The 114,291-nt window shown below is 38.0% G+C and carries 131 protein-coding genes, 1 tRNA gene, 1 other RNA gene, 2 pseudogenes, 1 riboswitch and 2 other annotated features (1 of these 138 only partly in view); of the genes and pseudogenes, 96 read left to right on the forward strand and 39 right to left on the reverse strand.

Translation table 11 applies throughout. The features are described from left to right. Positions 1-280 precede the first annotated feature (280 nt). The 10 genes from clpP to LRP84_RS07900 form a co-directional block, all read right to left on the reverse strand. Positions 281-862, reverse strand: coding sequence for an ATP-dependent Clp endopeptidase proteolytic subunit ClpP (clpP, locus tag LRP84_RS07855; protein WP_230574580.1), 582 nt, complete (start codon positions 860-862; stop codon positions 281-283). Between the two features lie 248 nt (positions 863-1,110). Then, positions 1,111-1,986 (reverse strand): DUF421 domain-containing protein, encoded by an 876-nt coding sequence (locus LRP84_RS07860; protein WP_230574581.1) that lies wholly within the window; start codon positions 1,984-1,986, stop codon positions 1,111-1,113. 20 nt (positions 1,987-2,006) lie between these two features. Next, entirely contained in the window at positions 2,007-2,213 is a 207-nt protein-coding gene (locus LRP84_RS07865) for a DUF1657 domain-containing protein (RefSeq protein WP_230574582.1), read from the reverse strand. Positions 2,214-2,224: 11 nt separating this feature from the next. Beyond that, a complete protein-coding gene (gene spoVAE / locus LRP84_RS07870; RefSeq protein ID WP_230574583.1) occupies positions 2,225-2,575 on the reverse strand; it encodes a stage V sporulation protein AE in 351 nt (116 codons plus the stop codon). Continuing rightward, positions 2,576-3,589, reverse strand: coding sequence for a stage V sporulation protein AD (gene spoVAD, locus LRP84_RS07875; protein WP_098308434.1), 1,014 nt, complete (start codon positions 3,587-3,589; stop codon positions 2,576-2,578). After that, complete coding sequence (spoVAC, locus tag LRP84_RS07880; RefSeq protein WP_230574584.1) at positions 3,590-4,066, reverse strand: stage V sporulation protein AC; 477 nt, start codon at positions 4,064-4,066, stop codon at positions 3,590-3,592. It abuts the gene before it with no gap. A gap of 34 nt (positions 4,067-4,100) precedes the next feature. After that, positions 4,101-4,583, reverse strand: a complete 483-nt coding sequence (locus LRP84_RS07885; RefSeq protein ID WP_230574585.1) for a YhcN/YlaJ family sporulation lipoprotein — start codon at positions 4,581-4,583, stop codon at positions 4,101-4,103. A 164-nt stretch (positions 4,584-4,747) separates the two neighbouring features. After that, positions 4,748-4,954, reverse strand: coding sequence for a DUF1657 domain-containing protein (locus LRP84_RS07890; protein WP_098308440.1), 207 nt, complete (start codon positions 4,952-4,954; stop codon positions 4,748-4,750). 384 nt (positions 4,955-5,338) lie between these two features. Then, a complete protein-coding gene (locus tag LRP84_RS07895; RefSeq protein ID WP_230574586.1) occupies positions 5,339-5,665 on the reverse strand; it encodes an ArsR/SmtB family transcription factor in 327 nt (108 codons plus the stop codon). Position 5,666: 1 nt separating this feature from the next. After that, positions 5,667-6,092 (reverse strand): SRPBCC family protein, encoded by a 426-nt coding sequence (locus tag LRP84_RS07900; protein WP_230574587.1) that lies wholly within the window; start codon positions 6,090-6,092, stop codon positions 5,667-5,669. 491 nt (positions 6,093-6,583) lie between these two features. On the opposite strand from LRP84_RS07900, the gene LRP84_RS07905 reads away from it, so the two are divergent. From LRP84_RS07905 to LRP84_RS07920, 4 genes are all read left to right on the forward strand, one after another. Next, a complete protein-coding gene (locus LRP84_RS07905) occupies positions 6,584-8,497 on the forward strand; it encodes an APC family permease (RefSeq protein WP_230574588.1) in 1,914 nt (637 codons plus the stop codon). Between the two features lie 325 nt (positions 8,498-8,822). Then, positions 8,823-8,898 (forward strand) — tRNA-Arg (locus tag LRP84_RS07910). A 211-nt stretch (positions 8,899-9,109) separates the two neighbouring features. Next, on the forward strand, positions 9,110-10,078 hold the full coding sequence (locus LRP84_RS07915; protein ID WP_230574589.1) for a tyrosine-type recombinase/integrase: 969 nt from the start codon (positions 9,110-9,112) through the stop codon (positions 10,076-10,078). Between the two features lie 146 nt (positions 10,079-10,224). Further along, a complete protein-coding gene (locus LRP84_RS07920; RefSeq protein WP_230574590.1) occupies positions 10,225-11,001 on the forward strand; it encodes a helix-turn-helix domain-containing protein in 777 nt (258 codons plus the stop codon). A gap of 25 nt (positions 11,002-11,026) precedes the next feature. Here LRP84_RS07920 and LRP84_RS07925 read toward each other — a convergent pair whose 3' ends face one another. The 3 genes from LRP84_RS07925 to LRP84_RS07935 form a co-directional block, all read right to left on the reverse strand. Further along, complete coding sequence (locus LRP84_RS07925) at positions 11,027-11,458, reverse strand: hypothetical protein (RefSeq protein ID WP_230574591.1); 432 nt, start codon at positions 11,456-11,458, stop codon at positions 11,027-11,029. 104 nt (positions 11,459-11,562) lie between these two features. Further along, positions 11,563-11,769: a hypothetical protein gene (locus LRP84_RS07930; protein ID WP_230574592.1), complete on the reverse strand. Its 207-nt coding sequence runs from the start codon at positions 11,767-11,769 to the stop codon at positions 11,563-11,565. A gap of 492 nt (positions 11,770-12,261) precedes the next feature. Beyond that, the gene (locus LRP84_RS07935; protein ID WP_230574593.1) at positions 12,262-12,840 is read right to left on the reverse strand and encodes a recombinase family protein; all 579 of its coding nucleotides are present in this window, start codon (positions 12,838-12,840) and stop codon (positions 12,262-12,264) included. A 583-nt stretch (positions 12,841-13,423) separates the two neighbouring features. On the opposite strand from LRP84_RS07935, the gene LRP84_RS07940 reads away from it, so the two are divergent. The 14 genes from LRP84_RS07940 (at position 13,424) to LRP84_RS08005 (ending at position 20,991) form a co-directional block, all read left to right on the forward strand. After that, complete coding sequence (locus LRP84_RS07940) at positions 13,424-13,648, forward strand: helix-turn-helix domain-containing protein (RefSeq protein WP_230574594.1); 225 nt, start codon at positions 13,424-13,426, stop codon at positions 13,646-13,648. Positions 13,649-13,962: 314 nt separating this feature from the next. Then, positions 13,963-14,202, forward strand: coding sequence for a helix-turn-helix transcriptional regulator (locus LRP84_RS07945; protein WP_230574595.1), 240 nt, complete (start codon positions 13,963-13,965; stop codon positions 14,200-14,202). Between the two features lie 291 nt (positions 14,203-14,493). Continuing rightward, positions 14,494-15,693: a YonV family putative phage-derived protein gene (locus tag LRP84_RS07950; protein ID WP_230574596.1), complete on the forward strand. Its 1,200-nt coding sequence runs from the start codon at positions 14,494-14,496 to the stop codon at positions 15,691-15,693. Between the two features lie 52 nt (positions 15,694-15,745). Then, positions 15,746-16,486 carry a helix-turn-helix domain-containing protein gene (locus LRP84_RS07955; RefSeq protein WP_230574597.1) on the forward strand — a complete coding sequence of 247 codons (741 nt, stop codon included), beginning with the start codon at positions 15,746-15,748 and terminating at the stop codon, positions 16,484-16,486. Positions 16,487-16,639: 153 nt separating this feature from the next. After that, complete coding sequence (locus LRP84_RS07960; RefSeq protein WP_230574598.1) at positions 16,640-16,891, forward strand: helix-turn-helix domain-containing protein; 252 nt, start codon at positions 16,640-16,642, stop codon at positions 16,889-16,891. Between the two features lie 65 nt (positions 16,892-16,956). Continuing rightward, complete coding sequence (locus tag LRP84_RS07965) at positions 16,957-17,175, forward strand: hypothetical protein (RefSeq protein WP_230574599.1); 219 nt, start codon at positions 16,957-16,959, stop codon at positions 17,173-17,175. After that, on the forward strand, positions 17,175-17,411 hold the full coding sequence (locus tag LRP84_RS07970; RefSeq protein WP_230574600.1) for a hypothetical protein: 237 nt from the start codon (positions 17,175-17,177) through the stop codon (positions 17,409-17,411). The genes LRP84_RS07965 and LRP84_RS07970 overlap by 1 nt, the downstream gene beginning before the upstream one ends. Continuing rightward, complete coding sequence (locus LRP84_RS07975) at positions 17,362-17,793, forward strand: hypothetical protein (protein ID WP_230574601.1); 432 nt, start codon at positions 17,362-17,364, stop codon at positions 17,791-17,793. Before LRP84_RS07970 ends, LRP84_RS07975 begins: the two co-directional genes overlap by 50 nt. Next, entirely contained in the window at positions 17,771-18,361 is a 591-nt protein-coding gene (locus LRP84_RS07980) for a hypothetical protein (protein ID WP_230574602.1), read from the forward strand. The genes LRP84_RS07975 and LRP84_RS07980 overlap by 23 nt, the downstream gene beginning before the upstream one ends. 1 nt (position 18,362) lies before the next feature. Further along, positions 18,363-18,566, forward strand: a complete 204-nt coding sequence (locus LRP84_RS07985) for a hypothetical protein (RefSeq protein WP_230574603.1) — start codon at positions 18,363-18,365, stop codon at positions 18,564-18,566. A 150-nt stretch (positions 18,567-18,716) separates the two neighbouring features. Continuing rightward, positions 18,717-19,751, forward strand: a complete 1,035-nt coding sequence (locus LRP84_RS07990; protein ID WP_230574604.1) for a hypothetical protein — start codon at positions 18,717-18,719, stop codon at positions 19,749-19,751. A 30-nt stretch (positions 19,752-19,781) separates the two neighbouring features. Continuing rightward, a complete protein-coding gene (locus LRP84_RS07995; protein WP_230574605.1) occupies positions 19,782-19,955 on the forward strand; it encodes a hypothetical protein in 174 nt (57 codons plus the stop codon). A gap of 72 nt (positions 19,956-20,027) precedes the next feature. Further along, positions 20,028-20,546, forward strand: coding sequence for a hypothetical protein (locus LRP84_RS08000; protein WP_230574606.1), 519 nt, complete (start codon positions 20,028-20,030; stop codon positions 20,544-20,546). Beyond that, complete coding sequence (locus LRP84_RS08005; protein WP_230574607.1) at positions 20,533-20,991, forward strand: phBC6A51 family helix-turn-helix protein; 459 nt, start codon at positions 20,533-20,535, stop codon at positions 20,989-20,991. Before LRP84_RS08000 ends, LRP84_RS08005 begins: the two co-directional genes overlap by 14 nt. Before the next feature lie 32 nt (positions 20,992-21,023). Here the strand turns inward: LRP84_RS08005 and LRP84_RS08010 are convergent, their stop codons facing one another. Genes LRP84_RS08010 through LRP84_RS08020 form a run of 3 tightly spaced genes read right to left on the reverse strand, consistent with a single transcriptional unit; the run spans position 21,024 to position 23,329 of the window. Continuing rightward, positions 21,024-21,497: a hypothetical protein gene (locus LRP84_RS08010; RefSeq protein WP_230574608.1), complete on the reverse strand. Its 474-nt coding sequence runs from the start codon at positions 21,495-21,497 to the stop codon at positions 21,024-21,026. A 19-nt stretch (positions 21,498-21,516) separates the two neighbouring features. Beyond that, positions 21,517-22,017: a replication-relaxation family protein gene (locus tag LRP84_RS08015; RefSeq protein WP_230574609.1), complete on the reverse strand. Its 501-nt coding sequence runs from the start codon at positions 22,015-22,017 to the stop codon at positions 21,517-21,519. Between the two features lie 13 nt (positions 22,018-22,030). Then, positions 22,031-23,329 (reverse strand): FtsK/SpoIIIE domain-containing protein, encoded by a 1,299-nt coding sequence (locus LRP84_RS08020; protein ID WP_230574610.1) that lies wholly within the window; start codon positions 23,327-23,329, stop codon positions 22,031-22,033. 295 nt (positions 23,330-23,624) lie between these two features. Here LRP84_RS08020 and LRP84_RS08025 point away from each other — a divergent pair, with 295 nt between their 5' ends. The 23 genes from LRP84_RS08025 (at position 23,625) to LRP84_RS08135 (ending at position 44,901) form a co-directional block, all read left to right on the forward strand. Next, positions 23,625-23,858, forward strand: coding sequence for a helix-turn-helix domain-containing protein (locus LRP84_RS08025; protein WP_230574774.1), 234 nt, complete (start codon positions 23,625-23,627; stop codon positions 23,856-23,858). A gap of 563 nt (positions 23,859-24,421) precedes the next feature. Further along, positions 24,422-25,717 carry an RNA polymerase factor sigma-54 gene (rpoN, locus tag LRP84_RS08030; protein WP_230574611.1) on the forward strand — a complete coding sequence of 432 codons (1,296 nt, stop codon included), beginning with the start codon at positions 24,422-24,424 and terminating at the stop codon, positions 25,715-25,717. 9 nt (positions 25,718-25,726) lie between these two features. Continuing rightward, positions 25,727-25,975, forward strand: coding sequence for a glutaredoxin family protein (locus LRP84_RS08035; RefSeq protein WP_230574612.1), 249 nt, complete (start codon positions 25,727-25,729; stop codon positions 25,973-25,975). Between the two features lie 133 nt (positions 25,976-26,108). Further along, a complete protein-coding gene (locus LRP84_RS08040; protein WP_230574775.1) occupies positions 26,109-27,131 on the forward strand; it encodes a sugar-binding transcriptional regulator in 1,023 nt (340 codons plus the stop codon). Between the two features lie 34 nt (positions 27,132-27,165). Further along, entirely contained in the window at positions 27,166-28,170 is a 1,005-nt protein-coding gene (gene gap / locus LRP84_RS08045) for a type I glyceraldehyde-3-phosphate dehydrogenase (protein ID WP_230574613.1), read from the forward strand. Positions 28,171-28,304: 134 nt separating this feature from the next. Further along, entirely contained in the window at positions 28,305-29,489 is a 1,185-nt protein-coding gene (locus tag LRP84_RS08050) for a phosphoglycerate kinase (protein WP_230574614.1), read from the forward strand. 31 nt (positions 29,490-29,520) lie between these two features. Beyond that, entirely contained in the window at positions 29,521-30,276 is a 756-nt protein-coding gene (gene tpiA, locus LRP84_RS08055) for a triose-phosphate isomerase (RefSeq protein WP_230574615.1), read from the forward strand. After that, positions 30,273-31,802: a 2,3-bisphosphoglycerate-independent phosphoglycerate mutase gene (gpmI, locus tag LRP84_RS08060; protein ID WP_230574616.1), complete on the forward strand. Its 1,530-nt coding sequence runs from the start codon at positions 30,273-30,275 to the stop codon at positions 31,800-31,802. The genes tpiA and gpmI overlap by 4 nt, the downstream gene beginning before the upstream one ends. Before the next feature lie 27 nt (positions 31,803-31,829). Next, on the forward strand, positions 31,830-33,122 hold the full coding sequence (gene eno / locus LRP84_RS08065) for a phosphopyruvate hydratase (RefSeq protein WP_098308458.1): 1,293 nt from the start codon (positions 31,830-31,832) through the stop codon (positions 33,120-33,122). 374 nt (positions 33,123-33,496) lie between these two features. Further along, complete coding sequence (locus tag LRP84_RS08070; RefSeq protein WP_230574617.1) at positions 33,497-33,865, forward strand: CidA/LrgA family holin-like protein; 369 nt, start codon at positions 33,497-33,499, stop codon at positions 33,863-33,865. Further along, a complete protein-coding gene (locus LRP84_RS08075) occupies positions 33,862-34,551 on the forward strand; it encodes an LrgB family protein (protein WP_230574618.1) in 690 nt (229 codons plus the stop codon). Before LRP84_RS08070 ends, LRP84_RS08075 begins: the two co-directional genes overlap by 4 nt. 102 nt (positions 34,552-34,653) lie before the next feature. Further along, the gene (gene secG / locus LRP84_RS08080; protein ID WP_230574619.1) at positions 34,654-34,887 is read left to right on the forward strand and encodes a preprotein translocase subunit SecG; all 234 of its coding nucleotides are present in this window, start codon (positions 34,654-34,656) and stop codon (positions 34,885-34,887) included. A 145-nt stretch (positions 34,888-35,032) separates the two neighbouring features. Further along, on the forward strand, positions 35,033-35,773 hold the full coding sequence (locus LRP84_RS08085; RefSeq protein WP_230574620.1) for an alpha/beta hydrolase: 741 nt from the start codon (positions 35,033-35,035) through the stop codon (positions 35,771-35,773). A 146-nt stretch (positions 35,774-35,919) separates the two neighbouring features. Next, a complete protein-coding gene (gene rnr / locus LRP84_RS08090; protein WP_437438770.1) occupies positions 35,920-38,343 on the forward strand; it encodes a ribonuclease R in 2,424 nt (807 codons plus the stop codon). Between the two features lie 73 nt (positions 38,344-38,416). Then, positions 38,417-38,884, forward strand: a complete 468-nt coding sequence (gene smpB, locus LRP84_RS08095; RefSeq protein ID WP_230574622.1) for an SsrA-binding protein SmpB — start codon at positions 38,417-38,419, stop codon at positions 38,882-38,884. Positions 38,885-39,011: 127 nt separating this feature from the next. Continuing rightward, positions 39,012-39,370, forward strand: a transfer-messenger RNA (tmRNA) gene (gene ssrA / locus LRP84_RS08100). 847 nt (positions 39,371-40,217) lie between these two features. Next, positions 40,218-40,538, forward strand: a complete 321-nt coding sequence (locus LRP84_RS08105; RefSeq protein ID WP_017151750.1) for a PadR family transcriptional regulator — start codon at positions 40,218-40,220, stop codon at positions 40,536-40,538. Positions 40,539-40,609: 71 nt separating this feature from the next. Further along, the gene (locus tag LRP84_RS08110; protein ID WP_026592407.1) at positions 40,610-40,951 is read left to right on the forward strand and encodes a DUF1048 domain-containing protein; all 342 of its coding nucleotides are present in this window, start codon (positions 40,610-40,612) and stop codon (positions 40,949-40,951) included. A gap of 171 nt (positions 40,952-41,122) precedes the next feature. Continuing rightward, on the forward strand, positions 41,123-41,884 hold the full coding sequence (locus tag LRP84_RS08115; RefSeq protein WP_230574623.1) for an ABC transporter ATP-binding protein: 762 nt from the start codon (positions 41,123-41,125) through the stop codon (positions 41,882-41,884). Then, on the forward strand, positions 41,885-42,634 hold the full coding sequence (locus tag LRP84_RS08120) for an ABC transporter permease (RefSeq protein ID WP_230574624.1): 750 nt from the start codon (positions 41,885-41,887) through the stop codon (positions 42,632-42,634). Between the two features lie 318 nt (positions 42,635-42,952). After that, entirely contained in the window at positions 42,953-43,357 is a 405-nt protein-coding gene (gene psiE, locus LRP84_RS08125; protein ID WP_230574625.1) for a phosphate-starvation-inducible protein PsiE, read from the forward strand. Between the two features lie 165 nt (positions 43,358-43,522). Further along, positions 43,523-44,494, forward strand: coding sequence for a nuclease-related domain-containing protein (locus LRP84_RS08130; protein ID WP_230574626.1), 972 nt, complete (start codon positions 43,523-43,525; stop codon positions 44,492-44,494). A 248-nt stretch (positions 44,495-44,742) separates the two neighbouring features. Next, a complete protein-coding gene (locus tag LRP84_RS08135; protein ID WP_230574627.1) occupies positions 44,743-44,901 on the forward strand; it encodes a XapX domain-containing protein in 159 nt (52 codons plus the stop codon). A gap of 328 nt (positions 44,902-45,229) precedes the next feature. Here the strand turns inward: LRP84_RS08135 and LRP84_RS08140 are convergent, their stop codons facing one another. Further along, on the reverse strand, positions 45,230-45,661 hold the full coding sequence (locus tag LRP84_RS08140) for a hypothetical protein (protein WP_230574628.1): 432 nt from the start codon (positions 45,659-45,661) through the stop codon (positions 45,230-45,232). Between the two features lie 197 nt (positions 45,662-45,858). Continuing rightward, a complete protein-coding gene (locus LRP84_RS08145; protein WP_230574629.1) occupies positions 45,859-46,509 on the reverse strand; it encodes a hypothetical protein in 651 nt (216 codons plus the stop codon). 297 nt (positions 46,510-46,806) lie between these two features. Between LRP84_RS08145 and LRP84_RS08150 the strand changes: the two genes are divergently transcribed. Then, a complete protein-coding gene (locus tag LRP84_RS08150; RefSeq protein WP_230574630.1) occupies positions 46,807-47,142 on the forward strand; it encodes a zinc ribbon domain-containing protein YjdM in 336 nt (111 codons plus the stop codon). Positions 47,143-47,533: 391 nt separating this feature from the next. Here LRP84_RS08150 and LRP84_RS08155 read toward each other — a convergent pair whose 3' ends face one another. Next, on the reverse strand, positions 47,534-48,364 hold the full coding sequence (locus LRP84_RS08155; protein WP_230574631.1) for a LysR family transcriptional regulator: 831 nt from the start codon (positions 48,362-48,364) through the stop codon (positions 47,534-47,536). Between the two features lie 123 nt (positions 48,365-48,487). On the opposite strand from LRP84_RS08155, the gene LRP84_RS08160 reads away from it, so the two are divergent. After that, on the forward strand, positions 48,488-49,228 hold the full coding sequence (locus tag LRP84_RS08160; RefSeq protein ID WP_230574632.1) for an SDR family NAD(P)-dependent oxidoreductase: 741 nt from the start codon (positions 48,488-48,490) through the stop codon (positions 49,226-49,228). Between the two features lie 281 nt (positions 49,229-49,509). On the opposite strand, the gene LRP84_RS08165 is transcribed toward LRP84_RS08160, so the two are convergent. Next, entirely contained in the window at positions 49,510-49,890 is a 381-nt protein-coding gene (locus LRP84_RS08165) for a winged helix-turn-helix transcriptional regulator (RefSeq protein ID WP_230574633.1), read from the reverse strand. A 199-nt stretch (positions 49,891-50,089) separates the two neighbouring features. Between LRP84_RS08165 and LRP84_RS08170 the strand changes: the two genes are divergently transcribed. From LRP84_RS08170 to LRP84_RS08205, 8 genes are all read left to right on the forward strand, one after another. Further along, complete coding sequence (locus LRP84_RS08170; RefSeq protein ID WP_230574634.1) at positions 50,090-51,283, forward strand: MFS transporter; 1,194 nt, start codon at positions 50,090-50,092, stop codon at positions 51,281-51,283. Positions 51,284-51,315: 32 nt separating this feature from the next. Further along, positions 51,316-52,158 carry an aldo/keto reductase gene (locus LRP84_RS08175; protein ID WP_230574776.1) on the forward strand — a complete coding sequence of 281 codons (843 nt, stop codon included), beginning with the start codon at positions 51,316-51,318 and terminating at the stop codon, positions 52,156-52,158. 370 nt (positions 52,159-52,528) lie between these two features. Further along, the gene (locus LRP84_RS08180; RefSeq protein ID WP_230574635.1) at positions 52,529-53,044 is read left to right on the forward strand and encodes a PadR family transcriptional regulator; all 516 of its coding nucleotides are present in this window, start codon (positions 52,529-52,531) and stop codon (positions 53,042-53,044) included. 564 nt (positions 53,045-53,608) lie between these two features. Beyond that, positions 53,609-53,947 (forward strand): heme oxygenase, encoded by a 339-nt coding sequence (locus tag LRP84_RS08185; protein WP_230574636.1) that lies wholly within the window; start codon positions 53,609-53,611, stop codon positions 53,945-53,947. Between the two features lie 235 nt (positions 53,948-54,182). Next, entirely contained in the window at positions 54,183-54,743 is a 561-nt protein-coding gene (locus LRP84_RS08190; RefSeq protein WP_230574637.1) for a class I SAM-dependent methyltransferase, read from the forward strand. A 16-nt stretch (positions 54,744-54,759) separates the two neighbouring features. Continuing rightward, positions 54,760-55,398, forward strand: coding sequence for a DedA family protein (locus LRP84_RS08195; protein WP_230574638.1), 639 nt, complete (start codon positions 54,760-54,762; stop codon positions 55,396-55,398). A gap of 19 nt (positions 55,399-55,417) precedes the next feature. Next, positions 55,418-56,119, forward strand: a complete 702-nt coding sequence (locus LRP84_RS08200) for a response regulator transcription factor (protein WP_230574639.1) — start codon at positions 55,418-55,420, stop codon at positions 56,117-56,119. Next, entirely contained in the window at positions 56,103-57,620 is a 1,518-nt protein-coding gene (locus LRP84_RS08205) for a HAMP domain-containing sensor histidine kinase (RefSeq protein WP_230574640.1), read from the forward strand. The genes LRP84_RS08200 and LRP84_RS08205 overlap by 17 nt, the downstream gene beginning before the upstream one ends. Before the next feature lie 210 nt (positions 57,621-57,830). Here the strand turns inward: LRP84_RS08205 and LRP84_RS08210 are convergent, their stop codons facing one another. Then, positions 57,831-58,043: a hypothetical protein gene (locus LRP84_RS08210; protein ID WP_230574641.1), complete on the reverse strand. Its 213-nt coding sequence runs from the start codon at positions 58,041-58,043 to the stop codon at positions 57,831-57,833. A 223-nt stretch (positions 58,044-58,266) separates the two neighbouring features. Further along, entirely contained in the window at positions 58,267-58,578 is a 312-nt protein-coding gene (locus LRP84_RS08215) for a heavy metal-binding domain-containing protein (protein ID WP_230574642.1), read from the reverse strand. A gap of 298 nt (positions 58,579-58,876) precedes the next feature. Between LRP84_RS08215 and LRP84_RS08220 the strand changes: the two genes are divergently transcribed. From LRP84_RS08220 to LRP84_RS08255, 8 genes are all read left to right on the forward strand, one after another. After that, the gene (locus LRP84_RS08220) at positions 58,877-59,602 is read left to right on the forward strand and encodes a YwaF family protein (RefSeq protein WP_230574643.1); all 726 of its coding nucleotides are present in this window, start codon (positions 58,877-58,879) and stop codon (positions 59,600-59,602) included. A gap of 157 nt (positions 59,603-59,759) precedes the next feature. Beyond that, the gene (locus LRP84_RS08225; protein WP_230574644.1) at positions 59,760-60,197 is read left to right on the forward strand and encodes an Rrf2 family transcriptional regulator; all 438 of its coding nucleotides are present in this window, start codon (positions 59,760-59,762) and stop codon (positions 60,195-60,197) included. Between the two features lie 98 nt (positions 60,198-60,295). Continuing rightward, positions 60,296-60,946, forward strand: coding sequence for a DsbA family oxidoreductase (locus LRP84_RS08230; protein WP_230574645.1), 651 nt, complete (start codon positions 60,296-60,298; stop codon positions 60,944-60,946). Positions 60,947-61,026: 80 nt separating this feature from the next. Then, positions 61,027-61,629, forward strand: coding sequence for a nitroreductase family protein (locus tag LRP84_RS08235; protein WP_230574646.1), 603 nt, complete (start codon positions 61,027-61,029; stop codon positions 61,627-61,629). 24 nt (positions 61,630-61,653) lie between these two features. Next, positions 61,654-62,058: a nuclear transport factor 2 family protein gene (locus LRP84_RS08240; protein WP_230574647.1), complete on the forward strand. Its 405-nt coding sequence runs from the start codon at positions 61,654-61,656 to the stop codon at positions 62,056-62,058. A gap of 155 nt (positions 62,059-62,213) precedes the next feature. Next, entirely contained in the window at positions 62,214-62,774 is a 561-nt protein-coding gene (locus LRP84_RS08245; protein ID WP_230574648.1) for a sigma-70 family RNA polymerase sigma factor, read from the forward strand. After that, the gene (locus tag LRP84_RS08250; protein WP_230574649.1) at positions 62,744-64,135 is read left to right on the forward strand and encodes a DUF4179 domain-containing protein; all 1,392 of its coding nucleotides are present in this window, start codon (positions 62,744-62,746) and stop codon (positions 64,133-64,135) included. Before LRP84_RS08245 ends, LRP84_RS08250 begins: the two co-directional genes overlap by 31 nt. A gap of 71 nt (positions 64,136-64,206) precedes the next feature. Beyond that, positions 64,207-64,329: a DUF4023 domain-containing protein gene (locus tag LRP84_RS08255; protein WP_230574650.1), complete on the forward strand. Its 123-nt coding sequence runs from the start codon at positions 64,207-64,209 to the stop codon at positions 64,327-64,329. Between the two features lie 90 nt (positions 64,330-64,419). Here LRP84_RS08255 and LRP84_RS08260 read toward each other — a convergent pair whose 3' ends face one another. Then, the gene (locus LRP84_RS08260; RefSeq protein WP_230574777.1) at positions 64,420-65,028 is read right to left on the reverse strand and encodes a DedA family protein; all 609 of its coding nucleotides are present in this window, start codon (positions 65,026-65,028) and stop codon (positions 64,420-64,422) included. Positions 65,029-65,224: 196 nt separating this feature from the next. Here LRP84_RS08260 and LRP84_RS08265 point away from each other — a divergent pair, with 196 nt between their 5' ends. The 5 genes from LRP84_RS08265 (at position 65,225) to LRP84_RS08285 (ending at position 70,615) form a co-directional block, all read left to right on the forward strand. Then, the gene (locus LRP84_RS08265; protein WP_230574651.1) at positions 65,225-66,112 is read left to right on the forward strand and encodes a thioester domain-containing protein; all 888 of its coding nucleotides are present in this window, start codon (positions 65,225-65,227) and stop codon (positions 66,110-66,112) included. Positions 66,113-66,275: 163 nt separating this feature from the next. Next, positions 66,276-66,542 (forward strand): ArsR/SmtB family transcription factor, encoded by a 267-nt coding sequence (locus LRP84_RS08270; RefSeq protein ID WP_230574652.1) that lies wholly within the window; start codon positions 66,276-66,278, stop codon positions 66,540-66,542. A gap of 476 nt (positions 66,543-67,018) precedes the next feature. Beyond that, positions 67,019-68,449, forward strand: a complete 1,431-nt coding sequence (locus tag LRP84_RS08275; RefSeq protein WP_230574778.1) for an alanine/glycine:cation symporter family protein — start codon at positions 67,019-67,021, stop codon at positions 68,447-68,449. Positions 68,450-68,757: 308 nt separating this feature from the next. Next, entirely contained in the window at positions 68,758-69,939 is a 1,182-nt protein-coding gene (locus LRP84_RS08280; RefSeq protein ID WP_230574653.1) for a NupC/NupG family nucleoside CNT transporter, read from the forward strand. A 268-nt stretch (positions 69,940-70,207) separates the two neighbouring features. Then, the gene (locus LRP84_RS08285; RefSeq protein ID WP_230574654.1) at positions 70,208-70,615 is read left to right on the forward strand and encodes a group II intron maturase-specific domain-containing protein; all 408 of its coding nucleotides are present in this window, start codon (positions 70,208-70,210) and stop codon (positions 70,613-70,615) included. A 365-nt stretch (positions 70,616-70,980) separates the two neighbouring features. Here LRP84_RS08285 and LRP84_RS08290 read toward each other — a convergent pair whose 3' ends face one another. The 4 genes from LRP84_RS08290 to LRP84_RS08305 all read right to left on the reverse strand — a co-directional run bounded on the left by LRP84_RS08290 (position 70,981) and on the right by LRP84_RS08305 (position 74,741). After that, complete coding sequence (locus LRP84_RS08290) at positions 70,981-72,159, reverse strand: NAD(P)/FAD-dependent oxidoreductase (protein WP_230574655.1); 1,179 nt, start codon at positions 72,157-72,159, stop codon at positions 70,981-70,983. Positions 72,160-72,203: 44 nt separating this feature from the next. After that, a complete protein-coding gene (locus tag LRP84_RS08295; RefSeq protein ID WP_230574656.1) occupies positions 72,204-72,644 on the reverse strand; it encodes a DUF1641 domain-containing protein in 441 nt (146 codons plus the stop codon). Between the two features lie 1,212 nt (positions 72,645-73,856). Then, on the reverse strand, positions 73,857-74,363 hold the full coding sequence (locus LRP84_RS08300; RefSeq protein ID WP_230574657.1) for a ferritin: 507 nt from the start codon (positions 74,361-74,363) through the stop codon (positions 73,857-73,859). Positions 74,364-74,426: 63 nt separating this feature from the next. Further along, positions 74,427-74,741, reverse strand: a complete 315-nt coding sequence (locus LRP84_RS08305) for a MazG nucleotide pyrophosphohydrolase domain-containing protein (protein ID WP_230574658.1) — start codon at positions 74,739-74,741, stop codon at positions 74,427-74,429. Positions 74,742-74,813: 72 nt separating this feature from the next. On the opposite strand from LRP84_RS08305, the gene LRP84_RS08310 reads away from it, so the two are divergent. Next, complete coding sequence (locus tag LRP84_RS08310; protein ID WP_230574659.1) at positions 74,814-75,392, forward strand: LOG family protein; 579 nt, start codon at positions 74,814-74,816, stop codon at positions 75,390-75,392. A 181-nt stretch (positions 75,393-75,573) separates the two neighbouring features. Here LRP84_RS08310 and LRP84_RS08315 read toward each other — a convergent pair whose 3' ends face one another. Then, on the reverse strand, positions 75,574-76,014 hold the full coding sequence (locus LRP84_RS08315; protein ID WP_230574660.1) for a Dps family protein: 441 nt from the start codon (positions 76,012-76,014) through the stop codon (positions 75,574-75,576). Between the two features lie 192 nt (positions 76,015-76,206). Here LRP84_RS08315 and LRP84_RS08320 point away from each other — a divergent pair, with 192 nt between their 5' ends. The 4 genes from LRP84_RS08320 to LRP84_RS08335 all read left to right on the forward strand — a co-directional run bounded on the left by LRP84_RS08320 (position 76,207) and on the right by LRP84_RS08335 (position 79,762). Next, the gene (locus tag LRP84_RS08320; protein WP_230574661.1) at positions 76,207-76,641 is read left to right on the forward strand and encodes a DUF3920 family protein; all 435 of its coding nucleotides are present in this window, start codon (positions 76,207-76,209) and stop codon (positions 76,639-76,641) included. 110 nt (positions 76,642-76,751) lie between these two features. After that, positions 76,752-77,165, forward strand: coding sequence for a MarR family winged helix-turn-helix transcriptional regulator (locus LRP84_RS08325; RefSeq protein WP_230574662.1), 414 nt, complete (start codon positions 76,752-76,754; stop codon positions 77,163-77,165). A 48-nt stretch (positions 77,166-77,213) separates the two neighbouring features. After that, positions 77,214-77,912, forward strand: coding sequence for a pirin family protein (locus tag LRP84_RS08330; RefSeq protein ID WP_230574663.1), 699 nt, complete (start codon positions 77,214-77,216; stop codon positions 77,910-77,912). Positions 77,913-78,112: 200 nt separating this feature from the next. Next, the gene (locus LRP84_RS08335; protein WP_230574664.1) at positions 78,113-79,762 is read left to right on the forward strand and encodes a M4 family metallopeptidase; all 1,650 of its coding nucleotides are present in this window, start codon (positions 78,113-78,115) and stop codon (positions 79,760-79,762) included. 45 nt (positions 79,763-79,807) lie between these two features. On the opposite strand, the gene LRP84_RS08340 is transcribed toward LRP84_RS08335, so the two are convergent. Both LRP84_RS08340 and LRP84_RS08345 read right to left on the reverse strand, forming a co-directional pair. Then, positions 79,808-80,122, reverse strand: coding sequence for a metal-sulfur cluster assembly factor (locus tag LRP84_RS08340; protein WP_098308904.1), 315 nt, complete (start codon positions 80,120-80,122; stop codon positions 79,808-79,810). A 217-nt stretch (positions 80,123-80,339) separates the two neighbouring features. Continuing rightward, positions 80,340-81,140 carry a class I SAM-dependent methyltransferase gene (locus LRP84_RS08345; RefSeq protein ID WP_230574665.1) on the reverse strand — a complete coding sequence of 267 codons (801 nt, stop codon included), beginning with the start codon at positions 81,138-81,140 and terminating at the stop codon, positions 80,340-80,342. 142 nt (positions 81,141-81,282) lie between these two features. Then, positions 81,283-81,555: a binding site (T-box leader), on the forward strand. Between the two features lie 51 nt (positions 81,556-81,606). Here LRP84_RS08345 and metG point away from each other — a divergent pair. Continuing rightward, positions 81,607-83,241: pseudogene (metG, locus tag LRP84_RS08350) on the forward strand (methionine--tRNA ligase). Positions 83,242-83,461: 220 nt separating this feature from the next. Further along, complete coding sequence (locus tag LRP84_RS08355) at positions 83,462-83,992, forward strand: hypothetical protein (protein WP_230574779.1); 531 nt, start codon at positions 83,462-83,464, stop codon at positions 83,990-83,992. 645 nt (positions 83,993-84,637) lie between these two features. Here the strand turns inward: LRP84_RS08355 and LRP84_RS08360 are convergent. Beyond that, entirely contained in the window at positions 84,638-85,297 is a 660-nt protein-coding gene (locus tag LRP84_RS08360) for a DUF1801 domain-containing protein (protein ID WP_230574666.1), read from the reverse strand. A gap of 194 nt (positions 85,298-85,491) precedes the next feature. Between LRP84_RS08360 and LRP84_RS08365 the strand changes: the two genes are divergently transcribed. Then, positions 85,492-85,662 (forward strand): GNAT family N-acetyltransferase, encoded by a 171-nt coding sequence (locus LRP84_RS08365; protein WP_230574667.1) that lies wholly within the window; start codon positions 85,492-85,494, stop codon positions 85,660-85,662. Between the two features lie 147 nt (positions 85,663-85,809). Beyond that, the gene (locus LRP84_RS08370; protein WP_230574668.1) at positions 85,810-86,424 is read left to right on the forward strand and encodes a DedA family protein; all 615 of its coding nucleotides are present in this window, start codon (positions 85,810-85,812) and stop codon (positions 86,422-86,424) included. Between the two features lie 84 nt (positions 86,425-86,508). Here LRP84_RS08370 and LRP84_RS08375 read toward each other — a convergent pair whose 3' ends face one another. Continuing rightward, positions 86,509-86,886, reverse strand: coding sequence for a DUF3938 domain-containing protein (locus LRP84_RS08375; RefSeq protein ID WP_230574669.1), 378 nt, complete (start codon positions 86,884-86,886; stop codon positions 86,509-86,511). A 444-nt stretch (positions 86,887-87,330) separates the two neighbouring features. Next, on the reverse strand, positions 87,331-88,224 hold the full coding sequence (locus LRP84_RS08380) for a YitT family protein (RefSeq protein ID WP_230574670.1): 894 nt from the start codon (positions 88,222-88,224) through the stop codon (positions 87,331-87,333). Between the two features lie 205 nt (positions 88,225-88,429). Between LRP84_RS08380 and LRP84_RS08385 the strand changes: the two genes are divergently transcribed. The 3 genes from LRP84_RS08385 to LRP84_RS08395 all read left to right on the forward strand — a co-directional run bounded on the left by LRP84_RS08385 (position 88,430) and on the right by LRP84_RS08395 (position 91,462). Then, the gene (locus tag LRP84_RS08385; protein ID WP_098308893.1) at positions 88,430-88,723 is read left to right on the forward strand and encodes a hypothetical protein; all 294 of its coding nucleotides are present in this window, start codon (positions 88,430-88,432) and stop codon (positions 88,721-88,723) included. A 22-nt stretch (positions 88,724-88,745) separates the two neighbouring features. Then, on the forward strand, positions 88,746-89,537 hold the full coding sequence (yidC, locus tag LRP84_RS08390) for a membrane protein insertase YidC (RefSeq protein WP_230574671.1): 792 nt from the start codon (positions 88,746-88,748) through the stop codon (positions 89,535-89,537). A 314-nt stretch (positions 89,538-89,851) separates the two neighbouring features. Further along, positions 89,852-90,089, forward strand: a binding site (T-box leader). 65 nt (positions 90,090-90,154) lie between these two features. Further along, a complete protein-coding gene (locus LRP84_RS08395) occupies positions 90,155-91,462 on the forward strand; it encodes an APC family permease (RefSeq protein ID WP_230574672.1) in 1,308 nt (435 codons plus the stop codon). Positions 91,463-91,926: 464 nt separating this feature from the next. On the opposite strand, the gene LRP84_RS08400 is transcribed toward LRP84_RS08395, so the two are convergent. Continuing rightward, positions 91,927-92,685: a TrmB family transcriptional regulator gene (locus LRP84_RS08400; protein ID WP_230574673.1), complete on the reverse strand. Its 759-nt coding sequence runs from the start codon at positions 92,683-92,685 to the stop codon at positions 91,927-91,929. Positions 92,686-92,839: 154 nt separating this feature from the next. On the opposite strand from LRP84_RS08400, the pseudogene LRP84_RS08405 reads away from it, so the two are divergent. Next, positions 92,840-93,358: pseudogene (locus tag LRP84_RS08405) on the forward strand (methyl-accepting chemotaxis protein); the annotation flags it as partial. A 167-nt stretch (positions 93,359-93,525) separates the two neighbouring features. On the opposite strand, the gene LRP84_RS08410 reads toward LRP84_RS08405, so the two are convergent. Next, entirely contained in the window at positions 93,526-94,149 is a 624-nt protein-coding gene (locus tag LRP84_RS08410) for an adhesin (RefSeq protein ID WP_230574674.1), read from the reverse strand. 395 nt (positions 94,150-94,544) lie between these two features. Here LRP84_RS08410 and LRP84_RS08415 point away from each other — a divergent pair, with 395 nt between their 5' ends. From LRP84_RS08415 to LRP84_RS08425, 3 genes are all read left to right on the forward strand, one after another. Continuing rightward, the gene (locus LRP84_RS08415; RefSeq protein ID WP_090998954.1) at positions 94,545-94,847 is read left to right on the forward strand and encodes an MTH1187 family thiamine-binding protein; all 303 of its coding nucleotides are present in this window, start codon (positions 94,545-94,547) and stop codon (positions 94,845-94,847) included. 207 nt (positions 94,848-95,054) lie between these two features. Further along, complete coding sequence (locus tag LRP84_RS08420) at positions 95,055-95,300, forward strand: YusU family protein (RefSeq protein ID WP_098308883.1); 246 nt, start codon at positions 95,055-95,057, stop codon at positions 95,298-95,300. 392 nt (positions 95,301-95,692) lie between these two features. Further along, positions 95,693-96,610, forward strand: coding sequence for a proline dehydrogenase family protein (locus LRP84_RS08425; RefSeq protein ID WP_230574675.1), 918 nt, complete (start codon positions 95,693-95,695; stop codon positions 96,608-96,610). 24 nt (positions 96,611-96,634) lie between these two features. Here the strand turns inward: LRP84_RS08425 and LRP84_RS08430 are convergent, their stop codons facing one another. After that, on the reverse strand, positions 96,635-97,474 hold the full coding sequence (locus LRP84_RS08430) for a D-alanyl-D-alanine carboxypeptidase family protein (RefSeq protein WP_230574676.1): 840 nt from the start codon (positions 97,472-97,474) through the stop codon (positions 96,635-96,637). A gap of 83 nt (positions 97,475-97,557) precedes the next feature. Beyond that, complete coding sequence (locus LRP84_RS08435) at positions 97,558-97,704, reverse strand: YuzL family protein (protein WP_090916082.1); 147 nt, start codon at positions 97,702-97,704, stop codon at positions 97,558-97,560. A gap of 396 nt (positions 97,705-98,100) precedes the next feature. Between LRP84_RS08435 and LRP84_RS08440 the strand changes: the two genes are divergently transcribed. From LRP84_RS08440 to LRP84_RS08485, 10 genes are all read left to right on the forward strand, one after another. Further along, the gene (locus tag LRP84_RS08440) at positions 98,101-100,482 is read left to right on the forward strand and encodes a 3-hydroxyacyl-CoA dehydrogenase/enoyl-CoA hydratase family protein (protein ID WP_230574677.1); all 2,382 of its coding nucleotides are present in this window, start codon (positions 98,101-98,103) and stop codon (positions 100,480-100,482) included. 15 nt (positions 100,483-100,497) lie between these two features. Beyond that, a complete protein-coding gene (locus tag LRP84_RS08445) occupies positions 100,498-101,673 on the forward strand; it encodes an acetyl-CoA C-acetyltransferase (RefSeq protein ID WP_230574678.1) in 1,176 nt (391 codons plus the stop codon). A gap of 251 nt (positions 101,674-101,924) precedes the next feature. After that, complete coding sequence (locus tag LRP84_RS08450) at positions 101,925-103,709, forward strand: acyl-CoA dehydrogenase FadE (RefSeq protein WP_230574679.1); 1,785 nt, start codon at positions 101,925-101,927, stop codon at positions 103,707-103,709. Between the two features lie 405 nt (positions 103,710-104,114). Further along, on the forward strand, positions 104,115-104,837 hold the full coding sequence (locus tag LRP84_RS08455) for an MBL fold metallo-hydrolase (protein WP_230574680.1): 723 nt from the start codon (positions 104,115-104,117) through the stop codon (positions 104,835-104,837). Between the two features lie 3 nt (positions 104,838-104,840). Further along, complete coding sequence (locus LRP84_RS08460) at positions 104,841-105,398, forward strand: TetR/AcrR family transcriptional regulator (RefSeq protein ID WP_230574681.1); 558 nt, start codon at positions 104,841-104,843, stop codon at positions 105,396-105,398. Between the two features lie 99 nt (positions 105,399-105,497). Continuing rightward, complete coding sequence (locus tag LRP84_RS08465; protein ID WP_230574682.1) at positions 105,498-106,073, forward strand: permease; 576 nt, start codon at positions 105,498-105,500, stop codon at positions 106,071-106,073. A 262-nt stretch (positions 106,074-106,335) separates the two neighbouring features. Continuing rightward, complete coding sequence (locus LRP84_RS08470; protein ID WP_230574683.1) at positions 106,336-106,521, forward strand: hypothetical protein; 186 nt, start codon at positions 106,336-106,338, stop codon at positions 106,519-106,521. Between the two features lie 13 nt (positions 106,522-106,534). Further along, positions 106,535-106,783 (forward strand): spore coat protein, encoded by a 249-nt coding sequence (locus tag LRP84_RS08475; RefSeq protein ID WP_230574684.1) that lies wholly within the window; start codon positions 106,535-106,537, stop codon positions 106,781-106,783. Positions 106,784-107,014: 231 nt separating this feature from the next. After that, on the forward strand, positions 107,015-107,965 hold the full coding sequence (locus LRP84_RS08480; protein WP_230574685.1) for an L-lactate dehydrogenase: 951 nt from the start codon (positions 107,015-107,017) through the stop codon (positions 107,963-107,965). Positions 107,966-107,985: 20 nt separating this feature from the next. After that, positions 107,986-108,999 (forward strand): PTS sugar transporter subunit IIC, encoded by a 1,014-nt coding sequence (locus LRP84_RS08485; protein WP_230574686.1) that lies wholly within the window; start codon positions 107,986-107,988, stop codon positions 108,997-108,999. Positions 109,000-109,093: 94 nt separating this feature from the next. Here LRP84_RS08485 and LRP84_RS08490 read toward each other — a convergent pair whose 3' ends face one another. After that, positions 109,094-109,732: a phosphatase PAP2 family protein gene (locus tag LRP84_RS08490; protein WP_230574687.1), complete on the reverse strand. Its 639-nt coding sequence runs from the start codon at positions 109,730-109,732 to the stop codon at positions 109,094-109,096. Between the two features lie 873 nt (positions 109,733-110,605). After that, positions 110,606-111,037: a DUF3978 family protein gene (locus tag LRP84_RS08495; protein WP_230574688.1), complete on the reverse strand. Its 432-nt coding sequence runs from the start codon at positions 111,035-111,037 to the stop codon at positions 110,606-110,608. Between the two features lie 369 nt (positions 111,038-111,406). On the opposite strand from LRP84_RS08495, the gene LRP84_RS08500 reads away from it, so the two are divergent. From LRP84_RS08500 to LRP84_RS08525, 6 genes are all read left to right on the forward strand, one after another. Beyond that, the gene (locus LRP84_RS08500; RefSeq protein ID WP_230574689.1) at positions 111,407-111,772 is read left to right on the forward strand and encodes an arsenate reductase family protein; all 366 of its coding nucleotides are present in this window, start codon (positions 111,407-111,409) and stop codon (positions 111,770-111,772) included. A gap of 41 nt (positions 111,773-111,813) precedes the next feature. After that, on the forward strand, positions 111,814-112,197 hold the full coding sequence (gcvH, locus tag LRP84_RS08505) for a glycine cleavage system protein GcvH (protein WP_098308851.1): 384 nt from the start codon (positions 111,814-111,816) through the stop codon (positions 112,195-112,197). 215 nt (positions 112,198-112,412) lie between these two features. Then, entirely contained in the window at positions 112,413-112,757 is a 345-nt protein-coding gene (locus LRP84_RS08510) for a toprim domain-containing protein (protein ID WP_230574690.1), read from the forward strand. Positions 112,758-112,768: 11 nt separating this feature from the next. Further along, complete coding sequence (locus LRP84_RS08515) at positions 112,769-113,068, forward strand: thioredoxin family protein (RefSeq protein ID WP_230574691.1); 300 nt, start codon at positions 112,769-112,771, stop codon at positions 113,066-113,068. Positions 113,069-113,210: 142 nt separating this feature from the next. Next, a complete protein-coding gene (locus LRP84_RS08520; RefSeq protein ID WP_230574780.1) occupies positions 113,211-113,555 on the forward strand; it encodes a hypothetical protein in 345 nt (114 codons plus the stop codon). Positions 113,556-113,681: 126 nt separating this feature from the next. Then, positions 113,682-113,789, forward strand: a riboswitch (SAM riboswitch). Positions 113,790-113,949: 160 nt separating this feature from the next. Further along, positions 113,950-114,291 carry the beginning of a methionine ABC transporter ATP-binding protein gene (locus tag LRP84_RS08525; protein WP_230574692.1) on the forward strand. Its footprint extends 684 nt past the window's final position, so the window shows 342 of its 1,026 coding nt (coding positions 1-342); its start codon is at positions 113,950-113,952; its stop codon lies beyond the right edge, outside the window.

The raw sequence follows: 114,291 nt of genomic DNA on the forward strand, positions 1-114,291 counted from the left end.
TAAGTTGTGTCGAAGCGCCGTTATATCGGAAAAAGTGCCGATATATTGAAAAAAGCGTCGATAAGTTGTGTCGAAGCGCCGTTATATCGGAAAAAGTGCCGATATATTGAAAAAAGCGTCGATAAGTTGTGTCGAAGCGCCGTTATATCGGAAAAAGTGCCGATATATTGAAAAAAGCGTCGATAAGTTGTGTCGAAGCGCCGTTATATCGGAAAAAGTGCTGATATATGAAAAAGAGCTATCGCGAATGTGCGATAGCTCTTTTTGTAGTCCGCTTTTCTTAGCGATTTGTAAAGATTTTATCGATTAAGCCGTATTCTAGTGCTTTGTCTGCTGTCATGAAGTTGTCACGCTCTGTGTCGCGCTCGATTACTTCTAATGGTTGACCTGTACGTTCAGAAAGAATTTTATTTAGTTTATCACGTAAGAATAGGATGCGTTTTGCAGCGATTTCGATTTCTGTCGCTTGCCCTTGTGCACCGCCAAGTGGTTGGTGAATCATAACTTCACTGTTTGGAAGAGCGAAACGTTTTCCTTTTTCACCAGCTGCAAGTAGGAAAGCACCCATAGATGCAGCCATACCGATACAAATTGTAGATACTTTTGGTTTAATGAATTGCATTGTATCGTAAATTGCCATACCTGCTGTAATAGAGCCGCCAGGACTGTTGATATATATATGAATATCTTTTTCTGGGTCTTGTGATTCTAAGAATAAAAGCTGAGAAACGATAGAGTTTGCTACGTTGTCATCAATTGCGCTGCCAAGCATAATGATGCGGTCTTTTAATAAACGAGAGTAAATGTCGTAAGCACGTTCCCCGCGATTTGTTTGTTCAATAACTGTAGGAATTAAATTCATGTGTAACTTCCTCCTTTAACACATTTGTTAGTTTTATAATACAATTATGGTCAATAAAGGTCAAACGAAACCACTTCAGTTTAAAAAATATGTAGGTGTATCATGTTAATTCGCTATAAATAAGGAATTCCCTTTTTCTTTACCTTCCTCATCATAACCGAATTGTATGAATTTAAACATATCAAACATGGAGAAAGGTTGCCATACAAAAAAGAACGCCGTTACATATATAAGCGTTCTTTTCTCTTTTACTCTTTAAGTAGATAAGTCACTTTATTTAAAATTTCTTCTATCTTCTTTGCATTATTTGCATACATGCTGCTAGCAGCATTTGATTTCGTTTCTAAAGAAAATAGTTCGAGATCAGCATGACACTTCTTTAAGGAAGCGAGTAATAATGGCTTGTCTTGAGGAGAAGGCATTTGGATTTTATCGTTGTATATGTCGACAGTTAGTTGTCCGTAAGAATCGACTTGTCCGATGAAAACATTATCTAGTGCAACCCCAGTTTTTTCGAGTTCAGCGCGAAGCCAAGCGCGGTTATGGCCGCTAGCTGAAAGAGGTTCATCTATTATGTTTCCATCCATAATGACTGTGTGTGTTTCTTTCTCATTTGGTAATTTTAATCCGATGTCTTTAGCAGTTAGTGGTTGTTTGTCTTTCTTTAATAAAACGTTTAATTCCCCGCTTGGTTCTAGCACAGCAAATTCAACATCGGATATGTTGAATACATCTTTTTTTCGAAGAAGCTCTAGTAGTTCGTCGCTCGTATATTTTTCCTTTTTTAAATTATCTTCGAGTACTTTGCCATCTTTTATAAAAATAGTGGATTTACCTTCAACAAAATCTCGTACCGTCTTATTTTTTAAGGAAATCAGTCCTGCGAAAAAAGGTATGATAGCAAAAACCAGCATACTAGAAATACCGTGGACGAAGTTTTGTTCCAACCCTGTCGATACTTCTGCAGCGATATCACCAATCGTCATACCGGCTATGTATTCAAAAAAGGAAAGTTGAGAGATTTGTCTTTTGCCAAGCCATTTCGTAATGGCGAATAAAACAATTAAGACACATAAAGAACGTATAATGACAAGCGGCCATTCTGGTATGTGAATGTTAGGCATATAAAGTCCCTCCAGTCTTCTTAAAATCCTTTATATTGTGGTTCTTCTCGTTCTAATGCTGAAACTCGCCTTTGTAAATCAGCGATGACACTATCCATTTCTAGCATGCATTCGTGAAAAACGCGTTTCGCTTCTTCGTCAGCAGCGTTTTGTGAAAGTGTACTTAAACTTGCCTGTGCGCCTTTTAAACTGGCAAGGCATGTTTTTACACTAGCAACAACGGTCATGAGAACACCTCTTATCCTTTTGGTTTAAATAATAAAGCGCCGATAAAACCGAAGATAATCGCGGCAGATACACCAGCGCTTGTTACTGCAAACATTCCTGTTATAACTCCAATGATGCCATGCTCAGCCGCTTCTGCCATCGCACCGTGAACAAGGGCGTTACCGAAGCTTGTAATAGGAACTGTTGCACCGGCTCCGGCAAAATCAATTAATGGTTCATACAAATTGAATCCGTCTAATATGGCACCAATGACAACAAGCGTTGACATTGTATGAGCGGGGGTAAGTTTAAAGACATCAAACATAATTTGACCAATCACACAAATGGCGCCGCCAATTACGAAAGCCCAAAAATAGATCATTTATTGTACACCTCCAACTTCAATGGATACTGCATGGGCGATACAAGGAATTGTTTCTTGCTGCTGGAAAGTTAATGGGGAAAGTAAAGCACCGGTAGCGACTACGAGCATTTTGCTGAATTCCCCTTTTTTCATTCGATTTAATAAATGCCCGTACACGACAGTTGCTGAACAGCCTGGACCGCTTGCTCCTGCTAAAATCGGTTGATCTTCCCTATAAATGAGTAATCCGCAATCTTGAAACTGTTCGCTTGTTATAGATGTTCCTTGCTTACGCAGTAAATCAAAGGCAATTTCGCGTCCTATATGACCGAGATCACCTGTTACAATTAAGTCATAGTAGGATGCATCAATTTGTCGTTCCCTTAAATGTGCTTCTATCGTATCGACAGCAGCGGGCGCCATGGCACCTCCCATATTAAATGGATCTGATAAACCCATATCAATAACTCTTCCAATTGTTGCTGATGTAACGCAAGGTCCGTCTCCTTGATCGCTTAATAAAGCAGCCCCTGCTCCAGTTACTGTCCACTGAGCGGTAGGGGGCTTTTGTCCTCCGTATTCAGTTGGATATCGGAATTGCTTTTCAACAGCGGTATTATGGCTAGAAGCTCCTGTTAATAAGTATTTCGCCCCTTTTCCATTTACAATACTTGCCCCTAAAGCAAGGCCTTCCATTGAAGTAGAACAAGCTCCAAATAATCCAAGATAAGGAGCACCGAGTGTTCGGGAGGCAAAACTTGAGGGAGTGATTTGATTGATAAGATCTCCTGCTAAAATAAATTGAATATCCTCTTTACGCAGTTTTGCTTTTTCTGTTGCCCTGCTGCAAGCTTCTTCAAATAAAATTCGATGTGCTTTTTCATAGGAGTCTTGTCCTAACCATAAATTATCGTGCAATGTATCGAAATCTTCAGGGATGTTTCCATTTGCCTCAAATGGCCCACCAATGACACCAGTTGATATAATCACAGGCTTATTTTCAAATACCCATGTTCGGTGACCTTGTAACATTTAAAAACCTCCCCATTGAACGAAAATGGTTTTAATAAGTGCGATGACAAAAGCGGAAAATACACCAAATAAAATAACAGATCCCGCTAACTTAAACATATTCCCGCCTACCCCAAGAACAAAGCCTTCTGTACGGTGTTCAATACAAGCTGCAATGACTGAATTTCCAAAGCCGGTAACAGGAACAGCTGTACCCGCCCCGCCAAACTGAGCTAATCGATCGTACACACCAAAGCCTGTTAGGAGCATGGAAATAAAAATCATTGTAGCTACAGTCGGATTACCTGCTGACCTTTCAGTGAAATCGAAATACGTAATATAAAACGTAGAAATAAGTTGACCGATTAAGCAAATAAAACCGCCGACAAAAAAAGCTTTTATACAATTTTTTAGAACAGGACGCTTCGGTTCACGCTGCTTTTCAAATTGTTTATACTCTTGCTGAACTGGTGTTAAATCTTTGTTTCTCTTTGACATATGAATCCTTCCTTTTCTGTTTTGAAAAGTATCATTACGTATCGGAATGCATTTCTTTTTTTACTATTTTTAGTTGTTTTTTTACTTCTTCTTTATCTACTTCTTTATTTTTAATCTTGGTATCTAATTTATCGAGTAACATGAAAATTTTTTTATCCGTACTTACATAAATTTTTGAATTAGGATACATCTTTTTTAATGTTTGTTTTATTTCTTTTCGTAATTTCTTTAGTTGAAAGCGTTCGTGGTGCTCTGGTTTAACCGCTACATAAAGTTCGTTATTGAAATTGACAGCTTTTACGTCAAGTATTTCATCCATAGTAAGAATCTTATTTTTTGCTTCATTCGCTGCCGATTGATCAATGGATTCTATGTTTATCTTTGTTAGTTTCGCATCTGTTTTATTTGTTTTTTGTGCTGATTCTTGTTTTTCTTTTTTATCTAATGGACTGTGACATCCGCATAGGAAACTGAATAAGAGAAGGAATAACAAGGAGATTGTTCCGAATTTTCGCATGGTATCATTCCATTTCTATTGCTTTATGTAATTTGATTTGAAAAAAGGATGATATTACATCACCCTTTTTTCAGCTAATCAGAAAGTATACATATGATAATGAATTAGCCTATGTGTAAAGAGTATCTGTAGGCGTACATTAATTAAGTATCATTCTGTTGTTGTTATTGCTGTGTATATTGAGGTTCTTCTTGTTCAACCTCTTGAACACGCGGAGATAAAGTCTCAATAATTGATTGCGTTTGCTGTGCTGCACTTTGAAATAATTGCTTCGCTTGTTGGTTATCAGTATCAAGAGCGAATCCTTCTAAGCTTGCTTGTGCACTTTTTAATCCTGAAACAGTTTGTTTAAGTTTTGTAATTACAGTCATAACGTAATTCCTCCTCTGGTTGAGTTTGATTTCAATCATTAGAATTTGTGAATGGGCGCTGAAATATAATTACCAATTTTAGGTTTCTTGAAAGTGTGTCATTTTTAATTTTAAAAATAAGAGAAAGTTAACATGAATAAGGGGTAGCGCTAACATTTCGCGTATATCATACGCTAAGTAGGAAATTAGGGTCTTACTGCCCGTTAATGCGGGATAAAGGAGATCTGTGTAGCAATGGAACCAAAAAACATTAGCAGCCATTAAAAACTCTATAATATCAGGGGATTCATCGTACCATTCCCTTTACCTCATTAAAAGGTAACTTACTATCGATAAGGGAATAAAAAAACGAGAGCATATAACTACGCATCTCGTTTTTTACCGCTAATCGTTATCAGCCTCTATAAATTTTTTAAGAGCAGCTAATCTTTCATCCCAATATTGTTCAAAAAAGGAAAGCCATTGTTTTAATTCGATAAGAGGTTCTGGCTGAAGCTTGTACCGAGTTTCTCGTCCGATTTTCTGACTACTGACAAGACCCGCAACAGAAAGAACATGCAAATGTTTGTTAACAGCAGTACGGGTTATTGGAAAGTATTCCGTAATTGCAGTAATTGACATTTCTTTTTCAGCAAGCAATGTTAGTAGCTTTCTGCGAGTAGGGTCAGCGATTGCTTGAAAAATATCATACTTGGATGGAGATGTAACCAATTTAAGCCTCGATTTTTGCAGGAAGAGTTTCTTTGACAATTTTTTCCCATCCGCCGTCCATAAAGCCTTGAACGACTGAGTGAGGTTGCCCAAACTCTGTGACTTTTTCTGCATCCCAGCCAGAATGAATTAGTGTGAATTCTGTTTTTCCATCTTCTAATTCTTTTAAATCAAAAGTAAGATGCCAGTCTTTACCCCAGTCAAAACCAACACGATTTTGAGGGACGATTTCTGTTACTTTACAAGGAGAATCACCATATTGACCTGCATGAAGTATGAAATCATGTCCTACAATAGGTTCAAAAGTACTTGGCATCCACCATGAAGCAATACCTTCTGATGTTGCAACAGCTTTCCATACTTTTTCAATCGGAGCATTGATTACAACCGTTTTGCGGATTTCTGGTAAAATTTTATTTGTTTGCATAACTATTCCTCCAAATTTCAATATAACACCTTTTGGTGTCGAAATTAATTATAACACCTCTTGGTGTTATGTCGAATGTTTTTTCTTATTTGATTATCTCCTTAAGTTTTGTTCGTGATTCTGTCATAGACTAGAAAGATCATCCTGTCAGAGAATTGTACTTCTAATCATTCTTTCTACAAACGTTCGTTTATGGTAACTTCTTAGCGTACGAAATTTGCGTTTTGTTGGCGAGACTCCATAATAATGGAGGAGATATTAACCAATATAGGGATGGAATAATTTGGTTTTTCTATCCGTCATTATGCAGCCCGTTAGCATGAAGCTAGCAGGTTTTTCGTATTATATATAATAAATTTCTAAATGTTGATTGCAGATTTTCTATTGTGAATATTTTTGAAGACTACATAGTTTAGATTTTGTTGTTCAAAATATTATGTATCAATTAAAATAAGGAGAATAAAAAATAGCAATTAGAAGGAGAAAAAGTTATGGATCATCATACCTTAGTTAGATGGTTGGAAGCAGTATTAATCATACTAGCATTAGTTGCAATTTGGTTTTCTGCAAGTAACTTCAGTAGTGTGAAGCGATTTTTAATTGGTCGTCCTATGCGAACATCAGAGCTTCATGCGCACCATAACAAATTATTTTGGTTGATTGCACTTCCCATTCTCTCAGCGGATTTGTATTCATCAGTTGCATATGGACCTGAATCAGGAATGACAGAGCTTGCAGGGCTTGGTCCTGATGCTAAATGGATAATTTTACCTATTACAATTTCTACTATCGTTCTTTTAGCAATTTTGATTGTATCGTATATTATGGGGATTTTGGCATATCCAAACGGCGGAGGAGCATATGCCATTGCAAAAGATAACTTCAAGCCGCGATGGGTTTCTCTTGTTGCTTCTAGTTCGTTGCTCGTTGATTACGTGTTGACTGTGGCTGTATCTGTATCTGCAGCTATAGAAGCTATTTCATCTGCTTATCCTGTAGTTGCTCCTTATGAAACGATTTTGGCCATTTTGTGTGTTATTCTCTTAGTACTTGTGAACTTGCGAGGAGTAGCAGAATCAGCCCGCGTTTTTGCTTGGCCGACATTTGGTTTTATGATTTGTATGTTAATTTTAATTTTTACCGGCTTTTTTGATGAATTTCGTCACGGCTTTACACAATCAACTACACCGTCCTTTGGAACGGTTCCAGAAGGATTAACAACTTTATTGATTTTGAAAGCATTCAGCTCAGCTTGTTCGGCGCTTACAGGAATTGAGACAATTTCGAATGCAGTTCCTATTTTTAGAGAACCGCAGCAAAAAAATGCAATTAGAACTTATATTGCTTTAGGCACGATCACAGCTGTGACGCTGTTAGGGTTTTCGTATCATCTGTATGTGAAGGGAGTTACGCCAGATCCGCACAACACGATGTTGTCTCAGTTGACTGGCATGTATTTTGGACACGGAATTGTATATCAACTAATTATATGGTTTACGTTTATTGTTTTGATTTTAGCGGCAAATTCTACATTTACAGGATTTTCTCAGCTTGCTGCGATTGTAGCCGCAGATGGATTTTTGCCTCGAAGTTTGACAAATCGCGGAGACCGTTTAGGGTATTCAAACGGAATTATTGTGTTAGCATCATTGGCATGTATTTTGATTATCTCGTTTCACGCGCATACGAATGCTTTAATTCCATTGTATGCGATCGGTGTTTTCCTTTCATTTACAGTAGCGCAAATTGGTTTGATGCGCCGCTGGAAACGAGTTAAAGGACCACATTGGAAAATTAAGCTTACGATTAATACAGTTGGTGCTGTTATCACATCAATAGTTGCTGTTATTTTCGCTGTTACAAAGTTTACAGGCGGCGCTTGGGTTGTATTAGTTGTATTGCCTATTATCATTTTTATTTCAATGGCTATTCACAAGCATTATGAAGATATTGCAAAAGAACTGCGCATTGATACGCAAAGCATACGTCCGGAAGCAAGCAAGATAGTCACTCTTGTTTTAGTGTCAGGCGTTCATCGTGTTGTGAACAATACGATTTCCTTTGCGAAAAGCTTAGATGTTGATCCGATTGCTGTATACGTTGGTTTCGATGAGCAATCTATAGATAAAATGGAGAAGAGGTGGAAAGAGTGGGGAACTCCTTGTAGGCTGGTAGTTCTTCGTAGTAAATATCGCTCTATTCTTGAACCGCTGAATCGTCTTATTAAAACAATAGAGGCGAAACAAGAAAATGGGGGACATATCCATATTATTATCCCGCAGTTTATTCCACACAAATGGTGGCATCATGTATTACATAACCAGAGTGCACTTCTTTTAAGAATGTGGTTTATTCGTCATAAAGATATCGTGATTACAACGGTTCCATATCATTTGCATAAATAATTCATTTTCATTTCGGGTATTTATGAATTTGCTACTGATAATCTGAGTTATATCGCCTGCGTCGTCAATCGACGCGGGCGTTTCTTTTATTGCATGAACGGAAGTATAGAAGAAGTGAAGTTACATTTATGTAATATAAAGATGGTTCCTTTATATTGGTATCGAGTTGTAGTGAAAGATAAGAGTTGTTCTGTAAACTGCGACGTAATAAGTAATTGCTTCCAAAACGAAGATATCGTATAATAAACATTACGCAAGGCGGTGTGAAAGTGTCTCTTGCGATTGTAAGCATGAGGGAAATCCTTGATGCTATTATATATTTCATGCGCCCATAGCTCAGTTGGATAGAGCGGTGGTTTCCGGTACCACGTCTGTCGGGGGTTCGAATCCCTCTGGGCGCGTTCTAGATGATATGACAGCGTTATATCAACGTCTTGATACGAAATTTACCGGAAGAACGTCTCTCCTCGATTGATGAATAGACACGGTGATAAGTAAACGGGAAGACATTTTCGTTAGGTTATCCGTCTATACAAATCGCGGAGTAACGAATCACTCGAATAATATATCGTTAAACGAAACCTCTCGTGTAAAAACGGGAGGTTTTTTATTTTGCGAAAAAGAGGAATTGTTAAACGCCGAGAAGTCGATTTGCGTAATAAGTTATCTGAAGGTATCACGGTGAATGAAGCGCTTGAAATTGTTATGCGGATTTATGAGTCGGAAGGGTACCGCGAAAGAACGGTAAGAGACTACCGTAAATTTTGGGCGCAATTTACCGACATTATTAAGCGGGAGTATATCGAAAAAGTTACAACAGAGGATATTCGCAAATATGTACATCACTTGTTGCATACGCGAGATTTATCGGCTGTAACGGTTAACATTCGATTGTCAGCGGTACGTGCAATATTTAACCGGCTGTACAGCGAGGAGATTATCGAAGTTAATCCAGTCGAAAAGGTTCGCAAGCTGCGGACGGATCAACAACGTATTTTTACGCTCACAGACGATCAGATTAGACGCTTATTCGCGATGATAGATAAAGATACATTTACGGGATATAGAGATTACTGCGCCTTCCTACTGGCGCTTAAATGCGGGTTACGCTCCAATGAGCTCCATTCCCTCGAAACTAAAGACGTGGATTTAGATAACGGAGTCATTTTATTACCTGGCGCAAAGAACAAGAACCGCAAGACGCGCATGGTTCCGATGTCTAAGAAAGTCGCCCAGGAACTTGCTCAACTTATTGCGGAAACTCGGGAATATTTCGGATCCCAGGTGACCCATGTATTTACGAATCAATTCGGTGAGCCAATGAAGCACGAACTGCTACGTAAACGGGTCGATTCATACGCAAGGAAGGCGGGTTTAAAAGGCGAGTGTCGAGCTTCCTTACATTCGCTTCGGCACACGTTCGCTACAAACTTCTTAAAGAATGGCGGCAACATACGTACACTCATGTCGATTCTAGGACACAGCGACTTATCAACGACGCAGATTTACTTGAACTACACCGATGAGCAAGTCGTTGAGCAGTATCGAGAAGTTAGCGAAAAAGACACGTTAGACGTTTAGAGGAGAAACAGACATAAAAAAAGAGCGCCTGCAAAAGCAAGCACCCTAACCCTAAATCAATTATATTCAAAAAAAGCGTGGGAAGCAACGCTTATTTGAGTATGGGCTTGTAAGCAAATGTGCGCTCCAAAAAGGGAGACGGAGCCATGCAATATCTGCGTGAATATAAAACGTTTGAATCAGTCGAACAGTTAAACGCGGCTGTTCGTGGGCATCTTTACGCTCATAATTTTGAATTAAATGATACAGATAAGAACATTCTAAAGTTAATCGGTCGCTATACCGTTAAGTACCTCGGTGCAGCGCATTTGAAGGCGGCAACTATCGCTGAGGCTATCGATCGGAGCGAGAAGACCGTGCGCCGTTCGCTGAATAAGCTGCAGTCGCTAGGCATCATTCGTAAAGTACGCACGACACGTCACATTATGGGCGGCTACGGTGCGAATATAATCGTGATAAATATGTTTGACCAGTCGCCAGTGTCCAGTCGTGAGGATGCTGATAAACCACGCCAGGCAAGTGCTGAGCCGGCGAAATCTTCTATCGAAACAATTACCCTTCAAAGCAAAAATAATAAATCACATAAAGAAACGGTAATGCCGGCCGATTGCTTGCGTCGTTCTATGCCGAGCGCTATTTTTAACGCTATGAGTCCGTACTTTAATGCCGATGGGCTATACAAAGCATACGGTATGCTCTTACGTGCCAAAGCGAGCGTCGATCGTAACATTATGGTCGAGGACTACGAGAACGAGTTCGTTGATGCGTTCAAGGCGGTAGTCTACGCGTTGAAGCGAGGTCGAGTGCGGAAGCTGAACGGATGCTTATTCGCTGCATTCCGCCAGGTGACGATAGAGATTAAACGTAAGCTGACGATGAAGGATAGCCCGCTGTTTTATGATTGGTTGCACGAGAACTATTAGAAGGTTATATAAAGGTATTCGTCTATTAGGGATGTTTTATTAATCGTAGCGGGAGTCCCTTTCTCCAATCTTTACCTTGCTCCACCATTCTTTGTGCTTTTGTACTATATTCGGGCATATATTTCGGCGGGTATTCAAATCCCATGGATATTAAGTTACGTACATTGTATCTAATATTAAAGATTGGTTTTAACGCCTCTATAAAATCTCTTTCAAGACGCTTTCTAGTATGCACCTGTTCGAGTATATAACGAAAGTAGTTGTAATGATGGCTTATACCTGCGTCATCTATTATAAAATGACGTGTACAACAGGACTGAAGGTGACCTTCACCTACATAAACAATTTGATCTTTTGAGTTATAAATAAGATATAGGCCACGCATTCCGTTAAGTAGAATTTTTTTGTAATTTCCGTTCTGTATATCTTTAAGCGTAATTTCATTGTATACACGCACTTTAGTATCCTCCAACCGGTATGTATATATTTATCTCATATCTTTGACACTTCATGTGCGTTATAGACGTACTGGTATTTTAATGAATGTCCCTGTTTGTGGTATTATCTTGTATAGATTTTTTGTATATGAAATGATTTGATATGACGTGTAAATATGATGGTTCCGTCAATTTTTATGTAGTCAATATTTCTATCGGCGATGTCCCTCGTTAATTTATTCCGTAAAACAGGTAAGCTTTCTTCGCATATAATTTGTTCTAGTTGTCTTTGTGGTAAATGAAACGTCACTAAAAAGTGCTTTAGTTTCAAGGGAATTTCCTCCTTTTGTTTGATAGATTTGCTTTCATGATAACTCAGATAAACATCTTCTGTACAAAGGATGTAATTGAAGTTTGGATGCAGAAATTTCGAATTTTAGTGTGCGAAACTTCAAATTTGCATAGTGTAAATTGAAATATTCGTATGAGTTCGATAAGCGCTGTTTCGACGGTCGATATGTTATTCGCTTTCTGATAGCGCTTAGTTAATCGGATCACTCATCGGACAACACTACGTCTACTCTTTCGTGTTCCATTTCCATATCGTTCACCTCCCGTTCATAGCATCGCTTGGGGTTATCGTATCTACACCGAATACTTCCGAAAATAGAACAAATCCACCGTTAAACTTGCGCTTTTTTCCGATTTTACCAGCCGCGTGGTCCTGACACGAGCGACCGCCGCAAAACTCAGGGTTAAACTTTTCGGATATGCAGTTCTTATGCATCGCGGTGTATTAGCGCACAACAAAAAAGACGCCCGGTCAACGAGCGCCTTCTTCCGCTTTCTGTTTTCGAATATAATCGTATAGTGCTGTACGCCCTACGCCTGGCGAACGTTCTAGTATTTCCGCAACCGTGTACTTCTCCGTTTTGTATAAATCGTATGCTGCCTCGAGTTTCTTCTCGTCTGTTTTCGGACGGCCGCCATTCTTACCGCGAGCTCGTGCTGATTGCAAGCCGCTCTTTGTTCTCTCGCTAATCCATTCACGTTCAAGTTGCGCCATAACCGCTAGCATACCGAACATAGCACGACCGGTAGCGGTGTTCATATCGATGTTCTCTTTTAGTGATACGAGCACAACGCCCATTTCGTTTAAATCCTCCGCTATGTTTACGAGGTCTTTCATACTACGTCCTAAACGCGTGAGCTCCGTAATAACTAACGTATCCCCTTCACGCAACTGATCGAGTAGAGCCGCTAATCCTTCGCGTTCTGCCGTCTTACCCGTTTTCACGTCCGTAAATATCTTATCGACCCCATATCGTTCTAGCTCATCGAGCTGGCGTGTGAGCTCCTGTTTATCGGTAGACACCCTCGCGTAACCAAACGTTTTGTTCATAAATTCCGCTCCCCTTTCACTGGATAAAATATCCTCTATTTGCATTGTACGAAAAAGGATGATAATAGTCAATATTCGTACATAGATTTTCGTACGGTTTTTCGTACATTAATTACGCGTAGAATACGCCGGTTATTATACGTCGGTGTAATCGTACGTTTACCGAACGTTTTACGTACAGTGTTTATCGCTCATTACCACCTGGTTATCGATAGCATAGCGCAATACACATACGCCCCTTACGCTAGGCACAGCCCATACTCTCTAGGTACTATCGATGTGGGCCAGCGATGAGTAACGAGCATGAATGAGTGAGAGACCGAAGGTCGAAGGGTTGTATCGAACATCACGCCGCTTGCACTCGCGTGCATACGTATACCACCGCTAAGGTAAGCGAAATACCGCCGGGGGAGGGATCGTGTTCAGACGGTTCGTCAGGCGCCAGGACAATTCGAATACCATTTTTAAAACCGAGGGGTCGAAAATTTTCCGTAGTATTTTTTGAAATCGCAGGGTTCATACGTAGGTATTAACCGAACCCCCTCCGAATATATAAAATGAAGGAAAAAATGGGGGGATTCGCATGTATGAAAAGTTAACCGCTAGAACACGATTACAAGCAATTTTGGAGGAACGAGGCATGAGTGAGAAGGAACTGGCGATTAAATCCGGAGTGCCCCAGGAGGCTATCGCACGCTTTGACAAGAGTGCTCGTTTGGGAGTATCGCACATCGTACGGGTCGCACGCGCATTAGAGATATCAATCGAGGAGTTATTGGATATTAAAACGGGGGAAGCGACTGTTTAATAATCGTCACCGACAGGGTTACTCGAATTGTTATATACAGACCGCCAGTAATGGCGGTTTTTTTTATGGTATTTTATCTAAATCATTTGAATATCTATATTTTTTATAGTAGATAGTAATGGGCGTCCATGTCGTCATATACAAGGTAAAAGAGTCGTTGGATTAAATTCCAGCGGCTTTTTTTGTTTTTCAAGAAATTATCACCGAAGTGTAAAAAATCGAAAAGCTACCCTGTATCTAATAGTGTGGGTCGTAATGACCCGAGCTTTTTATTTGCCATAACATTCATCGAACGCTGAAAGGAGGTGAACTGTATGTATTTAACGTCTAATCAAATTCGCATCGTACGAAAACTACACGGGCTTTCACAACGGGAGCTGGCTCGCCTAATCAACGTAGATTCCGGTCTGATCTCGAAAGTAGAAGCCGATAAAGCGTCTGTTTCGACGAATCTAAACAAGCGTTTGATTGATGCGCTCGAAATTACGGAGGAGAAACTAGCGCTAGCAATCGAAGTGAGCGAACGATTCAAGGTTCGTACTCCGATCGCTTAGCACAACAAAAGTGCTAAACACACGTCAGAAACCGCGTCATATCAGCGTTTTGAGGCGTTTTTCCTTAAAGAAAGATATTAAAAAGTGCGATAGCAAGAGCGTAGCGAATTGCCCGGAACGTTAGTGACGGAGGGTCTTTTATCTCAAAGCGACATAGGTTCACTACGTTCACCGTATATCGCAAATATCTATAAAGCTACGATATGGTATTTCTTCGGTGGTCTTATCCTTCGATAGAGGCGAAAGATAGCCGATTGCAGTACAAACACAAAACAAAGGGGAGCGATATTATTGGCAAAAATCACGGTTGTTGATTCGATTATGGGTTCTGGAAAAACGTCCTGGGCGCTACAGCATATTAACGAGAGTAGAACGGATAAGAAGTACATCTACATTACGCCGTATCTGGACGAAGTGCAGCGCGTTATTAATTCTTCGGTATCCCGTAAGTTTATCGAGCCTAATAACAACAATAGCGAGGGGCGCAAGTTGCGTAGCTTAAAGGAACTAATCATCGCCGGTCACGATATCTGCGCAACGCACAGCCTGTTCCAGAGTGCTGACGATGAATTGCTCGAGCTGCTAACGGGTGCTGGCTATACGTTAATTCTCGACGAGGTCATGAACGTGATCGATCGTGCACCCATCGATAAGGGAGACATCGAGCTACTAACGAACCAGGGCTACGTAGAGGTGCGAGATAATCGCGTTTACTGGACGAAGGAAGATTACAACGGGCGTTTCGAGGACATCAAGCTTTACGCTCGGTCCGGCAATCTGTTCCTGCATCGTAAGACGTTTATTCTGTGGGCGTTTCCACCGAAGATATTTAGTGCGTTTGATGACGTGTATGTACTTACGTACCTCTTCGACGCGCAAATCCAGCGATATTACTACGATTTACACGAAATGGGTTATACGTATAAATCCATAACGAAATCTGATGGACGCTACGAGCTTGCCGAATACAGCCGTGAGAACGAGCGTCGTGAAGAAGTCATGAAGCTTATCGACCTGTATGCCGGGCAACTAAATGATTTCGCTGATCGCCGTAATGCGCTCAGTACGTCTTGGTTAGATAAAGCGCCCGAAGCCACGATTAATTTAATCAAGCGAAACGTATATAACTATTTCCGTAATTACTGCAAATCAAAAACGAAAGACGTTCTATGGACGACCATTAAGAAGAAGGAAGCTAAATTACGAGGCAAGGGGTATACGAAAGGGTTTATTCCGGTTAATACCCGAGCTACAAACGATTATGCGGACAGATGGGCGCTAGCCTACGTTTATAACCGCTATATGAACCCGTTTGAGCGTGCGTTCTTCGAGGATAATGGTGTATCAGTAAATGAGGAGTTACTTGCTGTATCGGATTTATTGCAATGGGTGTGGCGTTCACGGATCCGTAATGGACAATCTATTAAGTTGTATCTGCCATCCAGTCGTATGCGTGGTTTGTTGAAGGCGTGGGAGAAATACGAGATTTAAGAAGAGAAGGTGTCAAGAGAAAGGCAATTTAAACGATGGGGGAGACAGTGTTATGAAGAAAACTGAAGGGTTATATGAGGTGTGGGAAGTTGAATCATTCCTTGCGGGAATGCACCGGGTAAGGGAACTCCGCTATTGTGACGACGGCTCCAAGGTGTATGCGAATACCTGGCTCGATATTATTAATGTGCTCCAAACGCCTGATGTTCTAACACCGCGGCAGATTCAAGCGATTGCACTCGTGTATGTATATGAGCTTAAGAGAGCGGAGGCTGCGCAGTTGCTCGGCGTGTCTAAACCGGCTATCACGCGTGTACTCGGTTCCGCAGCCCAACGTATAGTTGACGTCTTAAATGGCGAAAAACTCGCACGTACGCGAACGCAGGCGGCTTACGAGATGGTGACGGACGATCCAGCGCTTAAAGCGTGGCTCTGCGAAGCAATAGATGCGGGTATTGTACCGTTATGGCCGGTTAAACCTTTCGATGCTCCAACGGACAAGAAATCGTATAAAGAGCGCCAGAAGGCGGAAGAGGGGGAGGGATACGAATGGTTAAATCCAAGAAGGCTGCGACGCATTGAGGAAGAGCATGAATTCGTAAAGCCAGAGATTTTCCCCATACGCAGGCAAGTCGCACAAAAACGTGTGTTAACTGAATCAAATATAGATGATCAGGACTTCGCAAACATGCAGCAGGGCGATAAATTGGAGGGTAAGCACGAGCCGAGCATGAAGTACAATTTGAAAACTCAAAGACTAGAATTCCGAAAGAAAAAATTGTATGCAAATTAGGTATACAAACGTTAACTAATCTATGGAAACGAGGGTATAAAGGGGAGGAATATACGAAGTTCCTCTACGTGATTCCCGGCTCGGCTGCTCTTAATGAGCGGCTTTTTTGTTTGGAGAAAAGGAATACAAATGTAAACCGACAGGAGGTAGAAAATGAATTTGACAGTTAAGGATATTAAGGCCATTCGTCGCGCTTATTTCTTGAGTCAATGCGATCTTGCTGAGCTTCTGGATTACACTCGCGCATACATTTCAAACGTAGAAAATGATATTAAGCCGATATCGCAAGAGCTTCAAGACCGGATTACAAAGCGATTCGATTTATACCCGGAAAAACTGATACGGATACATGCCTACATGAGGGAATTTCACATGCCAGATGATGAGGAGAGAATAAAAACATGACAAACAACGAGGTTTACTTGCTTCAAAGGATATACACCTACAGCAAGGCTCCGGTACTGGAAACCGTGGTAGTACATGCTGAGACAGGCGAGCTTTACCACGGCGAAACCTTATATCGCGTAAGTCCTCATATCGACTTGGTAGTAGCTGGAGCAGTCGAGGAGGCGCTTGGATCGGTAGAAAGTGCAGGGATTAATCGCGAGGAAGTGTCGATTGAGTCTCCGTATTATCGAGCTTATTTACAACGTCAACGTATGTTACAAGTGTTAGGGGATGACGAATAATGCCACGAAAATTCGAACGTAATCCATGTAGTGGATTAAAGACAAAATATCGAGACCGGAATCCGCATTGGCTTAACGAGCTAATTAAAACCGTTAAGGAGGAGTCGCCTTCCGAATGGAGTCGTATACAAATGCCTTGGCAAACGGAATGGCAGCCACCGAGAACGAAACGAAAGGGGAAACGAGATGAACAGACCGCTCGCCACAATGAACGTCCAGAGCGTCGAAGATACTGAGATTCTCGCAATCGTACTGTATGACGGGAACGGTCAGCGGATAGAGGAGCATATTTCGCTATTTGAGGACGCACAGAGTGCTGTAGAGGCTTTGAATCGCATGCTGGCATTTAACGGTATCTTCGAATCTATAGAAGTGTGGTGCGGCAGAAAAGATATTTATATGACGCTGCTGGCGACTGAAGGTGTACAGGCTTCATTTCGTCATTCGAGTGACCTGACCGACGGGCTCTATTTGGTTCAGTCCAATCGCCAGATACTCATAGAACACTATGGATTGAAGCCCCTTTCGAAATGGAAAAGGGTTATTTTAGCATGCTTGAAAAAGCTAGAAATGAGATTAAAAGGAGAGATGAACAATGACAGAAGTTATGAAATGTGAAGCTTATGAAAGCTGGAAAACGGCGCAAGGGCGTAAGTTAGAGCGATCAGCGGAGTTAAAACGCGAGGTTGAATCGTTGCGCGAGAAGCTTACGGAAGCTAAATTTGCGTATACAAACGCGATGGAGCACGCGGTGAAAGCCGAACTCGCCGGCGAAAAGCCAAAGCATAGCGATGCGGATATCGATAAATTGAGTGAAATCGTCAATAAAGCGCAGCTCGCTTACGACAAAATCGTTACGAAAATAAGCGTATTCAATGCTCAATCTACCGTTGGTAATCTCGATAAAGATGCGATGACATTCGAGTGGAATAAGTACGCTACCGAAGTGAAAGCAAAGCAATTGCAGCCGATTCTGGACGAGATGAAGGTCAAAAAAGAAGCTTTTCTAGAATCCGTAAAAGAATACAACCAATTTGTACGTGAATTCAGCTTATATTTTAACGATTTCCGCAATGATGTAAACCCTTTTCGCGTCTCGCAGCATCATATTGAATTACAGACGCGAGCGGACATCGGGAATTATATGGTAACCCAAGAAGACTATGACAAATTAGGAGGAAGATAACATGAGCAATTTACAGGTAAAACGACGCGGATTAGAAACGTTGGTAAAAGAAGGCGGTAAGGTAACGGATGAGCACATCGAGCAGGCGAAGCTAGTCGCGAAAGGAATCGGTGGAACGAATGCAGTCGCACTCTTTGCAACGCTAAAATCGATACAGATCCGTCAGCAAGCGAATCCTACGGATTATGATGGTGAAAAGGGATAGGAAAGGAACAGAACAGGCAAAGAGGATTAGAAGTAAATTACTAAGTAGAATAAAATACAGCTTTGGTTTTTATGACGTGTTTGTCGAGAGAAGGAATAGTTTGTCGACTATCGAATATACAGATATATATGAGATAGGAGTGATGTCCAAATGGAAAGTATCGAACAGAATTTAATACATGGTTTAATGAGAGAATTTAGTGTGAATTTTGTTAGGAAAGTTAATGATTTAAAGAAGGTATTACAACCATTTAATGGGGATGTTGCTAAAGCTTTACCTCCCGCATTTCAATCAAGTGGGGCAATAATCGAAGTAGCATTTTCGCATGACAAGAGAGACGTTTTAATAATGTTTAAGAAGAGTGATGATATTCAAATAAATTCAAAGATTATAACAGGAAGTGTTTCTCAACTTATCGGTAACATTATTGGTGTTAGTGGTGAGGGAGAAGTATATATGCAAAATTGTATGGTTAACGATAGAAAAATTGAACAAGCTTTTTTGTTTTCCTATTCTGTATTCCGACATAAGCTTTTGAATGTTCAACAATTTGCTCGAGATTTTGTGAGGGTTCATTGGGATTATTATAAGACACAGGGAAAGAACCAGTTTAAACCTCACCTAGAAGCATTGAAGTTTCAGATGGAATGTTACTTTTTTGATGAGACAGTTCCGGAATTAACTATTGATAAGTTTCTAGAAGAGAATCCTATTATATTGGAGTGTGGATTAAACTTATACAAGCCTCGTTCACAAGTTATTATGAAAGATATTTTAAAGAAATATAATCAAGATTTAAAGCCAGATCTTATAGCGTTCAATGAAAGAGAGAAAATTTGGACCATAGTGGACTATAAACGTGCCAAAGAAAATATTATTAAAAATGTAGGCAAGGTACGCTCGTCATTTAAATCAGAGGTTCACGACCTGGAAGCGCAACTCAGGGATTACAGAGAATATTTTTATGAGAGAGAGCAACGGGAGTACATCTGTAAAAAGTATAAAATGGATATTCAACAGCCAAATACCATTGGTGTTATAGGTAATATAAAAGAAGATGAACAAGATGCATTCAATCGTTTAATCGCGGACAAACCAAGATGGTTTAATATTGTTCCTTATAATTATTTATATGATAGCTTTTGCAGGTATTTAGATTTAACAATTAAACTCATTAAAGATTAAGAATAGTCCTGCATATGGAGGAGAAGCGTAGTGGAAGAACTTACATTTTTAAATTCTTGTCAAAGAAAGAAATTACAGGAAGCTTATGAATTGATTGAAAGTGTATATAAGCAACTAACTTATGACCACGCAGAACACGCCATAACAGGAACAGCTTTAGATGCATTAAAAAGAGCAATTGATTATCAAAAAAATTTTGAATAAAAACGTGATTTGGTTACGAAATGAGAGGGGCTTATACAGCTCCTCTTTTTTACCTGAAAAGGAGGGAGAACGATGGGACATTATGCGATTGATTGGGAGCGTATTGATCGTGAGCTAGCTGAACTACCTACACCGGAGCCCAGGCGCATTAAAGATGCGGGGCTTTCTCTTCTTATATGCGAGCAAGTACAGCCACTAGTGGAGGTGTTTATAACCTTTGCGGAAGTTGTCTCGAAAACACAAACTGTGCCGCCAATCGATATGAACGTGTTCAGGCGCTACGAGACGTATATTGAGGCAGGACGTGAGATAGACCCTATCTTTCATGCGTTGTATATGCTAGGAGTTGACCTTGTGTATAGGGAAATCGGAGGCTCACAGCAAACACTACAGGCCGAAGAAGTAACTGATACTTACGTACGAAAGTTAACGCGTGGATTGCTGACATCGCTAAAGTTTTGCGCGGAGTTACCTGGTATAGCGCTAAATACAAACGATGCGATTGCGTATGAACAAGCGAAGGCAACATACGAACGATTGAAAGATAACGAGAATTTACTACGAGAGGAGATTGAAAATGCATTACGATAAAAGCGTAACTCTTCAAGATTTAGCGTTGAATTTAACGGAGGACGAGCGATTGGCAGCCGATTTACTTCTCGCAAGAGAATACACGCCGAAAAAGGAGCGACCGACATACGATCAAATTGCTGAGCAATTAGGTATATCGGTGCGCCAGCTATACACAGTTCGCAATAAACCGGCCTTTATCACGTATTTTAGAGCTCTTACAGAAACGAAATTAGCCACGTATCATGCCAAAGCAGACAGTATGCTTATCCAATTAATCGATGGAGGCAACAACGGAATCGGGTCTATAAAGGCTCTGGAACTCTATTATAAGCTGACAGGTCGCCTCAATTCAGATACAACTGTCACATTTGCGGACGAAAGAAGCGCTACAAAACGTATGACAGACCAAGATGTTAACGAGGAGATTGCTAAATTATCAGCGAGCTTAAAACGATTGCAATAACGGATGATACACGGGCGCCATCAGGCGCCTTTTTATATGCTCTTTGCTATCTCGACTAACAACTTCATAAGTAATGGTATCATCTGTACGATAATGTAGCCGATACCGGCTTGCTGGATGAGCGAGAATCCCTTTTCCTTGTTTCCGATGATGCAGAACAGACCACCACCCATTGCTACAATAGATGCGATAGGGTACGCGATAGCCTTTATGAGGTATGCGACAGGTTCAAAGGCATGAGTGACACGGCTATATAATTGACCATCAACGTAGTTTTGTAAGCCACTATCTGGCGTTACGTCATTGAATACAGGAGCATCCACTCCGCCTGAAGCAAACACAGGAATATCGACGATTTGACTGAATAAAATGCTACTACCGAGTATTATTGTTACGCGCACTGCCACCGGCGCGTATTTTTTTATGTTCTTTTTAACTTTCTTCAACCTCTTTTTGGCTCCGTAATCTCCGCTCATGAAATCCTTGATGCTTATTGTCTCTGCCATGCGGATCAGCTCCCTTTGGTTAGTGAAAGTCACCAACTGTAAAAATAACTGTGTCTAACTCTATGCAAAGTTGCGCAATCTCCCTTCTACGGTATTCGGTTGTCGTCATCCAAATGAATTTCGGTGGCTTATCAAACACACCGAGTTCTATCATCTTCCTATATTTTTTGATTTTCATCCGATTTGCAGCCATTTTCTGTAAAAAGTCTACTTCTACGATATGGTATTGTCCGTTTTTCTTGAAAATGGCGTCGCATACTACTGATATCTCACCTTTTACCCCTAATCGTATTTCTGTTTTCCAGTCTCCAGGACAACCGAATGCGATGTAAACATCGTTCCTCATAATAAAGTGCCGGCATTGATTCGTTTTCGCTCGTCTTTTCTTACAGTCGACACGGTCTCGCCCATGTTTATTCAAGTAATACACGTTTTCTCCATCTCGAAAACTGGATACGTACTCTTCTAATTCTTTCATGATACGTTGTGCATTTCTGACGCTGCCTAGCTCATGTAACACCTGTATTTGCGATCTAGTCAGATAACCGAGTTTCCGTAAGCTCAAGAGTATGTTTTCGTACCTTACTTCCTTTCGAGCTAACTTTTGCACGTTCATTCTCCCTTCGAGTACGAATGTTTATTAGCGGCCCAATAATATCGTCAATCTGCTTATTCTCGATTTTTGGCGTCTGTACAATCGTCCGCTTATTCGTTTGATATATGGCGCGGCCCTTAATGTTCGGCAGGATTTCCGCACCTCCTTCGTCAAGCACCGCACGACTTGCCGCTTCCGTTTGTAGTTTGAAGCATACGCGGGCTCCGATGTTTTGCCGTAATTGCGAGGACAGCGTTTCGTTTGTCGGGTACTGTGTCGCATAGATTAGCCGAAGCCCAGCCGCCCGACCACGCCGTCCGATATCCGCGAGAATGTCCTGGCATACGGTGTCCTTTGCGATGTCAGCCGCTTCGTCGACTACGATGAATAGGCGATCAGGCATCCCCGCTTCCTTCACGTCCTCATAACCGTTACATAGTAAATATTCGTGCTTTTCATCGAGGGTATCCGAAACTGTTTTGAGGGCTGCGCGTGCTTCGGTTGGATTCTTAGCAATCGTTTCGACTTGCGGAAGGTCACGAAATCTATTAAACGATAAGCCACCTTTTAGGTCGATAAGCACCAGTTTCGTATACTCTGGATTGTTATGAACGAGAGCTGTAATAATGAGCTTCAAACCGTTAGATTTACCGCTGTCAGTCGTTCCGGCATAGATAAGGTGAGCAATCTTGTCAAAGTCGTGCTTTACGAGACCGTCGCGTGTGAATCCTATCGGTACTTGCCAGCCGTGGCATTGCTCGAGCATATCGACCTCAAACGGAACGAAATCCGGCATTCCTTTCTCGTATACTCGCACCTGTAGTACGCCATCATATGTGAGCTCAACTTCTTTTCGGACAACCGTTTTCTTCATTATAATGTTGCGTATCTGGTATAGAATGTCGCGCTGGAATCGTAGTTCACGTAAATCCGATAACTTAAAGTCGTACAACCATCGTTTATGATTTAAGCCATCTTGCAATTGCGGAAGCTTCGCCTGGAAATCCGCAAAGCTAAGTCCGAGTGGAATACGATAAGCATACTCGGTTCCCCATTCGTGACGGGTTCTTCGTAGTAAATGAATCGTACGAATCTCGCCACTTTCCTTTACTTTGAGCCCGCAATTAGCGCAAATTCGCGAGATTTTCGCAGCGTCATCAGTCGCCCCGGATGCGCATAATTTCGTGTAGAGAACGACCCCGCCGACAACTACCGAGGAAGCAATTTCCGCTATCAAAAGCCACACCACCTTTCTCCGTATATTCTGCAAGAATAGTCCCTAGCAAAACGAATGGTGCGAACAAGTGTAGACAACGCAGCGTTTCTAGCTTTTGTATGTCGTTCTGTCATTCGGTATGCGAAATGAGAAACGAAGCGTCAAAACGAATTGCAAAGCGAGCGATGGACACACTTCATAACGAATAGTGAAGCGTATGGTAAAGCGTATTCGCCAGCGTTTGTCCGCTATGTCACTTTTTTGCACATGTATAATAAAATGACACAATGGACAGGATGGTACTGAGGTGATGATAATGTTTAACTGGCTAAATCTCGGGAAGAGCAACAGGAGTAAATTCGGGAAATGGCTCGATCACCAAGAAATTACACAACTAGAATTGGAAAAGGTAACGAAGCTAAGTAGAGGGACGATCTCGAAATTGTGCAATGACAATACATACCGTCCGAAATTTTCAACGATGCAGCAAGTTACGAGAGGTTTAAAAAAGTTAGGTAAGAGTGTAGAGGTTGAGGAATTTTGGATATGAATTCGTCGCAAACGGCACAATTTTCGCTTGTACATAACGTGCCGACCGTTTATAATTCGAAATAAGAACGGTAAGACACCGTAATAGGTTCACGTCTATACAAACGTATTTCTAACGATAAACACGAGAGGGTCTCGTGATTTAACCATATATCATTCGATAGTATTCCGGTACCACGTCTGTCGGGGGTTCGAATCCCTCTGGGCGCGTAAAAAAACCCTAACTTATATTTTGAAGTTAGGGTTTTTTATTAGTTTGTGTATAAAGTTTTTACCAGAATATACAGGAGAAAAAGAGTAGTTTAAGTATAACGAAACTTCATTATACTTAAACTACTCTTTTTAATTGTTATTTCTTAAAATAGGAGTTACTATTAGTATGTGGTATAAAATTTGTGAGTATTTTTAAAATTTTGGTATTTTCTTTTGGTATCACCTATTTTTTGGTTGTAATATATAAACTTAATTAATACATATGAAGTAATAATATATGGATGTTGGTGTTTTGTAAGGATTCTCCTTTTGAGAAACTTATTGTACAATAGAAGTGAGGGGGAGATTAGATTGAAAGCAAGTCTTTTACAAGAACAAAGTTTACGTTTGGCAATGACGCAAGAGTTAAGACAAGCGATTACAATGCTCCAATACAATGTACAGGAATTAACGGAGTTTTTGTATGAGCAATCGCTAGAGAATCCCCTTATCGAGTTGGGGGGATTTGACAGGGAAAAGAAAAAGAGTAAAACAACAAGTAAACAAACAGAGAATCAAATGGAGATTTATAGTGTCGATTCAACGACGATTCAACAACATTTAGTCAATCAATTGCAGTATTATAAAATAGATGAAGAACAAAGAAAAATTGCCTCATTCATTATTTTAAATGTGGATGAGAACGGGTATTTACAAGAAACAAATGAGGAATTAGCAGTACTATTATCGGTATGTGTAGAAGAAATTAATAGCTGTATGGAGCTCGTTCAATCATTAGAGCCAGCAGGGGTAGCTGCAAGAAATATTCAAGAGTGTTTATCAATTCAATTAAAGCGCTTACAAAAAAAGAGCACATTAGCAGAAATGATTGTGGACGAATATTTTGCATATTTTGTAAAGAAAGATTGGCGCAAGTTAGTAAATGTGCTGAAATGTAGTACGGAAGAATTGCAAGAAGCTGTTCATGTTATTACATCACTGCAGCCGAAACCAGGTTTGGCTTTTTCTTCGGAAAAACCGATGTACATCGTTCCTGATATGGCAGTGAAAAAAGAAGATAATCGTTTGATGATCCAAATGAATGAACGTAATATGCCGAAGATTGAAATTCATTCAGAATATAGTGAGCTCCTTCATAATAGTGAAAGAGACGTCGCTTCTTATGTGTCTGAAAAATATCAGCATGTACAATGGATTATGCGCAGTTTAAAACAAAGAAAACAAACGCTTCTGAAAGTAATGGAAGTGATTATTGAAAAACAGCGCGACTTTTTTATGAATGGCCCTCAATATTTGAAACCGCTTGCATTAAAAGAGGTGGCTGAGATATTAGGTGTCCATGAGTCAACAATCAGCCGTGCAACGCGTAATAAATATGTGCAAACACCATATGGTTTATTTGAGATGAAATCATTCTTTAGTAATGCAGTAGCAACAACAGAAGATGTAGCAATTTCAACGAAGAGAGTGAAACAACTTATTCAAGAGTTTGTAGGGAAAGAAGATAAGAAAAAACCACTTTCAGATCAAAAGATTTCAAAAATGTTAGAGGAAGAACATGAAATTGTTGTTTCGCGCAGAACGGTAGCGAAATATCGAGAGCAGTTAAACATTCCGGCGTCTTCACTGCGAAAAACGATTGTATAGGTGATGAACATGGAGGTTATTCTATATACAAAAGAAGAATGTGGTCTTTGTCAGAAGGCGAAACAACTTCTGCAAGAGCTGAAAACTGAATATGTATTTGATCTAAAGGAAATAAATATTTATGAGGATGAGCAGCTGTTAGAGAAATATCATCTTATGATTCCTATCGTTGAAATTGAGGGAGAAGAGGTAGAATATGGAATCATTCACAAAGATGTCATAATAAACAGCATAATTCGCGCAATAAGAGTTGAATAACTTTGGATCTCCTGTTACAATAATAACCGTAGCAGGGATTATTTTTTTACTCTATGTGGGACACAATTTGTCACTACGGGACATATAATGACCATATAGGGAACGAACCAATGTGGTGAGGAGATACAATATGATGCGCTCATGGATTCAATATACGAAAAAATTATTACCTGATCTGCTACCTGTTATGCAAACAAGAATGCAAATTCTTCAGTACATTCGGTTAACACAACCTATTGGCAGGAGAAACTTATCTGCAAGTCTTGGTATGACAGAACGAGTATTACGAAGTGAAGTACAAGTTTTGAAAGAAGAGAACTTGGTTCACGTCGCCTCTTCTGGAATGACATTAACAGAAGAAGGAACAGCTGTTGTTCTTGCTTTGGAAGACTTTATGAAAGAAATTTCCGGTTTAAAGGTTTTGGAAAAACAGCTTAAGGAAACATTGGATTTGGATGAAGTTTTCGTTGTCCCTGGTGATAGTGATGAATCACCTTGGGTCAAGCTCGAGATGGGCCGCGCTTGTGTTGCTTGTATAAAAGGTCGTCTGACAGCGAATAATATCGTTGCTGTGACTGGAGGAACGACTATAGCTGCCGTAGCTGATATGATGCAATTGGATTGCAGGGATCTACATACATTATTTGTCCCAGCACGCGGTGGAATAGGAGAGAGTGTTGAGCTAGAAGCGAACACAATCTGTGCGAAAATGGCACAAAATACGATGAGCAACTATCGCTTATTGTATGTTCCCGATCATGTGAGTAGCGAAGCATATGCGTCCATTGTGACGGAACCTTCTGTGAAAGAAATTCTTGAGTTGATTCGATCTTCCAATATTGTCATTCACGGAATTGGTGATGCCTTAACGATGGCGCGTAGACGAAGTACTTTAGAAGCAGATTGGATGAAAATTAAAGAAATGCAGGCAGTCGGTGAAGCGTTTGGGTATTACTTTAACGAACAAGGTGAAGTCGTTCATAAAGTACAAACGGTCGGCATGCAGCTCGAAGATTTACAACATGTATCTCATGTCGTTGCAGTTGCTGGAGGTTCATCAAAAGCGAAAGCGATTCAAGCGGTAATTAAGCAAGGGCACACTTCATTACTCATCACAGATGAAGGTGCAGCAAAAGAGTTAGTAAAGGGTAAATAACCCTTAATATACATCCCCCAAGGAGGAAATTCAAATGACTAAAATTGGTATTAATGGATTTGGACGTATCGGACGTGTGGTATTCCGCGCAGCTCTTAACAACCCTAACGTGGAAGTAGTAGCAATCAACGACTTAACAGATGCTCAAACACTAGCACATCTTTTAAAATATGATTCTGTTCATGGAGCAGTAAATGCAGAAGTATCTGCTAACGGCGACAGCATCGTTGTTAACGGTAAAGAAATCAAAGTTATCGCTGAGCGTGACCCAGCTCAATTACCATGGAGCGACTACGGCGTAGAAGTAGTAGTAGAATCTACTGGACGTTTCACTAAAAAAGCAGATGCTGAAAAACACTTAGGTGGATCAGTTAAAAAAGTTATCATCTCTGCACCAGCTTCTGACGAAGATATCACAATTGTTATGGGTGTTAACCACGAACAATACGATGCAGCTAATCATAACGTAATCTCTAACGCTTCTTGTACTACAAACTGCTTAGCTCCATTTGCTAAAGTATTAAACGAAAAATTCGGCGTAAAACGCGGTATGATGACAACAATTCACTCTTATACTAACGACCAACAAATCTTAGACTTACCACATAAAGATTTACGTCGTGCACGTGCAGCAGCAATGAGCATGATCCCAACTACAACTGGTGCAGCTAAAGCAGTAGCATTAGTATTACCAGAACTTAAAGGTAAATTAAACGGTGGTGCAGTTCGTGTTCCAACTGCTAACGTATCTCTTGTTGACTTAGTTGTTGAACTTGAGAAAGAAGTAACAGTTGAAGAAGTAAACGCAGCATTCAAAGCAGCTGCTGAAGGCGAATTAAAAGGTATCCTTGGATACAGCGAAGAGCCATTAGTATCTATCGACTATAACGGATGCACAAACTCTTCTACAATCGATGCATTATCTACAATGACTATGGAAGGCAACATGGTTAAAGTACTTTCTTGGTACGATAACGAAACTGGTTACTCTAACCGCGTAGTTGACTTAGTAGACTATATCGCTTCTAAAGGTCTTTAATTCATAAGTTTATCCGTAATTAATGACAAAACGAGGGAGAGGGTTTGTTCCCTCTCCCTCCTTTCGTTTTATAAGCAAATGTGATAAGCTTTTGAATGGGTTTTGTCAATCCTAATTAGTCGGAGGGAAATCCAATGAACAAAAAATCAATTCGTGACGTAGATTTAAAGGGGAAACGAGTATTTTGCCGCGTTGATTTCAACGTACCTATGAAAGAAGGCAAAATTACAGACGAGACTCGTATTCGCGCAGCTCTTCCTACAATTCAATATTTAGTAGAGCAAGGTGCAAAAGTGATTTTAGCAAGCCATTTAGGTCGTCCAAAAGGACAAGTAGTAGAAGAAATGCGTCTAACTCCAGTAGCAACACGTTTAGGTGAGCTTCTTGGTACAGACGTGAAAAAAGCGAACGAAGCATTCGGACCTGCTGTACAAGAAATGGTTGCAGCAATGAACGAAGGCGACGTATTAGTTCTTGAAAACGTGCGTTTCTATGCGGGCGAAGAAAAGAACGATGCAGAACTTGCGAAAGAATTTGCAGCTCTTGCTGATATCTTCGTAAATGATGCATTCGGTGCAGCTCACCGTGCTCACGCTTCTACTGCAGGTATTGCAGATTACTTACCAGCAGTATCAGGTTTCTTAATGGAAAAAGAATTAGAAGTACTTGGTAAAGCACTTTCTAATCCAGATCGTCCATTTACAGCAATCATCGGTGGTGCGAAAGTAAAAGATAAAATCGGTGTAATACGTCATCTACTTGATAAAGTTGATAACTTAATCATTGGCGGCGGACTTGCTTATACATTTGTAAAAGCATCAGGTCATGAAATTGGACAGTCTCTATGCGAAGATGACAAAATTGAACTAGCAAAAGAGTTTATACAGCTTGCAAAAGAAAAAGGTGTAAACTTCTACATGCCAGTTGATTGCGTCATTGCAGATGATTTCTCTGAAACTGCAAACCGACAAGTTGTAGATATCGATTCTATTCCTGCTACTTGGGAAGGATTGGATATCGGACCAAAAACAAGTGCAATTTATGCAGATGTAATTAAAAACTCTAAGCTTGTTGTATGGAACGGACCAATGGGCGTATTCGAAATGGCTCCATTTGCAGAAGGTACAAAAGCAGTAGGACAAGCATTAGCAGATGCAGAAGGTACATACTCTGTTATCGGCGGTGGTGACTCTGCGGCAGCTGTTGAAAAATTCGGTATGGCTGATAAAATGAGCCACATTTCTACTGGCGGCGGTGCGTCATTAGAATTTATGGAAGGCAAAGAACTTCCTGGTGTAGTTTGTCTTAACGACAAATAATTAGCAGCCAAGAAAAAGGACGGTGCAAAGCATGCGTAAACCAATTATCGCAGGTAACTGGAAAATGAATAAAACTCTATCTGAAGCAGTTAGCTTCGTAGAGGAAGTAAAAGGTCAAATCCCAGCAGCTACAGCTGTTGATGCGGTTGTTTGCTCGCCAGCTCTTTTCTTAGAGCGTCTTGTAGCAGCTTCAGAAGGAACTGACTTACAAGTAGGTGCACAAAACATGCACTTCGAAAAAAATGGTGCATTCACTGGCGAAATTAGCCCGGTAGCACTTAGCGACTTAAAAGTGAGCTACGTAGTACTTGGCCACTCTGAGCGTCGTGAAATGTTTGCTGAAACAGACGAAACAGTAAACAAAAAGACGTTAGCAGCATTTGAGCATGGTTTAACACCAATCGTTTGCTGTGGTGAAACGTTAGAAGAGCGCGAAAGCGGAAAAACATTTGATCTTGTAGCAGATCAAGTAAAAAAAGCACTTGTAGGCTTAACAGAAGAGCAAGTGAAAGCAACTGTTATCGCATATGAGCCAATTTGGGCAATCGGTACAGGTAAATCTTCTTCTGCACAAGATGCGAACGAAGTATGTGCGCACATCCGTAAAGTTGTTACTGAAGCTGTTTCTCCGGCAGCTGCAGAAGCAGTTCGTATTCAATACGGCGGCAGCGTAAAACCTGAAAACATTAAAGAATATATGGCACAATCTGATATCGATGGTGCTTTAGTTGGCGGTGCAAGCTTAGAGCCTGCGTCCTTCTTAGGTCTTTTGGAGGCGGTAAAATGAGAAAGCCAACAGCTTTAATCATTCTTGATGGTTTTGGACTACGTGAAGAAACTTACGGGAATGCTGTAGCACAAGCTAAGAAACCTAATTTCGACGGCTACTGGAACAAGTTCCCTCACACAACACTAACAGCGTGCGGTGAGGCGGTAGGTCTTCCAGAAGGTCAAATGGGTAACTCTGAGGTAGGTCACTTAAACATTGGTGCCGGCCGTGTTGTATACCAAAGCTTAACGCGTGTAAATGTTGCAATTCGTGAAGGTGAGTTCGATCAGAACGAAACGATCCAAAATGCAATGAAACACGTGAAAGAAAAAGGTACAGCCCTTCATTTATTCGGCTTACTTTCTGATGGCGGTGTGCATAGTCACATTGACCATATGTTTGCTCTTCTTCGCTTAGCTGCAAAAGAAGGCGTGGAGAAGGTATATATCCATGCGTTCTTAGACGGCCGCGATGTTGGTCCGCAAACAGCAAAAGGTTATATCGATGCAACAAATGAAGTGATAAAAGAAACAGGAGTAGGACAGTTCGCGACAATCTCCGGTCGTTACTACTCCATGGACCGTGACAAGCGTTGGGATCGCGTTGAAAAATGTTACCGTGCCATGGTGAACGGCGAAGGCCCTACTTACAAAACAGCATATGAGTGTGTGGATGACTCATACGCAAATGGTATCTATGATGAATTCGTATTGCCGTCTGTAATGGTAAATGAAGATGAAACGCCAGTTGCAACAATCAATGATGATGATGCAATCATCTTCTACAACTTCCGTCCAGACCGTGCAATTCAAATTGCTCGTGTATTTACAAACGAAGACTTCCGTGAGTTCGATCGTGGTGAAAAAGTACCTCACATTCCAGAATTCGTTTGTATGACACACTTTAGTGAAACGGTAAAAGGTTATGTAGCATTCAAGCCAATGAACTTGGATAATACGTTAGGTGAAGTTGTTTCACAAGCGGGATTAAAACAACTTCGCATTGCGGAAACTGAAAAGTATCCGCACGTTACATTCTTCTTTAGCGGTGGTCGTGAGGCTGAATTCCCAGGAGAAGAGCGTATCTTAATTAACTCACCAAAAGTCGCAACATACGACTTGAAACCAGAAATGAGCATTTATGAAGTAACAGATGCTCTTGTAAATGAAATTGAAAATGATAAACATGATGTTATCATTTTAAACTTTGCAAACTGTGATATGGTTGGCCATTCTGGGATGATGGAACCAACAATTAAAGCAGTAGAAGCAACTGACGAATGTTTAGGAAAAGTTGTAGAAGCAATTCTTGCAAAAGATGGTGTAGCACTTATTACTGCTGACCATGGTAATGCTGACCAGGAATTAACTCCAGAAGGCACACCGATGACAGCTCATACAACGAACCCGGTTCCTTTCATCGTTACAAAAGAAGGTATTGAGCTTCGTGAAGGCGGTATTTTGGGAGATATCGCTCCAACAATGCTTACACTTCTTGGTGTTGAACAGCCAAAAGAAATGACAGGTAAAACAATTATTAAATAATTACACATATAAAAGGAGAGAAATAATATGCCAGCAATTTTAGATATTTATGCTCGTGAAGTTTTAGACTCTCGTGGTAACCCAACTGTAGAAGTAGAAGTATACACAGAAAGCGGCGCATTCGGCCGCGCATTAGTACCAAGTGGTGCATCTACTGGTGAATACGAAGCAGTAGAATTACGTGACGGTGACAAATCTCGTTACCTTGGTAAAGGTGTTCTTAACGCAGTAAATAACGTAAACGAAGTTATCGCTCCAGAAATCGTTGGTTTCGACGTAACTGACCAAGCTGGAATCGACCGTGCTATGATCGAATTAGACGGTACTCCAAACAAAGGTAAATTAGGCGCTAACGCTATCCTTGGTGTATCTATGGCAGTAGCTCACGCAGCAGCTGACTATGTAGGTCTTCCATTATACCGTTACCTTGGTGGATTCAATGCAAAACAATTACCAACTCCAATGATGAACATCATCAACGGTGGTTCTCACGCTGACAACAACGTAGACTTCCAAGAGTTCATGATCTTACCAGTTGGTGCTCCAACATTCAAAGAAGCAATCCGTATGGGTGCTGAAGTATTCCATGCATTAAAAGCTGTATTACATGACAAAGGTCTTAACACAGCAGTAGGTGACGAAGGTGGATTCGCTCCAAACCTTGGTTCTAACCGTGAAGCATTAGAAGTAATCATCGAAGCAATCGAAAAAGCTGGTTACAAAGCTGGCGAAAACGTATTCTTAGGAATGGACGTTGCTTCTTCTGAGTTCTACAACAAAGAAACTGGTAAATATGATCTTACAGGTGAAGGTCGCAGCATGACTTCTGCAGAAATGGTTGATTTCTACGAAGATCTTTGCAAGAACTTCCCAATCATCTCTATTGAAGATGGTTTAGACGAAAACGACTGGGATGGCCACAAGTTATTAACTGACCGTCTTGGTAAAAAAGTTCAACTAGTTGGTGACGATTTATTCGTAACTAACACTCAAAAACTTGCTGAAGGTATCGAAAAAGGTATCTCTAACTCAATCTTAATTAAAGTTAACCAAATTGGTACTTTAACTGAGACTTTCGAAGCAATCGAAATGGCTAAACGTGCTGGTTACACAGCAGTTGTATCTCACCGTTCTGGTGAAACTGAAGATGCTACAATTGCTGACATCGCAGTTGCAACTAACGCTGGCCAAATCAAAACTGGTTCTATGAGCCGTACAGATCGTATTGCGAAATACAATCAATTATTACGCATCGAAGACGAACTAGGCGAAATCGCTGTTTACGATGGTTTAAAATCTTTCTACAATCTTAAAAAATAATTGTAGAATATAAAAACCGGCCGTGAGAAATCACGGTCGGTTTTATTTTTCTCCCGTAAAAGCCCGATTGGTTCAACTAACCATCAGTGGGGGATGAAGAAAACCCCCCACTGATGGAAGTTTCACTTTATCCTGCTATTTGCGGTAAAATTCTCACCTCTAGTATCCTCTCTAAAAGTCTGAAAATATAAACTTTATGCTGCGATAAGTTCATTTCATTCCTGATTACGTTTACAAATACAGTAAAAAAGCCATTGTAAGCGCATACCATAGTCGGTTTTTCTTGTCAATTCGGGAAATTGCGGGTTTTTACAATTTATACTATGATAAATATAGAAAATATAAAGAATCGTATAATGAAGGATGATAGACAGATGAAATTCACAAAAATTATTGTCCAAGTAGCAGCACTTTACGTGTTTAATATGATTGGCACGTGGATCCAAGAAGCGCTGAACATCCCAATTCCAGGGAATTTAATAGGGATGTTCTTGTTGCTCATATTGCTCGGTTTAAAAGTCCTTCCAGTAAAATGGTTTGAATTAGGAGCAGAAACATTGATGGCTCTTATGCCATTTTTATTAATTCCTCCAACCATTGGTTTAATGAATTATGGTTCTTTTTTTATGAATAAAGGTATTTCACTGTGTATTACCGTTATCGCGAGTACGTTTTTAATTATTGTTGTAGCAGGACATACAGGACAATATCTTGCGACTAGAAAGGAAAAGGAGACACAATGAGTATAGTAATCGGAATTGGTTGGATTATTGTAACGGCTTTATTGTATCAACTGTCAAAGAAGATTTATCAATGGCTTCCATCACCGTTTACAGTTCCAATGCTTGTTGCAACAGCTTTAATGATCTTGTTGTTAGTCGTATTTGATATACCATATCAACAATACATGCAAAGCGGCGGGGGCTGGATTTCGCAATTGCTTGGTCCTGGTGTGGTAGCATTTGCAATCCCTCTATATAAACAACGCGGCGTTTTGAAGAAGTATGTTGTACCAATTGCTGGTGGTGTATTGGTGGGAACGATAGTTGCAATTGCAAGTGATATGATAATTGCCACAATTATGGGAACGGATAAAAGCTTAATTTTATCTTCCTTACCGAAGTCAGTAACAATGCCAGTAGCCATGAGTGTATCAGAAGAAGTTGGCGGTGTACCATCTTTAACTGCAGCTTTCGTAGTAGTTGCAGGAATATCTGGAACCATTTCTGGTCCTATTTTATTAAAATGGAGCAGAGTGACAAATTCTGTTGGAAAAGGAATTGGATTTGGCTGTGCATCTCATATTATGGGCGTTATGCGTGCGATGAAAAATAATGAGCATGAAGGTGTAATTGGATCAGTAACAATGACATTAACAGCAATCTTAACATGTTTACTTGGTCCATTGTTTGCGGCGCTTTTTATTTAATGTGGTGAAGTATTCGGTGAGTGAGAGTCCATGAGACGCTCTCGCTTTTCCAATTATTTTATGATACATTTAAAGTAATTGAAACTTTAGGAGGCATGTAAAGTGCATACGTTTTTATCAGTTTTACTTATTATTGTATCACTGTTATTGATTGTACTTGTATTAATGCAATCTAGTAAGAGTGCTGGTTTATCCGGTGCAATTTCCGGCGGAGCAGAGCAATTATTCGGTAAGCAAAAAGCACGCGGAATGGAAGCTATATTAAACCGCATTACAGTTGTTGTTTCTATACTATTTTTTGTATTAACATTTGCTGTTACGTATTTACAAGCATAAAATAAAAAGATTCGACTTTTCAGGTTGAATCTTTTTTATTTTTTACCGAAAAAGTTTCTAATTAGATTATGGAAAAGAAACTATGATAAACTATAAATAGACCATATATGAAGATTACATTATAGAAAGAGAAGGAGAACGTAAAATGAAGCTAGCATCCCCAAAACCGTTTACATTTGAAGCGGGAGAACGTGCAGTTTTACTATTACATGGATTTACAGGGAACTCTGCTGATGTTCGTATGCTCGGACGTTATTTAGAGACAAAAGGTTATACATGTCATGCGCCGATTTATAAAGGTCATGGTGTACCGCCGGAGCAACTTGTACACACAGGTCCAGAAGACTGGTGGAAAGATGTTATGGCAGCGTACCAACATTTAAAAGATAAAGGATATGAAAAGATTGCAGCTGTTGGTTTATCACTGGGCGGCGTTTTTTCACTAAAACTTGCTTATACAATGCCGATTATCGGAGTTGTACCAATGTGTGCACCGATGTACATTAAGAGTGAAGAAACAATGTATCAAGGTATATTAGCATACGCGCGCGAGTATAAAAAACGTGAGCGTAAATCACCAGAGCAAATAGAAGCAGAGATGTTTGAATTCAAGCAAACACCGATGAACACATTAAGAGCTCTGCAAGGTTTAATTCGTGATGTACGCAATAACATTGATATGATTTATGCACCGACGTTTGTCGTTCAAGCACGTCATGATGAAATGATTAATACAGATAGCGCAAACATTATTTATAACGGTGTAGAGTCAAATTTAAAAGAAATTAAATGGTACGAGGATTCCACGCATGTAATTACGCTGGATAAACAGCGTGATGAGCTGCACGAAGATGTATATAACTTCTTGGAGCAACTAGATTGGTAAGATCTAGTTGCCTCTTTTTTACATAAGCAAACATCATTTATACATGGCTATATTTTCGGATAGACTATAAAATACGAGGATTGATAAGGAGGTTTTTGTACTTGGAAGAAATCATTCAAGAAAACATCGATAAATTGTTATCGTTTATGAAAGAAGAAGCATATAAGCCGCTTACTGTGCAAGAGTTAGAAGAAGCATTTGGTATTGAAGATGCAACGGATTTTAAAGAGTTTGTGAAAGCACTTGTTGTGATGGAAGAAAAAGGACTTGTTGTTCGTACAAGAAGCAACCGCTACGGCCTTCCAGAGAAAATGAATTTAGTGCGCGGCAAACTAATTGGACACGCACGTGGGTTTGCGTTTGTCGTACCCGAGGAAAAAGGGGTAGATGATATTTTTATTCCGCCAACAGAATTAAAGGGTGCACTACACGGTGATATAGTATTAGCACGTATTAATTCGGAATCAAGTGGTTCGCGTAAGGAAGGGACAATTGTTCGGATCATAGAACGCGGAACAAAAGAATTGGTTGGTACATATACAGAATCGAAAAATTTTGGATTTGTTATCCCTGATAATAAACGATGGACGAGCGATATTTTCGTTCCAAAAAGTGCTTCCATGGGTGCGGTAGAAGGGCATAAAGTCGTTGTTAAAATTACGAGTTATCCGCAAGATCGTTTAAGTGCAGAGGGAGAAGTTATTCAAATTCTTGGTCATAAAAATGATCCAGGTGTTGATATTTTATCAGTTATCCATAAGCATAACTTACCGCTTGCATTTCCGGCAGATGCAATGGAGCATGCGAACAGTGTACCAGAAACAATTGATGAGAACGATTTACAAGGTCGCCGTGATTTACGAGATCAAACAATTGTTACAATTGATGGTGCGGATGCGAAAGACTTAGATGATGCGGTTACAGTAACGAAGCTTGAGAATGGTAATTACAAGCTCGGTGTACACATTGCGGATGTAAGTCATTATGTTACGGAAGGATCTGCAATTGACCGCGAAGCAGCTGAACGAGGAACGAGTATTTATCTTGTAGACCGTGTCATTCCGATGATTCCGCATCGTTTGTCTAATGGAATTTGTTCATTAAATCCAAAGGTAGATCGTTTAACATTATCTTGTGAAATGGAAATTAATGATCAAGGGGAAGTAGTGAGTCATGAAATTTTCCAAAGCGTTATTAAAACGACGGAGCGCATGACATACTCAGATGTGAAGCAGATTCTAGACGATGAAGATGAAGAATTAATGGCTCGTTATGAACCGTTAGTACCAATGTTCCAAGAGATGGGGAAATTGGCTGCAATTTTACGTGAAAAGCGGATGCGCCGCGGGGCAATTGATTTTGACTTCAAAGAAGCGAAAGTGCTAGTGGATGAAGAAGGAAAACCGACTGATGTGATTTTACGTGATCGTTCTGTAGCTGAGAAGTTAATCGAGGAATTTATGCTTGTAGCAAACGAAACAGTCGCTGAGCATTTCCACTGGATGAACGTACCGTTTATGTACCGCGTTCACGAAGATCCGAAAGAAGATAAACTAGAGCGTTTCTTTGAGTTTATTACAAACTTCGGTTATGCGGTAAAAGGTCGCGGGAACGAAGTACATCCGCGTGCGCTCCAACAAATTCTTGAAATGGTACAAGGCCAGCCTGAAGAAGTTGTCATTTCGACAGTTATGCTTCGTTCCATGAAGCAAGCTCGTTATGATGCAGAGAGTATAGGGCATTTTGGTTTATCTACAGAGTTTTATACACATTTCACATCACCAATTCGCCGTTATCCAGATTTAATTGTGCACCGATTGATTCGCACGTATCTCATTAACGGAAAGGCTGATAATGAAACACAAGCAAAGTGGCGTGAAAACTTACCGGATATTGCTGAGCATTCTTCCAATATGGAGCGCCGTGCTGTTGAAGCAGAGCGTGAAACGGATGAGCTGAAAAAAGCAGAATATATGCTTGATAAAATTGGTGAAGAATACGATGGTATTATTAGCTCTGTAACAAACTTCGGTTTATTCGTAGAGCTTCCAAATACAATTGAAGGTCTTGTTCATGTCAGCTATTTAACAGATGATTACTATCGTTATGACGAACATCATTTTGCGATGATTGGCGAACGTACAGGAAACGTCTTCCGCATTGGTGATGAAATTACGATTCGCGTTGTAAATGTAAACAAAGATGAGCGTGCGATTGACTTTGAAATTGTCGGCATGAAAGGCAATGTGAAGCGACAACGAAAAGATCGTCCTGTCGTGATTGAACAGCCAAAAGGAAATAGAAGAAAACGTAGTGACCGTAGTGACCGCAGTGACCGTAGTGACCGTAGTAACCGCAGTGACCGCAGTGACCGTAGTGACCGTAGTGACCGTAGTGACCGCAGTGACCGTAGTAACCGCAGTGACCGTAGCGACCGTGAAAACAATCGCGGTGGACAAGGAAAAGAATCAAACCGAAATGGAAATGGAAAACAAAATGGCGCTAAAAAGAAAAAGGCATTCTTTGAAAATGCACCGAACTTTAAGAAGAAAAAGAAAAAACGTAAGTAAGAAAGAAGCCATATATGGCTTCTTTCTTCATATTTTGCTACAATGATAAGAATGAAGGGAGGCGTCAATCGAGATGCCAAAAGGTCAAGGAAAAGTCATCGCACAAAATAAAAAAGCATATCATGATTATTTTATTGAAGAAACATACGAAGCAGGGCTTGTCCTTCAAGGAACAGAAATTAAGGCGATTCGTGCAGGTCGTGTAAACTTAAAAGATGCCTTTGCACGTGTGCAAAATGGTGAAGTATGGGTACATAATATGCATATTAGTCCATATGAACAAGGTAATCGTTTTAACCATGATCCGCTTCGTACAAGAAAGTTACTTCTTCATAAAAAAGAAATTTTAAAGCTTATTGGGTATACAAAAGAAACAGGCTATACGCTTGTGCCGCTTAAAATTTATTTGAAAAATGGATTTGCGAAAATGGAACTTGGTTTAGGTAAAGGTAAAAAGCAATATGATAAGCGCCACGATTTAAAAGAGAAAGAAGCAAAGCGCGAAATTGCCCGTGTATTCCGTGATCGTCAAAAAATGTAATACAGAAATTTACAATTACAAAATGACAAACGTATGCTATAATAACAAATGTAAGGCCAGTTGAACATTGAAAAACAGCTCAATAGCAGCTATCACGAATATACTTCGTATGCTCCATTTCCTATATGGGGACGTTACGGATTCGACAGGGGTAGTTCGAGCTTAAGTTGCGAGTCGAGGGGATCGGCCTCGTTAAAACGTCACAGCCAATAACTGGCAAACAACAAAACAACTTCGCTTTAGCTGCTTAATACAGCTTAGCGGTTCGCCCCTCCATCGCCCATGTGGTAGGGTAGCGAACTCACTCTAAGTGGGCTACGCCGGAGTTCGCCGTCTGAGGACAAAGGAAGAGAACAACCAGACTAGCAGTTCGGAAGCCTGTCGATAGGCTGAAGAGTTTGCGAAATGCCAATATATCGACTACACTCGTAGAAGCTTAAGTGCCGATACTTTTGGACGTGGGTTCGACTCCCACCGTCTCCACCAATACATATTTGGTGGTTTTTTTATTTTATGTGTAAGTTAAAGCATAAATTGTCCGATTTGGACAGTTTATGCTTTATTTTTTATATGGACAGTTTATGGTTAATTTATTGTCGCTTTTAAATAAAGTCACGGTGTTTTGAATAAAGCCGCGACGTTTATAAAAAGTTGCGATGTTTTGCCCCTTTGGATCTGTTTATCTAAAGGGGTGTTTTTATAGTGAAAAGTGAAAAGAAGATCTGAACTGAAAGGCAGATTAAGGAACTGTTGAGTAGCAATAAAGTTACTCCACTAAAGGGCCAGTTTAGTTAAATAAGAAAGATAAGTTTTTTAATATGGAGAAAATATATTTAGCTTTATTTCTTAGAGGGAGTAAAGCTTTTAATTTATAATAAATCCAGTAAAGACATAAGAGGTATATACTAATGAACAACAAATTTCTAGATCTATTCGGCGAGTTCATTGAAACAGAAGACGGCCTTTTACTTAAAAAAGTTAATGAGCAAGTAGTGAATAAGATAATCGAAAAATAATGGAGGAATAGAATTGCCATATTTACATGTACAGCTGCTGGATGGGAATGATAAGCGGTGTAATCATTGTGAAAGAAGCATAGGAGGAAGTAAAAGCTCCATAAAGAAAATCAGCTGTATCCAATGGGGATAGCTGGTTTTAAAAATAGTTAGAAAATCCAGTTGACACTCCCGTTACTCGGTGATACAATGTACTTGTAATAAGTAATACTGAATAGCGTATTTTCTCAAAAGCTATTCAGTAAAAATTCCCCTCAGTACTCTGTAATACTGAATATAAGTCAGACAGAATAGAGGAGGTAGAGGAGGATCTGAACATGGAAAATTTAACTGAAATGCTGAAGGGTTCGCTGGAAGGTTGTGTGCTGGAAATCATCAGCCGCCATGAAACCTATGGCTACGAGATTACCCGCCACCTGAACGAGCTTGGGTTTACCGAAGTCGTGGAAGGGACGGTCTATACCATCCTCGTGCGATTAGAAAAGAAAAAACTTGTGAATATAGAAAAGAAACCGTCAGATATGGGGCCGCCCCGCAAGTTTTACTCACTTAATGAGGCTGGCCGCCAGGAACTTGAATTGTTTTGGAAAAAATGGGATTTTGTATCATCAAAAATAAACGTCTTAAAGTCAATCTAGCTTCATAAGATATTCTGTCTGATATTTTTGGAGTGTCTTATTCAGCTTTATAAAAAAGGAGGAAAAATAACATGATGGAAATGTTCAAAAAAATGATTGGTGATAAAAAAGAGTACAAAATGATGATGGCACGGGTTGGAGCCCTGCCAGAGGACTACCAGTTTGTATTTAAGAAAATTCAAAACTACATGTGGAATTTCTCAGCGGGCAACGGGATGGATATGCTACACATACAGTATGAATTAATCGATTTGTTCGAAGCCGGTGCGGCGGAAGGTAGACAAGTGCTGGAAATCACTGGGGACGACGTGGCGTCCTTTGCTGACGAACTAGTGGCAAACGCTAAAACCTATGTCTCCAAGTATCGTGAAGATTTGAATCAGAGTATCATGAAGCGATTGAGAAAAAAATAAATTTAATAAATAGTACCGACTGATTAGCTGGTTACAAATATGAATTGCTGCCATCGCTATTCAGTTATATTTTTAACCCGGTACTAAGTAATACAGATTATCAGTCAGACTAAATAGAAGAGTATAGGCAATCTAGCTCCGCAAAGCGCTTTTTATAAGGAGGAAAAAAGTATGAGCAATGCAGCGATTTCTGTAAAAGGGTTAAAAAAATCCTTTAAAGACAAGGAAGTCTTAAAGGGGGTGGATTTTGAGGGGCGGCATGGCGAAATTTTCGCACTGCTGGGCTCAAATGGAGCGGGCAAGACGACGACGGTCAACATCCTCTCGACGCTGATGAAGCCCGATGGCGGCGAAGTAGGTATTTGCGGCTTTGACGTCCAGCGTCAACCGAATCATGTTCGCCAGAGCATCAGCCTGACAGGGCAGTTCGCAGCTTTAGACGGCATGCTCACCGGGCGGGAAAACCTGATGATGATCGCCAAGTTGCGTGGAGTTTCCAATCCCGCTCAAGTCGCCGACAATCTGCTTGAAAGATTCAGCCTGACCGATGCGGCCGACCGCCGGGCAGACCAGTATTCCGGCGGGATGAAGCGCCGGCTTGACATCGCCATGAGCCTGATCGGGACGCCAGCAGTCATTTTTCTCGACGAACCGACGACAGGGCTTGACCCCGAAGCGCGGATTGAAGTCTGGGATACCGTCAAGGAGCTTGCCAGCGGCGGCACAACCATCTTGCTGACAACCCAGTACCTGGAGGAAGCCGAACAACTGGCAGACCGTATCGCCATCCTGCATGGCGGAAAAATCATCACGACCGGTACCCTTACCGAACTCAAAGAGATGTTCCCGCCAGCGAAAGTGGAGTACATCGAGAAGCAACCGACATTAGAGGAAATTTTCCTCGCGATCATCGGCAAAAAGGAGGAGATGTAAATGAAAAGCAAAACAGGGGTATTACTAGGGCGTTTAATGCGCAACATCATGCGCAGCCCGGATACGATTATCACAGTGGCGATTACGCCGATTATGATGATGCTGCTGTTTGTCTACGTATTTGGCGGCGCCATAAAGACAGGCACGGACAACTACGTCAATTATTTATTGCCGGGAATCTTGCTGATGGCTATCGCATCCGGCGTCGCTTACACTTCCGTGCGGCTGTTTACGGATGTAAAGAGCGGGCTGATGGCGCGTTTCATTACCATGCCCATCAAGCGCTCGTCGGTATTGTGGGCTCACGTATTGACCGCGCTTATTTCCAATGCGCTTACTATCGTGGTGGTTATCCTCGTCGCGCTCTTGATGGGCTTCCGTTCCAGCGCTGATATCCTGGATTGGCTCGCGGTAGCTGGGATACTAGGGCTGTTTACGCTGGCGCTGACATGGCTGGCGGTTATTCCCGGATTGACAGCGGGATCTATGGAAGGGGCGACAGCCTACTCGTACCCGCTGATTTTCCTGCCGTTTATCAGTTCGGCCTTTGTCCCCACCGAAACCATGCCTAAAATTGTCCGTGCGTTCGCTGAGAACCAGCCCGTGACTTCAATCGTGAATGCGATTCGTGCCCTCTTGTATGAAGGGTCTGTTGGCAACGATATCTGGATCGCGCTTGCTTGGTGCGTCGGCATCATGGTCATCGCTTACTTCTTCGCCGGTAAAGCATTTAAACGCCAGTTAGGGTAAGTACACCATCGGTTCGGTGTCTCGTGGTAACTAAATCTTCCGAAATAAAATATATGTTTGGAAAAGCACGGAAAAATTTTCCGTGCTTTAATTATTTGTGTGATTAGAACCATAACTTTGCCGTTTGGGCAAAGTTAGGTTCTTTTTGTTTGCGGCTAAGTTATACTTCTTAAAATTGCACCGTTTAAAAAACAATTGTACAATTCATATTTTATTAATTGTGTATAGTAATTAATAAATTGTCACCCTTTGTATAGTGAGGCGGTTTTGCTATAATGTATTAGCATGATTTACATATAGAGAGGAGTGTTAGATGAAATGCAAAAATCTAAAATCGATCATTACATCGCTAATATTTTACAGTGGATATTAAATATAGCTCTTATTATATTATCCCTTGTTCTATCCATCTTTTTAATCAATGAAACATTTACATTTATACAATACGTATTTTCATCAAAAAAATACACACCGTATAAACTAGTTGAAAGTATTATTGTTTACTTTTTATATTTTGAGTTTATTGCATTGATTATTAAATATTTTAAATCGAATTATCACTTTCCGTTGCGTTATTTTATTTACATAGGAATTACAGCCCTAATTCGATTAATTATTGTTTCTCATGAAGAACCATTTGAAACATTATTATATGCAGGATCTATTCTCATTTTAGTTATTGCTTTATATCTCTCTAATGTAAGGGATTTGAAGAAAGATTAATTATGATGTATTTTCGGCCGATTTTTCTCATGTGGATAGCGGTTTTTGTCGAAGGGTCTTTATTCTTTGTCGAAGCGTCGATATATTCGAAATTTCGCCGATATATGAGGAAAAGCGGTTGATATATTTAAAAAAGCGCCGATATTTTATAAAGGGGTGGCTGAGATGATTGTGAAAGAGCGGAAAATACCGATTTATCTTCGACAGTTAGAAGCTTTATTAAGAAGAGTGCCTGTTGATCATCCGAAAAGGAATGCTATTTTCGAAACATTCGCTAAACATAAGGCGGGTTATAAAGGTGAACAAGCTATTGATTATCCACTAAGCTTTTTGCCAGATAAAGAATACAGCATTTTACATGATATAAGATTGTTTGATCAGGACCATTATTTTCAAATTGATACTCTCATACTTTCCTCGCGTTTTATTCTTTTGTTAGAAATTAAAAATATAACAGGTACATTACTTTTTGACTCCGAATTTAATCAACTCATTCGAATCTCAGAACAAAAATCAGAAGGCTTCCCAGATCCTATCTTGCAAATTAAGAGGCACGAGAAACAACTTCAGAAATGGTTAAACTTACATGGATTTTCAACTCTCCCAATTGAATCCCTCGTTGTCATTAGTACACCGCGTACAATTATTAATACTTCCTCCCATGACCAAGATTTTTCCCAAAAAGTTATTCATAGTGCAAATCTTCCAAATAAAATTGAGGATTTGGAACGTATGCATGAAATAAATATATTATCAGCTAAAGAGATACAAGAACTTACGATTCAAATTATGATAGATCATTCTCCTTTACACCGGAACATTCTTGAGCAATATAAAGTTACGAAACATGAATTATTAAAGGGAGTACAATGCCCAAAGTGTTCCTATCTTCCAATGGTTAAGATAATGAAAGGATGGCATTGTTCTAATTGCAATGGTATTTCTAAATTTGCGCACAAGAATGCTTTGCAGGATTATGCGCTCCTTCTGGGAATGACTACTACGAATAAGGAATTGAAAGACTTCCTTCACATCACATCAAGCCCAGTAATAAAAAGGTTAATTCGTGCAATGAATTTACCGTATAAAGGCGAGAACAAAGGGAGGGAGTATGATTTAACAAGTATAATTCGGTAATCGTTGTTTGGATCTTGGCGTTTTTTGTCGAGAGGTCTTTATTCTTTGTCGAAGCGCCGATATATTCGAAATTCCGCCGATATATGATGAGAAACGGTCGATATATTCCAAAAAGCGCCGATATTTTATAAAGGAGTGGCAGGATGTATTGTGAGGAATCCTAAGAATACAGGTGGGGAATAGTAATACAAGGATATATTTACAAATGATATAAAAATAGTAAATGAAGCATCTAGGAGGAAGAGCATATGCAAGAAATTTTCATGTCAACTTTAGCAGGATTAATCGTAGGGGTAATATTTACTCTATTAAAATTGCCGATTCCTGCGCCTCCAGTTTTCTCAGCAATCATGGGAATCATTGGTGTATGGGGTGGAATGAAGTTAGTTCAGTTTTTTTTAGGTTAAGTTAGGAGGTAAAATGAACTTTGGCGGGTTTGAGGTTCTTATTGTGAGTGCGAAATACGTAAATCCCTTAGTTAATGCCTTAAATAGAAATGTTTCCAAAGTAACAATGGCAGTCTTGGTTAATATATATAATTAGCTAACACCTTTGACAAATTGCTGTCAGAGGTGTTTTTTATATGTACAGAGATTTTTGTGATTTATTATTTGTCATCTAAAATGAGTCTATCGAACCGAGTACGGAAAAATAACAAAAGAGACTCTAAAGAGTCTCTTTTATCTACATAATCGGTGATATCTGTAGACAAATGAATATTTTTTTTCGCTTACATTATATCTCGAAGAATGTTCTTTCGAATGTTCCCGGGATAGATTGCAGCCCTGCATCAGGTTCGAAGATCTCAATATTTGTGTAGAAAACTGATACAAGAACCATAATCTGTCCTCCAGGGCATTCTAATGTTGTTGCAGGTGGACTTAGCGTAAGCATTCTAGTAATTTGTCCATTATTCCCTGAGGTAAATTCTCCTGATGCTTCAATGGTTCCACTAACTTCAGCTCTCTTCGGATTAATAGGAAAGTTTCCATCTCTGTTCATGCAAGCGTATACTGCAGTTGCATCTGCCATTGCAATAACCGTTGTCGTCACATTATCGTCAAGACCTGCTATTTTAAATGAAACTAACAGGTTTCCGCTTGAAGAAGGTCCAGCGGCACTGGTATTAATAAATTGTGTATTCGTCTTAAAGTGTTGATTCGTCATGAAATCTCATCCCCTTATTCATGGTAATTCAATATATGCCTGTACGCGGAAGAGTGATAGAGATAAGAGTGGAAAATCTTAAGTACATGAGAAAAAATAATGAGTGAAACAGAGATGGATGTCGTACTTTCGCAATTATAAAAACCGCTGTACATACAGAGGTTTTTATAATTGGATTATCTCCCTTTTTATTTTCGTTATATCTCGAAATTTATTCTTTCGAATATTCCCTCAATAGATACTGTGCCGGCATGGGGTTCTGAGACTTGAACATTCGTGTAGGAAGCCGATACAAGAACCATTTCTTGTCCTAGAGGGCATTCTAATGTGATTGCAGGTAAATATATTGTAAGGATTCGAGTAACTTGCTCCTTTTTTCCTGAGGTAAATCTCACAGATGCTTCAACGGGTCCGCTAACTTCAGTTTTTTTCAGATTGTTAGGGAAGTTTCCGCTCCTGTTTATGCAAGCGTATACTGCAGTTACATCAGCACTTGCAGTAGCTGTTGTCGTCATATTCTCGCTAAGACCTGCTATTTTAAATGAAACTATCAAGTGCGCACTTGAAGAAGGTCCAGCGACATTTGCATCAACAAGAATTGCACCGCCACTGATTTCAATTTTCCTAATCGGATGGGAAATCCATAAACGGTTAAGTGTTTTATTATTTTCATTTGCGATTGATTTTGACAACACTACTGCATTTGGTAATTTTGCATCATTATCTTGGTTATCACATAATTTCGGAAAGTTTGCTCTAAAGTATTGACTATTATGATGAATATCATCACTTTGATACGTATAGCCAAATTTGTTAGTAGTGTATAGCTTTTTTTTATTAGAAGTCATTTTTTCACCTCTAAATGAAACGTTTTATAATGTCTGTATACATAATATATATAAGATGCAATGAATTTGTTTGGATAATATAGTAGCATATGCATTTAAACGTTTTATCCCGCTACTTTTGGGCAGTAAGAGCCCGATTGGTTCAACTAACCATCAGTGGGAGGAAGGGTTGTCAATATGAAAAGACTATGGCAGTATATAAAAGTATATAAGGAAGACCTATATTTTTTATAAAAAGGAAATTAAATCCAATTCTTATATATTAGAATAACAATAACGGATGGAGGAAATGAAATTATGTCGAATTTACCAAATTGCCCAAAATGTAATTCAGAATACACATACGAAGATGGAGTCCTTTTTGTTTGCCCAGAATGTGCGCATGAGTGGAGTTTAGAAACTGAGGGTAGTGAAGATGAAAAGGTTATTAAAGATGCGAACGGAAATGTTTTAAACGATGGTGATTCTGTAACAGTAATCAAAGACCTTAAAGTAAAAGGAACTTCACTAGTTGTAAAAATCGGTACAAAAGTAAAAAATATTCGTTTAGTTGATGGCGACCATGATATTGATTGCAAAATTGATGGTTTCGGACCTATGAAATTAAAATCTGAATTCGTTAAAAAGGCATAAAGTAAAGCATTTATTGAAATTAAAAAGGATTACCTTGTATGTTTATAAGAGGTAATCCTTTTTAATTTGTTTTCTTTTTTATCATTTTGTTGAAATGACTGACTATCGAAGAATAAAAGTTTGTAAACATCGCAGTGTCTGACTCCTTTAAGTGATTTCTATAATTACATAAAAAATTGATGAACGACTTTTATAAAGGCAGTAATACAAGATAATAATACAAAGCCGCCTAAGCAAGAACCAGTAACAATTTGGGTGAATAATAAATCTTTATTTTCGTTCATAAGAATCCGCTCCTTTATCATATCTTCTAGGTTTATTGTTAGCTTACATGAAATAAAGAAGCGGAAACATCGAATTGCCTAACAAGTTTCTTACATTATTGTAAGAATTATAATTCCTTCAAAAAACCAGTAAACTTCTCCAAACTTTGTGACCTTTGTTTCCCTCGTTTAATAATAAAATCTATCTTCATTTTGTCTGGTAATTCCTCATAATGAATGGTCTTCATTTCATTTCGGCTATGTGCAACATCTGCTGGTATGATACTAATCCCAAGCCCTGCACGAACAGCTTGGATAATGGATTCAAGTGAATCAAATTCTATAATAGTGGATTGATTAAAATGATGTTTCTCTGCAAAATCCAACAACTTATTTCTATATATACAACTTGGATCGCTATTTATAAGTAAAGTTTGATGATGGTGCTGTTCAATTGGAGAAATGAGTAGGATGTTTTCAAAATAACTGTAAACACTTTCGAACTGTGAATCATTATATGTACCGCTTATAAAAATTCCATCAACCTCTCCGTAAGCAAGCATTTCTTGTAATTTTAGCTTATTATTTGTTCTTATTTTTAGATCAATATTTGTATTTGATTGCAAAAAAGAAGAGAACAGTTGAGGCACTTTCACAGCGGAAATGGTTTGAGGTGCCCCGATGATTAAAGATTCTTTCCACTTTTTCGGGTTTATTTTTGATTTTGCTTCGTCCATTAACATCATAATTTGATTTGTGTAATCTAACAAAACTTCTCCTTGGTCAGTTAATGTTACTCCTCTGTTATTACGTATTAATAATGGGACGCCTAGTTCTTCTTCTAAGCTTTTTATGCGCTGGCTTATATTTGGCTGCACATATCCGAGTTTTTCAGCAGCTCTAGATATAGACTGCAATTCAGCAACATGTTTAAAAATCCATAAATCGTGACTTTCCAAAAATACATCCCTCCACTGATATCATTTTAAATGATATCACCTTCATTATTCAGTATTATACCTTTCGTATGAGCGAAGATACAATGAGTCATAACAAATATGGAAAGAAGAGGAGAAGGGAAAATGGATATAAACGATAAAGTGGTTATTATAACAGGCGGTGGTACTGGTATCGGAAAGGCTGCGGCTATAAAATTAGCAGATGCAGGAGCGAAGGTTGTGATTAATTATAGCCATTCGGAAAAAGAAGCGTTAGAAACAAGGGACGAAATTGTACAACGCGGAGGTATAGCGCTTGTTTTGAAAGCTAATGTAGCGATGGAAAAAGAAGTTGAGGACATGGTACTGCAAACTGTGAAATCTTTTGGAACAGTAGATTTTTTAGTGAATAATGCAAGTATAACAGCGCAAATACCTATGGATGATTTGCAGTCTGTAACGGATGAAGTGTGGGATTCTCTTTTTAACGTAAATGTGAAAGGAATGTTTCATTGTGTAAAGGCTGTTGTTCCTTATATGAAGAAGCAAGGATCGGGTGCTATCGTGAATGTAGGTAGCGTTGCCGGAATAACTGGGCTAGGTTCGTCTGTACCGTATGCAGCAACAAAAGGAGCCATTCATACGATGACAAAATCGTTAGCAATTGCACTTGCACCAGAGATTAGGGTGAATAGTATCGCTCCTGGTGCAGTTCATACAAGATGGTGGGCTGACAATGAAGAGAAGATGCATCAACTTGCGGGCAACATACCGCTGAAAAGAATTTCAACACCTGATGAGATTGCAGAGGCGATCCTGTTTCAATTGACTCAGGAATCGGTTACGGGGCAGATATTTACAATTGATAACGGGCAGACGCTTTGAAGTTTCACTTTATCCCGCATTAACGGACAGTAAGACCCCCACCTCAAGATTCAGAGAAAAGCGAAGAAGATAGGTGGGGGATAACTGTCCGTAAAAGCCCGATTGGTTCAACTAACCATCAGTGGGAGATGAAAAAACTCTCCACTGATGGAAGTTTCACTTTATAAAAGAAACATCTTCTTATTTCATATATAAGAAGATGTTTTTAGTTATAGATGTTCCTAAGATTCACGGTTACACAGCAGAACGGATATGCATGTTTGAAAATCATATGTGTATTTTCAATTTTGCTGCTTCAGTTTATCGTTTAAAATATTCTCCTCCAAGACAGCGAATTTATCACCATATACTTTCGTAATATGTTTTTCTCCCCAAGTACATAGAGATTCTAAAATTTCTTGTAAGCTCCATCCATATTCACTTAGTTCATATTCCACTTTTGGAGGTACTTGATTGTAAACGATGCGATTGATGACGCCATCTTCTTCTAACTCTCGTAATTGTTGCGTTAACATTTTCTGTGTAATGTTTGGCATAAGACGTTTCAATTCACTTGTACGTTTTTTACCATGAGTAAGATGACAAAGAATCACACATTTCCATTTTCCTCCTATTACTTCGAGTGTTGCTTCTACGGAAATATTGTACTTTTTTTTCTCCATGCTCTTCCTCCTAATTCATAGGTACTTTTTAGTGTCTATGGAACTTTTTAGTACCTATATTACTTAAAAGTACGTACTTTTCTTTATTTCTCATATATCACATAATAACATTTGCCGGCGGATTCTTACCATATGGTTTTCTATATAGTTTGTTTAGAAGAGATGGAACGATACAACAAGAAGATGAGGAGGAGGAAGAATGACTTTAGATAAAAAACGAAGTACATTGGCACTCTTGGCATTAGCTGTAAGTGCTTTTGCAATCGGAACAACAGAATTTATTAGTGTAGGATTATTACCACTTATTGCTCAAGATTTAAACGTTACTGTTACAACAGCTGGATTAACGGTTTCTTTATATGCTTTAGGGGTGACATTTGGAGCGCCTGTCTTAACCTCTTTAACATCCAGTATGTCGCGTAAATCCTTATTACTTTGGATTATGATTGTGTTTATAGTTGGAAATAGTATTGCTGCGAGTGCAACAAGTATCAGTTTGTTGCTAGTTGGTCGTGTTGTCTCTGCGTTTTCACATGGTGTATTTATGTCAATAGGTTCTACGATTGCTGCTGAGTTAGTTCCGGAAAATCGCCGAGCAAGTGCCATTGCGATTATGTTCACAGGGCTCACAGTAGCAACTGTTACAGGTGTTCCAATTGGTACATTTATTGGACAACAATTTGGCTGGAGGGCTTCTTTTGTAGTGATCGTTGTAGTAGGTATCATTGCTTTCATTGCAAACAGCATTCTTGTTCCATCTAACTTGCGAAAAGGTAATCGAACAACATTTCGTGATCAAATTACCTTGATCACAAACGGTCGTTTACTTCTTTTATTCATTATTACAGCCTTAGGCTATGGAGGTACATTCGTTGTCTTTACGTATTTATCTCCATTATTACAAGAGATAACCGGATTTACGGCAGGGGCTGTTACGATTATTTTACTCGTTTATGGAGTAGCAATTGCAATCGGTAACGTCATTGGTGGTAAAGTAGCGAACCGTAATCCGATTCGTGCATTATTCTATATGTTTATTGTACAAGCGATTGTGCTCTTTATGTTAACGTTCACAGCTCCATTTAAGATAGCTGGTCTTATTACAATCATCTTAATGGGATTATTAGCGTTTATGAATGTACCAGGATTACAGGTATATGTCGTGATGTTAGCTGAACGTTTTGTACCGAGTGCAGTAGATGTGGCATCTGCAATGAATATTGCTGCATTTAATGCTGGAATTGCTATTGGTTCTTATTTAGGTGGTGTAATTACAGAGTCGATTGGACTCATTCATACGCCTTGGATTGGCGCATTAATGGTTCTAGGAGCTGTAATTTTAACAGGTTGGAGCAAGAATCTGGAACAAAAAGATCAAAAACGTGCAGCATAGAAAATTTTCTTTAAAAATTAGGAGGTTTATTTATAATGAAACATTTACAAGATAAAACAACTTTGCATAACGGTGTACAAATGCCTTGGTTTGGTATTGGGGTATTTAAAGTAGAAGAAGGCCCTGAGTTAGTGAATGCTGTAAAAACAGCGATTACATATGGCTATCGTAGTATTGATACAGCAGCGATTTATGGAAATGAAGAAGGAGTTGGACAAGGGATTCGTGAAGGAATACAACAAGCGGGTATTTCTAGAGAAGATGTATTCGTCACATCAAAAGTTTGGAATGCAGATTTAGGATATGAGTCCACAATTGCCGCTTATGAGACAAGTTTAAATAAACTTGGACTAGAGTATTTAGATTTATACTTGGTTCATTGGCCTGTAGAAGGGAAATATAAAGAGGCATGGAGAGCATTAGAGACCCTTTATAAGGAAGGACGAGTAAAAGCGATTGGAGTAAGTAATTTTCAAATCCATCATCTTGAAGACTTAATGAAAGATGCAGAGATTAAACCAATGGTGAACCAAGTAGAATACCATCCACGCTTAACGCAAAAAGAGCTGCAAGCATTTTGTCAGGAACACGACATTCAGTTAGAAGCTTGGTCTCCGTTAATGCAAGGACAATTACTCAATCATGAAGTACTTCAAGAAATTGCTAACAACTATAACAAATCTGCTGCACAAGTCATTTTACGCTGGGATTTACAAAATGGTGTTATCACCATCCCGAAATCTACAAAAGAACATCGAATCATTGAAAATGCAGACATATTTGATTTTGAGTTAAAGGAAGAAGATATGAAACGCATTGATGATTTGAATGAGAATCATCGTGTTGGTCCAGATCCTGATAATTTTGATTTTTAATGTAATGAATTATTAGGAGCTATACTGTCAGGCAGCTGTGTCAATTTTGCTCATGTTAAGCATCTGAGGGGATACATGAAGAACCCGCACTTCAAGATTGCAAAGAGATAAGTGCGGGAGTTTTCATAATATGATAATTGACATCAATCCAAGTAATTGAGTTATCCCGCATTAACGGGCAGTAAGACCCCCACCTCAAGATTCAGAGAGGATCAAAGAAGATAGGTGGGGGATAACTGCCCGTAAAAGCCCGATTGGTTCAACTAACCATCAGTGGGGGATGAAGCCCCCCACTGATGGAAGTTTCACTTTATTGTCTAGTCCTCATTTAAATCATCAGATATAATATGCTTTAGAAAGGATGATTTCTATGGAACAGCGCTCGCTTGTCCTGCTTGGTTTGCTTATGAGCCAAAGTCAGCATGGATATCAAATTAATGAATTTATTGAAAGAAATTTAAGTACAGTTACAGATATGAAAAAACCTACTGCTTATGCAACTTTAGATAAACTCAATAAAAAGGGATATATTGATGTTCAATTGGAGCAAGAAGGAAACAGACCATCCCGCAAGGTGTATTCTATTAATGAAAATGGTAAGCAATATTTTTACAAATTGTTATTGGACAATTTATCTTCAGCCGAGAGTGTCAATTATCAAGGCGATATAGGATTAATGTTTATTGATTTTCTACCATTAGAAAAATCTTTGCCTGCTCTACAAGAACGATTAAATAAAAATAAGAAATTAATTCATATTTTTAGACAAACCCCAGCTCATGAGATGAGGATTGGGGTCAACTTGGCAATAGAACATAAAATAACAATGTTAGAAGCAGAAATTGCGTTTCTTGAAAAAACAGTTAAAACGCTTAGTTCTAACTAACCTTACTAATGCGAAAGACAATGGAACCTCTTTATAGTAGGTTCTTTTTTGCTATATATGTGAGTGTTTCTATTGCATATCTGGTTGATATAATTGCTCTAAATATAACAATATAATTTATAGTCATGTTTTTATTAGTCACAGTTGACTAATAAAATTGTAGTGTATATAATAATCTTAATTAGTCACACGTGACTAATTATTTTAAAACTAAAGGGGTGACTTACATTATTTCTCGCACTGTCATGGACAGTCCTTCTACTATTTTAGTAGATGAATCGAAAGTAAGCCTTGATATTCAGAGAGTCTATAAAGTCGTCCAACTATAGCAAAAGAAGTAACATTTAGAAATTAATCATTATGGTAACACATGATGAACGAGTGCTTGAATACTGTGACAAATTCTATCGAATGAAAGACGGTAAACTAGAGTAAGCTAAGTGTTATTTAGCAAGAAAATAGAAACAGAGATCATTCTAGCATTAGGATGAATGAAAAAAGTATATATGTAATGCAGATATTCAATTCGAAGAAGTTTCCAAAATATTAAGGAGGTTTTTGAAGATGATCGTTGTTACAAACAGAATTAAAACAAAATTAGGATTTGCACAAAAAATGGCTCCAGCATTCACTCGTCCAGGTGCACTGCAAAAAATGGAAGGTTTTGTGAAGGTTGAAGTTTTACTTACACAAAACTTAACTGAGCATGATGAAATAAGTGTAAACACGTACTGGGAAGATATGGACAGCTTTACTCAATGGAGAAATAGTGATGCTTTTAAAGAATCGCATAAAAGACCAGAGCCAGGATCTAAAGAAGCACAGCAAGAATCACCGATTTTAGGTAATCAAATTATTGTTGCAGAAGTTGCGGGTGTAATGGAGGCACTTTCTGCGAAGTAATATAATATAAATATGTTTTTTGAATAGGAACGGATACATCCGTTCCTATTCTATTGTTTCATTTAAATAGGTAAAGTGAATGTGTGTCCCAAAACGAAAAAGTAGTATCTTTTCCGTTTTGGGACATTTTTATTTTCTTAAGAAAAACTTAAGAAACCTCCTCGCTATTTTTTAAGAAACGATATTTATACTTAGAGCTATCTTACACAATAGTGATTAAGCGAGGAGATATTTTATGCAATTGATTACATTCGTAACTGAGTTTATAAAGCACCCGAAAAACACTGGGGCAATTGCTCCGAGCTCGAAAATATTAGCGAAAAAAATGGTAGATGCTATCAATTTTGAAGAAGCGAAATATATTGTGGAATTAGGACCTGGAACAGGATCTTTTACAAGAGAAATAATGAAGAGAAAAAAGAAACATACTACATTGATTCTTATTGAAATTAATGAAGTGTTTTTCAAAGACCTACAGAAACAGTTTGAGGATGATCCAAGCGTTTTTGTTGTACATGGATCAGCTGAAAATATTCAAAATTACATCGAAGAGTTAAATATAGAAAAAATCGACTATGTATTATCTGGATTACCGTTTACTTCTTTACCAGCGGAAGTATCGTCGCGTATTTTAAATAGTGTTATGGAAGCATTACAGGGAAATGGTGAATTCATCACATTTCAATATTCGCTCGTAAAGAAATCATTTATCCAAAATTTCTTTCCAGCGATATCACTCAAAAAGGTATGGTTCAATTTCCCGCCAGCTTATGTGTTTTGTTGTGGAAAAGAATAAGGGAGGACTGTAATGAATGGAATTACATGAATTGTTATTATATATTCAACATTACGGTTACGGTGCTTTGTTTTTTTGTTTATGGCTAGGGATTATTGGGATGCCAATTCCTGATGAAATGGTTGTGATGAGCGGTGGATTTGTTTCGTCGATGGATATATTAAAACCAATTCCAGCTTTTATATTAACGTATTTAGGTGTTGTGTCAGGGCTCTCTTTAGGATATATACTTGGAAAAATATTTGGTTCGAAAATTCTTGATACACTCATGAAAAAGAAGAAGATGAAGTATCTTTTAAAATCACAAGAACTATTGAATAAATACGGACGTTATGCACTGGTAACAAGCTATTTCATACCAGTAGTGAGACATATTGTTCCTTATTTAGTTGGGATTAATAATATGCCATTTAAAACGTATGCCATGTACTCATACGTTACAGGATTTGTTTGGACATTCTTATACTTTATAGTTGGATTTATTTTTGGAGGAAACATAGAGCGTATTGCAGAACTCACAACTAAGTATGGTGTGTTTTTTGGAGTAGCTATCGCTGCTGCATTCGGTATTTCTTATTTATATAGACATCGAAAAGAACAGATAGTTAGAAGGAAAGAATCAAAGGAACCATGCAATGAAGATTTGATAGGTTGAAAATGTTGGAGGGGCTATTGTGAGCAAAGAAACAATACTTGTCGTAGATGATGAAAAAGAAATTAGGGATCTCATTACGATTTATTTGAAAAATGAAGGATATGAAGTATTACAGGCTGGGGATGGTGCAGAGGGATTAGAGCTCGTAAAGAAACATCAAGTGCACTTAGTCGTATTAGATATTATGATGCCGAAAGTAGACGGTATTCATATGTGTATGAAAGTAAGAGAAGTAGCTGAGATGCCGATTATTATGTTGTCTGCCAAAACACAAGACATGGACAAGATTTTAGGATTAACAACCGGGGCAGATGATTATGTAACAAAGCCTTTTAATCCATTAGAATTAATTGCGCGAATTAAATCGCAGCTTCGCAGATATATGAAAATGAGCGGAGGCTTTATACAAAACGAAAATGAAATTGAAATTGGGGATATGAAAATGAATGTGGCAACACATGAGGTGATTGTTGCAGAGGAAGAAGCGAAATTGACACCGAGGGAATTTTCGATTTTAGAGTTACTTGCTAGGAATCCCGGGATGGTATTTAGTGCGGATCAAATTTATGAACGAATATGGAATGAACAGTCCTTTCAATCTGATAATACTGTGATGGTACATATTCGAAAAATACGTGAAAAAATAGAAGAAAATCCAAGAAAACCTCGTTATATAAAAACAGTGTGGGGAGTGGGGTATAAGATTGAAAAAGATATTTAAACCATTTTATTATGTGAATAAAAAAATAAAAGAGTTAATAAACAAAGTTTTAAATTACGTTCGTCGAAGTATTAGGATTCAATTAATTACTACGTTTATTTTTTGTGCCTTGTTAGGTTTTTTTGTAACAAGATTGTCCGCTCCATTTTTTGAAAAAGCAAATCAACATGCGGTAATTGATTATAGCAATGGTATGGAGGAAATTAATGAGGAAGCAAAGCGCACAGCAGAGACAATAGCGAGAGGAAATACAGTAGATGCGTTGCAAAACATGATTGATATGGAAAATCAAAATGCAGAACATGGACAGCATGCTTTAAAAGTGCTAGTTACGGATGAAACAGGTAAGGTTTTGTATAAAACAAAACAAGCGGAAGAAGAACAAATTAATCTGCACGACACAATTCGTAATGTGATGTCTTTTGCGATTAACCATCCAGTTGATAACGATCGTTCAGGAGAAATTGAGGACTTGCATAAAGAATTTATCACTTTTTATCCAGTTACAATTGAAGGTAAAAATTTATATATGTTCGTGGGCGGCATTCCAAGGGGGGATGTTATATATAACACGACAGAAGGGCCTTTTCCATTTCTTATTGGCGTTATCGTATTCATTTTTTCTTTCTTCTATATAACGAAGCGAAAGATGAAACAGATTGAAGCGATGGCGCAAGGGGTGAAAGAAATCGCGAAGGGAAACTTAGCGTATCGAATTGAGGAAAAGGGACAAGATGAACTGGCTTTATTAACAGAAAATATTAATCATATGGCAGAAGAGATTAGGGTGAATATTGAAAACGAACGGAAAATTGAAAAGCAAAAAAGTGAATTGATTACAAATGTATCACACGACTTGCGAACACCACTTACTTCTATTATGGGATATTTACGTTTACTTCGTGATGCCAAATATGAAAATAAAGAACAATATGATGAGTATGTAAGAATCGCATTTTCAAAGTCAGAGCAGTTAAAGAACTTAATAGAAGATTTATTTGAGTATACAAAACTAACAAACGAAAATATTACATTAGAAAAACAAGAAGTATGTATGAATGAACTTCTTGATCAGTTAATTGAAGAGCTGGTACCCCAAGCAGAAGAACATAATCTTTCGTTTGTGAAAGAATTTCCTGAAGAGCGTCTGTACGCTGCCTTGGATTCGGAAAAAATTGTCCGTGTGTTTGATAATTTATTAATGAATGCGATTAAATATAGTAAAGATGAGGGAGAAATTACAGTTTCACTTCAAAAGCAGCGTCGTAGCATTTTCATTTCTGTTGCAAATCATAGCGAAGAATTTACAAAAGAAGAGCTTGAGAACGTATTTGAACGTTTTTATAAAAAAGATCAATCGAGAAGCAGGGTCTCAGAAGGTTCGGGACTTGGTCTTGCGATTGCTAAAAATATTGTGGAGCTGCAGGGCGGAGAAATTCGAGCAGAATATGAGAATGGGGTAGTTCGGTTTATTATTGTATTGCCGGTTGTAGCGGCGTGATACAGAGTTTGAAAATAGAATGATTATATAAAAAAAGGGAAATTCTTAATAATAGGATTTCTCTTTTTTTGCTACTCATGATGACATGTTATGAATATGATATACACATCAACTCTTGGATATAATTCACATTAAAAAAGAGCCTTAAATAACTAAGACTCTTAAAGAAATATAAGTAGAGATAGAAAATTGTTCGTGTTGATTAATAAGCTATTTAATTATAAGGGATATAATTCCTATAACTATACATACAATCCCGCTTAAAAATTGTCCTAGGCCAGAAGTTTCTCCTAAAATAAAGAGATTAAAAATGTTTTTTCTTGTTTGAGTTTTTCCTACAAATGCTTCATCTGTTTTCATTCTATATATGCCCCATAATACTAAGCCTATTCCGAAAAGTATAAATAATAGTTTTAAAATCATTGTATAGTTACCTCTCTTTTTTATGTATTCGCTTTTTCTTATATTTGTATTATTGCATTGAAATAAGAAAGGAACTATCTAATAACCTTACATAAACATGACGGTTTTGTAATATTTCATAAGTAAAATAATATGTAAAAGTTTACTTTCGTTGTTCTTGATTTTCCCCCTAATAAAAAAGAAAAATCACCTCAACCAACGAGGTGATTTTCCTTATATATTTTTATACACGTACAGCTGTCCCGCTTACAGCAACCATTAACATTCCATCACGAACGACTTCGTAGTCTACATCAATACCAACAATTGCGTTTGCGCCTTTTTGCTTTGCAAGAGTTTTCATTTCTTCCATTGCAATATCACGTGCTTCTTTTAACTTACTCTCATATGCACCAGAACGGCCGCCGACAACGTCACGAACAGAAGCGAATAAATCACGTACGATATTTGCCCCCATAATTGCTTCACCGTTTACAATGTCAATATACTCAATAATTTCTTTTCCTTGAATAACAGAAGTTGTTGTTACGATCATTACCGACACTCTCCTAAAATTTATGGTTGTTTCTTATGCTTTTATTATTACATTGAAACAGTAAAGTAACTATCTAATAACCTTACATAAAGGTGACAGTTTCGTAAGGTTTTATAAGTAAAAAATGAAAGTGAAATTTTATTTAAAAGTTAGTGGGTGGTTCACGACATGCCTATGAACTATCCATTTTGTTGGAAAAATGGATAACAAAACAAAGAAGGGGGATAGACTTAGAAGAGTTTGTCCTATACTAAGAATACTCAAGTATAAAATTAGCTCAGATAATGGAGTAATTGATATGCAAAAATTTTTTCAATTTCATTCAAAATTGGATCCGTTTCGTCTTTTTTCCAGGGAGCACTTATTGACGCTCGGAATCATTTTAGCCCTCTGTATTCTTCTGGTTATTTTTAGAAAACAGATTCAAGAGCAGGGAAGAGAACGGCTTTTTCGTTTCTCTCTAGCGTTTCTCTTATTGGCTTTTGAAGTTTTTAATCATCTCTGGCTCGTGTATGAGAATGCTTGGTCGCCTAAAACAGCTTTGCCGCTTCAACTTAGTGATTTAGCTGTCATTTTGGCCATTGTGATGTTACTGACGCGTAGCTTCAGACTTTTTCAATTTATGTATTTTGCGGGATTAAGCAGTTCTATTCAAGCTATCATTACACCTGATCTTGGAAAATTTTCGTTTCCCCATTTTCGATACATCGAGTTTTTTGTTTCGCATGGAGGAGTGGTGATAGCATGTTTGTTTATGGTGGTGGTCTGCAAATATCGGCCGACCATTCCTTCTATGTGGGTGACCATTCTCATTGTTAACCTTTATGCAGCTTGCGTATTTTTTCTTGATAAGTGGTTAGGAGCGAACTACCTGTATATCATGAAAAAGCCCAAAAGCGCTTCTCTTTTAGATTATCTCGGACCGTGGCCATGGTATCTTCTCTCGATGGAGTTAATGATGATTGTAAGCTTTTATCTTCTGTACAGTCCATTTTGGTTAACGAGGAAAATAGGAAGAAAGTAATTGAGTCGTCTTAAGGAGATGAAGGAGATTTTAAAAAAATAGATGATGAATATGGGTGTGGAGCAGAAGTTTGCCAAAATAGCAGGCTAATGCCTTTTTGTGAAAGCTTGACTTTCAATTTAGTTGTAACTATAATGATTACAACGAGGTGATAAATATGAAAATTAGTAGCCGATTTACAATTGCTGTGCATATTTTATCTCTCCTAAAAAATAACCCACCTTCTATTTGTACTTCAGAATACATGGGGAAAAGTGTAAATACAAACCCAGTAATTATTCGTAAAGTGTTGTCATATCTAAAAAAAGCAGGTTTTGTTCAAGTACGTCGCGGTACAGGAGGAGCTTATCTCATAAAAGAATTACATGAGATTACGTTATTAGATGTATACCGTGCAGTAGATGTTGTGGAAGAGGAGAAGTTATTTCATTTTCATGAACAGCCGAATCCTGATTGTCCAATAGGAGCAAATATACAAACTGTTCTAGAGGTTATTTTAGTTCAAGCACAAGAAGCAATGGAACAAGTATTAGAAAGCATTACAATGGAACAACTCGTTACATCATTAGGAAATAAAATAAATTCTTCGCAGTAAGTATGCAGGTGCAATTCAAGCATATATTTTTTTGACTAAGTTGTAACCAAAATAGTTACAACTTAAGGTGATAAAAAGAAAAGTGAGGGAAAGTATATATGACTGTAATAATTAAAGCTTATTCTGATTTTATATGTCCATTTTGTTTTTTAGGAAAAGGTCCTTTGGATGAGATTGTAAAGGAAAAAGATGTAGAAGTAGAATGGATGCCATTTGAATTGCGTCCTAGTCCATATCCGAAAATTGATCCATGGGCAGAACCTGACAAATTGGGATCTTGGGATTCATTTATTCTTCCTACTGCTAAAAAATTAGGAGTAGAAATGCGGTTACCGCGTGTGTCACCGCATCCGTATACAAACTTTGCATTTGAAGGTTACCACTTTGCAAAGGAGCATGGAAAAGGAAATGAGTTTCACCATAGAGTGTTTACTGCATTTTTCCAAGAGGAACAAAATATTGAAGACATCGAAGTGTTAACAAAATTGGCGGGTGAAGTGGGACTTTCTCAGGATGCATTTAAAGAAGCATTAGTATCAAGAAAGTATGAAGCTGTACAACAAGAAGCTTTGAGACATGTGTATGAAGAAGCACAAATTATGGCTGTTCCAACGTTTATTATTGGTGATGAAGTCATTCAAGGACTAGCTAGCAAAGAAAGATTAGCGAAAGCGATTGATCAGGAATTAGAAAAAAATAAAATAAACGAATTAGACGGCATGCAATGTAATATAGATGGATATTGTTAGTACTCGATTGAAATGTATGTTATCAAGAAATCTATGTATATAAATTATTTTTAAATCAAACATGTATTGGAGGAATAAAAATGTCAGTAACTACAACAAATTTAAAAGATGCCATTATGAACCGTCGCTCTATTCGTAAAGTGAAAAAGAACGAAAATATTACGAGAGAAAGAATTAGTGAAGTTTTAAAAACAGCTCTATACGCACCATCATCTTTTAACATGCAAGGCGGACGCGTGGTTGTATTAATGGATGCAGAACATGAAAAGTTTTGGGATATCGTAAAAGAAACACTTCGCGCTCGTGTTCCAGCAGAAAACTTTGACGCAACTGTAGAAAGATTAAAAGGATTCCGCGAAGGCGTAGGTACAGTTTTATTCTTTGAAAATCAAGAAACAGTGAAGACAATGCAAGAAAATGCGCCATCATACAAAGATCAATTCCCATACTGGTCTCATCAAGGAAACGCCATGTTACAGTATGCAACATGGATGGCTTTATCTGCAGAAGGAATCGGAGCATCACTACAACACTACAATCCAATTGTTGATGAAGAAGTGAAACAAACTTGGGACATTCCAGCAGAGTGGAGTTTAGTAGCACAAATGCCATTTGGTGAGCCAAATGAACAACCAGGTGAAAGAACATTTTTACCTTATGAAGACGTTGTGAAATTTTATTAATATATACGAGTTGAGGAAACCGTAATGAGTCAACGAACGAATTTAGAAATTATTCGCAGCACATATGAAGGGTCAGCTTCTGAAAATGCTCAGCACTTATTGGCAGCTCTATCAGAAAATGTAGAGTGGACGGAGGCAGCGGGCTTTCCTTACGGCGGAACGTACATCGGTGCAGAAGCTATCATGGAGAACGTATTTAGCCGCTTGGCATCCGAGTGGAATGATTATAAAGCAAGTGTTCATACGTATCATGAAGTGAAAGGCAAAGGTGTTATTATCGCTGAAGGTGTTTACTCAGGAATGTACAAAGAAACTGGAAAAGCATTTCAAGCAGATTTTGTTCACGTATGGGAACTACAAGATGGAAAAATCGTAAAGTTTAAACAATATGTCGATAGTCATGTCGTTCAAAATGCTATGACATTGTAAGAAAAAACATGAATTGAATAAAGTAATTTGATGAAAAAACGTCTCAAGTTTTCTTGAGGCGTTTTCTTGTATAGTAATGTTGAAGTATTAAAAAATATAAATTTTTGAAACCAAAACATTCCATATTCTATCTAATAAGTGGAAGGAGGGATAAGATGGATGAAATAAAATTAGTGAAAAAAGCGAAAAAAGGTGATGATGCAGCGTTTGAACAACTCATTAGCCTCCATCAGGACCAATTATATCGAACTGCTTATATGTATGTACAAAATAAAGAAGATGCATTAGACGTAGTACAAGAAACTGTTTATAAAGCGTACTTATCCTTAGATCAATTAAAGAAACCAAACTTTTTTATGACGTGGTTGACGCGTATTTTAATACATAATGCTTATCAGCTGTTGAATGAGAAGAAGAAGGTTCAAAAATTAGAAGATAGCAGGGAATCTGCTGTTTACGGGGATGTACGGAACAAGGTAAACCAAATTGAGCAAAACATTGATTTACAAGTAGCGATTGGACAATTAAATGAAAATTATCAAACAGTCATCATTTTACATTATTATTATGATCTTCCGATAAATCAAATTGCTTGGCATATGCATGTACCTGAAGGAACTGTCAAAACGTATTTGCATAGAGCGAGAAAATCGTTAAAGAAATTACTAGGAGGGAGTGATGAGAATTGGATAAACAGTGGTTTAATGATGAAATAAACAAAATCGAAGTTCCTCGGGAAGAATTACATATAGCGATAAAAAAAGGTATGAATAGAGCACAACAAGAAAAACCAGCCAAAAAAATATACAAACGAAGAAAGATTGCATGGCTAACAGCAGCATCAGTATGTATGTGTGTGCTAGGGTCAGGATTTGTTTTTCCACAAATGAATCGTGTATTAGCAGAAGTTCCGATTATAGGGAAAGTATATGATTATTTTCATGATACGATAGGGCAAAATCTCACAGAGAGTAAACTTGTGACAGAATTAAATCAACAAGCAGTGAGCAATGGAATTAGTATAACGATGAAAAGTGTTTATTATGATGGTGGCCGGATTGGTATAACGTTTAAAGTTGATAATCCAGATAAAGTAGCAAAAAACGGCTCGAAAAATGATTTTTATTATACTGCTAAGATTGCTGATGGTGATCAGAAATGGATGAATAGTGCTTCGATGGATGGGAAAGTAACAAAGGACGGTTGGTTTGGCAATATTGAGATTGACTATCCAGAAAAAGAATTACCTCCAAATGCAACATTACCAATTACCATCACATCTATTGATGAAATGAGAGGATTTTGGAAATTTGATATTCCAGTGAAGCAATTAGAGAATAAAAAAATTAATACTCAGCAGTCCATTAGTAGCGAAGATCAAGAGCATACGTTTAACTTTGAAACAATTACAGTCGGCAAAGAATCATCAGCAATTGATTATAAAGCAATTTATCCGCTTGCAGGGGAGCACGATTTAGCACGAATTGAAAAAATAACAGATGATCAAGGAAAAGAAGTTAATATGTTCACTTCAGGCATTGAATTTGGCAGAGAAAAAGTGGGTGATCGTGTAGAATCTGAAGAACGTTCTATTTTCGGAAAAATTCCTGAGGATGCGGAGTTTATTACAATGTATCCTGTTGTACGATTATCTGAAAAACCAGTGATTGTTAAACTAAATGAAAAAACACCATTTGAAATAAAGAGTACGCGCAGTGATCTGAAAATAATTATTAATAAAATTCAGCATAAGAATCAGCGCTTAATTGTGCAGTACACACTTCAAAATGTGGATACAAAACGTAAATCTATGGATGAACTAATCAATTGCGGTGAGGTAATGAACCTAAATGATTCTGCGTATATAGATAAGGAGTTTGCGCCGATTGGTCATGTTATAAAGGGAAGTAACGTGAAAGTATTAGATAAGGAAAAATTGCAGTTTCAAGCAACGTTCCAATTGGACGGAGAGTATGGCGTGAAGAATTTCAGCTTAAATGATTATGTATTAGAAGTGGGGATGTCACCGTTCCATCCTGAGAAAACATTGCCGCCAGTTCAGGTTAAATTAAAGTAAAACGATCCTTCATGATTTTACGTGCAATTGGTTATAGTAACAAAGGAACTATAATCAAGGAGGCTACACCAGTGGACAACAGTAGTAACTTTTTAGAGAAATTGCACGATACACAGGAAAAAGCTGAAAGAAATAAAAAGCGTCAAGGTAACGGGAATCCAGGCAAAAAAAAGCCAAATAAAACGCACAAATAATCACGAAAAATTCATGTAAAAAAACACCTCCGTATTGAAATTGAGACAAGCGGAGGTGTTTTTTCTTTGTTTTTAGTCTTTTTTTCTTTCTCATGTACATCGCTTCGCATTTGCTTTTTTACTGCGAACATATAGCAAGACGAAAAGTGCGAGAACGAGTAAAACAACTAATAAGATAGAAGCATAACGGTGAATGGAATGGCCGATTAGATGCCAATCTTTCCCGAATATCATTCCTAATTTAATAAAAGTGAAACTCCATATGAATGCTCCCGTGTAAGCGTAAAGGCAAAATTTCCGAAAGCCCAAACGGGAAATACCAGTTAAATAGGCGGTGACATGCCTAACTCCCGGAATGAAGTAACCAAAAATTAATAAAGGTGGACCAATTTTTTGAAAGAGAGTTTGTGTCCGAGCTATTTTATTTTCGGTAATGTGCAATTTAGGACCAAATTTCTTTAAGAAGGGAAGTCCAAGTGTTTTTCCTAATATATAACTCAGTGTAATACCAATTGAAGAGCCAATCCATGCAGTTAGTAAGGCAAGAGAAAATACCATCTTTTTTTGAAATATAGAGTACCCTACAAAAGTTAACAAAGTTTCATCGGGTATCGGTAATCCGATAATTCCTCCAACTAAAGCAATGATCAGTCCGAAATATCCATAATGAGAAATGATATAAGTTAATTGCTGTTCTATTTGTAATCACCGTCCGTCTCATATGCATTAAGAATTACTATGTATTCTTTTTAGTTTCACCCAATTACATGTAATCATTACTATACGGATCATTTACTTTGCTCGAAATAGCACGCATAAAAACGCCCCGTAATTAAATACTAAACATATTAAATTTGCTATGTTCTTTATTATAATCCAAAAAGGGGCTGTAAGCATGATTTTAAAACAACCGTATAAGTTGTGGATTGCCTTAGTGAGCGTACTATTCATCATAACAAATCTCGTTTTTCCGCTTGAAAAGGCATTCGCAGAAGTGATGGATCATACGAAGTATCAAATGGATTGGAGTTATAGTAAATCTTTAAAGAAACCAATTCGAACTGAGCTTATTAAAACAGCAGATGGAAAAATTGCCTTTTGTTTAAATGTGCATTTAAAATCACCAAGCGGTCAGGATTTACCTGAAATAGGAAAAGCAGATATTGGAGTATACCGTGTATTACTCAATGGATATCCGCAAAAAAGTCCGCAAGAGCTCGGTGTATCGACTTGGGAAGAAGCGCATTATGCTACGCAGTTAGCTGTATGGAATGCGCTGAAGCAAATCGATATCAATGATTTAGATCATCGCAATAAAAATGTAGGAAAAGCAATGAAAGAAATTGTTGCGAATGCGGAGAGCAGCCAAGAAGTGCAAGAGATTACGATGAATGTCACTCCAACAGAAAAGCAAACAGCAACGTTAAAAGATGATTTTTTTGAAACCAATTTGTATACAGTTGAAACAAATGCGACAAAAGGTACGTACCAAGTGCAAGCAACGAATGCACCTGAAGGCGTAAAGTTTGTGAATGAAAATGGCGAAGCAAAAACACAGTTTAATGTAGGAGAAAAATTTCGTGTTTTAATTCCAAAAGCAACAAAAACAGGAGAATTTAGTTTTAAAGTTGTTGCAAACCTTTCGAAGTTACAAGCTATTAAATATAAAGGTACTCCTGCAATCCAAGATGCAACAGTTCTTTTAGAACGAGGAGAAGAGAAAACAAGTCCTGATTTGTTAGTGAATTGGGAAGCGCCAGCACCTTCTAAAAAGAAAAGGTAGTAATAAATTAAAAAGCCCAACGATTCGAGGTAGCATGAAACGTTGGGCTTTTTAATTTCTAAAATTTTTTTAAAAACGACGGACATAAAATCACATATCCTTTCGAATAATATAGTGGAGCGTTATAAACACAATATTTATATATAAAGAGGAGAGAAGGAACATGATAGAAAAATATGAAGATATTGCTGAAGTATTAAAGGTATTAGCACATCCTGTGCGTTTATGCTTAGTAGAAACAATGCTTACAAAAGGCCCTACGAATGTAACAACAATGTATGAAAAATTGGGAATGCCTCAAAGTACAATTAGTCAACATTTAGCTAAGTTGAAAGCTGCTAAAATCGTTTCGGGCACTCGAAAAGGATTAGAAATTTATTATGAAGTAGTGGATAATCGTGCAAAAACGATATTATTAAACCTTGCTTAAATGAAATAGTCATTTTTATGCTTTTGTAGTAAACGGGTGACACGGAAACTGTGGAACTTGCTACTTTCGCAAAAGACATAAAACACCCTCAATTTGGGGTATCACATTCCGATCACTTTTTCAGTCTAATGCTATTTTTTAACAGTCTAATACTTTATCGTAGATTTTAAAATATTTCTTAATAAAATATTAGGCTGTTAACCGAATAATAGAGAAAAGAAAATAAAAATTATAAAAAAGCGCAATTCTTTCAGAAAAGAATTGCGCTTTTTTATGTGAATTATATTTTTATGTCAGAAAAACTAACATGACTTGTTTTTTGTGTAAGTGTTAGTATTATTGAGTATTTGCAAGAAAAATAGAGAATTAAAGAGATACATTTATATGTAATTGTTGTTTTGTCGAAAATTGTTGATTTTTGAACGATTTTAGGATACAATTCAGTTTATGTGAGAAAAAAGGGAGGGGACAATATGATTGACATTTTAGAAAAATTCATCGGAGTAACGAATGATATTCTATGGACTTATGTTATTATTGCAATGTTAATTGGCTTAGGCCTTTATTTTTCTTTTAAACTTAAATTTGTTCAAATTCGTCATCTAGGGGAAATGATGCGTTTAATGACGGATGGATTGACAGGAAAGACGCGTAAAAAAGGTAGCGTTTCTTCTTTCCAAGCTTTCTGTATGAGTTCTGCAGCCCGTATTGGGATCGGGAACTTAGCAGGTGTAGCACTAGCGATTTCTTTGGGAGGTCCAGGTGCGGTATTTTGGATGTGGTTAATTGCGCTTATTGGGGCATCTTCAAGTTTTGTAGAGAGCACATTAGCGCAAATTTATAAAATAAAAGATGGCAGCGGGTTCCGCGGCGGTCCAGCTTATTATATGGAAAAAGGTTTAAATAAGCGTTGGATGGGAATTGTATTCTCGATCTTAATTACAATTAGTTATGGACTGATTTTCAACTCAGTACAAGCGAACACAGTTACACTTGCATTTAAGAATGCATTTGGTCTTGAACGTTATGTAGTTGGAATTGTACTTTCTCTTTTAGTTGGAGTTATTATTTTTGGCGGTGTTAAGAGTATCGCACGTATGTCAGAACTGATTGTGCCACCAATGGCAATTGTATATATTGGAATTGCATTGTTTGTTGTTATTAAAAACATCACATTGCTTCCAGATGTATTTACAGAAATCTTCATGAATGCATTTGGTTTACAAGAAGCAGTGGGCGGCGGCGTTGGTGCTGCGATTATGATGGGTATTAAGCGTGGTTTATTTGCGAACGAAGCAGGTATGGGTAGTGCACCGAATGCAGCAGCAACAGCGAACGTATCTCACCCTGCGAAGCAAGGGTATATTCAAACGATTGGTGTATTAGTTGATACGTTTTTAGTATGTACATCTACAGCATTTATCGTACTATGCTCTGGTGCTTACAAAACGCCAGGTTTAACAGGTATTGAGTTAACACAAGTTGCGTTAAGTTCACAAGTCGGATCTTGGGCAAGTGGTTTCTTAGCGATTATTATCTTTTTATTTGCTTTTAGTTCTCTACTAGGAAACTATTATTATGGTGAAACAAATATTGAGTTTATTAAAAGGAGCAAGACTTGGTTAACGGTATATCGTATTGCGGTAGTTGGAATGGTTATGTTCGGTTCTGTTGCAGCTGTACAAATTGTTTGGGACATGGCTGATTTATTCATGGGCTTCATGGTAATCACAAACTTAATTGCAATTGCATTTCTTGGTAAATTTGCATTTGCTGCACTTAAAGACTATGTGAAGCAGAAAAAGCAAGGGAAAGACCCTGTATTCCATGCAAGCTCTATCCCAGGATTAAAGAATACGGAATGCTGGGAAGATTCAGTTGCTGGAAAAGAAAAACAAGTAGGGTAGTAGTGCCAAAAGAGCATAGAAGAAAGGTTCTATGCTCTTTTTTTGGCTATTTTTCCCTTTAAAAAATATATTGCATTTCTGAAAGATAACGCTTACAATTTGCTTATGGATAGAACAAAATGATATCATTCTCATATTCCACATGAACTATGTAGTAGTATATAAATTTGCACAATGCAAACGCTTACTAGTGTAGGCGGTAAATTGTTTTTAGAGATACTTATTTTTTTAATCTGAATTGTCAGACGTCTATCGTTCAACAACTAATAGGGAATGATAGATTAGACAAAAAAATGGAGGATTCACGTATGAAATATGTCATGTTTCTTGTAGGATTAATTGCTGTATTTATACTAGCGTTTCTTGTAAGTAGCGATCGGAAAAAGATTAAATATAAGCCAATTGCTCTTATGCTTGTTATTCAATTAGGATTATCATATTTCTTACTAAATACACAGATTGGATATTATTTAGTTAAAGGAATTTCTGACGGATTTAGTGCAATTTTAAAATATGCGGATGCTGGAATTAGTTTTGTATTTGGTGGGCTTGTAAATAAAGGAGAATATACGTTTTTCCTTTCTGTATTACTTCCAATTATTTTCCTTGCGGTGTTAATTGGAATTCTGCAACACCTTAGAATTTTACCAGTTATTATTAGAGCAGTTGGATTTTTATTAAGTAAAGTAAATGGTTTAGGAAGACTAGAATCTTATAATGCAGTAGCAGCGGCAATTGTTGGTCAAGGGGAAGTTTTCATTACAGTAAAAGATCAACTAAGCAAATTACCAAAAAATCGTTTATATACACTATGTGCGTCTTCTATGTCGACGGTTTCCATGTCAATCGTTGGTTCTTACATGAAAATGATTGACCCTAAGTATGTTGTAACAGCACTTGTTTTAAACTTATTTAGCGGATTTATTATCATCCACATTCTAAATCCTTACGATGTGAGTGAAGAGGAAGATATTTTAGAGTTACAAGAGGACAAGCACCAAACGTTCTTCGAAATGTTAGGCGAGTACATTATGTTAGGATTTTCAATTGCAGTTACAGTAGCAGCGATGTTAATCGGATTCATTGCATTGATGGCAGCAATTAACGGTCTATTTGATTCTATTTTCGGTATTACATTCCAAACGATCTTAGGATATGTGTTCTCACCATTAGCGTTCATCATGGGTATCCCAGCATCTGAGATGGTAACAGCTGGACAAATTATGGCAACAAAATTAGTAACAAACGAATTCGTTGCGATGCTTGATTTAGGAAAAGCAGCAGCTCACTTAACACCTCGTACAATTGGTATTTTATCTGTATTCCTTGTATCATTTGCGAACTTCTCATCTATCGGAATTATCGCAGGTGCAACGAAGAGTATCGACGCAAAACAAGCAAACGTTGTATCTTCTTTCGGATTAAAACTTGTATACGGTGCAACGTTAGTAAGTATCTTATCAGCGATTATCGTTGGGGTAATGCTATAAAAAAGGAAAAAAGCAATGAGCTGCGGGCTCATTGCTTTTTTTGTTGCGTGCCCAGCTAAGCTGGGCACTGCTCACTGGTGAAAGTCCGGTCTAGGTAAGAATCAAGCCGCCTAGTAACTGACAGGCAATCGGGGGAGAAATTCTAAGATTGAAGCCCTGTGACAAAGTAACTTCTTACTAGAAGTGCGAGCGAATTAGCAGACCGTAACATAAAGTGAACCTTGCCGCCTCGTCAAGAGCACCCTAGCAATAGGAGAAGTCGAAATTAGTGAATACGTGGGACGGAAAAGAGGGATTTAATTTTCTTGGATTTCATCATCGGAAATTTCCAAAACATGTGAAAGGCGGGAAGAGAGTGCATATCATGGCACATGTACCGAGTAAGAAAGCCATGAAGAACATGCGAGAGCGCATCAAGAAGTACACAGAGCTTAGAAATAAACTGTACTTACAATTGAATGAGATGGTGAAAGGGTTAAACCGAATCTTACAAGGATTTAAGAATTATTATAGCCTATCTCCAATGGGGCAGAAATGGCTTGGCAAAATAGGCTGGTACGTTCTGGAACGACTGAATCTTTTCTGGAACAAGAAAAGAAATGTTCGAAAGAAACATATTCGTATTAAGGACTTGATGAAGAAAACAACATACACACTCGTGAAAGTGGGAAGCTAGAACAAAACTGAAAGCCAAAGAAAGAAGAACATCGGAAAGCCGTATGAGGGAAAACCTCACGTACGGTTTGATGAGGGGAAACCGGAACAGAAAAGAGATGGCAAAGCCATCTATAAGACATCTGTTTCAGTTTTCTACTCTACTACCTCTGAGCCCGCCTAGGCATGGCGAACTGCTCTTTACCGTTTAAAAAGAAAGAGGAGTACATAGATTATTTACAATACACAAAATCGTAACAAAGTAGACAGTATATTTAGAGATTTCAAAAGGTGTATGTCACTTTCTTGTTGAATAAGTTATGTAGAGAATTTTGATCAAATAAAAACCCGAATCATAGATAAACATGATTCGGGCTATCATTCAGATTAGTAAGCTAAGCTGAATAATCCTTTAATGTGTGATAAGTAACGAACGTTACTTGCTTCTTTCATTAATGATGCTGGTAAGCCTTTAAGTGGAGTTGAGCTTGCTCCGATTGAAGCAACAGCATCTTTACGTCCTAGACTTGCAAGTGTTCCAGAGTTTACTGGTGCGAACTCTTCGAATGCTTTGCCTTCTAGTGCCGCGTATAAGTTGTATCCAATTAACTCACCCATTTGCCAAGCGATTTGTGCAGTTGGTGGGTATGGACGACCGTCTGGAGCGAAGACAACAGCGCTGTCTCCAGCAACGAATACGTTTTTGTGAGAAGTAGATTGTAGGTATGCATCAACTGTTGCACGACCACGGTTTACTTCAAGACCTGATTCACCGATTAATGGGTTACCTTGTACGCCGCCTGTCCAAACAAATGTGTTAGCAACGATTTTTTGACCGTCTTTTAAGTCGATTTCATTGCCAGCAACGTTTGTTACAGGAAGACCTGTTAAGAATTGAACGCCGCGTGCTTCTAAGCTAGTAGTTGCACGTTCAATTAAATGGTCAGGTAATACTGGAAGGATTTTTGGACCTGCTTCAACAAGAAGAAGTTTAACTTCTTTTGGATTTACGCCGTGGCTTTTTGCAAGCTTTGGCATAATGTCAGCAAGTTCACCAACTAGCTCAACGCCAGTTAATCCGCCGCCGCCGATTAAGATTGTAGCATCAGCTTCGTTTTTCGTTTTAGCGTATTCACGAATACGGTCTTCAACGTGTTTGTAGATTTTGTTTGCATCAGCAGCAGATTTTAATACCATGCTGTTTTCTTCTAGTCCTGGAATACCGAAGTAAGCAGTTTTACTTCCTAAAGCAACTACAAGTGCATCGTAAGATAAAGTAGTGCCACCAGCTAGTTTAATTTCTTTGCTATCAACTGAGAATGACTCAACTGTTGCAATTTTAAGATCGATGTCTTTACCTTTGAAAAGTTTTTCAAGTGGCATTGCAACTGCTTGCTCAGAAACGTTACCTGCTGCAAGGCGGTGTAGTTCCGTAATAATTTGATGTGTTGGATATTGGTTGATAACTGTAACTTGTGCTTCTGATTTGCTGTAATGTTTACGTACATTTAAAGCTGCAAGAAGTCCGCCATAACCAGCACCTAAGATGACAATTTGTTTTGACATAGTATGATATCCCCCGTCTTTACTAATTGTTGTGTAAGAAAGAATTATTTATGATTGCGTTCTGCAGTAATTTGAAGATAAGCGTTTACAAAGCGAAACATTTTTTGTGCTTGCGGATCTTTTAGCATTCTTAAAAGGCCAAAAAGACCGATAACTTCGTTGCTTTCTTCAGCGCGATCTTTCGCTTCGATAGCAGTTGCAGCAATGGTTTTCACTGTATCTTTTACAGGTTCTGCAAGTTCTTGGATTGCTCCAACAGTATCATTTTTTAATACTTCATCAGTAGCGACTGCTTGAGCGAAATCATAAGACTTTGTTAAAATGTTAACGAGCTCAGTTAATTTTGGAAGTTGTTCTACTAATGTAGTTAAAGACTCTTGAACTTCAGGCTTTAATAGCTGATCAAGTACATCAAGCTGTCCTTGGCTAGCTGAAATTTGTAATGATTTTTGTTCAGGCTTTGTTTGAGTGATTGTTTCTGGCATCTCCAATTCTCCTTTACGATAGCAAGATAGCAATACTTCTTAAATTTTTGGTAATGAAAGAAGATTCCCCATTACAGGTAAGATTTCTTCGTCCGTAACAACTCGAGGAAATTTGTAAAACTTTACACAAAGATTTAGGGCAAAATGCTCTTAAAGTTACTATTGCCGGTGAATATGTCTTTTCAAACCGTTGCAACATTCGAATGAACTATAAGTAATCACCGAATCTGAAATAGTAAATTTTAAAAGGCTAGTTGCGTCCTCTAGCTTATGGACTTGTCCAGTAAAAGACTTTGTCTACCAACTGAGTATATTATATACTATAATACACCTATGTTAACATAAAAATGATTATTAAGCATTCGATTTTAATGACTATAATCTACGAACTTACAGGGCGTTATATCTGTTGTTTTATTTCAATTTTACAATGTAAGAAGCATAAATTGACGAAAGCGGTTGATTTATGCTTTTTTTGTTTGCGTGCCCAGCTAAGCTGGACACTGCTTACTGGTGAAAGTCCAGTCTAGGTAAGAACCAAGTCGCCTAGTAGCTGACAGGCAACTGGTGGAGAAATCCTAAGGTTGAAGCCCTGTGAAAAAGTAACTTCTAATAGAAGTGCGAGCGAATCAGCAGACCGTAACATAAAGTGAACCTTGCCGCCTCGTCAAGAGCACCCTAGCAATAGGAGAAGTCGAGCCTGGAGTAAATAGGCGAAGACCATGGAAGATGTGAATAACTTGGAAAGGCAACATCGAAGAATCCCTCGGGGTAAGGAGGACGGTATGTTGATAAAGTAGTGTCTGGAAGTGGGGAGGCGCTCCTTTGCCCTTTCTTTTAGAAAGGAGAAATGAAACCTATAAGCGTAAGTGAAATGGTGGAATGCAAATAGGGAGTCGGAGGAGGTCATAGTACTGAACATCATAACGACAACACAAGGTTATGTAGGGAAGGACCTCTACTTTGTTCATAAGTTGGAAGGAGGTAAGAGTGAGTGAATGCTGGAAACAGCTAACTACACCAATGTGAAAGCTCGAGAACTTCGGAAAACTTTATATCTTTGTGCCAAAGTTAAACATAACTGAATACCAAAGAAAGAAGAACATCGGAAAGCCGTATGAGGGAAAACCTCACGTACGGTTTGATGAGGGGAAGCTGAAACAGAAAAGAGATGGCAAAGCCATCTCTTTTCTGTTTCAGTTTTCTACTCTATTACTCAGCTGGTGGAGTAAACGTGCGTTTTTCTAATTCAGCATCTAACATAAACAATGCGTTTGAATCGTTTGTAATTCGCTTTAATTTTTGAATGATGCTATCGAAAGATGATTCTTCTTCAACTTGCTCGTCAACGAACCATTTTAAGAAGGTGATCGTAGCATGCTCGCGCTCATCCCACGCAATATCAGATAAGTGATAAATTCGCTTTGTAACTTCACGTTCATGTTCGAGTCCAGTTTCAAAAGCAGTTAAAATGGATTCGTACTCGTTATTTGGATTCTCAAATCCAGTAATAATAGCACGCTCACCGCGATCATTAATATAATTGTAAAGCTTCATTGCATGGAAACGCTCTTCCTCTGCTTGTACAAGAAAGAAGTTGGCAAATCCATCGTAGTTTTCTGACGTACAGTAAGCCGCCATTGCCATATACACATGGGCGGAGTAAAACTCAAAGTTCATTTGATCATTTAGTGCTTCACGTAATGTTGGAGATAACATAAAAAAGCCCCTTTCATATTATTACGATATAATCATATCGTAATTGAAAATAATTCTCACTTATTATTCGAATCGCTTGGAGAGTTTCTTAACATGCGTTTCCATAATATCTTGTAAATCTAAATTATATTTTTGCGCTAAAATAATAAGATTTCCTAAAACATCTCCAATTTCTTCTTTTAATTCAATTGTTAATTCTTCTTCGCTCTTTTTTCGTTCATCTGGACGATCACGACCAATTTCAATAGCACGCACGACGCGAGAAACTTCGCCCACTTCCTCCGCTAAAAAATTAACACGAATAAAGGAATTATATTGTGCCCAGCCCCGCTCATAATAAAATTGTTCCACCCAGCTTTGAAATTCATTCGTGTTCATCCTTTTCCCATCCTCCCAATATGTAGTATGATTACATTGTAGCATAACAATATGTAGTTTTGGGGTGGAGTAATGAAACGTATTTGTGTATTTGCAGGATCTAATGTTGGAGAGCGTCCAGAGTTTCAAACAGAAGCTCGGCAGCTTGGTGAAATATTAGTTCAAAATAATATAGAGCTTGTGTATGGAGGCTCTTGCGTTGGATTAATGGGAGAAGTAGCGAATCAAGTATTAGAGCTAGGCGGCCGTGTAACAGGTGTCATGCCTCGCGGATTATTTAGAGGAGAAATTGTTCATCACGGCTTAACAGAACTAATCGAAGTGGAAACGATGCATGAGAGAAAAGCGAAAATGAGTGAACTTGCTGATGCATTTATTGCACTTCCAGGCGGTTATGGAACATTTGAAGAGCTGTTTGAAGTGGTATGTTGGTCACAAATTGGGATTCACGAAAAGCCTGTTGGATTACTGAACATTGCAGAATTCTACACACCGTTATTACAAATGGTGGACCGTGCAGCAGAGGAAGGCTTTATGAATCCATCGAATAAAGAATTGCTTGTATCTGCAAAAACGGCTAATGAGTTGATTCCTAAAATGAAAGAGTACAAACGACCAGTGATGGGGAATAAGTGGAAGCAGTTAACATAAATAAAAAACCGAGCGGAATTGTCCCGCTCGATTTTTTGGTGTGATATTTGTCGAATGTGGTCGAAGGGTCTTTATATTGTGTCGAATCGCCGATATATTGTAAAAAACGCCGATAAATGATGCGTTTGCGCCGATATATTATGAAAAGCGCCGATATATCGCTAAGCTGCTGCCGTTTTTCTTATTGATTCAAGAATGCGCGTAACATCCATGCGTGTTTTTCAAGTTCTGTATAGATGCCAAGTAGTAAATCAGATGTCGTTTCATCGTCTGCATCTTGTGCGATTTCCATGCCTTTTTTGAGTTCAAGAAGCATTGCTTCATAGTCTTTCATAATTGCTTCGACCATTCCTTCTGCAGTTTCTCCGTAAGCTGCTTCTTGAACAGAAGATAGTTCTAAGTATTCTTTCATTGTTGCTACTGGTTTGCCGCCGATTGCTAAAATACGTTCTGCAATTTCATCGATGTGCGTAGCTGCTTCTGTATAAAATTGTTCGAATTTCTCATGTAATGTAAAGAACTGAGGTCCTGTTACGTACCAGTGGTAGTTGTGTAATTTTGTAAATAAAACGTTCCAGTTTGCTACTTGTTTGTTTAATACTTCAATAACTTGTGTATTCATAATATCAATCTCCTTCACGTTTTTTTGTTTTATATCAATTACTAATTTATAATTATAATAATCTAATAGAGGGTATAAAATCAACCCATTTTGCATATATAATTTTAAACATTTTGTGACGCAGGTGTAGGTTTAAAACAGGAGATAATGTGACATATAGATAAAAGAGAATAAATAGAAGGGAGAATGAAGATGCAGCTTCTATCTCAAAAGATATATCAACAAGCTGGGAACTGGTATGTACTTGATGAAGATTTTCCATGGGATATAAATCAAGTGCAGAGGGATGTGTTCTCATTAATTGAACGGCGTGAGGTATCTGTATTTTTCTGTGATACGTGTGAAACAAATGATGTGTTAGTCCGACTAGGAGAAGAGGAAGAAGAATTTTTATTTCCGCTGAACGGATTTTATCATAAAGAACAGCGTTTAATTTTCGTTTGTATGTGGCAGGAGTATGAGTGCTTATTGGAAACATTGTTGCATGAGTTTCGGCATGATATGCAGCATGAACGGAAGTTATTATATGTCGGTAATGAAATGTATGAAAAGCGGTGGATTGAGAAGGATGCAAGAGTGTTTGCGAAGAGAAAGATGAGAGAATATAGGAGAAGGTGTGCAAACTAAAACATAGTGAATCCGGCACTATGTTTTAGTTTTACTTACAAAAAGAAAGTAATTGACATTTCTATAGTTTAGTTCTAAACTATAGTTACAAAGCTTAGCGAGGTGATGGAATGAAAACAGATGAACGACTTGGTTTATTAGTATGGTTTCGTTTATCACGCTTTTACAACCAAAGTATTAGAGAAACGAATCAACATTTAAAAAAATGGGATTTGTCTGCTGCACAATTTGATGTATTAGTACAAATTGGGACAGGGGATCGTTTAACGCAGCAAGAATTGGGTCAAAAGCTTTTCGTTACAAAAGGAAACGTTACGCAGCTTTTGAGTAAAATGGAGCAGCTTGATTTGATTCAAAGAGAGCAAGAAGGAAAAACGAAGTATCTTTCCTTAACAGAGAAAGGTAAAGCACTGTATGAAGAAGTTGTTCCGCCCCAAGAAAGATTTCAAGCAGCGCAATTTTGCAAGTTGGATCGCGAGGAACAGAAACAGCTGTTAGCATTACTTCGTAAATTACAATCATAAAAATTTCAAATAAATATCTCGAGTTCGAGATAAAATGAGGTGAAGGATATGTTCAAAAAAATTGATCATAAACAAATGGGAAGAGCAAATCACGGTTGGTTAAATACACATTTTCATTTTTCATTTGCAGATTACTACAACCCAAATAATATGAGATTTGGTGCACTTCGCGTAATTAATGATGATTTAGTAGCAGCACAAACAGGATTTGATACGCATCCACACCGTGATATGGAGATTATTTCTTATGTAGTGGACGGAGCATTAACGCACCAAGATAGTATGGGAAACCGCGGGACAATTGAGCGCGGTCATGTGCAATATATGAGTGCTGGAACAGGTGTCTTCCATAGTGAGCACAACTTAGGAGATGAAACATTGCGTCTTCTGCAAATTTGGATTTTACCAGACCGCGCTGGCCATATGCCAAATTACGGTGAATTTAAATTTGATTGGAGTAAACGTGAGAATACATGGTTCCACATGGTTTCACCAATTGATGGCGGTGCACCGATTGAAATTCATCAAGATGCAAATCTGTATTCTCTTGCTTTAGAAAAAGGAAAAGAGATTACATTCCCAGTTGGTGAAGGGCGTCAAGCTTACTTGGTTCAAATTGAAGGAAGCGGCATTGTGAATGGTGAAGCGTTAGTGATGAGAGATGCAGCAGAAGTAATTGAAGAAGATATCCACATTCAAGCAGCAGAAACAGCTCATTATTTAGTAATTGAGATGAAGAAACAATAATTAAGAGAAACTTTCAACAGTGAGGGGGCTTACTGCCCGTTAATAAAAAATATGCCACGAGTAGCGTCTACAGATAGCGCTGCTCTTTTTTTGTATGAATTTTCTGTCGAAATTTTCTAAAATTTAAACGGAAGGTTATTACTATTATCTCTAGAATTGTATAAAAGTGTCAAAACATTAGGGGATGGGGAGTGTTGTTTTTGAAAAAGAAGGTTTTATCTTCAACGTTAGCTTTATCTCTAGCTTTAGGGGCATTTGCGACATTAGGTACGTCACGTACATATGCAGCAGAGCAAAAAATTCAATACAACCAAGAATTTCAGACACCATCTTATATTGGGGAAGAGTGGAAAGCACCGGAAGGACTAGATAAAAAAGAAACGGTGTTTGAGTATTTAAAGAGTAAGAAAGACATGTTTAAATTAGCAGGAAATATGGAGAAACATTTTGAAATCGTCGGAGAAGAAAAAGACGCAGAAGCGGGAACAACGCATGTGAAGCTTATTGAAAAATATAATGGTGTTCCTGTATATGGCTCTGACCAAACAGTAGCACTTGATAAAGACAATAATGTGAAAGCATTTTTCGGACAAGTTATTCCAAACTTAGAAAATAAAAATATCCCAGCAACTGCAAGTATTTCAGAAGATGAGGCTGTAAATATTGCAAAAGCTGATATTGAGAAAGAAATTGGAAAAGTAGATAACTATGATGGTATTAAGAAAGATTTATATGTATATGAAAAAGAGGGACAATATTATCTTTCCTATCTTGTAAAAGCATCTGTTTCAAATCCAGCACCAGGCTATTGGCATTATTTCGTTGATGCGACAAATGGTAATGTGATTGAAAAATATAATGCAGTTGATCATATGGCTGGGTTTGGATATGGTGTGTTAGGAAATCGAACAACGTTTGAAATGTCACAAAATGAAAAGACAGGCACTTTTCAATTATTTGATGGCACGCGTGGACAAGGTATTCATACATTCGATGCGAAGAACATGAATGAATTTATATTTAACATATTGTCACAATGGCTTGGATATACAGGTGATGAAATTGAAAGTAGAAACAAATTCTTTGAAGATAAAGCAGCTGTTGATGCGCATGCTAACGCTGAGAAAGTATACGATTATTATAAGAAAACATTTAAGCGTAATTCCTTTGATAATGAAGGGGCGAAATTAATCTCTTCTGTTCATGTAGGGGAAAACTGGAATAATGCAGCGTGGAATGGTGTCCAAATGATGTACGGGGACGGTGATGGAAAAGTATTCATTCCATTATCAGCAGGACTTGATGTTATTGCGCATGAGCTGACTCATGCAGTAACAGAATACTCCGCAAATCTAGAGTATAAAAACGAATCGGGTGCATTAAATGAATCGTTATCTGATATTATGGGTGCGATGGTAGATCGTGATGATTGGGAGATGGGAGAAGATATTTATACGCCAGGTAAAGCGGGAGATGCACTGCGTTCTTTAAGTAATCCTGCTGCTCTTCCAAATCCATTAAAACCAACTGAAGGTTATCCAGATCATTATAGTAAACGCTACACAGGAACAGTTGATAACGGCGGTGTTCATATTAATAGTAGTATTAACAACAAAGCTGCATATCTCGTTTCTGAAGGTGGTACACATTACGGCGTTGCTGTAAATGGTGTAGGCCGCGCAGCAACAGAGAAAATTTATTACCGTGCTCTTACAAAATATTTAACTGCAAACTCAAACTTTAGCATGATGCGCCAAGCTGCCATTCAAGCGGCTGCAGATTTATATGGTCAAAACTCTGATGCGGTATATGCTGTAACGAAAGCGTATGATGCAGTAGGTGTAAAATAAGAAACGAAGAAGACCTGACTTTAATAATGTCAGGTCTTTTTTTATCTAATCGCGAATTCCTAGTGCGATTTTTGCCATGCGTGACATACGTTCTTTGGACCAAGGTGGATTCCAAACAACATTTACTTCTATTTCGTTGACCTCTGGAACATTTGTCGATAATACCTTTTTTACATCAGATACAATTTGTCCAGCCATTGGACAACCAATAGAAGTCATTGTCATTGTAATAACAGCATTATTTTGTTCATCAGTTGTGACATCATATACTAGCCCAAGGTTTATAATATCTACACCAAGCTCAGGGTCAATTACAGCTTCTAAATTGGCATATACTTTATCTTCTAAAGTTTGAGACATACGAACACCTCTATTCATGATTGATAGTTATTCTCATTATACAAGATGAGAAGAGAAGATGCAGTGATTGAGCTCACAGCATTTTTTTCTAGATCAAAAAAGTATTCCTCATAAAGTTTCACTTTATCCTATTTAATCATATTTTAGTAATCTCCAACTTCGACTTATACGCGCTATACATAGAAGAAAAACTCTCTTCATTTTGAAGAGAGTTTTTCTATATATTTTTGGCGATCAGTGTATATAGTCCAGGGATGCGATGTTCAATTCCTTCCGGCGCGTGAGGTGGAAAGACCCATTTTTGCTTTGCACCACATTCTTCTGTGAGCTCTTCGATACGGAGTCCTGCTTGGGCGATTTTTGTTACAATTTCTCCTAATGTCCATCTGCGAATCGTATTTTTAGGTAAAGAGGAGCGCTCTGCTTCTGATAAGAGCATACTGTAGGCTACATCTACTTCGATTACATTTTCATAAAAGTAATTCCCATTTGCGATTGCTTGGTTATCTTCTATTTGCAGAAGTTTTGTATACATTGGATGATAGTCGCGTAAAAGGAATGTTCCACCTTGTTTTAGTAATTGAGAAATAAGTGTAAATAAAGGCTCTAAATCTATGAAATAGTGGAGCACACCAAGCTCAAGTAATACTATGTCGAATGAGCCTATTGTTTCTGGTAAATCTAGTACATCCGACACGATGTATTCAATATGTGTTTCAGCGGCTGCGGCAAGTTCTTTAGCATATTTCGCATTACTCTCTGAAATATCGACAACTGTTACTTCTGCTCCTAATAATGAAAGGGCAACCGCTTTACTCCCCTTTGATCCCATTAAATTTATAACTCGTTTTCCTTGCACTTCACCGATGTAAGGCAAATAATAAGCGACCTCGGCAGTAGGGTTTTCCCGTATTTGCTTGCTAAAAGAATGCAGCGTTCCGTGGCGATTTGTCCAAGCTTCATAAGCGGCTTTACTCCAGCCCGCTTTATTCTTTGCGCTTAATTGCTGTTGATTCAAAATGATCGCTCCTTTCCGTGAAGGAGTATAAATTCTTCATAAACCTGAAAATTCCTTTCGATGGAATGAATTGCAATTTTTTTGTAATAAAACAAAAATAGTTTGATTTTTCTGTATAATATTATAAAATGTAAATTACATATGAAAAGCGTTGAAGAGGAAAAGTAGAATGAAATCATTCTTTCCAGAGAGCTTCGGTAGCTGAGAAGAAGCAAGAATGCTCATTTGAACAATGGCCTCTGAGCTTCGTCCTGAACTTATCGCTTGATAATAGTAGGCGGCGACGAGTGTTGGCTCTCGTTATCAAAGTCACAGTATACGAGCAATAGTTGCTCCGTACTTGCAGAGGTCAGTCGTGTAAGCGATTGATGAAATAAGGTGGTACCACGACTGTATATACAGCCTCGTCCTTATCTTTTTAGAAGATAAGGACGAGGCTTTTTTATTTTTAAAGGGGGAATGTAGGATGAATATTTTTATTGGAGGCGCTTGGCCATATGCAAATGGTTCATTGCACCTTGGTCATATTGCTAGTTTACTGCCAGGAGATATTTTAGCACGTTATTATCGCTTAAAAGGAGATAAGGTGTTATATGTATCAGGAAGTGACTGTAACGGTACACCGATTACGATTCGTGCTAAGCAGGAGGGAGTAAGTGTAAAAGAAATTGCTGATCGCTATCATGAGGAATTTGAGCGATGTTTTCAAGAGCTAGGTTTTTCCTATAATTGTTATACACGTACTGACTGTGTTCATCATCATGAAGTGGTTCAACATATCTTTTTAGAACTGTTAGAAAAAGGGTTTATTTATAAAAAGACTGTAGAACAAACATATTGTGAGACTTGTGCGCAGTTTTTGCCGGACCGTTATGTGGAAGGGATTTGTCCGCACTGCGGTGCAGGAGCGCGTGGTGATCAATGCGATGCATGTTCTGCTATTTTAGATCCGATAGATTTGTTGGAGAAAACATGTAAACTATGCGGCAATGCACCGACAATTAAGGAGACAGAACATTTTTATTTTTCATTAACTTCATTACAGCAGAAGCTAGAAGAATATGTAGAAACAGTAAAGAAAAATGGTACATGGCGTGAGAACGCCGTGCAGCTGACGCAGCGATATTTACAAGAAGGGTTACAAGACCGTGCTGTTTCAAGAGATTTGCCAATTGGAGTAAGCGTTCCAGTTGCTGGGTACGAAGATAAGAAGGTGTATGTTTGGATCGAGGCTGTGTCTGGTTATTATTCAGCAAGTAAACAATGGGCACAAGAAACGAACTGTGATGATACATCATTTTGGCAAGGGGATACACGAACGTATTATGTGCACGGCAAAGATAATATTCCATTTCATACAATTATTTGGCCAGCCATTTTGCAGGGAATACAGGCGAAAGCGTTACCAGAGTATATTGTGTCTAATGAATATTTAACGGTGGAAAAAAGGAAATTATCTACGAGTAGGAACTGGGCTGTATGGATACCAGAAATGTTAAAGGAATATAATCCTGATTCGATACGTTATTTTTTAACTATAAACGCACCAGAAAATCGAGATACAGATTTTTCGTGGCGAGAATTTATTTATAGTCATAATAGTGAATTGTTAGGAGCATATGGAAACTTTGTTAATAGAACGCTAAAGTTTCTTGAAAAATATTATGAGAATACTGTACCAGTTGGAAAAATCAAGCAAGAAATTGAAGGGAAGCTAAAAGGATTATATGTGGAAGTAGGACGATTGATTGAAAAAACGTACTTTAAACAAGCGCTAGAAATGATTTTTGAAACGATTCGCTATGCTAATAAATATTTCGATGAAAGGCAGCCATGGAAATAAATAAAAGAGGACAAGAGAGCCTGCGATGAAACAATGCGAAATTGTGTTCATTTCATTGTAAATTTTGCACAAGTATTAGCGCCGTTTCTTCCGTTTTCAACTGCACAAGTACAACAAATGTTAGAGGTTTCTCAGAGCAAATGGAATTACATTGCTGAATGTCCAGCTTGTATTTCGAATGTGTCACCTCTATTTGAACGTATTGATGTGAAGAAAATTGAGGAGGAAGTAGAAAAGCTGTACGGGTCTTTAGGATAAAATAAATATCTTATTAGGTTAAACAGCGTGAAATTCGTATATGTTTGATAGAGTTTTTAGATTTTATGTATTTGTCCAAGCAGTTTTTTGGAATTTCCATTTTATAGTAAGGGAGAGCTATTCACATTTTAATGGAAAAGTTAAGGAATCAGGGCACATAAAAACGTTAAAATATGAATGTCCTTTCTATTATCTCTATAAAAAGGAGGGAAATTTGAAAATGGATTTTGGTAAAAAACATGATAATGATGAACGGCCGACTGTCATCTTTGAAAGAGACGGAGAAAGATTTGTTGTTATGCCTTCTCCATCTGAAAAAAAGAAGAATGTGATTGTCATCAACAACCAGTTTACTAGTGCACCAAATACTACACAAATCGCGAGTGGGGCCGGACGAAACAGTGCTGCAGGGAATAATGCTGCTCTTGATTCATCGAATAGTGAACAACAACAAAGTGTGGGGGCTCAGGGAACAGCGAGAAATACAGGTATAGAAGGTAATCAGACTGAACCGCACACTGAACATGAACATTGCCACGATGAGCAAGAAAATGTGATTGTTATCAATAATCAAATCAATGTAGGTCAGGAACAATCTGCGGCTACTCAGGTTGCAAGTGGGGCTGGAAAAGACAGTACAGCTGGAACAAATGCGGCAATTGAAAGTTCCAATACTAAACAGCAACACGCTGTTGGTGGCGGTGGCCTTGCAGAAAACGATGGTGAGAGAGGCGACCAAGTAGAATCCTAACCTAACTACCTGGAACAAGCTTAAAGAAAATTAACTTCTTATAATTTGCGTTATCGTGATGATATCCTAAGCTTGCTACAAAGTACGAATCAAGGTATTATTTCTTACCTTCTGGAATAAATGGCAAGTAAGGTATTAAGCTAATGAGTACTTTAGTAACTATCGATAACATTAATTATGTGAATGAAAAGTCCCTTCAGATCTTAAAATGTACCCTTTGTAAAGGACATTAATGTAGATTGACATAATTGTACCAACTTAAGTGACACGATTATCCCTACTTTGTTTATTTGGGTACCGCCAACATTTCGGAAATTTTGTATGCTAAGCGAATTTTAACCTAAAAAAAGTCGAATTCCTGTACGCTAAGGAACCGACTTTTTTAGATTGGCTTGTTCAACTAAAGCACCCGTTAGTTCAAGAAAAGTGTACCTTTCAGCAAAAAGCCAAAGGGTACACTTTTGTGTGCAGTATTTTTCTTTTCTTAACTGGTAATGCGTAAGCCTGTTATACGGTAGTTTGTTTATACTCTACGAATCATTTTTTTGTTTTTTCATTTTAAATTATTTGATTGAGTGTTACCTACGATCTAAAAAAAGTTCGAATGAACGCAAAGTGAGACAATATCTTAAAGTTTGATTAATATTATTTCTTATCCAATGACTTGTGTGAGCCGTCACAGTTGGGCTGCTTTTGAGATAGCCCACAAGTACAATCATTTAATCCCTTTCCATCGAGAATTCTCTGGATATATTTTTCAACCCTTGACTCTCGAGTTTTGGATTGTTTGGGTTGAGAAAAATAAAGAATGTATGCTCTTTGCCGTCCCGGTGTCAATGATTTAAAAGCAGTTTTAAAAGTAGGCATTTCATCCAATTTATTTTGAAGTTCTTCAGGAATTATGAACTCTTTATGCTCTTTCTTTTTCACTTCTAAACCGGCTTTTTCAACTTCAATGGCTTCATAAATATAGGCTTTCAAGATGGTTTCCATTTCAACTATTTCTTGAACATTGGTGAACCGAATCTGGCGCCCCGCCTGTACATTCTCCGTTTGTTGGATTAGAATCCCATGAGTATCCTGTAACAAGGCACCTTTGTGAAACAGAAGCGCACAATATTCTTTAAATCCATGTATTAAAACTATGTTTTTTTTCTCAAACGTGTAACAAGGATGCATCCATTTAAATTCTTCGGTTAGCTCACAGTCAAGAACGATATTTCTCAACTTCTCATATTCTTCCTTCCACTCTTTGGCTGCATTTAAAAATTCATCAACCTTAGGATTCATTCTACTATTTATCATCAAGGAACACCCCTCTGCAATTTTACAATCAGCTGACAGTCAAGAATAATCATACTCAATTTCCCCGATTCTTTCTGTAACTTTTTGGCTGCATTTAAAAATTCATCAATCTTGAATCATTTTCCATAATCCACTTGGCAAGCTTTCTTGATTTTCCGGGAGAAGGACTCGAAGTATCCTTTGTGCGCACAGGAATGAATTTTGGAAGAGAACAGTTTGGAATCCATACGGTTTCTTTAGCTGTTGCAGCATTTAATGAACGAGCGGTTAAGGTGTATAAGAAAGTTGGATTTGTGCCGGTTCAAACGCTTCTGCAGCAAACAATTGGGAGTGAGTATGAGTTTGTGGAGATGATTTCCAAATAGTATATAAAAAACCCCTTCTTACAAAAATGTAATCTTATTGTAAGCCATTGAGATAGTACTCCCGGTAACACGTATTATACAATAATAATAATACGAAATGAGTACGTTATAGAAGATTGAATATCAGCAAGAAAAGGAGAGATCGACATGGAATGGGTTCATGAATTATTTCAACAATACGGGTACTATGTTGTACTCGTTGGACTGTTGTTAGAGTATATTGCATTTCCGTTTCCGGGAGAGCCAACATTAGTGTATGCAGGATATTTAGTGCATACAGGTGAGTTACACTTAACATTATTAATCTTCTTCTCTTTTCTAGGGACAAGCGTTGGTATGACAATTCAATATTTTGTAGGAAACAAGCTCGGTATGCCATTTATTCAAAAGTACGGAAAATATGTCTTTCTAACGCAGCGTAAAATTGATTTAACGCGGAAGTGGTTCGATAAGTATGGGTATTCCCTAATATTTCTTGCATTTTTTATTCCTGGTGTGCGTCATTTTACAGGGTACTTTGCAGGTATTATTAGTTTACCATTTCGCCGCTTTGCGATAACAATTTATTGCGGGGCATTATTTTGGGTGTCATTCTTCTTAGTAGGCGGTTATTGGTTAGGTGGAAACATAGATGCTATTTTTGGAGTGTTTGAAGATCATATCGGAAAGATTATTATCGGTGTTGTTGTGGTCGTGGCAGCAGGTGTAGCGATAGGGTTCCGTAAACAAATTAAACGTGTGTTTGCTCAAACAGTAAATTAAAAATATCCATTCTATGTCGAAAAAGGTGGTCTCTGAAATGTACCCTTTACAAAGGGCACATTTCAGAGACCACCTTCTTTTCTATTACGAATTACTTTCCATTTGAACGTGGTTTTCATCCTGTAATAAATTAAAGATATCTGCTACGCAAAATGCGATAAACCAAGTCCAAAGACCATGGAAGAACGCTGTACTGAGTTGCAGAGGTAAATCATAAGTTGTTGTTGAAAATGAGATACAACCGCCGACAATTCCAATCATCGTTAAAAGTGTCGTTTTTCTTGCGTTTTCTTCCGGATTAAAAAGGAAGAGAGTAAACAAACCTAAAATTGAAGCGCTTACAATAGAATCGATTCCATTCATATATATATTTTCACCAGTATGAGTATTTGTCCAAAAGCATACGAGACCACCTGCTATGGCAAATAATGTTGCAATTATAAATCTAATTCGTTTGTTCATACGTTCATCTCCTTTATCATCATAATTTGAACAGGAGGACCTGAATTTTAATTAATAAAAATTAAATAAGAAGCTATAGTCATTATCTACTTTTATGATATATACATAGTATAACATGTTTTAGATTTGAACAAAAATAATTATCTGATATTTCTAGTTTTTGATGTTTCAAATAGTTATAAACATCATTTCATTTTCTTCTATATCATAAAGTGAAACTTCCATCAGTGGGGGTTTTTTTCATCCCCCACTGATGGTTAGTTGAACCAATCGGGCTTTTACGGGCAGTTATCCCCCACCTATCTTCTTCGATTTTCTCTGAATCTTGAGGTGGGGGTCTTACTGCCCGTTAATGCGGGATAAAGTGAAACTTCCATCAGTTAGGCTTTTACGGAACTCTTTTATATGCAAATAAAAACGCAAGGATTTCCTCCTTGCGTTTTGTTATATACGTTTAAATCGTCCAACCACTTCTACTGTTTCTGTAATGTTAATAAAAGCATGGCTATCAACGTGACGGATCAGACGTTTAATTTCTCCTAATTCATAGCGCGTAACAATTGTGTAAATCACTTTTTTCTTATGATCTGTATATCCACCGACAGCATCAACCATTGTTACACCGCGAATCCCGTTTTGTAGTAATGCTTTTTTAATGGCACTTCCTTTTTCTGTAACGGTCATCACTGTTAATTTAATGTGCTTTGTATGAATAGAATCGATGACTTTACTTACAACAAATCGGCTGATAAGTGTGTAAAGTGTAATATCCCATCCAAAAATAAAACCACCGACTGCAAGTAGAATAAGGTTAAAGGCAAAAATAATGGATCCAATAGAAATATCTTTATGTTTTGCTACAATTAACCCAATAATATCGAATCCACCTGTTGAAGAGGCAAACCGGAAAATGATTCCCGTCGCAGCTCCGCATAATACACCACCAAAAACAGAAGACAACAAAACATCCTCAGAAATTTGATGAACTGGAATGATATTCATAGCAAGAGTCGATACAGCAAGAAAGTATGCTGTTAAAAAAGTTGTTTTCTTTCCTAAGTAAAAATAGCTAAGAAAAAGTAGTGGAATGTTTAATAAAAAGATGAGTGCACCAATACTGTAGTGCATTAAGTAACCGATAATCATCCCAACGCCAGCAAAGCCGCCACTAATCATGTGGTGTGGAATAAAAAACATATTCATTGAAAATGCATAGAGAATTGAAGCAACTGAAATAACAACAAGTTGAATGATGAATTCTAAATGCAATGTTTTTGCAGCTCGGAATGATAAAAAGGCGGTATCGGGAACGTAATCGGCGTCTCCTAGTTGGCCCATAGTCTGTTTTCATCTCCATATTCGTTTTTTATTACAAGAAGAGAATAATGCTTTTTTCAAGCACTGGCAATAGTTTTATTATTATACAAAAATTTTATAAAATTTTTACAATTTAAGTGTATGGATAAAAACATGAATATGTAAAATATAAGGAATTTACATGTTGAAGTAGTATGATATAATCCTGTCATAAGGATGTGAAGAGATGGAATTCCTGTTGCAAGATGCAATGTTATGTATATCTGTTGTAACAACGGCACTTTGTTTATTAGAAGTCTTATTTCTCACTAATGTTTCACGTTTTGTACGTCAGCAAACATATAGGGGCAGACAGAAAGCTTTCGCAGTCGTTGAAACATGTGAGGAACATATAGGGAATAGCTTACTTTTCTCTATCTTTTATAAACATGGAATGGCCCACTCAGTTCGCAGGCAAGAAGCAAGCGGAGAGAGTGACGATGTAGGTCCGTATATAACCAATGTTTCGCTAACGAATTAAGAAACATTGGAGGAATATATATATGTTTAAATCATACCGAGCTTGGCTCGTAAGTTTATCTTTATTACTTGTTGTTGTTTTATCTGGTTGTAGTAATGCGAATGCAAATGCAGGACCAGTTGATGCGAATAGTCCAGGATTTTGGAATCACTTTATTGTATATCCAATTTCTGTTATGCTGCAGTTTGTGGCGCACCATTTGCCGAATCATAGCTTTGGGATTGCCATTATCATTATTACGATTGTAGTTCGTACGATATTACTGCCGCTGACGATTACGCAATATCGCAGCCAATTAAAAACGAAAAAAATGCAGCCAAAGCTTCAGAAATTGAAGGAAAAGTATGGCGATACGACGAAGAATCCGGAAAAACAAAAGCAATATCAACAAGAAATGATGACTTTAATGAGAGAGGGCGGTGTAAACCCGCTGATGGGTTGTTTACCATTGCTGCTGCAAATGCCGGTCTTCTCAGGATTGTACTATGCAATTAGTCACACGGAAGAGATTCGTTCATCTTCTTTCTTATGGGTAAATTTAGGACATGCAGATCCTTATCACATTTTACCTGTCCTTGCTGCTATGTCAACATTCCTGCAAATGAAAGTATTTCAGTCTAATATGACAGGAGAGCAAAGCCAAGTATTAAAAGTCCAGCAGTTTATAATGCCGGCAATGATTTTATTTATGGGATCTGCTGCACCATCAGGACTTGTCTTGTACTGGATTACAAGTAACTTATTTACTGTGATTCAAACTATAGTATTGAGGAAAGTTATGGATCGTGAAGATGTACAAGTGCAAAGCGCATAAGAAAAGTTTACTTTTATAAAGTGAAATTTCCATCGATGGGGGCATCCGCCCGCCTAATCGGGTTTTTACTGCATAAATAAGACAGTGCTCTAGTGAGCACTGTCTATTTTTTTGTGATTTCGATATACGAAATTGATGCATTAATGTAATGACCACTTGTTATCGGCTTGATTATGAAGGAGCTTGGAGGTTAATAGAGAGGAAACTTTATATCTGTTATATTATACCGGTATAATTTGTGTATGTAATATAAAACACTCTTGCATTTTTTCAAAAATTCAATATAATGAACAGTAACAACAAAATTCGACAATATAAAAGTATTGATAAGGACATGATCTATTTTTTACGATTCTCAGAGAGGGAAGCCTTAGGCTGTAAGCTTCCTAATACGAAAGAATAGTTTACCACCTTTGAACTGCAGCAGTGAACGAACATCTAGTAATTGTTTGCCGGCAACAGCCGTTATCTGAAACTTGAGCAATTGGCGTTTTTTGTCTTCGTGTCAATTGGAACAAGGGTGGAACCGCGAATCAAACACTCGTCCCTTTTTTTAGGGAAGAGTGTTTTTTTTATTTTATTTAGATCAAACTAGGATTAGAGGGAGGAGACGCAGTATGCATCACGATGACAAAAATAAAATTGGCCTAACAGTCGCACTATCAATCGTTATCGGAACAATTATCGGTTCTGGCGTATTTATGAAGCCGGGTAAGGTATTGGATTACGCAGGTAGTTCTAACATGGCAATCTTTGCTTGGGTAGTTGGGGGTATTTTAACATTAGCAAGCGGTTTAACTGTTGCAGAAATTGGGGCACAAATTCCAAAAAATGGTGGTTTGTATACGTATTTAGAAGAGATTTATGGAAGATTTTGGGGTTATTTATCTGGATGGATGCAAACACTTGTATATGGACCAGCAATTATTGGAACATTAGGATTGTATTTTAGTTCGTTAGTTTTGAACTTTTTCCATATTGATAAAGTGTGGAATTTACCAATCGCGATTGGGACAGTTGTATTTCTTGGTGCTGTAAATAGTGTTGGAACAAAGTATGGGGGTATTGTTCAAACTGTGACAACGATTGGGAAAATGATCCCGGTTGTACTTATTATTGTGATGGGACTTTGGAAAGGGAATAGCGATATATTTAACGTCGTTGTACCAGAGTCCGCAAATCAAAGTATTGGGATGGCAATTTTAGCAACATTATTTGCATATGATGGTTGGATTTTACTAGCGTCTATCGGTGGTGAAATGAAAAATCCAACAAAGCTATTGCCAAAAGCACTGATAACTGGAATTCTTGTGGTAACAGCAGCGTACGTATTGATTAACGTTGCATTATTAAAAGTGTTACCAGCTCCGCAAATTGTTGCACTTAGCGAGAATGCAACAGCGAAAGCAGCTGAAGTGTTATTAGGTGAATATGGCGGGAAATTGATTAGTATTGGTGTTATCGTTTCAATCTTCGGATGCTTAAATGGGAAAATTTTAACATTCCCACGCATTCCAGTATCAATGGCAGAGCTTGGCCAGTTGCCGTTTTCAAAGTTCATTGCGAAAATTAATGATAAGTTTAAAACGCCAGCAAATGCAATTTTTGTAGAGATTCTACTTGGTATTATTTTAATGATTATAAGTGATCCGAATAAATTGTCCGAGATTTCCGTATTTATTATTTATATTTTCTATATGATGACATTTATCGGTGTATTTATTTTACGAAAACGTAATGCAGGACAAAAACGTGAATATAGTGTTCCTTTATATCCAATCGTACCAATTATAGCAATTTTAGGCTCATTATTTGTAATTGGAAGTGCGATTATCAATGATCCATTTAGTTGTTTCTTATCAATTGGTATCGTGCTTACAGGATTACCGGTTTATTGGTATTTGAATAAGAAACAGGTTAATTAATAGAGATTTTGAAAATAGGCATCTTTTAGAGATGCCTATTTTTTTGTGTAAGGATATTGAAAGAGATTGTGGAATATCTTGTTACAAGGAGGTGGATGATAGTGACAATGTTAACGTCTGTTATTGGTTTTCTATTTATCCCGCATTAACGGGCAGTAAGCCCCCACCTCAAGGTTCAGAGAAAAGCGAAGAAGATAGGCGGGAGATAACTGCCCGTAAAAGCCCGATTGGTTCAACTAACCATCAGTGGGGGATGAAGAAAACCCCCACTGATGGAAGTTTCACTTTACGATACTTCCTATTGTAGTACTTGCTTTTGTGTTTCGGTGGATTCGGTTTATATATATGAACTCAGAAGAACAAATGAAACAAAATCAGCAAATTATTTCATTATTATCCGATATAAAGAAACAAAATGAAGAACGGACATGAGGGAAAGTTCATTTCCAGCCATGTCCGTTTTTTTAATAGCGTAATTTCATTAAAATACTTCGAATTTCCTCATCGTTCATAAATAAATCATGATGCTTTTCTGTAATTTTCGCAAGGGCAACGTCATGATAGAAAAATTCTGTGAAAAATTTAACGAATGGCTGAGACATTGTTTTCATTGCTTGCCATGAATTTTGTTCAACACCTGCAAATAAAATTTCATGATCATCGATAATGATGAGTAAAAAGCGCTCAAGTGCATCATGTTCTTCTGTTGGAATGAGGAGGTGAATTTGTTCTAGTGTTGTATCAAGATTCCCTACAACAAGTGCTTCTATCTCTACACCTTGCTTTTTCTTCTCTTCTAATAGCGGCATATATTCTAGGAACGTATCATTCCATGCAGACATACGAATGGATTTCTTCGCTTCCTGCACAAGTTGTTTACTTTGCGCATGAATAGAAGACTGCATTTTTAAGCTCCAAACACGGTCATCTGTAAATATTTTTTTCGATACGTTGTTTTGTAACTCTTCAATATTTGATTGAAATTCTGCGGTTAACTTTTCGATAGCAAGCTGAAGCGGCAAGGCGATATATAGTTTTTTCTTTTCAGAAACAGAATCCATCACCATGCCTTTATCAATAAGACGTGCCAATACTTCGTATATCTTTGCTTTCGGAACACCAGAATACTTCACGATGCTCGTTGCATCAAGCGGCTCTTCGCTTGAAACGAGGACTTCGTATGCTTGACTTTCATATTGTGAAAAACCGAATCTTTGTAACATAGTTCCTCCTGAACGAAAATTTCTTCTTTCTTAAGAATAAGGAACTCTCTTCGTGAATACAAGAGAAGAAGCTTCTTCTCTTGTGATTGAAACAGAAGCGGCAGCTGATAAGCTTGAACATAGTGTACAGTCTATTCAAAATTTAGTTGAGCTTATTAAAGGAATTTCTGATCAAACAAATTCATTAGCATGAAATGCTTCCATTGAAGCAGCGTGTGCAGGGGAACAAGGAAAAGGTTTTGCTGTTGTTGCAGAAGAAGTACGGAAATTAGCGGAGCAATCAAAGGAAGCGACTGGAGATATCACATCTATTATTGGAGAAGTGCAGCATGAAGTGTCTCGCGTTGTAGAAGTTGTCGGCAATTTAAAAGAAATTGCAAATGTACAAGGTCATGTAACGACCGATGCTGAGAAAGCATTCAAAATTGTTATTTCTATTGAAAACATTTCTACTGAAGTGCGAAATATTGGACATGAGCAGAAAGATATTACACAAGTTATGCAAACCATCGCTGAAACAAGTCAGGAGAGTGCAGCTGTATCAGAAGAAGTTAATGCGGCGACAGAAACACAGGTATCTCATCTAGAAAAAGTGTCAGGAACGATGAAGCAATTAACGGTGGAAATGAGCCATTTAGAAAAGTTAGTAGAACAATTTAAAATAGAACTTTAGGCTGTCGGGATTTTCCCGACAGCCATTTTTGAATGTTTTTTGGGGCGTATTCATCTCGTATATTGTCGGAAGGTCGATATGTTGTGTCGAAGCGCCGATATATGAAGAGATTGCGCCGATATTTCGTGAAAAGCGTCGATATATTGAGATTGTAACCTTTTTCATATTTAATTATGGACAGCTTGGAATGTGAGGGTGCCGTTACTTTCTGTTACCATTAATGTCCCGCCAATAGCTTGTGTTGTATATTGATGGGATGTACGATCAGTTAATCCAAGTTGTTCTAAAATAGACATAACACCTTGCTGACCAAGAGAAGGGTCTAAACTCAAAATAACAAGACCTACCGTTGCATAAAAGGCTGAAGTGTCTTGTTCAGAAGCATCTGAACCGACAACAGCAACAGCACCGATATTGCCGTTAGATTTATAAATTGTCGTGCCAAATCCTAAACCATTGCTGAATGTTCCATTGTACGTAACGGTTGCTTGATCCTCTGTGAATAGCTTAACATTTCCTAATTTATATCCGGACGGCTTTCCAAGACGATTAAAAGTGGAAACAAATTCTTGGATAGTTCGAGTTGTCTCAACTTGTGCTGGTTGATGTGGATCAGGTTGGCTCGGTTGAGGAGCAGGTTGTGGAATAGGAGCTGGAGCTGGTATTTGTTCTGGTGGAACTGGCTTTTCAACTGGAGGAGAAGAAGTTGGTTTTTCTTTTTCTTTCTCACATGCTGCTGTTCCTAGCAGAAGACTTCCTGCTAATAATGAGGTAATAAATAAACGTTTCATGGGCCACTCCCTTTCAAAGTTGCGAAAATGCGATTTTTTGCAGAAGTGATACCAATATATGCAGGGCGGATAGAAAAGAGTTACGGTAGATAAGCATATTCAGAGAAAATAAATTAGTTTATTGAATTCCTTCATTTCAAATAGAGCATTAGGTTATTAAGTGATAGATAGTTCAAAAGATGAAAAATAGATTTACGTAAGTATATAATGTAGGAAATTAAGAAGAAAATTTTGTACAATAATAAAGTGGAACTTTAATCAGTGGGGGCCCTCGCTGATTATTAGTCGAACCAATCGGGCTTTTACGGGCAGTTTATCCCACACATAACTTTGAGGTGGAGGTATTACTACCCGCAAATAGCGGGATAAAGAATCTACAGAAGAGGTGAACAGAAATGGCAATTGTTGATGTTACCATTATTCCAGTTGGAACAGGAACTACAAGTGTAAGTGAGTATGTAGCAGAAATACAAAAAGTACTTGAGAAAAATGCAGATCGCGTGAAGTATCAATTAACACCAATGAATACAATTATTGAAGGAGAACTTCCGGTGTTATTTGAAGTCATTCAACAAATGCATGAAGTTCCATTTTCTAAAGGCGCAGGCCGCGTAGCAACAAATATTCGCGTTGATGACCGCCGTGATAAAGTCAGCTCCATGGAGAAGAAGTTACAGTCTGTACAGTCGAAGTTATAAAGTGAAACTTCCGTCAGTGGAAAGGTTTTTCATCCCCCACTGATGGAAAGCTCTCATCAATCGGGCTTTACTGCCCGTATAGGGGAAGCAGCTAAGTAGGGCTGCTTCTTTTTTTATATGACTTAAAAAAGCAGGACAAGAAATTTGTTTCTATCTTTAAATTTCTTTACTATCAAATATGAAGAAATACGAAGGAGGGCTAGAGGGATGAGTGACAAATTTCAAGAACAGTTTGACGGCTTGCTACAGAAGTATACAGAGCTATTATTAGGAGAGAGCAACGAAGAATATAAACAAAAGGTTGAGAAATGGGCATTATATTCGTATATTGCTAAAACGATGCCAGCTCTTGTAAAGCATTGGAATGAAACGTATCCAGATGCAAAAGAAGAGATGGTAAAGTTAATTACAGAAATTAAAAAGCGAAATGATGAACATAGACAAAATAAGTGAAAAATAGGAAAAGGCTACTTGTATAAGTGGTCTTTTCTTATTTTTGATGAATAGGTATATGAGTTATTTTTATATAATGTTTGTTTATCTGTATACCATTTTTTATATGAAATGGAAGGAGTGTTTATAGAGAGGAGAAGATGTTAAAAAACATTTGTCGAAATTATTTTTCGTAGAAGGCATTTTACTATATTGTTACTCATACCTCCGAAATTTCTGTATGTCGAAAAATTTTCATTTCGTTTTTTCCTTTTAAAATTCGACTATGCAAGCATTCCACTATTATTATGTTAATTATCTAAATAATTATTTGTATCAAATAATTTTAAACAATGATATAATTTAGAAGAGGGGTAAAAAACAGACAAAGTACAGTCATAGGGGTGAAATACATGGAACAATTAATGCGTAACTCTTTCTTGTTTTTATCAAAAAATAAAGCGCTAACAAAACTAGCGAAAAAATACGGTTTACGTTTTGGAGCAGGACGCTTTGTTGCGGGAGAAACAATTGATTTAGCAGTAGCTGCAATTAAAGATTTAAACAAACAAAACCTTTGCGTTACGATCGACTATTTAGGGGAATTTGTTGATAACGAAGCAGAGGCAAATGAAATGGCGGATGAATCGATTGAAGCGATTCGTGCAATCGGTCGCGAAAAGCTAGATTCTCAGCTTTCATTAAAAATGACTTCTATGGGTTTAGATATCTCAGAAAATTTAGTTATGAACAATATGCGCCGTATTTTAGACGCAGCGAAAGAAAACGGTGTGTTTGTAACAATTGATATGGAAGATTATTCACGTTGCGGAAAAACAATTGATATCTTCATGAAACTAAGAGAAGAATATGATAATGTTGGTACAGTAATTCAAGCGTATTTATATAGAACAGAGAAAGATATAGATGATTTGAATGCGTATCATCCAAATTTACGTCTTGTAAAAGGGGCGTATAAAGAGTCTGAAGAAGTTGCATTCCCAGAGAAGAAAGATGTAGATGACAATTATAAAAAGATTATTAGAACGCACTTATTAAATGGTAATTATACAGCAATCGCTTCACATGATGATGCAATTATTGAATATACAAAAAAACTTGCTGAAGAATACAACATTTCCCGTGATCAGTTTGAATTCCAAATGTTATATGGTATTCGTACAGAGCGTCAACTTGAGCTTGTGAAAGAAGGATATAAAATGCGCGTGTATGTACCATATGGAAACGACTGGTACGGCTACTTCATGCGCCGCTTAGCAGAACGTCCAGCTAACGTAGCATTCGTATTAAAAGGAATGGTTAAAAAATAACCAAGGAAGTTTAAACTTCCTTGGTTATTTTAATTGTTCAAAAGCATAGTCTGCCATCTTTTTTGCATCAGGGTACAGTGTTTTGCGGTCAGAAGAGAGGACAACGGTAATAACCCTTTTACCGTCTTTTTCATCTATTGTGACGACTGTATATTCTGCTAATGTAGAAAGACCGCTTTTACTTCCAATCGCATGTGGATCAGCGTACAGTTCTTCACGTCCATAGTTTGCGATTTTTTTCGTTTGCATGGATGTATGTATAGTTGTATGAATGGTATTCATATCCTGCAAGACTTCTGGATACTTTAATACTTCTTTTGTAATAAGTGCTAAATCATATGGTGAAGTTTTGTTTCCAAGCGCATCAGCCCCGCTTGCATTTTTAAACGTTGTATGTGTCGCTCCGAGCTGTTTTGCTCGTTCATTCATCATTTTTGCGAATTTTTCTTTGGAACCAGCGATATGTTCTGCCACCGATTCAGCGATTGGATCGGCGCTAATAACAAGCATCAACTTTAATGCCTCATCGCGCTTTAGCTTTTCTCCAGCATGTAGTGTAATCTTTTTACTTTGGCTTTCTGTTTTTATTGCATGTTCTGTAACGGTAATTTCTTCATCTTCTTTTACATTTTCTAGTAGAAGAAGAGCAGTCATCATTTTCGTTACACTTGCTGGGTAGGAGCGTTCATGTTCACGTTTTCCATATAAAACTTCTCCTGTATTTGCATCGATTGTCACGCCGTACTTTCCGTATATATCAGGCTGGGCAGCACTGGCTACTTTTTGTCTGTGTGTATATAAGGAAAAGATCATCGTAATAAATAATGTAGCAGTAATAACAAGTAGTGTAATCGTTCGTTTCATTCTGTACCCTCTTTTATGTATGGAATAGGCAGCGATATAGCCTATTTTTCATTATGCCACGTTCGCTGCCTATAGTTGTACTCTTATTTTTCACCCATGTTTTGTTTTTTATATTGCTGATTATTTCCTTGTCGGCCTTTTTCGATGCCGCGATCAACTGGACCAGCATTTCCTGTTACGCTTGTAGAACTAATACCTGCTTTTGATGGGTTTTTCTTAATTTTTGCCATAAGTTATGCCTCCGTGTGATCAAATTTATCCCGCTTTAACGGGCAGTAAGACCTCCACATCAAGATGCAGAGAAAAGCGAGGAAGCTAACTGCCCGTAAAAGCCCGATTGGTTCAACTAACCATCAGTGAAAAAATCATTCACTGATGGAAGTTTCACTTTATGGATTTTTAAAGTGTGACTAACCTTTTTAGGAGAAGGTGTTTTAAGAAAGGAAGTTCACTACATATCATGCCCAAAATATAAAAAAAGAAATAATTTCAGAAAATTTTATCTTTAAATATATTGCGAAAATTTAAACAATATCATATATTTATTAGTAGAGGCTCATTCATAGATTGCGACGTTTGTCGAAAAATTGAATGAGCATTCATTCAAGAATAAGGGGGAGAATTGGATGTTCCAAATTAAAAAGGCTGCAGTTCTTGGTTCTGGTGTAATGGGTTCTGGAATTGCTGCGCATTTAGCTAACATCGGTATACCGACATTATTGCTTGATATTGTACCGCCAACGCTTACAAAAGAGGAAGAAGCGAAGGGACTTACATTAGAACATAAAAGTGTACGAAATCGTTTCAGTAACGGAGCGCTGCAAAAATTGTTAAAGCAAAAACCAGCTCCTCTTACAATGAAAGAAAACTTAACGTTAATTGAAGCTGGCAATATGGAAGATGATATGGAACGCCTTGCTGACGTTGATTGGATTATCGAAGTTGTTGTTGAAAATTTGGAAATTAAGAAGAAAGTATTTGAGAAAATAGAAGCTGTTCGCAAGTTAGGTTCTATTGTTAGCTCAAATACATCGGGTATTTCCGTTGAAAAAATGGTAGAAGGGCGTTCAGACGATTTCAAAAAACACTTCTTGGGAACGCACTTTTTTAACCCTCCACGTTATTTAAAACTTCTTGAGATTATACCGACAGAAGAAACAGCTCCTCATGTGTTAGACTTCATGAAACTATTTGGCGAGGATGTACTTGGAAAAGGTGTTGTTGTTGCAAAAGACACACCAAACTTTATTGGAAACCGCATCGGTACGTACGGACTGCTTGTAACACTGCAAGAAATGGTAAAACGCGGTTATAGCATTGGCGAAGTAGATTCAGTAACAGGCCCGTTAATTGGCCGTCCGAAAAGTGCAACGTTCCGCACATTAGATGTTGTCGGATTAGATACATTTGTTCACGTTGCAAATAACGTATATGAAAACGTGCAAGAAGAAGAGCGTGAAGTCTTCAAAGTACCAGCTTTCATGCACGACATGTTAGAACGAAAATGGCTTGGAAGTAAGACAGGTCAAGGCTTCTTCTTAAAACAAGGAAAAGAGATTTTAGAGTTAAATCCTGAAACGATGGAATACGAAGCACGTAAAAAATTGAACACGGCTTCTGTTGAATTAAGTAAACAGGAAAAAGGATTAGCAAACAAATTGAAAGCGCTTGTATATGCAAAAGACCGCGCTGGCGAATTATTATGGAACATTATTACGCCAACTCTTCTATATTCAGCGAAGCTTATGAAAGAAATTGCTGATAATATTGTTGCAATTGATAATGCAATGAAGTGGGGCTTTGGCTGGGAGCAAGGACCATTTGAAATTTGGGATGCAATTGGCGTTGAGAAGTCCGTTCAAAAAATGGAGGAAGACGGTCAAGTTGTTCCTGCTTGGGTAAAAGAGATGATCGAGAAAGGCATTACATCGTTCTATAAACATGATAATGGTGAGAGCTATTACTATGATAACGGTGAATATAAACAAATCGTTCGTAATAAAAAGGCAATTTCTTTAAAACAACTGAAAGAGAAAAATGGCGTACTGAAGAAAAATAGCGGTGCGAGCCTTATTGATTTAGGCGATGGCATCCTTTGCTTAGAATTCCATTCAAAGAGTAACGCAATCGGTATGGATATTACGCAAATGATTAATTACGCTGTCGATGAAGTAGAGAAGAATTATAAAGGACTTGTCATTGGAAACCAATCGAAGAATTTCTGCGTTGGTGCGAACCTTGCGATGGTTTTAATGGAAGCGCAAGATGACAATTATTTTGAAATTGAGTGGGTCGTGAAAAACTTCCAAGATGCAATGATGAAAATGAAGTACTGCTCAAAGCCAGTCGTGGCAGCGCCTTATGGGATGACACTTGGCGGCGGTACAGAGGTTTGCTTACCGGCAGCTAGCATTCAAGCGTCTAGCGAAACGTACATGGGATTAGTAGAAGTTGGTGTTGGTTTAATCCCTGGCGGAGGCGGCAACAAAGAGTTATACATTAAACATTTGAACAAAATGGCAAATGGTGTTGAATTTGATCTGCAAAAAGTTGCAAACAAAGTGTTCGAAACAGTAGCGATGGCGAAAGTTTCAACATCTGCACAAGAAGCAGCTTCTCATAACTTCTTAGGCGATAAAGATGGTATTAGCGTCAATGGCAATCACTTACTATATGATGCAAAACAAAAAGCGCTTGCGTTATATGAAGCAGGTTATAAAGCGCCTGTTCGTAAAAAGATTCCAGTTGTCGGTGAAACAGGATATGCAACGCTTGTACTTGGGGCAGAAGCAATGCACTTATCTGGCTATATTTCCGAATATGACTTACACATTGCGAAAAAACTCGCATATGTCATTGCTGGCGGAAAAATCCCATATGGAACAGAAGTTGATGAGCAATATTTATTAGATGTGGAACGCGAAGCATTTATCAGTTTAGTGAGCGAAATGAAATCACAAGCAAGAATGCAGCACATGCTTGTAAAAGGAAAACCATTACGTAACTAAGGGGGAAGAGTGTTCATGAGAGAAGCTGTTATTGTTGCAGGGGCAAGAACGCCAGTTGGGAAAGCGAAGAGAGGATCATTAAAAACAGTACGTCCCGATGATTTAGGGGCATTAGTTGTAAAAGAAACATTAAAACGTGCGAATAACTATGACGGTCCAATTGATGATTTAATTTTTGGCTGTGCGACGCCAGAAGCAGAGCAAGGTTTAAATATGGCGCGTAATATCGGTGGATTAGCAGGACTTTCTTATGATGTTCCGGCTATTACAATTAACCGTTACTGCTCTTCTGGACTGCAAAGTATCGCTTTCGGTGCAGAGCGTATTATGCTTGGTCATTCAGAAGCAGTATTATCTGGCGGTGCCGAATCTATGAGTTTAGTGCCGATGATGGGACACGTTGTTCGCCCAAACAACCGCCTTGTTGAAGCAGCTCCAGAATATTATATGAGCATGGGACATACAGCGGAGCAAGTAGCGATGAAATATGGAATTTCCCGTGAAGAGCAAGATGCATTTGCCGTAAGAAGTCATCAACGTGCAGCAAAAGCATTAGTGGAAGGAAAATTCGTAGATGAAACAGTACCGGTGGATGTAACACTTCGCACTGTTTTAGCAAATAACAAATTACAAGAAGAAACAATTGTGTTCTCACAAGATGAAGGTGTAAGAGCAGATACGACGTTAGATGTGCTTGGGAAACTACGACCAGCATTTAACGTGCGCGGTTCGGTAACAGCTGGGAATTCTTCGCAGCTGAGCGACGGCGCAGCAGCAGTGCTACTGATGGATCGTGAGAAAGCAGTAAGCGACGGACTAAAGCCGCTTGCGAAATTCCGTTCCTTCGCAGTAGCAGGTGTACCGCCAGAAGTAATGGGAATCGGTCCGATTGCAGCGATTCCAAAAGCGTTAAAATTAGCAGGCTTAGAACTATCTGATATTGGTTTATTTGAGCTAAATGAAGCATTCGCTTCTCAATCGATTCAAGTTATTCGCGAACTTGGACTAGATGAAGAAAAAGTAAACGTAAACGGCGGAGCGATTGCCCTTGGACATCCACTTGGCTGTACAGGAGCGAAACTAACATTATCTCTTATTCATGAAATGAAACGCCGTAATGAGCAATTCGGTATCGTAACAATGTGTATCGGCGGCGGAATGGGTGCTGCTGGAGTGTTTGAGTTATTGTAAAAAATAAAAAGTGGAAGCGGCTCGCTCAGAATGTGAGGGGGATGGAGCTTCTGACATAGAGGCGTCCTTTGCCTCGCAGGAAGAAGCGAAGCCACCGAACATTCTAACCGCTGGAACTGGATTCAATAAAAGTGAAACTAGATAGATAAAGAGTGGAAGCGACTAAAGGGTATGAAAACAAACAAAGGGAGGGCTAGCTTCTCTTACAACAAGAGAAGCAGCCTATGAAAATATGAAGGAGGAAATTTTTCATGGAAAAAATAGTAGGAAGTGCAGTAAAAGGCGGCAGCTTTTTAGTTGATGATTTTACAATTGATCAAGTGTTTACACCTGAAGATTATACAGATGAGCATAAAATGATTGCGAAAACGACAGAGGACTTTATCGTAAATGAAGTACTACCAGAGCTTGAATATTTAGAGCAGCATGAGTTTGATCGTTCTGTTCGTTTATTAAAAGAAGCAGGTGAGCTTGGATTATTAGGTGCTGATGTACCAGAAGAGTACGGCGGCATTGGCCTTGATAAAGTTAGCTCTGCGTTAATTGCAGAGAAATTTTCTCGTGCGGGCGGCTTTGCGATTACGCACGGTGCTCACGTAGGGATCGGATCGTTGCCAATCGTATTATTTGGTAACGAGGAGCAAAAGAAACAATATCTTCCTGCATTAGCAACAGGCGAAAAGCTAGCTGCGTACGCATTAACTGAGCCAGGATCTGGATCTGATGCATTAGGAGCAAAAACAACGGCTCGTTTAAATGCGGAAGGTACACACTATGTATTAAACGGTGAAAAACAGTGGATTACAAACTCCGCTTTCGCTGACGTATTCATTGTATACACAAAAGTAGATGGCGAACATTTCACAGCGTTTATCGTAGAGAGAGAATACGCTGGCGTATCCACAGGCCCGGAAGAAAAGAAAATGGGTATTAAATGTTCTTCGACTCGTACGTTAATTTTAGAAGACGCATTAGTGCCAAAAGAAAATGTACTTGGTGAAATTGGGAAAGGTCATGTAATCGCATTTAACATTTTAAATATCGGCCGTTATAAATTAGGTGTTGGTACAGTTGGTTCGGCTAAACGTGCTTTAGAAATTTCAGCACAATATGCAAATCAACGTCAGCAGTTTAAGCAGCCAATTGCTCGCTTCCCATTAATTCAAGAGAAGCTTGCAAATATGGCAGCGAAAATTTATGCAGCGGAAAGCTCTGTATATCGTACAGTTGGTTTATTTGAAAGCCGTATGAGTACATTATCAGAAGAAGAAGTAAAAGACGGTAAAGCTGTAGCAGCCTCTATCGCTGAATATGCAATTGAGTGTTCTTTAAATAAAGTATTTGGTTCTGAGGTATTAGATTATGTAGTAGATGAAGGTGTTCAAATTCATGGTGGTTACGGATTTATGGCAGAGTACGAGATTGAAAGAATGTACCGCGATTCTCGTATTAACCGTATTTTCGAAGGTACGAATGAAATTAACCGCTTAATCGTACCAGGTACGTTCCTGCGTAAAGCAATGAAAGGTGAATTACCACTTCTCGAAAAAGCACAAAAACTACAAGAAGAATTAATGATGATGATGCCGGAAGAAGTAGGCGATGAGCCATTAGCACTGCAAAAACATTTAGTGAAGAATGCGAAGAAAATCGGCTTAATGGTAGCTGGATTAGCTGTTCAAAAGTATGGTAAAGCTTTAGATAAAGAACAAGAAGTTCTTGTGAATATCGCTGATATCGTAAGCAACCTATACGCAATGGAATCAGTAGTTCTTCGTACAGAAAAAGCAATTAAAACAACTGGCCTTGAGAAAAACAAACAAAAAGTATTATACACTGAAGTATTCTGCCAAGAAGCGTTTAATCAAATCGAAGCAGATGCGAAAGAAACAATTATCGCTGTAGAAAATGGCGATATGCTGCGCATGATGTTATCTGCGCTTCGTAAATTCACTCGTCACACACCGCTAAACGTAATTCCGAAGAAACGTGAAATTGCGGCGAAAGTGTTAGAGGATGAGCGTTATACAGTTTAATATGTAAAAAGCAGGAGTCGTTTAGAGCGGCTCCTTTTTTCGTGTCCATCGATATATCGGCGGAAGTGGTGGATATATCGGCGCTATTCGCAATATATCGGCGCAAGTTCACCATTTATCGACGCTTTTTCTAATATATCGGCGCTTCGACACAATATAAAGTGAAACTTCCATCAGTGACGCTTTTCTCACTGATGGTTAGTTGAACCAATCGGGCTTTTACGGGCAGTTTTCTTCCCAGCTCTTCTCCATCTTTTACTGCCCGTTAATGCGGGATAAAGACCCTTCGACGATGTTCGACACGGGAATCTTTTTTTGCACAAAAATGGAATTTTCAGTGACAAAAACTAATACCATTAGTATAATAAAACTAACGTCATTAGTTTTTGAAAGGGAGCTGGAAATATGAGAATGATGCATGAGAAAACGGTATATCAATTGTCATTTTTGCCAAGAGTGTTTCCTGTGAATTGTTACTTTGTGGAGGAAGAAGACGGTTTAACTTTAATTGATGCGGCGCTGCCATATAGTGCAAAAGGCATCTTACACGCGGCTCAAAAAATCGGAAAACCGATTACTAATATTGTATTAACACATGCACATGATGATCACATTGGTGCGCTAGATGCATTAAAGGAAGTACTTCCTGATGTTCCTGTTTATATTTCTAAGCGGGATGCGCGTTTGTTAGAAGGGGATACGACATTACAAAGAGATGAACCAAATACGCCAATAAAAGGCGGTGTACCTAAAAAAGTGAAAACGAGACCGGATGTTTTATTAGAGGATGGAGATCGAATTGGATCGCTTCTTGCGATTATGACACCGGGACATACACCAGGTTCTATGTCATTTCTGGATACGCGAAATAACGCCCTTATTGTTGGTGATGCATTTCAAACAAGAGGAGGCACTGCCGTTTCAGGACAAATGAAGTTTTGGTTTCCGTTTCCTGCGATGGCAACGTGGAGTAAAGAAGTGGCATTACAGAGTGCAGAGAAGCTAAGAGAATATGAACCTTCCTTGCTTGCGGCAGGGCATGGGAAAATGATAAATAATCCAGTCGCTGCAATAGATCGTGCTATTAAGGAAGCAAAACGAAATGTAGAAAGTGTGAAAGAGGGTTAATTTATGTCACCGAGAATTGGACTTACATTACAAAAAATTGTAGACACAGCAGCAGAAATCGCGGATACAAATGGGATACAAGAAGTAACACTAGCGTCATTATCGCAAAGGTTGGGAATACGTTCTCCCTCTCTATATAATCATGTGAAAGGGTTACAAGACGTACGAAAAAACCTTGGTGTTTACGGAATAGAACAGCTGTATGGGGCGCTTAAAGAGGCAGTAGAGGGTAAAAGTATGGATGAAGCAATTCATGCATTAGGAGAGGCGTACGTGTCGTTTGTCCGAAAACATCCTGGATTGTATGAAGCAACTTTTTTACGAGATGAAGAAGTGCAACAAGCAGGAGATGGAATTGTAGAGCTTTGCCTTCATGTTTTACAACATTATGGTTTAGAAGGTGAAAATGCACTTCATGCGACGCGCGGATTAAGAAGTATTTGTCATGGATTTGCGTCAATTGAACAGCAAGGTGGATTTGGTTTGCCGATGGATTTAGATACAAGTTTACATTTATTATTGGAAACGTTTATTAAAGGGCTACATGTAATAAAAGAATAAATAAGGAGAGAGAAACCATGAATTTTTTGCTGTTCATGCTTCTTTTTACAGTAGGTTGCGGCTTGTTAGAGATGAAAGTGCAAAAGGATGTGAAGTGAAGTGTTTGCAGGACATTTTGGCTTAGCTGCAGCAGTGAAAGTGAAGTCACCGAAAATACCGCTTTGGGCTCTTATGTTAAGCACACAACTATTGGATGTCATCTTTGTGCCGCTTTATGTTTTAGGAGTGGAGACAATGGTGCCTATTGGTGGTAATGGTTATGGTGAAGTTGTGATTCATGCGGATTATTCACACTCTTTAATAGGAGCGCTGTGTATTGCCTTTTTTGCAGGAATAGTGGGTATGAAGTTTTGGGGAAGACGAAGTGGCTTTGTTATTGGAGCGGTAGTTTTTAGTCATTGGATCCTTGATTTACTTGTGCATCGCGCTGATTTGCCGTTACTTCCAGGGAATTTCGGAGACTTACCTATGCTTGGCTTTGAGTTGTGGCGATTTCCGGCTATTAGTATCGCATTGGAATGTATTCTTATTGCGTTAGGTGGTATATTATATTTCCGATTTGTTGTTTCAAATGTAGAGCAACAAAAGAAATTTATAGCAAGAATAGTCGGCGGTGTAGTAGTTGTGTTATTAATTCTTTCGTTAATTACAGATGTAGTTGGCTTTGCGGCTTGAGTATAAAGTGAAACTTCCATCAATGGTTTTTTTTTCATCCCCCACTGATGGCTAGTTGAAGCAATCGGGCTTTTACGGGCAGTTATCCCCCACATATCTTCCGCGCTTCTCTCTCAATCTTGAGGTGGGGGTCTTACTGTCCGTTAATGCGGGATAAATAAGAGGAAACCTTAGAAGCGATTCTAAGGTTTTTTTAGTGCATACAATTCAAAAATAAATAGATACTAAATGTTGAATGAACAAAGAAAGGAAGGCCGTTACGATGCAAAATTTAAACGAGCTTGAAGTGGAGAATTTACGTCATCTTATTGGCGGGCATGCAACAGTTATTAACAAATTAGAAGAGTATGCGCAGGGATGTACGGATCCGCAGCTGAAGCAGATGCTGCAAAAAGATGTACAGGACGCAAGAAATACGAAGCAACAATTAATGTCTTTTCTAGGATAGGAGTGTAAAGAACATGAATGAAAAAGATATGGTAAATGATTATTTAGCTGAATTAAATGCAAGTTTAACAGGCTATGCGAATTACATTGCTCAAACGAATAATGATCAATTATATCAAACGTTAATTCAAATTCGTAATCAAGACGAAATGCGTCAACGTAATCTGTATCAATACGCAAAACAAAAGAATTATTATCAACCAGCAGCTCCTGCTAATCCAACGATTGTTCAGCAGTTGAAGAATCAATTAAGTGCGCAATAAGAAAAGAGATTTTTTAAAACGGGTGACGTGATTAAGACGTTACCTGTTTTTTTGTGAAAGTAAAATGTTCGTGACTTTGTCGAAAATATGTACAAGGGGACATAAAACGTCCATATTATTTGTGATATATTTCACAAATTGTACATGGTTTCCATGGTAAAAACTTCTATAATAAAAAGTGTAAAGAACACAACACAAAGAAAATTACACTAAGAAGCAGGTGAGGTTGTCATGAATAGAAACACAAGAAAGATTGCGATTATTGGTACTGGATTAGTTGGATCAAGCTGTGCGTATTCTATTGTGAATCAAGGAATCTGTGAAGAATTAGCGTTAATTGATCTCAATCATGAACGAGCAGTTGGCGAAGCAATGGATTTATCACACTGCATTAATTTTACAAATACAAGAACAAAAGTATATGCAGGAACTTATGAAGACTGCAAAGATATGGACATTGTTATTATTACTGCAGGACCTGCTCCAAAGCCAGGTCAAAGTCGCCTTGATACTTTAGGGGCAAGTGCGAAAATTATGGAAAGTATCGTACCAGGTGTAATGAAGAGCGGATTTGATGGCATTTTCCTAATCGCGTCAAACCCAGTTGATATTATTACTTATCAAGTTTGGAAATTATCAGGCCTGCCAAGAAATCGCGTTCTTGGTACTGGGACATCATTAGATTCTTCACGTTTAAGAACAATTTTATCTGAAATGTTGGAAGTTGACCCTCGTAGCATTCACGGTTATTCATTAGGTGAGCATGGCGATTCACAGATGGTTGCTTGGTCACATGTAACAGTAGGTGGAAAGCCTGTCTTGCAAATTTTAGAGGAGCAAAAAGAGCGTCTAGGTGAAATTGATTTAGATGAAGTTGTGGAAAAAACAGCAAAAGCTGGTTGGGAAGTTTATAAACGGAAAGGAACTACTTATTACGGTATTGGTAACTCACTTGCTTATATTGCAAGATCTATCTTTAATGATAATTATCGTATAATTGCTGTTTCAGCAATTTTAGAAGGTGAATATGGCGAATTTGATATTTGTACAGGTGTACCAGGGATTATTACAAGAGATGGTGTGAAAGAAGTTGTCGAACTGAACTTAACAGAAGCTGAACAAAGCCGATTTGGAAAATCAAATGATATTTTACGCGACTACATGAAAACAATCGGTTACTAAACTAGAAGAAGGTGAAACAGATGAAGGAATATATCATGCCTCGTATATTCAAAGGATCTGCTGGAATTGCACAAGGTATTTTCGTATCTATTGGAATTGGGCTGCTCATTGAAAATATAGGAAGAATTGCTGATATTCCTATGTTAATTACAATCGGAGTTGTTGCGAAATCACTTATGGCGCCAGCAATTGGGGTAGGGATTGCTTTTATGCTCGGAGCAAATGGTCTTGTTATTTTCTCAGCAATGGTTGCAGGAGCGATTGGAGCTGGATCGATTTCGATTACTGCAGCCGGTCTGATAATTAAAACTGGTGAACCAATCGGTGCGTTAGTAGCTGCAACTTTAGCAGTTTATATTGGAAAACGTTTAAGTGGAAAAACTTCTTTAGATATGATGCTTGTTCCTTTTGTGACAATTTTACTTTCAGGTATTGTTGGAATTTGGTTATCACACCATATTAGCCCTGTATTAAATACTGTTGGAGCATTTATTAAAGATAATTCAGCTGGTACCCCGTTTATTTCTTCTGTCGTACTTTCGGTTGTTTGGGGTTTGTTATTAATTTCTCCAGCGTCATCAGCGGCTCTAGCAATTGCACTTAGCTTAGATGGCGTGGCAGGTGGTGCAGCCCTTGCAGGATGCGTTGCCCAGTTTATCGGATTCGCTGTTATCTCTGCGAAGGAAAATGATTTAGGGGGTATTTTAGCACAAGCCCTTTGTACACCAAAAGTACAACTTCCTAACATTACTAAAAATCCAATGATTCTTGTACCAACTGTTGTTGCTAGTGCGATTGTAGGTCCTGTATCGGCGCTTGTCTTTCAAATGACAGCAGGGAAAGAAATTGCAGGTATGGGACTTAGTTCTCTTGTCGCACCAATTAACATGATTTCAAACGAAGGATTAAGTGTTGTTCCAGCGATGGTGATTACTTATATCGTAATTCCGGTAGCTGTTTCTTATATACTGTATATAATTTTGAAAAAAGCAGGTCGCATTAAACCTGGCGACATGACTGTACCGCAATCTTAGAGACTATAATATACCAATTTGAAAATCTCTTCTTACATAGATAAAAGCAGACTGAAGAAGCCGCAGTCTGCTTTTGTTTTTATAGATTATATGATCATCCAGCAGGGGCTTTAACCTTTTGTTTACGTAATTCAAATACAGATTGCATAGCAGCATAAAGAAAGCTTGCTACTACGATGCCTGTTATTACATCTATAAAGGCGTGTTGTTTTGTAAACAAAGTAGATAAAATAATGAGTACGCCAACGAATGTTAATAGACTATATTCCCATTTGTTTTGCTTTTTTCTCTTATATGCTGTAATCATAATGACAAATGTTGTGAGCACGTGAATGCTAGGAAAACAATTTACAGGTTGATCGATACTGTAAATAAAGCGAACTAAATTAGCAAACACATCATTACCAATCACTTCAGGACGTGTTACAGTTGTTTGCCACATATAATAAATGCTAAAAGAAAGAAGGTCACCTAATACAACACTACTTAATGTAACGTAGTAGAGCTTTCGGTCAGCAAAGCAGTAATAAATTAGAGCACCGTATAGATAGGGAAACCAAAGTAAGTATGGAACGATAAATTCTTTTGTAAAAGGAATCCATGCGTCTATTTTTGTTGTTACATTCACAGCACCTACTGCTGATTGATTGAGCACGTCATAAAGAGGACTTACAAGCATGAGTAGCAATATATAACATAATGGAAGAAAGGATGAAAGTTTATTATTTCCCATAGCAGTTCTCCTATTTCTAATGTAATGAAATAAAACTTGAGAAATTATAAATAGAAAAAATGTAAATGAGCTATCGATTTTCCTTAAAGCGCTTTCACTATATCATATTGTAAGGTGACGATATGATTCATTTGTATTTTTGATGAAGAGGAGCTGTCAGTAAACAAAAGTTTGTTTAAGATGTATGTTCGAGTTTATCCCGCTATTCGCGGGCAGTAAGATCCCCACCTCAAGAATCAGAGAAAAGCGAAGAAGATAGGTGGGGGATAACTGCCCGTAAAAGCCCGATTGGTTCAACTAACCATCAGTGGGGGATGAAGAAAGCCCCCCACTGATGGAAGTTTCACTTTATCCCGCTATTCGCGGGCAGTAAGATCCCCATCTCAAGGTTCAGAGAGAAGAAAAGAAGATAGGTGGGGCTCTTACTGCTGGCATGCACCTGATTGGGCAAGTTTTCGGTTAGTGGGGGATGAAGAACCTCGCACTGATGAAAAATTATAATAGAAAAATATAAATGAGCAATCGATTTTCCTTAAAGCGTTTTCGCTATAACATCTTCTAAAGTGACGATGTAGTTCGTTTGCATTTTCAATAAAAGAGAATTGTCATTAAATAAATGTTTGATTAAGACGTACGTTCGATTTTGTGATCTTAATCAAACGTTTGTTTAAGATGTATGTTCGATTTTATAGTATTAATTAAACGTTTGATTAAGATATATGTTCTATAATGCTGCACACCTTGTTTAAAAAAATGAAAAAACACTTCTCAAAAAAATGAAGTGTTTTTCTGTCTCTAAATATATTATAATAAAAATAGTTAGAATTTTATTATTTCAACAAAATAGTATGTAAGGGCTTAAATAGATGGATTTTATTCGTTTATGTATTTGGTAACCCTTTCATTTAATGTTGTTAAAAAGTCTGTGAATTCTGAACTATTTGTGCGAATATTATCTATATGTTGTAAAGAGAGTTTTTCGTTTAAGAGAAATTCACCGTGATGTCCAAATACTTGTATATTAGCATCCATTTGTTCTGAATCTTCTTGTGTTGATACGAGAATGTAGTGAAATGCTTTTACAGGAATGACATATGTTTTGCGATATGTATTCGTACTGTTTATTCCGGTTTGTTTTATCACTTGAAACTGGAGAATGTCTTTGTTTATAGCAACAGACAATGTTGTTGATTTTAACTTTGTGTTTGTTAATTCATCAAGTTCTTCAAGTTGAAAATGGATTGTAGTTTGATCTGAGCAGTTTTGAATTTGTTGCTGGATGAATGAGTAAATTTGTAGTTCCATATAATAAATAATCTCCTTTTCTTTATGTGCTATAAAGATAGAAATATAGAACAAAAGAATTAATATAACAGTTTCAAGTAGTAAAAATGATTAAACATTTTTATTGTTCCTTAAAGAGAATACATGACAAATTACTAAAAAACAATATAAATCGATTTAATATTTCGAGTTTTAAAAACGTTATATTTAGCATAATTAATATTATGATGGAATAATGTTTGTGGAATCATAAAATATTTTTTTGGAAATTTACGAAAAAGCAAAGATTTTGCAGGATAAAAGAAATTCTTAGCGAATTAAGTTAAAGTTTGAAATGAAAAAATATTTTCTATATGATAAGGTAAAGGTTAGTGAAAAGTAGGTGAATGTATGTCAGTAACATTTTATTCATATCCAAAATGTGGAACATGCCAAAAAGCAAAAAAATGGTTAGAGGCAAATGATGTAGCATATGAAATGATTCATATTGTCGAAAATCCACCTTCTAAGGAGGAACTTCGCAGTTTATATGAAAAAAGCGAATTACCATTAAAAAAATTCTTTAACACAAGTGGAATGCGTTACCGTGAGCTTGGTTTAAAGGATAAGCTAAAAGATATAAGTGAAGAGGAAATGTTGGACATGCTCGCTTCTGATGGCATGTTAATCAAACGACCAATTGTAACAGGCAGTAATCATGTAACAGTTGGCTTTAATGAAGAACAATTTGAAAGCGTGTGGAAAAAGTACCGATAAGGTATTTTTACATAATTAATACATTCATTGGAGGTACAGACATGAGCATTCCAAAACAATTACGTTACTCTGAAGAACACGAATGGGTAAAAGTTGATGGCAACCAAGTTGTTATCGGTATTACAGATTTCGCACAACACGAATTAGGAGATATCGTATTCGTGGAACTTCCTGAAGTTGGTGCAACAATCGAAGCTGACGAGCCATTCGGAAGCGTAGAATCTGTTAAAACAGTTTCTGAGTTATACGCACCTGTAGCAGGTAAAGTTGTAGCAGTAAACGAAGAATTAAACGACAAGCCAGAGCTTGTTAACGAATCTCCATACGAAGGTGCATGGATGATTAAAGTTGAGATTGAAGATGCAGGTCAAGTGGATAACTTATTAACTGCAGAACAATACGAAGAAATGATCAATCAAGACTAATATGGAAAGGGCAGCTAATAGCTGTCCTTTTTTATTTGTGTCAGCTCTAGTGTATCGTTCGGAATATTCGGTATCTTTATTTCTTCCTCACATTCTGAACGAGCCACTTCCGCTTTTATTCACAAAAATAAACAGGAAACAACATCGAAATATCGAATATACTATATACTAAAGGTAAGGTTGTATCATAGTATATGGTGATCGGGTGATGCCAAGTGGTCTATGTGGAAAAAGTAATTATTGTTGAAGGTAAATCAGATAAGAAGAAGATTAAAACGATTATTAGAGAACCGGTGGAAATTGTTTGTACAAATGGTACAATTAGTTTGTCGAAAATGGATGAACTTATTGATCAGCTGTACGATAAAGAAGTGTATGTGCTTGTGGACGCAGATGATGCAGGAGAGAAGCTACGCAAACAATTCCGCCGAGAATTTCCACATGCTGAACATATTTATATTGATCGTTCGTATCGTGAGGTTGCAACTGCACCATCAAATCATTTAGCGAACGTTTTATGGGGAGCCGACATTGACGTTTATACAGAATTTTTACGGTAAGGAATGGTAGAATGATCGATTTGACAGGAAATGAAGCTGTAGCTGCAGTTGAAAATCAAGATAAAACGGTGTTATACGTATATACGCCAATGTGTGGTACGTGTCAACTTGCTAAAAAAATGTTAACAGTTGTTGAAGCCGCATTACCTCATTTGGAAATTGGGATGCTAGATTTAAATTACGCACCGCATTTTGCGCGGGAGTACGAAATTGAAAGCGTTCCGTGTTTACTTATATTTGAGAAAAATCAACTTATGAAGAAAATATATGCATTTCAATCTGTGGAATATTTATATATGGAATTACAATAGGCGGCAAATACTTTGCCGCCTCGACATATTTCTTGGGAAATATAAGTAACAAGTGATTTTTTGTCGAGAGAAAGATACAGGAGAGCTCGTTATAGAAATGGAATGGTATTATGTAGAACGTGATATGAGGAGTGTGACGGAGATGAAATTGTATTCACTGCTTCAATCATTTGTAACATATGCCAATACGCAGTATCATTTAGAACCGCTACTGCCGCGATTTGAGCGGGCTGTTTGTTTTACTTTTCAAGATGAGCGTTATTCCTTGAAAATTTCAAGAGATAAAATTGAGCTTACGAATGGCGCAATGGGAACGGAAGAACTTGTTTGTTTTCAAGAAGATGACTTGCAGTTATTAATTACAGGACAAGCTCGTTTGCAGTCACTATTGCGTAGAAAGGCCATTACATATAGAGGGACATACCAAACAATGTTATTATTAGAATCTGTATTTCATATTTGTAAGCCGCTACGAGTTGGCGCTTAAATTTCAGAAAGTTTCTTCTTTACGAAAATTTCTGTTGACATCTATTTCATGCGTTGATACAATTCAAAACATGAAATAACGAAAACTTCATAACGACAAAATCAGACGAAATTTATATCTGATTTTCTCTTATCAAGAGAGGTGGAGGGACTGTGCCCTATGAAACCCGGCAACCGTCAACTTATGTTGAAATGGTGCCAATTCCTGCAAGGCGAATGCTTTGAGAGATGAGAGGAAAGGATAATAGTAATTTATGTATATAAACCTTTCTGCTCATTTTAAAGCAGAAAGGTTTTTTTGTTGTTTCAGTGTAGGAGGACGCTCAAACAACAACTTCATTTATCGGTATAGCGGTGAGCCGCTTACACTTTTTAATTAAAAAGGGGTGACATCAATGATTGTATTAGAAAATGTAAAGAAAATATATCGTTCCCAAAACGGTGATGTTACTGCTGTTGATAATGCGAATTTACAAATAGAAAAAGGTGAAATTTTCGGAGTTATCGGATATAGCGGTGCCGGAAAGAGTTCCTTAATTCGCTTGTTTAATCAATTGGAGAAACCGACGTCTGGAAAAATTACTGTTGGAGAGCGTGTGATTTCAGCAATTAGAGGAAAAGAACTGCGAGAAGCACGTCAAGAAATCGGGATGATTTTCCAACATTTTAACTTGCTTTGGTCACGAACTGTTCGTGAAAATATTGCTTTTCCGCTTGAAATTGCTGGAGTGACAAAA

The organism is Bacillus rhizoplanae (assembly GCF_917563915.1).
Lineage (GTDB): Bacteria > Bacillota > Bacilli > Bacillales > Bacillaceae_G > Bacillus_A > Bacillus_A rhizoplanae.

What these genes read in the sequence shown, in the direction of transcription:
- clpP (WP_230574580.1), bottom strand. Translation starts at nt 862, where the DNA reads ATGAATTTAATTCCTACAGTTATTGAACAAACAAATCGCGGGGAACGT.
- LRP84_RS07860 (WP_230574581.1), bottom strand. Translation starts at nt 1,986, where the DNA reads ATGCCTAACATTCACATACCAGAATGGCCGCTTGTCATTATACGTTCT.
- LRP84_RS07865 (WP_230574582.1), bottom strand. Translation starts at nt 2,213, where the DNA reads ATGACCGTTGTTGCTAGTGTAAAAACATGCCTTGCCAGTTTAAAAGGC.
- spoVAE (WP_230574583.1), bottom strand. Translation starts at nt 2,575, where the DNA reads ATGATCTATTTTTGGGCTTTCGTAATTGGCGGCGCCATTTGTGTGATT.
- spoVAD (WP_098308434.1), bottom strand. Translation starts at nt 3,589, where the DNA reads ATGTTACAAGGTCACCGAACATGGGTATTTGAAAATAAGCCTGTGATT.
- spoVAC (WP_230574584.1), bottom strand. Translation starts at nt 4,066, where the DNA reads ATGTCAAAGAGAAACAAAGATTTAACACCAGTTCAGCAAGAGTATAAA.
- LRP84_RS07885 (WP_230574585.1), bottom strand. Translation starts at nt 4,583, where the DNA reads ATGCGAAAATTCGGAACAATCTCCTTGTTATTCCTTCTCTTATTCAGT.
- LRP84_RS07890 (WP_098308440.1), bottom strand. Translation starts at nt 4,954, where the DNA reads ATGACTGTAATTACAAAACTTAAACAAACTGTTTCAGGATTAAAAAGT.
- LRP84_RS07900 (WP_230574587.1), bottom strand. Translation starts at nt 6,092, where the DNA reads ATGCAAACAAATAAAATTTTACCAGAAATCCGCAAAACGGTTGTAATC.
- LRP84_RS07905 (WP_230574588.1), top strand. Translation starts at nt 6,584, where the DNA reads ATGGATCATCATACCTTAGTTAGATGGTTGGAAGCAGTATTAATCATA.
- LRP84_RS07920 (WP_230574590.1), top strand. Translation starts at nt 10,225, where the DNA reads ATGCAATATCTGCGTGAATATAAAACGTTTGAATCAGTCGAACAGTTA.
- LRP84_RS07935 (WP_230574593.1), bottom strand. Translation starts at nt 12,840, where the DNA reads ATGAACAAAACGTTTGGTTACGCGAGGGTGTCTACCGATAAACAGGAG.
- LRP84_RS07940 (WP_230574594.1), top strand. Translation starts at nt 13,424, where the DNA reads ATGTATGAAAAGTTAACCGCTAGAACACGATTACAAGCAATTTTGGAG.
- LRP84_RS07945 (WP_230574595.1), top strand. Translation starts at nt 13,963, where the DNA reads ATGTATTTAACGTCTAATCAAATTCGCATCGTACGAAAACTACACGGG.
- LRP84_RS07955 (WP_230574597.1), top strand. Translation starts at nt 15,746, where the DNA reads ATGAAGAAAACTGAAGGGTTATATGAGGTGTGGGAAGTTGAATCATTC.
- LRP84_RS07960 (WP_230574598.1), top strand. Translation starts at nt 16,640, where the DNA reads ATGAATTTGACAGTTAAGGATATTAAGGCCATTCGTCGCGCTTATTTC.
- LRP84_RS07970 (WP_230574600.1), top strand. Translation starts at nt 17,175, where the DNA reads ATGCCACGAAAATTCGAACGTAATCCATGTAGTGGATTAAAGACAAAA.
- LRP84_RS07975 (WP_230574601.1), top strand. Translation starts at nt 17,362, where the DNA reads ATGAACAGACCGCTCGCCACAATGAACGTCCAGAGCGTCGAAGATACT.
- LRP84_RS07980 (WP_230574602.1), top strand. Translation starts at nt 17,771, where the DNA reads ATGACAGAAGTTATGAAATGTGAAGCTTATGAAAGCTGGAAAACGGCG.
- LRP84_RS07985 (WP_230574603.1), top strand. Translation starts at nt 18,363, where the DNA reads ATGAGCAATTTACAGGTAAAACGACGCGGATTAGAAACGTTGGTAAAA.
- LRP84_RS07990 (WP_230574604.1), top strand. Translation starts at nt 18,717, where the DNA reads ATGGAAAGTATCGAACAGAATTTAATACATGGTTTAATGAGAGAATTT.
- LRP84_RS08000 (WP_230574606.1), top strand. Translation starts at nt 20,028, where the DNA reads ATGGGACATTATGCGATTGATTGGGAGCGTATTGATCGTGAGCTAGCT.
- LRP84_RS08005 (WP_230574607.1), top strand. Translation starts at nt 20,533, where the DNA reads ATGCATTACGATAAAAGCGTAACTCTTCAAGATTTAGCGTTGAATTTA.
- LRP84_RS08010 (WP_230574608.1), bottom strand. Translation starts at nt 21,497, where the DNA reads ATGGCAGAGACAATAAGCATCAAGGATTTCATGAGCGGAGATTACGGA.
- LRP84_RS08025 (WP_230574774.1), top strand. Translation starts at nt 23,625, where the DNA reads ATGTTTAACTGGCTAAATCTCGGGAAGAGCAACAGGAGTAAATTCGGG.
- LRP84_RS08035 (WP_230574612.1), top strand. Translation starts at nt 25,727, where the DNA reads ATGGAGGTTATTCTATATACAAAAGAAGAATGTGGTCTTTGTCAGAAG.
- LRP84_RS08040 (WP_230574775.1), top strand. Translation starts at nt 26,109, where the DNA reads ATGCGCTCATGGATTCAATATACGAAAAAATTATTACCTGATCTGCTA.
- gap (WP_230574613.1), top strand. Translation starts at nt 27,166, where the DNA reads ATGACTAAAATTGGTATTAATGGATTTGGACGTATCGGACGTGTGGTA.
- LRP84_RS08050 (WP_230574614.1), top strand. Translation starts at nt 28,305, where the DNA reads ATGAACAAAAAATCAATTCGTGACGTAGATTTAAAGGGGAAACGAGTA.
- tpiA (WP_230574615.1), top strand. Translation starts at nt 29,521, where the DNA reads ATGCGTAAACCAATTATCGCAGGTAACTGGAAAATGAATAAAACTCTA.
- gpmI (WP_230574616.1), top strand. Translation starts at nt 30,273, where the DNA reads ATGAGAAAGCCAACAGCTTTAATCATTCTTGATGGTTTTGGACTACGT.
- eno (WP_098308458.1), top strand. Translation starts at nt 31,830, where the DNA reads ATGCCAGCAATTTTAGATATTTATGCTCGTGAAGTTTTAGACTCTCGT.
- LRP84_RS08070 (WP_230574617.1), top strand. Translation starts at nt 33,497, where the DNA reads ATGAAATTCACAAAAATTATTGTCCAAGTAGCAGCACTTTACGTGTTT.
- LRP84_RS08075 (WP_230574618.1), top strand. Translation starts at nt 33,862, where the DNA reads ATGAGTATAGTAATCGGAATTGGTTGGATTATTGTAACGGCTTTATTG.
- LRP84_RS08085 (WP_230574620.1), top strand. Translation starts at nt 35,033, where the DNA reads ATGAAGCTAGCATCCCCAAAACCGTTTACATTTGAAGCGGGAGAACGT.
- rnr (WP_437438770.1), top strand. Translation starts at nt 35,920, where the DNA reads ATGAAAGAAGAAGCATATAAGCCGCTTACTGTGCAAGAGTTAGAAGAA.
- smpB (WP_230574622.1), top strand. Translation starts at nt 38,417, where the DNA reads ATGCCAAAAGGTCAAGGAAAAGTCATCGCACAAAATAAAAAAGCATAT.
- LRP84_RS08105 (WP_017151750.1), top strand. Translation starts at nt 40,218, where the DNA reads ATGGAAAATTTAACTGAAATGCTGAAGGGTTCGCTGGAAGGTTGTGTG.
- LRP84_RS08110 (WP_026592407.1), top strand. Translation starts at nt 40,610, where the DNA reads ATGATGGAAATGTTCAAAAAAATGATTGGTGATAAAAAAGAGTACAAA.
- LRP84_RS08115 (WP_230574623.1), top strand. Translation starts at nt 41,123, where the DNA reads ATGAGCAATGCAGCGATTTCTGTAAAAGGGTTAAAAAAATCCTTTAAA.
- LRP84_RS08120 (WP_230574624.1), top strand. Translation starts at nt 41,885, where the DNA reads ATGAAAAGCAAAACAGGGGTATTACTAGGGCGTTTAATGCGCAACATC.
- psiE (WP_230574625.1), top strand. Translation starts at nt 42,953, where the DNA reads ATGCAAAAATCTAAAATCGATCATTACATCGCTAATATTTTACAGTGG.
- LRP84_RS08130 (WP_230574626.1), top strand. Translation starts at nt 43,523, where the DNA reads ATGATTGTGAAAGAGCGGAAAATACCGATTTATCTTCGACAGTTAGAA.
- LRP84_RS08135 (WP_230574627.1), top strand. Translation starts at nt 44,743, where the DNA reads ATGCAAGAAATTTTCATGTCAACTTTAGCAGGATTAATCGTAGGGGTA.
- LRP84_RS08140 (WP_230574628.1), bottom strand. Translation starts at nt 45,661, where the DNA reads ATGACGAATCAACACTTTAAGACGAATACACAATTTATTAATACCAGT.
- LRP84_RS08145 (WP_230574629.1), bottom strand. Translation starts at nt 46,509, where the DNA reads ATGACTTCTAATAAAAAAAAGCTATACACTACTAACAAATTTGGCTAT.
- LRP84_RS08150 (WP_230574630.1), top strand. Translation starts at nt 46,807, where the DNA reads ATGTCGAATTTACCAAATTGCCCAAAATGTAATTCAGAATACACATAC.
- LRP84_RS08160 (WP_230574632.1), top strand. Translation starts at nt 48,488, where the DNA reads ATGGATATAAACGATAAAGTGGTTATTATAACAGGCGGTGGTACTGGT.
- LRP84_RS08165 (WP_230574633.1), bottom strand. Translation starts at nt 49,890, where the DNA reads ATGGAGAAAAAAAAGTACAATATTTCCGTAGAAGCAACACTCGAAGTA.
- LRP84_RS08170 (WP_230574634.1), top strand. Translation starts at nt 50,090, where the DNA reads ATGACTTTAGATAAAAAACGAAGTACATTGGCACTCTTGGCATTAGCT.
- LRP84_RS08180 (WP_230574635.1), top strand. Translation starts at nt 52,529, where the DNA reads ATGGAACAGCGCTCGCTTGTCCTGCTTGGTTTGCTTATGAGCCAAAGT.
- LRP84_RS08185 (WP_230574636.1), top strand. Translation starts at nt 53,609, where the DNA reads ATGATCGTTGTTACAAACAGAATTAAAACAAAATTAGGATTTGCACAA.
- LRP84_RS08190 (WP_230574637.1), top strand. Translation starts at nt 54,183, where the DNA reads ATGCAATTGATTACATTCGTAACTGAGTTTATAAAGCACCCGAAAAAC.
- LRP84_RS08195 (WP_230574638.1), top strand. Translation starts at nt 54,760, where the DNA reads ATGGAATTACATGAATTGTTATTATATATTCAACATTACGGTTACGGT.
- LRP84_RS08210 (WP_230574641.1), bottom strand. Translation starts at nt 58,043, where the DNA reads ATGATTTTAAAACTATTATTTATACTTTTCGGAATAGGCTTAGTATTA.
- LRP84_RS08215 (WP_230574642.1), bottom strand. Translation starts at nt 58,578, where the DNA reads ATGATCGTAACAACAACTTCTGTTATTCAAGGAAAAGAAATTATTGAG.
- LRP84_RS08220 (WP_230574643.1), top strand. Translation starts at nt 58,877, where the DNA reads ATGCAAAAATTTTTTCAATTTCATTCAAAATTGGATCCGTTTCGTCTT.
- LRP84_RS08225 (WP_230574644.1), top strand. Translation starts at nt 59,760, where the DNA reads ATGAAAATTAGTAGCCGATTTACAATTGCTGTGCATATTTTATCTCTC.
- LRP84_RS08230 (WP_230574645.1), top strand. Translation starts at nt 60,296, where the DNA reads ATGACTGTAATAATTAAAGCTTATTCTGATTTTATATGTCCATTTTGT.
- LRP84_RS08235 (WP_230574646.1), top strand. Translation starts at nt 61,027, where the DNA reads ATGTCAGTAACTACAACAAATTTAAAAGATGCCATTATGAACCGTCGC.
- LRP84_RS08240 (WP_230574647.1), top strand. Translation starts at nt 61,654, where the DNA reads ATGAGTCAACGAACGAATTTAGAAATTATTCGCAGCACATATGAAGGG.
- LRP84_RS08245 (WP_230574648.1), top strand. Translation starts at nt 62,214, where the DNA reads ATGGATGAAATAAAATTAGTGAAAAAAGCGAAAAAAGGTGATGATGCA.
- LRP84_RS08265 (WP_230574651.1), top strand. Translation starts at nt 65,225, where the DNA reads ATGATTTTAAAACAACCGTATAAGTTGTGGATTGCCTTAGTGAGCGTA.
- LRP84_RS08270 (WP_230574652.1), top strand. Translation starts at nt 66,276, where the DNA reads ATGATAGAAAAATATGAAGATATTGCTGAAGTATTAAAGGTATTAGCA.
- LRP84_RS08280 (WP_230574653.1), top strand. Translation starts at nt 68,758, where the DNA reads ATGAAATATGTCATGTTTCTTGTAGGATTAATTGCTGTATTTATACTA.
- LRP84_RS08290 (WP_230574655.1), bottom strand. Translation starts at nt 72,159, where the DNA reads ATGTCAAAACAAATTGTCATCTTAGGTGCTGGTTATGGCGGACTTCTT.
- LRP84_RS08295 (WP_230574656.1), bottom strand. Translation starts at nt 72,644, where the DNA reads ATGCCAGAAACAATCACTCAAACAAAGCCTGAACAAAAATCATTACAA.
- LRP84_RS08300 (WP_230574657.1), bottom strand. Translation starts at nt 74,363, where the DNA reads ATGTTATCTCCAACATTACGTGAAGCACTAAATGATCAAATGAACTTT.
- LRP84_RS08305 (WP_230574658.1), bottom strand. Translation starts at nt 74,741, where the DNA reads ATGAACACGAATGAATTTCAAAGCTGGGTGGAACAATTTTATTATGAG.
- LRP84_RS08310 (WP_230574659.1), top strand. Translation starts at nt 74,814, where the DNA reads ATGAAACGTATTTGTGTATTTGCAGGATCTAATGTTGGAGAGCGTCCA.
- LRP84_RS08315 (WP_230574660.1), bottom strand. Translation starts at nt 76,014, where the DNA reads ATGAATACACAAGTTATTGAAGTATTAAACAAACAAGTAGCAAACTGG.
- LRP84_RS08320 (WP_230574661.1), top strand. Translation starts at nt 76,207, where the DNA reads ATGCAGCTTCTATCTCAAAAGATATATCAACAAGCTGGGAACTGGTAT.
- LRP84_RS08325 (WP_230574662.1), top strand. Translation starts at nt 76,752, where the DNA reads ATGAAAACAGATGAACGACTTGGTTTATTAGTATGGTTTCGTTTATCA.
- LRP84_RS08330 (WP_230574663.1), top strand. Translation starts at nt 77,214, where the DNA reads ATGTTCAAAAAAATTGATCATAAACAAATGGGAAGAGCAAATCACGGT.
- LRP84_RS08340 (WP_098308904.1), bottom strand. Translation starts at nt 80,122, where the DNA reads ATGTCTCAAACTTTAGAAGATAAAGTATATGCCAATTTAGAAGCTGTA.
- LRP84_RS08355 (WP_230574779.1), top strand. Translation starts at nt 83,462, where the DNA reads ATGGATTTTGGTAAAAAACATGATAATGATGAACGGCCGACTGTCATC.
- LRP84_RS08360 (WP_230574666.1), bottom strand. Translation starts at nt 85,297, where the DNA reads ATGATAAATAGTAGAATGAATCCTAAGGTTGATGAATTTTTAAATGCA.
- LRP84_RS08365 (WP_230574667.1), top strand. Translation starts at nt 85,492, where the DNA reads ATGAATTTTGGAAGAGAACAGTTTGGAATCCATACGGTTTCTTTAGCT.
- LRP84_RS08370 (WP_230574668.1), top strand. Translation starts at nt 85,810, where the DNA reads ATGGAATGGGTTCATGAATTATTTCAACAATACGGGTACTATGTTGTA.
- LRP84_RS08375 (WP_230574669.1), bottom strand. Translation starts at nt 86,886, where the DNA reads ATGAACAAACGAATTAGATTTATAATTGCAACATTATTTGCCATAGCA.
- LRP84_RS08380 (WP_230574670.1), bottom strand. Translation starts at nt 88,224, where the DNA reads ATGGGCCAACTAGGAGACGCCGATTACGTTCCCGATACCGCCTTTTTA.
- LRP84_RS08385 (WP_098308893.1), top strand. Translation starts at nt 88,430, where the DNA reads ATGGAATTCCTGTTGCAAGATGCAATGTTATGTATATCTGTTGTAACA.
- yidC (WP_230574671.1), top strand. Translation starts at nt 88,746, where the DNA reads ATGTTTAAATCATACCGAGCTTGGCTCGTAAGTTTATCTTTATTACTT.
- LRP84_RS08395 (WP_230574672.1), top strand. Translation starts at nt 90,155, where the DNA reads ATGCATCACGATGACAAAAATAAAATTGGCCTAACAGTCGCACTATCA.
- LRP84_RS08400 (WP_230574673.1), bottom strand. Translation starts at nt 92,685, where the DNA reads ATGTTACAAAGATTCGGTTTTTCACAATATGAAAGTCAAGCATACGAA.
- LRP84_RS08410 (WP_230574674.1), bottom strand. Translation starts at nt 94,149, where the DNA reads ATGAAACGTTTATTTATTACCTCATTATTAGCAGGAAGTCTTCTGCTA.
- LRP84_RS08415 (WP_090998954.1), top strand. Translation starts at nt 94,545, where the DNA reads ATGGCAATTGTTGATGTTACCATTATTCCAGTTGGAACAGGAACTACA.
- LRP84_RS08420 (WP_098308883.1), top strand. Translation starts at nt 95,055, where the DNA reads ATGAGTGACAAATTTCAAGAACAGTTTGACGGCTTGCTACAGAAGTAT.
- LRP84_RS08425 (WP_230574675.1), top strand. Translation starts at nt 95,693, where the DNA reads ATGGAACAATTAATGCGTAACTCTTTCTTGTTTTTATCAAAAAATAAA.
- LRP84_RS08430 (WP_230574676.1), bottom strand. Translation starts at nt 97,474, where the DNA reads ATGAAACGAACGATTACACTACTTGTTATTACTGCTACATTATTTATT.
- LRP84_RS08435 (WP_090916082.1), bottom strand. Translation starts at nt 97,704, where the DNA reads ATGGCAAAAATTAAGAAAAACCCATCAAAAGCAGGTATTAGTTCTACA.
- LRP84_RS08440 (WP_230574677.1), top strand. Translation starts at nt 98,101, where the DNA reads ATGTTCCAAATTAAAAAGGCTGCAGTTCTTGGTTCTGGTGTAATGGGT.
- LRP84_RS08445 (WP_230574678.1), top strand. Translation starts at nt 100,498, where the DNA reads ATGAGAGAAGCTGTTATTGTTGCAGGGGCAAGAACGCCAGTTGGGAAA.
- LRP84_RS08450 (WP_230574679.1), top strand. Translation starts at nt 101,925, where the DNA reads ATGGAAAAAATAGTAGGAAGTGCAGTAAAAGGCGGCAGCTTTTTAGTT.
- LRP84_RS08455 (WP_230574680.1), top strand. Translation starts at nt 104,115, where the DNA reads ATGAGAATGATGCATGAGAAAACGGTATATCAATTGTCATTTTTGCCA.
- LRP84_RS08460 (WP_230574681.1), top strand. Translation starts at nt 104,841, where the DNA reads ATGTCACCGAGAATTGGACTTACATTACAAAAAATTGTAGACACAGCA.
- LRP84_RS08470 (WP_230574683.1), top strand. Translation starts at nt 106,336, where the DNA reads ATGCAAAATTTAAACGAGCTTGAAGTGGAGAATTTACGTCATCTTATT.
- LRP84_RS08475 (WP_230574684.1), top strand. Translation starts at nt 106,535, where the DNA reads ATGAATGAAAAAGATATGGTAAATGATTATTTAGCTGAATTAAATGCA.
- LRP84_RS08480 (WP_230574685.1), top strand. Translation starts at nt 107,015, where the DNA reads ATGAATAGAAACACAAGAAAGATTGCGATTATTGGTACTGGATTAGTT.
- LRP84_RS08485 (WP_230574686.1), top strand. Translation starts at nt 107,986, where the DNA reads ATGAAGGAATATATCATGCCTCGTATATTCAAAGGATCTGCTGGAATT.
- LRP84_RS08490 (WP_230574687.1), bottom strand. Translation starts at nt 109,732, where the DNA reads ATGGGAAATAATAAACTTTCATCCTTTCTTCCATTATGTTATATATTG.
- LRP84_RS08495 (WP_230574688.1), bottom strand. Translation starts at nt 111,037, where the DNA reads ATGGAACTACAAATTTACTCATTCATCCAGCAACAAATTCAAAACTGC.
- LRP84_RS08500 (WP_230574689.1), top strand. Translation starts at nt 111,407, where the DNA reads ATGTCAGTAACATTTTATTCATATCCAAAATGTGGAACATGCCAAAAA.
- gcvH (WP_098308851.1), top strand. Translation starts at nt 111,814, where the DNA reads ATGAGCATTCCAAAACAATTACGTTACTCTGAAGAACACGAATGGGTA.
- LRP84_RS08515 (WP_230574691.1), top strand. Translation starts at nt 112,769, where the DNA reads ATGATCGATTTGACAGGAAATGAAGCTGTAGCTGCAGTTGAAAATCAA.
- LRP84_RS08520 (WP_230574780.1), top strand. Translation starts at nt 113,211, where the DNA reads ATGAAATTGTATTCACTGCTTCAATCATTTGTAACATATGCCAATACG.